The sequence below is a fragment of the Streptomyces sp. NPDC044061 genome (genome assembly GCF_056434305.1).
The window spans coordinates 85,179-176,938 of sequence record NZ_JBWKFL010000011.1 but is presented as its reverse complement, the minus strand read 5'-3'; the positions used below and the strand labels follow the sequence as shown (position 1 = coordinate 176,938).

The window sequence follows — 91,760 nt, the reverse complement described above, 5'->3', positions numbered from 1 at the left end:
CCCGAACCCCAACCACCCCCCCATCCCCCCCCCCCCCCCCCCCCCCCCCCCCCTCCTCCCACCTCCCCCCCCCCTTCCCCCCCCCCCCCCCCCCCTCCCCCCCCCCCACGGGGCTGTTCAGGACGCCGTCGTGCGGCAGAGCAACAGACAGACATCGTCGTCGTGTTCGGAGTCGTGCAGCATCGGCTTCAGCAGCGACTCGGCCGCCGCGTCCAGGTCCTCCAGCTCCGCCGCCCCGAGCGCCCCCAGACCCTGCGCGAGGCGCTCGATGCCCGCGTCGATCCCGGCGGCCCGCCGTTCCACCAGGCCGTCCGTGTACAGCGCGAGGGTCGATCCGGCGGGCAGCCGGACGGTGGAATCCTCGTACTCGTGGGAGACCGGCACACCCAGCATGATCCCCGGTTTGGCCTCCAGCACGCGCACCGCGCCGCCGGGCTCGCGCGCGATGGCCGGCGGATGTCCGGCGGCGGCCCACACCACCGTGGGATCGCCCGGCGTGAAACGGGCGATCGCACAGGTCGCGTACAGCTCCGGCTGCTGGTGACGGAGCATCCGGTGCAGCAGCGTGAGGATGCGGGCGGGTCCGTTGCCCTCGACCGCGTACGCGCGCAGCGCGGTGCGCAACTGCCCCATGATGACGGCCGCGCGCAGCCCGTGCCCCGTGACGTCCCCTATCACCGCGAGCACACTCCCGTCGGGCTGCGGGAAGGCGTCGTACCAGTCCCCGCCGATGTTCAGGCCGTGGGTGGCCGGCAGGTAGCGCGCGGCCAGCGACAGCCCGGGCGTGCCGGGCAGTTCGGTGAGCTGGGCGCGCTGCAGCGCCTCGGCCACGTCCCGGTGCTGCTCGTAGCGGCGGGCGTTGTCCAGGGCGATGCCCGCCCGCCGGGCCAGTTCGAGCAGCATCACGGTGGTGTCCGGGTCGAAGCGGTCATGAGGCGCGGCCAGCGTCAGCACGCCCTGCACCGTGCGCGCGCCGAGCGGGATGCACAGCAGCGGCCGGTCCGGGGAGAGGGCGGAGGCAGGCGCGTCGTCGACGCCCGGCAGCTCGCCGGGGTGGGCGGCCGCGTGCTGGGGGCGCCCGGTGCGCGCCGCGGTCACCGCGGCGGCCGCGCGGCCGCCCGCGGGGGTGCGCTCGTCGTCCACGAGCCAGATGTCGACGTGCCGCGCGTACTCCGGGACGAGCAGGTCGGGCAGCCGGCGCAGGATGTCCTCGTGGTTCAGTGAGGCGTTGAGGGCGGCGCTCCCGTTCGCCAGGAACGTGAGCAGCCGGCGGGCGTTCTCGGCCGCCGCCCGCGCGGCCCGCTCGGCGTCGAGGAGTTCGTGCTGGGCCAGCGCCGCCGCCTCCAGCTCGGCGTGCAGCGCGAGGACGCCCTGGTTGGTCTGGTGCAGCTCCTCACGGTGGAAGCGGACCAGTTCCTCGGTCTCGGCCAGGCTCTGCAGTATCGCGGCCGCGTCCGCGTCGGCGTCCAGGACCGCCTGGTCGAGCCGCGCACCGTCCAGGTCGGCGGAACCCGGCAGCGGCCTGGGCGGGGGAGCGGGGCAGGAGAGGGTGTGCCGCCACGGCTCCGGCCGGCCCGGCTGCCGTACGGCGACGTGCAGCCGTCCCGCCGCGTCGGCGCGGACGCCGACCTCGGCGCCGCCCGTGTCCAGGCAGCGGCGCAGCCGCGCGGTGAACGCGGCGAGGAAGCGGGCGCGGTCGAGCGCGGGCACGCCGGCGTCCGCCGTGAGCCGGGCCAGCAGGGCACGGGCGCGGGCCGCGTCGGCGGTCGAGGCGATGGTCCAGGTGTCAGAGGCGGCTGTCATGGGCGATGGTCCGGCGGTCGGGGGCCAGTACGGCCACACTGGTGTCGTCGCGTACGGGGCGGGCGGGACTGCCGGCGTCGCGCAGGACCGTCGCGGCCACCACCGTCGGATCATGGGTGAGGAGGCGGGGGTCGTCGGGCGGCGCCCAGCGGCCGGGCAGCCCGTCACTGTGCACCACGAGCAGGCTGTCCGCACCCCATGACACCCGGCGCAGCGGCACGTGCGCGGGGAAGTACGCCCCGACGATGCCGGGGTGGGAGACCAGGGACGTCCAGCCGTCCGCCGTGCGCAGCCGGGCGCCGACGTTGCCGACCCCGGAGAAGCGGAGTTCCCGCCGGTCGGCGTCCACCTGCGCCACGACCGCCGCCGCGCCCCGGGTGCGCCGCAGCGCGGTGTGCAGTCGGCGCAGGATCTCCGGCGGCGACAGATGCGCGGCGCGGCGCAGCTCCTCGACCGCCGTGGTGGAGGCCTGCGCGGCCCTGGCGCCGTGGCCGAGGCCGTCGGCGAGCAGCAGCGTCAGCAGGGAGCCCGACCGCACCCAGCCCCAGGCGTCCCCGGAGTGCTCGGCCTGCGCGAGCGCCAGGGTGATCCCGCCCACCGGCACCTCCCGCGCCGGGGCCCGCCGGCCGGCGGGCACCGGGTCGATCCGGGCGGTCGCCACCGTGCCCCGGCCCGGAACGCTGTACAGGTGGAAGGCGTTCGCGATCCGCCGGCAACTGCCCAGGCCCGCGCCGAGGGATCCCTCGGCGGTGCTGTACCCGTCCCGCAGTGCCGCGCCGACATCGGCGATGCCCGGCCCGTGGTCGAGCGAGCACAGCTGCACCGACCGCCCACCGGACGGCACGTCGAGGGCAGGACCGCCCACCTGGTTCACCACCATGCGGCCCCCGCCCGCGTGCTTGAGCAGGTTGGTCGCCAGCTCGGTGGCCACCAGAGCGGCGACCGCCGTACGGTCCCGGTCCAGCCCCGCGTGGGCGCACGCCTGCTCCACCGCGACACGGACGTCCCGCACGCGCGTCGAGTCGTGCACCGGGACCTCCCACACCCGGCTCATCCCACCCCCGGACGGGAGGACGGCACATGGGTGACCCAGGCGACGGCCGTGACCGTGGTGCCCCGGCCGGGCTCGGTGTCGACGTGGAACTCGTGCACCAGGCGCTTGGCGCCGCTCAGCCCCAGCCCGAGTCCGCCACCGCTGGTGTAGCCGTCGGTCATCGCCAGGTCGAGGTCACGGATGCCCGGCCCCTCGTCGGCGAAGGACATCCGCAGCCCCCGGCCGCGTCCGTCGTCCAGCTGAGTGATCTCCACCCGGCCGCCACCGCCGTGCACCAGCGTGTTGCGGGCCAGTTCACTGGCCGCGGTCACCAGCTTGGTCTGTTGCACCAGACCGAAACCGAGCCGCGCCGCGCACTGCCGAACCTCCTGCCGGACCCAGGCCAGATCCCCGTCCGAGCCGATGGGCAGGCTGGTCGCGGACGCCTGGCCGGACGCCGGCATCAGGTACCTCCCGACGACAGCAGTTCCATGGCGCGGTCGACGTCGAGGGCCGTGACCAGGCCGGGCAGGGTGAGCCCCAGCTCGACCAGCGTGATCGCCACGGCCGGCCGCATGCCCGCGAGGACCGTACCGGTCGCCAGCAGACGGGCCGTCGAGGCGATCTCCGCGAGCACCCGCCCGAGGAACGAGTCGACGATGTCCACGCCGGAGATGTCGATCACCACACCCGTCACCCTGCTGGTGGCGACGCGGCCGGTGATGTCCTGCTGGAGCTGCTCGGCCATGCCGTCGTGCAGCTCGCCCTGCAGCGTGACGAGCAGGACCTCGCCCAGTGCCAGCACGGGCACCTGGGCCTGACCGGGAACGGGCTGGTTCACCGGGCGCTCGCTGCCGCGTCCGCGGGGGACGAGATCTCGATGCCCTGCCGGCTCAGGGCATAGCCGAGCGCGTCGGCCAGCGAGCCACGGGTGATCACCGACCCGAGGTCGATGCCGAGCTGCACGATCGTCTGCGCGATCGCCGGACGGATGCCGGAGACGATGCACTCGGCGCCCATCAGCCGCGCGGCGGCCACCGTCTTCATCAGGTGCTGCGCGACGAGCGAGTCGACCGTGGGCACACCGGTGATGTCCAGGATGGCGTACCGGGCCCGCTGGTCGACGATCGCCTCCAGCAGGGACTCCATGACCACCTGGCTGCGCGCGCTGTCCAGGGTCCCGATCAGCGGTACGGCGACGGTTCCCTCCCACAGCTCGATGACCGGCGTGGCCACTTCGAGCAGCTGCTGCCGTTGCCGCGCGATCAGGTCCTCACCCTCGCTGAGCGCCGTCTCCATCACCACCAGGCGCAGCGTGCCCATGATCAGGGTCAGGGCGAGCACGCTCTCCTGCGCCTCGGGGCCGTGTGGGTCGGGGAACTCCTCGCGCAGCATCCGGACCGCCGGGGCGCGCAGTCCGGCCACCTCGTCGGCGATCTGCGCCGGGGTGGATCCGGTGCGGGCCCGGGTCGCGGCCATCCGGCCCAACTGCTCGCGCACGGTGGTGAAGCCGGGGGCGGCGACGTCCTCCAGCCGTCCGCTCATCGCGACGTCGGTCAGGGCGTCCACGACGGCCTTGCAGGCCTCGACCACCTCGTCGCGGGAAACGGTGAAGACCGAACTGAACAACGGGGCGTCCGCCCAGCGCTGGGCGATCTGTTCCCGGCGCTGCTCCAGAAAGGAACTCACCAACTGCTGCGCCGACACGTCCGCGTCCTGCTCCGGCACGTACATCCTCTCCCTTCCGACAACCTGGTGCAGCCGCCGCCGGTCGGCCGGCCCAGAGCTGATCATTGTCATGTGGCAACGGTGGCCTCGCGGCCCTGACCGGGCCAAACCCCGGCCGCACGGCCCGAGTTGCGTCCTGGCGGGCCCGATCCGGCGCGCACGAGAGGGCTCGACGCGACCGCACCGGCCGTCGGGCCCTCCGCCTGCTCGCGCGTCCGGCGCGCCGGACGCGCGCCGCCCTCCGGGGCCCGCCCGCTGCCGTGCGGTGGCCGGGGCCGGCGGCACCACGGGCGCGCGCGGGCACCGGCGCGGTGGGCGGGCGCGAAGTCCCGCACCCGCCCACCGGAACTCGCCGGTCGCCCTTCCGCCCACGTCCGCCACGGCTCCCTCTCTGCGTCCAGCGGCGCCGGCGTTCAGGGCCGCCGGGCCGGTTTCGCAGAGCCGTCTACCCCGAATCGGCGCGGCCTCTCCTGGCTGTTGTGCATGTCACCCGGGAGTGCGACGGATCAGTACCCGCCGCTGCCGTGCGGCCCGCCGACCTCGCCGCGCCAGGCGCCGGTCTCCAGGCCGCCGCGCTGCTCGATGAAGTCCTTGAACCGCTGCAGATCCCCGGAAACTCGCCGCTTGACGAAGCCGAGCTTGTCGCCGACGTTCTCGGCCAGGCCCTCGGGGTCGTACTCCATCTGCAGCATGACCTTCGTCGTGGAGTCGTCGATGCGGTGGAAGGTGACCACGCCGGCCTGCTTCGCCTCACCGTCCACACTGGTCCAGGCGACCCGTTCGTCCGGCCGCTGTTCGGTGATCGCCGCGTCGAACTCCCGCCGGACCCCGCCGATGTTCGTCACCCAGTGCGTGAGGGTGTCCGTGCGCTGCTCGATGCGCTCCACCCCCTCCATGAACTCGGGGAAGGTCTCGAACTGGGTCCACTGGTTGTAGGCGGCGCGCACGGGGACGTCGACCCGCACGGACTGCTCGACCTGCGACATGAGTTCACCTCTCGTCCTGTCGGCTGTGTGAGAGGCACGGGTTCCTGCCTGCGGGCAGCCTATGCATCCGGTTCGCCGCACTGGGCGGGACGCCGGAACAGGGCCGTCCACAGGAACGACTTCCCGAACAGCGGTGCGTCGTCCGTCTCCTCGCGCATGGGACGCAGCTCGACCTCCGTCAGACCGGAGAAGATCCGGCGCAGCGACTCGGCGGAGTAGGCGAGGCCGCCCCGCAGACCGGACGAGCGGTAGAAGGCCGCGTCGGGAAGCTCGGAGCCCATCCGCCCGGCCGCGAAACAGGTGAGCGCGAAATGACCGCCGGGGGCCAACATTCGCTCCAGCAGAGCGAGGTGGCTGATCCGGCGGTGCGGTGGCAGATGGTGGAAGCAGCCCGAGTCGTAGATCAGCTCGTACGGGCCGCGGAGCGCCTCCCGGCGGAGGGCGAAGGCGTCGCCATGGTGGAAGCGCACGTCGGCTCCCGCCGCCCGGGCGCGTTCCTCGCCCCAGGCGACGGCCGCCGGAGAGAGGTCCACGGCGTCCACCTCGAAACCGCGCGAGGCGAGGTACAGCGCGTTGCGCCCCGGGCCGCAGCCCAGGTCGAGGGCCCGCCCGGGCGTGATCAGGCCGCGGTCCAGGTACCCGACCAGGTTCTCGTCCGGCTTCGCCGCGAAGAACGGCACCGGCCTGGACCGGTCGCCGTAGAACTCGTCCCACCAGGAGGCCGCCCCGCCCGTCCACCGGTCGTCCTCCGGCGCGAACAGCCCGTCCAGCAGCTTCAGCACGTCCTCCACCGTACGTATGTTCCGGTCCATCCGACCCCCAGCCTCCCGCAGCCGACCCGGCACCTGGGTGTTTCTACCGCCCGTTCGCGTACCGGGCCAGGGCGCATCGTGGTGCGGGGAGCACCGGCCCGAGCGGCGGGACGGACCGGCTCAGTCGGGCGCCGTGGCCGGGGCCTCATCGCGGGAGGCGGCCGGCTCCCGCCGCGGGGCGGATCTGTCGCCGGTACGGCGGCCGCGCAGCAGCAGGCGTCTCGCCGGGCGTTCCACCGCCTCGTACAGGAGCCACGACAGCGCGAGGGACACGGTGAAGACGACGGCGGTGACCGCCAGGCCGGTCCATACCCCGAAGTGCGGCTTGTTGCCGAGCAGGTTCGTGCCCGCGCGCAGGACCAGCAGGTGAATCATGTAGAAGGCGAACGACAGTTCGCCCAGGCGCACCAGCCGCCGGTGCCGCCACAGCGAGGGCAGTCCGTGCAGGTCGGCGACGGCCGCCGCCGGGATGAGCAGGGAGAACCCGGCGATGGTGCAGACGGTCGCGGAGTATCCGGGCGTCACCTGCGGGACCAGGAAGTACCCGATGATCGCCAGGGCCAGCGAGGCCTCGAGACCGGGCCCGCGCCACCGGCCGAGCAGCACCAGCCGGGCCGTGACGGCGCCGAGCACGAACTCGGGCAGCCGGGCGGCGGGCAGCGAGTAGAGCGCCTGGCTCGTCCAGTGGTGCGCGTCCGCCCTGGCCAGGACCAGCACCGCCACGACCGACAGCCCGCCGAGCGCCGTGGCGCCCCGCGCGCCGAGCCGGCGCAGCAGCAGGATCAGCAGCGGAAAGACCGCGTAGAAGAACGCCTCGCAGGCCAGCGACCAGCTGACCGGGTTCAGGGTCTGCCACCAGGGGCGCCACCAGGAGTGCAGGAGAAAGGCGTTGGCCAGGGCCTGCGAGGGCTTCGGCTTCGCCTGATGGGCCAGCGTGTACGCCATGAGGAACGCGACGCCGAGGGTGACCAGGTGCACCGGGTAGATCCGCGCGATGCGCCGGCGCCAGAAGGCGAGCGCGCGGTCACGGGGCCGCGCGGACCAGGTCAGCACGAAACCGGAGAGCACGAAGAAGAACGACACTCCCGTGGCGCCGGCCCCGAATCCCCAGGTGACGATGCGGCCGGCGTCGCCGCCGAAGTAGCCGAAGTTGTTCACGTGCAGGCCGAACACCAGCAGCGCCGCCACCCAGCGAAGGCCGGTGAGCGATGGCAGGGAGGACATGGCGGCGGGCACGGACGATCTGGCCGAGGCCGGGGCCGTGCCGGTTCGTGCGGGCGGCGCCGGGGCCGCCCGGGGCGTCGCCGTGCTCATCGAATCACCTGCCGCAGGAGGTTCGCGTGGGGCATGAAGGGGAACGTTGCCCGTTCACCCCGTCTCATTCACGCCACGTTGCGAACGTCACACTGCTGCCGAACGACGGAACCCGGGAGATGCCACGGACGGCGGCACCGGGTGCACCCGCACGAGTGAAGCCGACCCGTCCGGCCCGGGATGACGAAAACGGCGGCCGAGCGGTGGTCGGATCACTACTATTCGTTCGGTTTCGACTTCTGTCCCGGTTCCGGGCGGACAACTCATCATTACGAGGACACATGTTGATACGTGGTGCCGTTACCGCCCTGTCGGGCGCGCTGGTCCTGTCCGCCCTCGCCGCCACGAGCGCCGACGCCGACGCGGGCGACGGGGACACCCAGATCCTTCAGGTCGTCGTCAACGGCGGAAAGCCGGTCGTGCTCGGCGCCACCGGGTCGAAGACCTTCACCCTCAGCATCACGGCGAGTGACAACTCGGGGATCAAGGACGCGTACGGCTGGGTGTACCACGGTTCGTTCGACAACCCCGACGGCCATGCGGGGCCCGGCTCGGACACTCCCATGTCCTGCTCCGCGGTCCCCGGCAGCGAGACGACCTCCACCTGCACCACCGACATCACCGTCGGCCCCCGTACGCCCCACACCAACTCCACCGCCGGCACCTGGCACGTGTGGACCTCCGTGGACGCCGAGGACTTCGACTTCGTCCAGAAGGACGACGCGGGCACCTTCCTGATGAAGCGTGCCGCCAGGCTCACCGCCGACGCCTCCCCCGAGCCGGTGGCCGTGGGGAAGACCCTCACCGTCAAGGGGGTGCTGAGCCGTGCCAACTGGAACAACGGCACCTACGGCGGCTTCCCGGGCCAGCCGGTGAAGCTGCAGTTCCGCAAGGCCGGGACCACCACCTACAGCACCGTGAAGACGGTGACCAGCGGGACGGGCGGCGCTCTGAAGACCACCGCCAAGGCCACCGCGAGCGGCTACTGGCGCTGGAGCTTCGCCGGGACCGGCACGACCGGAGCGGTCAACGCCGCCGGTGACTACGTCCACGTGACGGCGGGCTGACCGGCGGGGGAGCCGGACGGTAACCGTCGCGGGGCAGGCCGGGCCGCCGCGGCCAGTGCCTCGACGAGCTGGTCGCGGGCCATCCTCGGCCTGCCCTTCACACCCGCCTCGGCGGCCCGCTCGTACAGTTGCGCGTTCGACAGGGACGCCAGTTGGCCGCCGGTGCGGGAGCCGCCCTTCCGGGCACCGGATCGCGTGCGCCCTGCGCCGCCACCGGTGCGGCCCCGGGACCGGCTGTCCGCGATGCTCCGGTCGAGCGCCTCCATGAGGTCGACGACGTTGGTCGCCTCGGGAGGTTCCGGTTCGCCGGTGACCTCCTCGCCCTTGCGCCTCGCGTCGACCAGCGTCTCGTCCAGTGCCGTTCATGTCCTGCACATCCCCTGCTTGTGGATTGTCTCCGGACATGACGGCACGACCGCCCGCGAACCACGACTTTCGCCGCCCGATCCCCTTCCTTCGGCCCGCTGCCGTAGACCATCGGGGGACGGCGCCGCAGGGCTTGTGCCCGCCAGGGTGGCCGTATGCAGAAGACCAGAGGGATCAACCGCGCACAGTTCCTCGCCGGTACGGCCTCCGCCGGGCTCGCCGCGACGCTGCTCCCGGCGGGCACGGCCCGGGCCGCGCGAGGGCGGCAGCGGCAGGGACTGTGCCATCGGGGCGTCGTCTACACCGTCGGCGCGGGCGAGACACCGGCGACCGGCTTCGACCCGGTCCGCATGCACAGCGACATCCGAGTGATCCGCGACGACCTGCACGCCGACACCGTGGACGTCACCGGGGACGGCGTGGAGCGCCTCACGGCCACCGCCGCCGAGGCCGCGGAACGCGGACTGCACGTGTGGCTCCAGCCGACCCTGGGCGACGTCCCCGAACGGGACATCCTGGACCACCTCGCCGAGACCGGCAGGTTCGCGGAGCGGCTGCGCCGGCAGGGCGCCGGCGTCGACCTCGGCGTGGGCTGCGAGTTCTGGCTGTACGTGCCCGGCATCGTCCCGGGCGACAACGCCGTCGAACGTATCCGGAACCTGCTGGAGGGCAACGTCGACCCCGTGCGGATGCAACGCCGGCTGGACCGCTTCACGGCGAAGGCGGCCGCGGTCGGGCGCTCCGTCTTCCGGGGCCGGCTCAGCTACGCGGCAGCCCAGGAGGACCAGGTGGACTGGCGGCTCTTCGACATCGTGGGCATCGACTACTACTCGTACTTCTCCGAGCCCGCCGACCATGTACGGGAGCTGCGCGGTTTCCTGCGCTGGGGCAAGCCGCTGGCCATCACCGAGTTCGGCACCTGCGCCTACGTCGGCGCACCCGAGACCGGTGGCATGGGCTGGGACATCGTGGACGACCGCAAGAACCCGGCGGAGATCAAGGGCGACCCGGTCCGCAGCGAACGGACCCAGGCCGCCTACCTCACGGGACTCCTCGACGTCTTCTCCTCGATGAACCTGTACGCGGCCATGGCCTACGAGTTCGTCACCCCGGACGCCCCGCACCGCCCCGGAGACCCGCGGCACGACCTAGACCTGGCGAGCTACGCCATCACGCGGACGATCGAGAACCGCCCGTACGACCCGGCCCGCGGTTGGCACTGGGAACCCAAGGAGGCCTTCCATGCCCTGGCCCGCCGGTACGCGAGGGAGGCATGTCGCCACGGCTGACGCGCCGGGCCGGGCCGCGGGGCTCACCCCTTCGGTGGACCCGGCGGCCCGGCGCACCGCCGGGCGGGACGCGCGGCCACAGGATGCGTTCATGCCCGCAGGCTCCGGTGCACGTTCCGGCCGGGCCGGGCAAAGCCACGCGCGGGTAAACACCGGCCGAAGACAGGGGGGCCAGAATTGCATCGTTCGTTTTCTTGAACCCCTCGTGTTTTTGAGGATAGGTTCAGGAGCCATGACCGCATCCCAGACTCCGACCCCCGCAGAGGAGCTGCGCGGTGCCGGCCTGCGCGTGACGGCGGCTCGCGTCGCGCTGCTGGAGACCGTCCGGGACGGCGACCACCTCGGCGTCGAGGCGATCGCCTCCGGGGTCCGTGACCGTGTAGGTCACATCTCCGTGCAAGCCGTTTACGAGGCCCTGCACGCACTCACCGCTGCCGGCCTCATACGCCGTATCGAACCGGCCGGCAGCCCCGCCCGGTTCGAGGGACGCGTCGGCGACAACCACCACCACGTCGTGTGCCGCTCGTGCGGTGCCCTCGCCGACGTCGACTGCGCGGTCGGGGACGCGCCCTGTCTGACCGCGTCCGACGACCACGGCTTCTCGATCGACGAGGCCGAGGTCGTCTACTGGGGCACCTGCCCCGACTGCTCCGCCGGCCGTAGTTCCTGAGTATCTGAGCACCGAGTTCCGTCCATTTCGGAAGGATTGCCATGACTGAGAACCACGACGCGATCGTCACCGACGCGAAGTCGGAGGAGGTGAGCGGTGGCTGCCCCGTCGCGCACGACCGGGCCCTGCACCCCACCCAGGGCGGTGGCAACCGTCAGTGGTGGCCGGAGCGGCTCAACCTGAAGATCCTTGCCAAGAACCCGGCCGTCGCCAACCCGCTGGGCGAGGGCTTCGACTACGCCGCGGCGTTCGACGCGCTCGACCTGGCGGCCGTGAAGCAGGACATCGCGGAGGTGCTGACCACCTCCCAGGACTGGTGGCCCGCCGACTTCGGCAACTACGGACCGCTGATGATCCGCATGGCGTGGCACAGCGCGGGCACGTACCGCATCAGCGACGGCCGCGGCGGCGCCGGCGCCGGGCAGCAGCGCTTCGCCCCGCTCAACAGCTGGCCGGACAACGGCAACCTGGACAAGGCCCGCCGCCTGCTGTGGCCGGTCAAGAAGAAGTACGGCCAGAACATCTCCTGGGCCGACCTGATGGTCCTGACCGGCAACGTCGCGCTGGAGCAGATGGGCTTCCAGACCTTCGGTTTCGGTGGCGGCCGCGAGGACGTCTGGGAGGCCGAGGAGGACGTCTACTGGGGTCCCGAGACCACCTGGCTGGACGACAAGCGCTACACCGGGGACCGCGAGCTGGAGAACCCGCTCGGCGCCGTCCAGATGGGCCTCATCTACGTCAACCCGGAGGGCCCGAACGGCAACCCGGACCCGATCGCCGCGGCCCGCGACATCCGTGAGACGTTCCGCCGCATGGCGATGAACGACGAGGAGACCGTCGCCCTGATCGCGGGAGGCCACACGTTCGGCAAGACCCACGGCGCCGGCCCGGCCGACCACGTGGGCGCCGACCCGGAGGCCGCCGGCCTCGGGGAGCAGGGCCTGGGCTGGAAGAGCACCTACGGCACGGGTGTGGGCAAGGACGCCATCACCAGTGGCCTGGAGGTCATCTGGACCACGACCCCGACCCAGTGGAGCAACGGGTTCTTCAAGAACCTCTTCGAGTACGAGTACGAGCCCGACCAGAGCCCGGCCGGCGCGCACCAGTGGATCGCCAAGGACGCCGCGGAGATCGTGCCGGACGCCTTCGACCAGGAGAAGAAGCACCGCCCGCGGATGCTCACCACCGACCTGTCGCTGCGCTTCGACCCGATCTACGAGCCGATCTCCCGCCGCTTCTACGAGAACCCCGAGGAGTTCGCGGACGCCTTCGCCCGTGCCTGGTACAAGCTGACCCACCGCGACATGGGCCCGAAGTCGCTGTACCTCGGGCCGGAGGTCCCGCAGGAGACGCTGCTGTGGCAGGACCCGCTGCCGGAGCGCGAGGGCGAGCTGATCGACGACGCGGACATCGCGGGCCTGAAGACCAAGCTGCTCGACTCGGGCCTGACCGTGTCCCAGCTGGTCACCACCGCGTGGGCGTCCGCGTCCACCTTCCGCGGCAGCGACAAGCGCGGCGGCGCCAACGGCGCCCGCATCCGCCTCACGCCGCAGCGCGGCTGGGAGGTCAACGACCCGGACCAGCTGGCGCAGGTGCTGCGCACCCTCGAGGGCGTCCAGCGGGAGTTCAACGCCTCCTCCGGTGCCAAGAAGGTCTCCCTCGCCGACCTCATCGTCCTCGGCGGTGTGGCGGCGGTGGAGAAGGCGGCCAAGGAGGGCGGCTTCCAGGTCGAGGTGCCCTTCACCCCGGGCCGTGTCGACGCGACCGAGGAGCACACCGACGCCGAGTCCTTCGAGGCGCTGGAGCCGACCGCGGACGGCTTCCGCAACTACCTGGGCAAGGGCAACCGTCTGCCGGCCGAGTTCCTGCTCCTCGACCGGGCGAACCTGCTCACCCTGAGCGCCCCCGAGCTGACCGTCCTGGTCGGTGGCCTGCGCGTCCTGGGCGCCAACCACCAGGGTTCGCAGCTCGGCGTGTTCACCGAGACGCCCGGCTCGCTGACGAACGACTTCTTCGCCAACCTGCTCGACCTGGGCACGACCTGGTCGGCGACCTCCGAGGACCAGACCACGTTCGAGGGCCGCGACGCCGCCACGGGCGAGGTGAAGTGGGCCGGCAGCCGCGCCGACCTGGTCTTCGGCTCCAACTCCGAGCTGCGCGCGCTCGCCGAGGTCTACGCGAGCGACGACGCGAAGGAGAAGTTCGTGCGGGACTTCGTCGCCGCCTGGACGAAGGTCATGGAGCTCGACCGCTTCGACCTGTCCTGACCGACCACCCGAAGGCGTCCGGCCGGCCCACAGGGGCCGCCCGGGCGCCTTCGGCGTGCACCACCGGCGGAGCGACCTGGTTTCCCGGCACCGGCCGGCTGCCGGCACGTCCCGCTCCGGGCTCAGTGGCCGAGCGTCGCCGCACCCGCCTGGGCGTAGCGCTCGTCCAGGTCGCCGGACGGGGCGCCCGCGACGCCGATGCCTGCGACCGGGGCGCCCTTGGCGGTGACCGGAGCGCCGCCCGCGAGGAACAGCGTGCCCGGGATGTCCTTCAGGGTCGGGGCCTGCTCCAGCCGCTTGGCCAGCTCGGAGGTGGGCGCGTTCCAGGAGACCGCGGTGAACGCCTTGCGCTCGGCGGACTCGTAGGACTGCGGACCGGCGCCGTCGCCGCGCAGCGTGACCAGAGTGGTGCCGTCGCGGTCGACGACGGCCACCGACACGTGCCGGCCGTCCCGCTCGGCGGCGTCCACGGCGGCCCGCGCCGCCTTGGTGGCGGCGTCGAGCGTCAGGTGCGTGGTCTCGGTGAGGTCCCCGCCGCGGGCGGCCACGGCGGCGGGTGCGGCGCTCGTGGTGTCGGCGGCACTGGCGGCGACCGTGCCGACGAAGCAGTCAGGGCGCCCCGGAGAGCCGGACGGCCACTCCAGGGGAGGCCGGCAGCGGCGAGGAAGCGCTGGCGCTGGCCCGCAAGGCGACGCCGGACGTCGTGCTCATGGACCTGCAACTGGGCGACGGCATGGACGGCGTGGAGGCCACCCGCCGGCTGTGTGCGCTCACGCCCGCCCCGCACGTCCTGGTCCTGACGACGTACGACACCGACGCCGACGTCACCCGCGCCGTCGAGGCGGGCGCCACCGGCTATCTGCTGAAGGCGGAGCGCGCCGAGGACCTCTTCACCGCGATCCACGCCTCCGCCCAGGGCCGCCCCGCCCTCTCACCGCCGGTCGCGGACCGGGTCATGTCCCGTCTGCGCAACCCCCGCCCGGCCCTCACGCCGCGCGAGCGCGACATCCTCGACCACCTCGCCCGGGGCCTGCCCAACCACGCCATCGCCCGCGCCCTCTACATCAGCGAGGCCACGGTCAAGACCCACCTGCGCCGCATCTACGACAAGCTCGGTGTGGACACCCGGGCCGGGGCCGTGGCGGTGGCGAAGGAGCAGCGGTTGCTGCCCTGAGCCGGCCACCGGTGCCGCTGCCTCATTCAGCCGAACAGGGCCCGCACCCGGATCGTCTCGACGCGCCGCCACGTGCCGCCGGGCAGCAGCAGCCAGTCGCCGGCCGCCCCGCGGGCACTCCACCGGCCCGCCCCGGCCGTCGCCCCGCGCGTCGGCAACCGGTCGCCGCCGCGCGCGAGTCCGTCCCGCCGACGGGCGCGTGCTCGCCTGCTCATGGCTCCCGCCGCATGATCACTCACTCCTCGACCGCTCTGGCTTTCCTAGAGGATGGCTCGCGAACGGCCGCCTGTGGTGGGGCCGAACGGCACTGGCGAGGTCCGTGGGTCCCGAACCAGGACTCGCCCACGGGCCGCCGCGGTGGCGCGTGGGGGGCCGGAAGCAACGGCGACTCGTCGGCGCACGCCGTCCGTCATGCCCCCGGAGGCCCATCGGTGGCGGCTCGGCGTGGCTGCGCGCAGCGTGGAGAGCAGGGGGCGACCGGTCGGGCGGCGCGAGTGCCGCGGGAGAGGTGGACGCATGGACAAGGATGTCGCCGAGCCGCGGGTCGTGGTCGGTGTGGACGGGTCGGAGTCCTCGTACGCGGCGCTGCGCTGGGCCGTGCGCTACGCCGCGCTGCTGGGCGGTGTCGTGGACGCGGTCACCGTGTGGGAGCTGCCCGGTCTGTACGGCTGGTCGGGGCCCGCCGTGGACATGGACGTGGACAAGGACGAGGCCAGGCAGCGGATGCGCCAGGAACTGACCGACGTGCTCGGCGCGGACGCGGCCGGCGCGGTCAGGACCCACGTGGTGCACGGCAACGCCGCCGACGTCCTGCTGCGGGCCGCCGAGGGTGCCGAGGTCGTGGTCGTCGGCAGCCGGGGAAAGGGCGGGTTCGCCCGCGCCCTGCTCGGTTCCGTCAGCCAGCACGTCTCCCAGCACGCGAGCTGCCCGGTCGTCATCGTGCGTGCCGAGACGACGTGACCCCGCCGGGCCCGCCCGCCTCAGACGATGTCGAGTACTACGGGGACCGCCCGTCGCGGGCTCGGGTGGCCTTCGGGGCCGTAGCCCAGCCTGATCACCATCTGGACGTGGGCCATGGCCGAGACCGGGTCGCGGGCCGCCCACCGCAGTTCCGGCCATTCCAGGGGCTGGGAGGTCACCGAGGCGACCAGCCCGTCCACGGTGGCCCGCAGCAGGACGCGCTCCAGCGCCTGGCCCGCGCGCAGCCAGTCCCCGGGCCCGTCGTGGGCGGTGCCCAGCAGGGCGATCTGCGGGTCCTTCTCGAAGGTCGCCCAGGCGCGGCCGGGAATCGCGCGGCCGGCCGCGAAGTCGCGCACCGGGCTTCCGGTGCCGCGCCGGCCGGGGCCGAACGCGTCGGCGGGGATCCCGTCCGGGACCGCCGCCGCGCCGGGCGCGTCCGCCCGGGCCCAGCGGGCCGTCTCGGCGCGGACATCGGGATCCAGTGCCTCCCGGCCCTCCGCGTCCCGCACCAGTTCCAGGACCGATCGCACGTGCCAGACCCCGGGGAACAGCAGATCCGCGCCCTCGGCCCGTGCCACCTCGCACAGCCGGTCCTTCAGCGCGTCCGGTATCCGCTCCTCCCGGAAGGGGAGACGGCTGGAGTGGCGGCGGGGGATCGCCGGGTACAGCAGGGCGAGGTCCTCGTCGGGCGGTGCCGTGCCACCGAACTCCGCCTCGGCGAGCAGCGCCGGATCGTCCGCGTCGGGCAGCAGCCGGACCTCCGGCGCCCACCCCGCCGCGGCGGCGGCCACGCGCAGGTTGAACAGCGCGGCGCCACAGCCCACGTGCAGGCCCCGGTTGTCCGGGTCGGTCCGGGGCAGTGCGCGGTCCAGGTCGGCGTACAGGCGCAGGACGCCGCTGTCGCGCAGGAAGCGGAACGTCCAGGGCTGTGCGTTGTGCAGCGACGGTGCCGCCGTGGCATCCGCCACGAGTGTGGTGACGGCGCCCGAGTCCAGGGCTGGCGTGATCACGATGGCCTCCCTTCGGCTCCGGTCCCGGCACCCGTGCCGCGGCCGTTGCCCGTGCGGTGACGAGGGGCCGAGGAGCACACCGGATCCTGTGTCCAGACTGCGCGGCCGGCGCCGCCCGCGGGCAGGGGCCGCCCGGATCCGAACAGGGGCCGAGTGGACCCGGCGCGCCGCGCCCGGCTGTCCGGTACGCACGGTTCGCGGACGCGCCCGCCCTCACCGCGAGGGGTGTTCTCCGGCGTCCTCTTCGTCCAGGTGGGAGGCGAGGACCGCAGCCTGGACCCGGCGCTGTACGCCCAGCTTGGCCAGCAGCCGTGAGATGTGGTTCTTGACGGTCTTCTCCGACAGGTACAGCTTCCTGCCGATCTCACGGTTGGTCAGGCCGTCGCCGATCAGCGCCAGGATGTCCCGTTCCCGGGGCGACAGCCCCGCCAGCTCGGGCGGCACCGACGGCGGCCCGACCGGATCCGCCCGCAGGGAGTGCATGAGACGGGCCGTCGTCGCGGGGTCCAGCATCGACTGTCCCGAGGCGACCGTGCGCACGGCCGACACCAGGTCGGAACCCTTGATCTGCTTCAGCACATAGCCGGCGGCCCCCGCCATGATCGCGTCCAGCAGGGCGTCCTCGTCGTCGAAGGAGGTCAGCATCAGACACGCCAGCTCGGGCATGTGGCTGCGCAGTTCCCGGCAGACGGAGATGCCGTCGCCGTCCGGGAGGCGCACGTCGAGCACGGCCACATCGGGCCGCAGGGCGGGGCCGCGCGCGAGCGCGTGCTCGGCGGTGTCGGCGTCACCGACCACGGAGATGTCCGGTTCGGCGTCGAGCAGGTCGGCCAGGCCGCGTCGTACGACCTCGTGGTCGTCCAGCAGGAACACCCGGATCGGGTCCTGTTCCGTGAACGTACGTGGCTCGGCCATGGTGACCTCCCGTTCCCCGTCGGGCACGGGGTGCGGACCGACCGTCAGGCCGATCATCACCCGCCGGTGCCGCACGCACCAGGGCCGACAGGCCCTACTCGGGCATTCGGGGCGGCGGCACCTTCCGTGCCCCGCGCACATCGCCGTCCGAAGGGCGCGCCCTCCGTCGCCTCAGAGACCGAGCGAATCTGCCGGGTGGCGTGCCCCGTCGGCCCGCGCGAGGTCGAACTGCACGTCCACCACACCTTCGACGGCCTGGATCAGACGTGCGGCCACGGGAACGAGGGAGGTGTCGCGGACCCGGCCGATCAGCGTCACCACCCCGTCGTCCACCTCCACGTGGATGGCCGAGGACGGCATCGGGAACAGATGGGCCACGACCTCGCGCCGGACCTGCTCGGCGATGTCCTCGTCCCCGCGCAGGAACACCTTGAGCAGGTCGGAGCGGCTGACCACACCCTGCAGCAGGCCGATCTCGTCCACCACCGGCAGCCGCTTGACCCGGCCCCGCGCCATGATGCGCGCGGCCTCGGCGAGGGTGGCGTTCGCCCGGACGGTGAGCGCGGGGGAGGACATCAGGTCTCCCGCCGTGAGCGCGTCGGCCTTCGCCAGGTCGGCGTGCCCGCGCAGCCGGACGTAGTCCTCGTCCGGGGTGTCCCGGAACTCCTCCTTGGGTAGCAGGTCGGCCTCGGAGACCACACCGACCACCCGGCCCTCGCCCTCGAGCACGGGGAGGGCACTGACCTTCCAGTCCTGCATCATCCCCACGATCTCCTTGAAGCCGGCCCACCGGCCGACGGCGGCGACCGTCTGGGTCATGACGTCGCTCACGATGTGCGGGGTGCCGTACATGATGACTCCGTGGGGTTTCGCGGCGGGCTGCCCCGCCGCCTCCAGCCTGTGCGGCTGCGGTGCCACGGGCCAAGGGGCCGCCCGGCCCTCCGAGCGGGCCGTTCGGCTTCCACGCCCGGCAGGCAGGGCCGTTCGGGCCCGCGCCGACGGCCGTTCGGCGCCTGGCGCACCCGACTTAGGGACACCACGCTGTAACCGGATCCCGCACCCCCAGGAGGAGGAGACCATGCCCGGATCCGTCACCGTGGGTCTCGGCTCACGGCAGGAGACGGTGAGAACGGACCTGCCCGTCGTCGTAGGCGTCGACGGCTCCGAGTCCAGCCTGCGCGCCATGGACTGGGCGACAGACGAGGCCGCCCTGCGCGGGGCGTCGCTGCGCCTGGTGCACGCGTTCCTGTGGGAGCGCCACGAGGACGCCTCGCTCGCGCAGGATCCGGGCGGACCGTCGCGGCGGACGAGGGCCGAACACATCGTCGACGCCGCCGGACGCCGCGCCCGCGGCCGGCGACCGGGCGTGCGGGTCGTCACCGACGTGGTGCCCGAGGAGCCGGAGTACGCGCTCGTCCGGGAGAGCCGCAGCGCCGCCGTGGTGGTGCTGGGCTGCCGTGGCCTCGGCGACATGACCGAGGCGCTCCTCGGCTCCGTCGGTGTGACGGTCGCCGGACACGCGCACTGCCCGGTGATCGTGCTGCGCGGCAGCCACGACGACCAGGCACGCGCGGGAACGCGGGGGCGTGTCGTGCTCGGCGTCGGCGAGACACCGGCGGGCTCGGCCGCCGCACGGTTCGCGATCGAGGAGGCCGGCCTGCGCGGAGTGCCCCTGGAGGCCGTACGGGCCTGGCGGCGTCCCGCGCACACGCCCACCGGTCATCCGCTGCTCGCCGGGGACCCGGCCCACCTGTGGGAGGGCCGCGCGGCCGAGGCGGTGGAGGAGGCACTGCGGGACGCACCGCCCGGCCCGGAACCGATCCGGCGCACCGTCGAGGGCCATGCCCGCGACGTGCTGCTCGCCGCCTCCCGCGAGGCCGACCTGCTCGTCGTCGGCGCCCGGCGCCGCCACGGGCACTTCGGCCTCCAGCTCGGCCGGGTCGCACACGGGGTGCTGCACCACGCGGCATGCCCGGTGGCCGTGGTACCGGAAATTTCCTGACATCCACCCGCACACTTACGGACAACCGAAGACGACTCCCGGAGTTCCCATGTCCCAGGACGCCCCTCAGGACGCCACCGCACTCACCGACGAGGAACTGCGCACCCTGGACGCGCACTGGCGCGCCGCCAACTACCTGTCCGTCGGTCAGATCTACCTCATGGCCAACCCCCTGCTGACCGAACCGCTCAGCCCCGAGCACATCAAACCGCGGCTGCTCGGCCACTGGGGCACCTCGCCCGGCCTGAACCTCGTGTACACGCACCTCAACCGCGTGATCAAGGCGCGCGGACTCGACGCCCTGTGCGTCTGGGGTCCGGGACACGGGGGACCGGCGGTGGTCGCCAACTCCTGGCTGGAGGGCAGCTACAGCGAGACGTACCCCGACGTGTCGAGGGACGCGGCCGGCATGGAGCGGCTGTTCCGGCAGTTCTCCTTCCCGGGCGGGGTGCCCAGTCACGTCGCGCCGGAGACCCCCGGCTCGATCCACGAGGGCGGCGAGCTCGGCTACTCCCTCGCACACGCCTACGGCGCCGCGTTCGACAACCCGGACCTGGTGGTCGCCTGTGTGATCGGCGACGGCGAGGCGGAGACCGGGCCGCTGGCCGCCTCCTGGCACTCCAACAAGTTCCTGGACCCGGTCCACGACGGAGCCGTGCTGCCGATCCTGCACCTCAACGGCTACAAGATCGCCAACCCGACCGTGCTGTCCCGGCTTCCCGAGGAGGAACTCGACGCCCTGCTGCGGGGATACGGCCATGAACCCCTGCACGTCACCGGCGACGACCCGGCCGCCGTGCACCGTGCCCTGGCCCGCGCCCTCGACGAGGCGCTGGACCGCATCGCCCTGATGCAGCGCACCGCCCGCGAGGACGGCGTCGGCGAGCGCGTGCACTGGCCGATGATCGTGCTTCGCACCCCGAAGGGCTGGACCGGCCCGGCCGAGGTGGACGGGGTACCCGTCGAGGGCACCTGGCGTGCCCACCAGGTCCCGCTGCCGGGGGTCCGCGAAAACCCGGAACACCTGCGCCAGTTGGAGGAGTGGCTGCGCTCCTACCGGCCGCATGAGCTGTTCGGCCCGGACGGGCGGCCGGGCCCGGACGTCCTCGCCTGCGTCCCCGACGGAGCCAGGCGGCTCGGAGCCACCCCGCACGCCAACGGCGGCCTGCTCGTCCGCGAGCTCCCCATGCCCGCCCTCGAGACCTTCGCGGTCCCCGTCGACAAGCCGGGCACCACACTGCACGAACCCACCCGGGTGCTCGGCGCGCTCCTCGAACAGATCATGAAGGACACCCGGCAGCGCCGGGACTTCCGCCTCGTCGGACCGGACGAGACCGCCTCCAACCGGCTGCAGGCCGTCTACGACGCCAGCGGAAAGGCCTGGCAGGCCGCGACGCTCCCGGTCGACGAACACCTGGACCGGCACGGCAGGGTCCTGGAGATCCTGTCCGAACACCTCTGCCAGGGCTGGCTGGAGGGCTATCTGCTCACCGGACGGCACGGACTGTTCTCCTGCTACGAGGCGTTCGTGCACATCGTCGACTCGATGGTCAACCAGCACATCAAGTGGCTGAAGACCTCGCGCCGGCTGCCCTGGCGGGCCCCCGTCGCCTCGCTCAACTACCTGCTCACCTCACACGTGTGGCGCCAGGACCACAACGGCTTCTCGCACCAGGACCCCGGTTTCGTCGACCACGTCCTCAACAAGAGCCCAGAGGTGGTACGCGTCTACCTGCCGCCGGACGCCAACACCCTGCTGTCCGTGGCCGACCACGTCCTGCGCAGCCGCGACTACGTCAACGTGGTCGTGGCCGGCAAGCAGCCGTGCTTCGACTGGCTGTCCCTGGAGCAGGCCCGCGTCCACTGCGCGCGCGGTGCCGGGATCTGGGACTGGGCCGGCACGGAGAACGGCGGCGAACCCGACGTGGTCCTCGCCTGCGCCGGAGACGTCCCCACGCAGGAGGTGCTGGCCGCCGCGCAGTTGCTGCGCCGGCACCTGCCAGGGCTGGCGGTGCGGGTGGTCAACGTGGTCGACATGACCCGGCTGCTGCCGCACGAGGCACACCCGCACGGCATGACCGACTTCGAGTACGACGGTCTCTTCACGGCCGACAAACCGGTGATCTTCGCATACCACGGCTACCCGTGGCTGGTCCACCGCCTCGCCTACGCCCGCACCGGACACCGGAACCTGCACGTCCGCGGCTACAAGGAGTCCGGCACCACGACCACCCCGTTCGACATGGTCGTGCGCAACGACCTCGACCGCTACCGCCTCGTCATGGACGTCATCGACCGTGTGCCCGGCCTCGCGGTGCGCGCCGCCGCCGTACGCCAGGCCATGGCCGACGCCCGCACCCGCCACGACGCCTGGATCCGCGCCCACGGCACCGACCTGCCCGAGGTCGCGGACTGGAGCTGGAACAGCTGACCGTGTCGTGACGGACACCTGCCGGCGCAGCGCCCGCGCCGCACCTCGCGCGGGCGCTACGCCGGTACGACGGCGACCGGGCAGGCGGCCGCGTCCAGCACGGCCCGCACGGTGGGCCCGGGCGCGGCGCCCGTGTGCAGCCCCACCACCAGGAGATCGGCGTTCGCCGTCCAGTGCAGCAGCGCCTCGGCGGGCGGCAGCAGCAGCACGTCCTCGAGGACGCGCACACCCTGGTACTTGTCGCGCCACGGTCGCAGCACGTCGGCCAGCAGTTGCACTTCCTGGTCCTCCCAGGCCCCGCGGTCCTCCTCCGGGACCGCGAAGGGCAGCTCGCGGGCTTGTGGAGGCAGTGACCAGGCGTGCACGGCGTGCAGGGGCATGGCGCGGACCTGTGCGCTGTCGAAGGCGAAGCCGATCGGGGCGCTCGCCGGGTCGTGGGCGTCCACGCCCAGCACCACCCGGTCGGCGCAGCGCCGGGCGGGAGCGCGCGGGACGAGGACCACGGGGCCCTCGGCGTCCACCCCGAAGGAGGTGCGGACCGTGCCGGGGCCCTGCCGGTGCAGGGTGCGGACGATCAGTTCCGTCTCTCCTCCGGCCCGGCTGCGCCGTCCGGAGGTGACTTCCAGTGGCAGACCGCGCAGCAGCACTTCCTGCACGGCCCAGTCGGCCGCGGCCCTGTCCGCGCTGGCAAGAATCACTCGCTCCATGACGGTCCACCTCTCCGGCAGAGGGGACAGGCACCGGCCGAGTCCGGGCCCCTGGTCCGGTTCGTACTCTGCCGTGACCGTCCTCGGCGCGTCAGAGGCCGAACGGCCCCGCCGACCGGCAAGTGGCACCTCCCGCCGGACGCCGCGTGCGCGGCGCCCGGCCCGTCCGGGCGGTACGGAAGCCGCCGCGTCCGGCCGGTCCAGAGCGCGGTCGATGCCGGCTTGGAGCCGGTCGGCCCTGCCCGGGGACGACCGGCACGGGTGCGGCGTGCCACCGGATCAACCCGTCCGGTGCCCCCAGCGGGGACCCACCAGGCCCCACTCCCGGTCCCAGCGGTCCAGGCGGCGCCGGTCGAGCCGTGCCCGGGCGACGGCTCCCGCGACGCAGGCCGGAGCGGCGACGGCCAGGGCCGCCGCGGCGCCGAAGAACCCGGCCTCCACGGCACCCTCCAGCCGGCCGGTCGGCTGCGTGGCGGCGAGCAGGCCCCGGTCGTCCTGCCAGACCACCACACGGGCACCGGCCCTCAGGTCGCCGTCGACCGGCGTCCGCCCGGTCCGGGACGTGCCGTCGGGTGCCGTCCAGCGCACCGGCGCCCGGACCCGGCCGCCGGTCGACCAGGCCGCCGTGGCGTCTCGGGGCGCGTCGGCGAGCAGGACGGCCGTCGCCGGGTGCCGGTGGGCGCGCTGCCGCGCGAACTCGCTCTCCGCGGCGCGGGCCGTCAGCAGCGCGGCGACCCCTCCGCCGATCACGACGACGATCCACACGGCCAGCACGATCCAGGCCTCGACGACGTCCTCGCGCCGGCGCAGCGGATTTCTGCGCCACCGCCACAGCCGCTTCCTCGCCCCCGTCATGCGGCACCTCCTTGCGGTGGTGACAGCTCGGCCAGGGCGCGCCCGCCGGTGCGCCGCCGGGGCTACGGGAGCCGCGGAAGCACCTCGAAGACCTCGGACAGACCCGTGACGCGCAGGATCAGCAGCAACCGCGCGCTGTCGGCGACCAGCCGCAGCCGGCCGCGCCGGGCCAGCGCCCGGTTGCGGGCCCGGCACAGGACGCCGAGCCCGGCACAGTCGATGAAGGCGACCGGCCGCAGGTCGAGCACCAGGTCGGGCTGCGCATGCTCGGTGAGTGCGTCGAGCCGCTCCGACAGCGCGGCCGTGGTCAGCAGGTCGATCTCGCCGTACAGCGGTACGACGGTCGCTCCGCCCGGCGCGCCTTCCGTGGCCGGCGTGGCCGGTCCCGCGCGGTCCTCGGCCACGAAGCCCGGCCGGTACCCGTCCAGGGGGCTCGTGCGGTTCTCGGACATGCGCAAAGCCAACCGGTGCCCCCCGGCCTCCCGGAAGGGCCGATCGGCCCCCGTCAGAGGTCCGTCCGGGGCACTCGGCCCCGTTACCGGACGTCGGGACCATGGGCACCGTCCGGCCGGCGAGCAGGGCCCAACGGCCCAAGCGGAGCGCTTCGGGCAGCGGACACGCTGAACTCGCGGGCGGGTTCCGGACCGTGCCGCCGGCCGGGCCCCGCGTCATACCGGAGAGGGTGAGGAGCGCGATGAAAGGCTTCGTCTTCCACGGCCCCGGACAGTCCTCCTGGCAGGACGTCCCGGACCCCGCGATCAAGGAACCCACCGACGCGATCGTGAAGGTCGGCGCGGTCACCATCTGCGGGACCGACCTGCACATCCTCAAGGGCGACGTGCCCGAGGTGCGCCCCGGTACGGTGCTGGGCCACGAGGCCGTGGGCGAGATCGTCGAGGTCGGCAGCGACGTGCGCACCGTACGGCCCGGAGACCGGGTGCTGGTCTCCTGCATCACCTCCTGCGGCCGGTGCCGCTTCTGCCGGGACCGCAGCTACGGTCAGTGCCGGGGCGGCGGAGGCTGGATCCTCGGCCACCTGATCGACGGCACCCAGGCCGAGTACGTCCGCGTCCCCTACGCCGACCTGTCCGTCCACCCGCTGCCCGGCACCGTCCGCAACGAGGACGCCGTCCTGCTCGCGGACATCTTCCCGACCTCCTACGAGGTGGGCGTCCTCAACGGGCGGGTACGCCCCGGCGACACCGTGGCCATCGTCGGCGCCGGCCCCATCGGGCTCGCGGCGATCGCCACGGCCCGCCTGTTCGCGCCCGAGCGGATCATCGCGGTGGACCTGACCCCGGCCCGCCTCGAGGCCGCGCGACGGCTCGGCGCCGACGCCGTGGCCGACGTCCACGAGGCGCCCCGCCAGCTGGTCGCCGACCTGACGGACGAGCTCGGCGCGGACGTGGTCATCGAGGCGGTCGGCGTACCGGAGAGTTTCGAGCTGTGCACCCGCATGGTCCGTCCGGGCGGACACGTGGCGAACGTCGGCGTGCACGGCAGGCCGGCCACGCTGCACCTCGAAGACCTGTGGATCAAGAACGTGACGATCACCACCGGCCTCGTGGACACGTACTCGACGCCCACGTTGCTGCGGATGGCCGCCGCGGGACGGCTGCCGACCCGCCAACTGGTCACCCACACCTTCCCGCTGAACCACATGGAGGAGGCCTACGACGTCTTCTCCAAAGCCGCCGAGACCGGCGCCCTCAAGGTCGTCCTCGGCGAGGAGCAGCACGCAGAGCTGGCCGTTCCCGCTGCCTGAGAAGAAGGGCCGGCACGGCGCTCAGGCGGACCCGCCCGGCGTGCCGCCCGTCTCGGTCAGGAGGACCCCCGTGACCAGATCGGGACGGATGCGCACCGCCTGGTCCATGCCCTGTTGCGGTGCCCAGGGCTCCAACAGCCCCCGGATCCGCATCAGTTCGTCCGGGTCGGTGACCAGGCGGGCGTAGCCCGTGACCACCACGCTCCAGCCGAGGTGCGTGACCGGGTCGATGGCGTCGGCCTCGTAGGCGACGACGACACCGGCACCGTCGGCCGCCTGCGCCTGGGAGGTCAGGGCCGCGCCCTCGTGGGTGCGGATGACGATGTCGCCGCCGTCCAGCACATGGTTGACCGGGCGGACCGTGGGCAGCGCCTGCCGGGTGAAGACGAGCCTGCCCAGGGACACACCGGCCAGCAGCCGCAGAGCCTCGGCACGGTCGAGGTCGACGCGCCGTCGTGTCGGGTCGTTACGGATCATGGCCGGCTTCTTCGGGAGTGTGTCGCTTCCACTCGCCGGGTGCCGCGTCACCGTGGACGCCGGGGCGAGTACGTGCGGAGCGACACCGCGGGGGATCGGTGCCGCTCCTGGTCCCACTGTGTCGTACGGCGCGGGGCCACCCCAGTGCCGTTCGGCCCTCGGCGCAGGGCCGTCGGGCCCTCCCACGGCGGTCATGTGCCGTCGCAGGTGCCGAGGCCGTCCAGGGTCGCCCGGCCGGCCTCCAGCCGTGCCACCGGCACCCGGAACGGCGAGCAGGAGACGTAGTCCAGACCGGCCGCGTGGAAGAAGCGGATCGACTCCGGGTCGCCGCCGTGCTCGCCGCACACGCCGATCTGCAGGTCGGGGCGCGCGGCACGGCCCTCCTCGACGGCGATCCGGACCAGCCGGCCCACGCCCTCGCGGTCGAGCGTCTCGAACGGGGACCCGGCGAAGACGCCCTTGTCGAGGTACGCCGAGAAGAACGCGGCCTCCACGTCGTCGCGCGAGAAGCCCCACGTGGTCTGGGTGAGGTCGTTGGTGCCGAAGGAGAAGAACTCCGCCTCCTCCGCGATCCGGCCCGCCGTGAGCGCGGCCCGCGGCAGCTCGATCATCGTGCCGACCGGGCAGTGCACCGGCACGCCGGTCTCCTCGCCGACCTCGGCGAGCACCCGGCCCACCTCCGCGCGGGCGAGCCGCAGTTCCTCGACCGCGCCGACGAGCGGCACCATGATCTCCGCCCGTGGCGAGCCCCCGGCACGGGTACGCTCGACCACCGCCTCGGCGACCGCCCGCACCTGCATCGCCACCAGACCCGGCACGACGAGCCCCAGCCGGACGCCACGCAGGCCGAGCATCGGATTCTCCTCGTGCATCCGGTTCACCGCCGCCAGCAACTCCACGTCGTGAGCGTCCGGTTGCCCGCCCGCCGCCTCGGCGGCGGCGATGCGCACGGCCAGGCCCATGCGGTCGGGCAGGAACTCGTGCAGGGGCGGGTCCAGCAGTCGGACGGTGACCGGCAGGCCGTCCATCGCCTCCAGGATGCCCGTGAAGTCCCGCCGCTGGAGCGGCAGCAGAGCCGCCAGCGCCCGCTCGCGCCCGGCGTCCGTGTGGGCCAGGATCATCTCCTCGACCAGCTTGCGCCGTTCACCGAGGAACATGTGCTCGGTGCGGCACAGCCCGATGCCCTGCGCCCCGAACCGCCGGGCGCGCGCGGCGTCCTCGGGGGTGTCCGCGTTGGCCCGCACCTCCAGCCGCCGTACCTCGTCGGCGTGTTCCAGACCGCGGGCTACCGCGGCGACGGCGCTGCACGACTGTTCTCCGGTCTCCAGGTAGCGCATGGTCGCCGAGGCGGTCAGCGGAGCCGCCCCGGGATACACGGCACCCGTGGAGCCGTCCACGGAGATGACGGTGCCCTCCTCGACGACCGTGCCGTCCCGGGCGGTGAAGCACCGGTCCCCGGTGCTCACGGTGATGTCCTGGGCACCGCACACACAGACCCTGCCCATGCCGCGCGCGACGACCGCGGCGTGGCTGGTCTTGCCGCCCCGGCCGGTGAGCACTGCCTGAGCGGCGACCATTCCGGGCAGGTCCTCGGGTGTCGTCTCCTCCCGGACGAGCACCACCCGCTCGCCCGCGGCGGCGCGCCGTACCGCCTCCGCAGAGTCGAACACGGCCGCGCCGACCGCCGCGCCCGGCGACGCCGGAACGCCGTGGGCGAGCGCCTCGCCGGTCGCGGCGGTGTCGAAGCGGGGGAACATCAGGCTCGCCAGCCCGTCGCCGCTCACCCGGGCAAGCGCCTCGTCGGAGGTGATCAGTCCCTCCTCGACCAGCTCGGCCGCGATCGCGAACGCGGCCTGCGCGGTCCGCTTGCCCACCCGGGTCTGCAGCATCCACAGCGTCCCGCGCTCGATGGTGAACTCGATGTCGCACAGGTCCCGGTAGTGCCGCTCCAGCGTCGCCGAGCGGTCGCGCAGACGGCGGTACGAGGCGGCGTCCAGCCGCGCCAGTGCGGCGAGGGGCACGGTGTCGCGGACACCGGCGACGACGTCCTCGCCCTGCGCGTTCGGCAGGTAGTCGCCGTAGAGGCCGGGGCGGCCGGTGGCCGGATCGCGGGTGAAGGCGACTCCGCTGCCGGAGTCGGGACCGAGGTTGCCGAACACCATGCGCTGCACGGTGACCGCCGTGCCCAGGTCGTCCGGGATGTGCTCGCGCCGCCGGTAGATCCGGGCCCGCTCGGAGTTCCAGGACCGGAACACGGCGAGGATCGCCTGTTGCAACTGCTGGGCGGGGGACTGCGGGAAGAAGCGGCCCGTCTCGTCCTGGATCAGCCGCTTGTACGCCTCCACGAGCCAGGCGAGGTCGTCCGCGTCCAGGTGCAGATCGTCGGGTGCGCCACGGGCCTCCCGCAGGCCGGTCATGGCCCGGTCGAACAGGGCCGGGTCGACCCCCATCACCGTGCTGCCGAACATCTGGACGAGCCGGCGATAGGAGTCCCAGGCGAAGCGATCGCTGCCGGACGTCTTGGCGAGTCCCGCCACGGAGGCGTCGTTCAGGCCGATGTCCAGGACCGTCTCCATCATCCCGGGCATCGAGAACCGGGCCCCGGAGCGTACGGACACCAGCAGCGGATCGTCCGGAAGGCCCAGCAGCCGCCCGTCGGCGGTCTCCAGCGCCGACAGATGGCGGGAGACCTCGGCGGCCAGGCCCTCCGGCTCCTCGCCGGTGGCCAGGAAGGCGCCGCAGGCCTCGGTGGTGACCGTGAACCCGGGCGGTACCGGCAGGCCGAGCCGGGTCATCTCCGCCAGGTTCGCGCCCTTGCCGCCGAGCAGGTCGGCGAGGTCCCGGCCGCCGTCCTGGAAGTCGTACACGAAACGGGCCATCACGCCACTCCTCGGCTCGCGGTCCCGGTACGGCTCCAGCGTCCGCCCGGCCGGGACCTCGGGGGAGGTGCTCTCGGTCCCCGCGGGTGGGCCGACCGGCCCACGCCGGCGGCGCGATCGCATACCGTCCCGCGCCGGAGACGGATAACGTGGCATATGACCCGCCGGTTCTGAGCCATGTGCCGTCGGGCGCTGGAGGGCGTGGTGACCGGTGCGGAGGAGTCCCGTGTACAGCTGCCGCAGCTGAGGCTGGACGAACTGCTTGAGGAGCTGCAGGCCCGGCTCGACGCGGCCCGTGGCACCCGGGACCGGGTGCACAGCCTGCTGGAGGCGGTGCTCTCCGTCGGGCGGGAACTCGACCTGGAACAGGCCCTGCACTCCATCGTGGACGCGGCGGCGGTCCTGGTGGACGCCGAGTACGCCGCCCTCGGCGTCATCGGACCCGACGGCAAGACCCTGTCGGCGTTCCACACGGTGGGTGTGACCGAGGAGCAGATCGCTCGGATCGGGCCGTTTCCGGAGGGGCACGGCATTCTCGGTGAGCTGATCCGTCGTCCGGAGCCGTTGCGGCTGGCGAAGTTGTCCGAGCATCCGGCGTCGTACGGTTTTCCGGCCAACCATCCGCCGATGAACAGTTTTCTCGGGGTGCCGATCCGGGTGCGGGAGCAGGTGTTCGGCAATCTGTATCTGACCGAGAAGCGTGGGGGTGCGCAGTTCGACGAGGAGGACGAGGCGGTGCTGTCCACGCTCGCCGTGGCGGCCGGGGTGGCGATCGACAACGCCCGTCTGTACGAGGAGTCCCGCCTGCGCGAGCGCTGGCTGTGGGCGAACGCGGAGATCACCCACAGCCTGATGTCCGGCGGCGAGCGCGCCGAGGTCCTGGACCTGATCGCCGAACGGGCCCGGGAGATCACTGGCTCGGCCCTGGCCGCGGTCGCGATGCCCCTGGAAGGCAGCGGTTCGCTCAACGTGGAGATCGCCGTCGGAGTGGACGCCGAGGCACACCGCGGACTGGTGCTGCCCCTGGACGAAACCCTGATGGGACTGGCGTTCTCCGCGGCCGCCCCGGTCACCAGCGACGACGTCGCCCACGACCAGCGGGTCTCTCCCGAACCCCCGCGCTTCCACGGCCTCGGCCCCGCCGTCGCCGTCCCCATCGGCACCGGTGCGGGCGGTGTGCGAGGAGTGGTGCTGCTGGCACGGGAGACCAGCCGGCCGCTGTTCTCGGGCAAGGAGACCGAGATGCTCCAGGGTTTCGCCGCGCAGGCCGCAATCGCGATGGAGCTGGCCGCGCGAAGGCAGGACGCCGAGCAGATCGCGCTGCTCGAGGACCGGGACCGGATCGCCCGGGACCTGCACGACCTGGCCATCCAGCGGCTGTTCGCCACCGGTATGACCCTGCAGAGCGCGGGCCGTTTCATCGAGCACCAGGAGGCCGCCGAGCGGGTGCTGCGGGCCGTGGACGACCTCGACGAGACCATCAAGATCATCCGGTCGGCCATCTTCGGGCTGCGGGCGCGCGACGGTGTCACCGGCAGCGGGTTGCGGGCCAGAGTCGTCCGGGTGGCGGGCGAGGCCGCCCCGGTGCTGGGCTTCGCCCCCTCCCTGCGCATGGAGGGACTGCTGGACACCGACGTGCCGCGCGACATCGCCGACCATGTCGTCGCCGTACTCTCCGAGGCCCTCACCAACATCGCCCGGCACTCCGGCGCCGACCGCGCCGACGTGCTGCTGACGACCGACGGCCGAGAGGTGAGCCTGAAGGTCACCGACAACGGACTCGGCATTCCGCCCGACGGCCGCCGCAGCGGGCTGCGCAACCTGGCCGAGCGGGCCGAACAACTCGGCGGACGGCTCGCGGTGACCGCCGCCGACGGTGGCGGCGCTGCCCTGGACTGGCGGGTCCCCCTGCCCCCGGCGTAGGTGTCGCGGAGGCCAGGGCCTCTTTCGGGACAGGGGCCGGAGCGCCCCGCCGGTGCCGCCGTAGGGCCCTGGGACGGGCCACTCGGCCCCTGTCCCGGAAGGGGCCCCGGCCGCAGGCTGAAGGTGTCCCCTGCGGCACCCGAGTCCCTGGAGGGCGCCATGGACGGCACCCCGACCGTCGTGAACGACGTCATGACCGGCACGGTCGTCGCCCTGCGCACGGGTGCGGCCTTCAAGGACATCGTGCGGACCATGCGCGAGTGGCGGGTCAGCGCTCTGCCGGTGCTGGACGCCGGCGGACGCGTCGTCGGTGTCGTCTCGGAGGCCGATCTGCTGCCCAAGGAGGAGTACGGCGAGGGAGACCTCGACCGGGACGGGCAGGTCCGGCGGTTCGCCGAGGTCCGCAAGGCGGACGCGGTGACCGCGGGGGAACTGATGACCGCACCGGCCGTCACCGTGTCCCCCGACGCCACTCTCGGGCACGCCGCCCGCGTCATGGCGCGCCACCGGGTCAAGCGGCTGCCGGTCGTCGCCCCCGACGGCACCCTGAAGGGCATCGTCAGCCGCTCGGACCTGCTGAGCGTCTTCCTGCGGGACGACACGGACATCGCCGAGGAGGTCCGGCGGGACGTCGTCGTACGGCTCTTCGGCACCCACGCGGCGGCCGTCCGTATCGAGGTGCACGATGGAGTCGTGACGCTCACGGGCCGGGTCCACGAAACGGCTCTGGTACCGCTCGCCGCCCGCCTCGCACGGGCCGTGGCCGGCGTGGTGGACGTGCGCTGCGCACTGTCCGGTCCGCCCCGTCACCCGGACCTCGACCCGGACCTTCCGGACCTCGACCCGGACCTTCCGGACGCCGAGCGGGCCCGCCGCAGCTGACGGGCGGCCCGGCACGCGAGAGGAGGCGGCGACCATGACAGGGACACCTCCCACGACGGTCACACGGACGAGGCTGTGGCGGTGGCGGCGCAACACCCTCAAGCGGCACAGCGACGTGGTCGAGGCCTGGATCGTGCTCGTCACCTGGATCCTCGCCGTGGTGGGCGGAGTCCTCGCGGGCCAGGCCGCGGCCCACTCCATGGACTCGGCCTTCGCGGCGCGCAGGGCCGACGTGCACGCCGTGTCCGCCGTCCTCACCGACGGCGCGGTGAAGACGCCGCCCGCCGGCAGCGGGTACGACGACGGCCGGGTCTGGGCCCCCGTGCGCTGGACGGCCGCGGACGGCTCCGTGCACACGGACCGGGCGAAGGTCTTCCCGGGCGCCCCCGCGGGCACCCGGATCACGGTGTGGAGCAACGGCGCGGGCCGCCTCGTCTCGCCTCCCGCCACCACGACCGAGGCCCTGCTGCAGACGGTCCTGGCCGGCGTGCTCGTCGCGCAGGCCGCCGGTACGGCCGTCTGGGCCGGAGGCCGGCTGGTGCGCGCCCGGCTCGTCCGGCGGCGGATGGCCGAATGGGGCGAGGAGTGGAAGCGGATCGGGCCCGAGTGGCGGAACCTGAGCGGGGGGAGGGGCTGAGCACCTGAGCGGGGGAATGCGGGGCGGAAAGCGGGGGGAGGGGCCGAGCACCGGAGCGGCCCCGAAACGTGCCGGAGACCCACTCCGCTTCACTCCGCGAGCGCGCCGGACTCACTCCGCGGCGGCCGCCGTGAGCCGGCAGTCCACGTCCACCACGCCCTCGACGCTGTGGACCATGCGGACGGCCAGCGGGATCGTGTCGGGATCACCGACCCGTCCGGTCAGGGTGGCGACACCTTCGCGGACCATGACGTGCACGGGAACGACCGGAGCCGGGAAGAGGACGTCGACGACGTCGCGCCGGATCTCGTCGGCGAGTTCGTCGTCCGTGCGCAGGAACACCTTGAGCAGGTCCCCGCGGCTCACCACGCCCTCGAGCAGACCCTCGGCGTTCACCACGGGCAGCCGCTTGACATGCCGCATCGCCATGATCCGCGCGGCCTCGGCGAGCGTGGCCTCGCCGCGGACGGTCACGGCCGGCGTGCTCATCAGCTCCTCGGCGGTCACCGCCCCGGCCTTGGCCAGGTCGGCCGGCCGACGCAGCTGGGTGAGCAGGTCCGGAACGCCCTCCCGGAACTCCTCCTTGGGCAGCAGGTCCGCCTCGGACACCAGCCCGATCACCCGGCCGTCGCCCTCCAGCACCGGCAGTGCGCTGACGTTCCACTGCTCCATGCGTTCGACCATGTCCCTGAACAGTGCCCTGCGGCCCACCGCGACGGCGGCGCGGGTCATCACGTCGCTCACCCGGTACGGGCTGCCGTGGGTGATCTCCTCGGCGGACCGGCGCGGCCGGGAGGTGGCGGTCATGCCAGGCCGCCGCTGCCGTAGGGGGCGTACAGGTCGAGCAGCCGGACGCGGGAGGCGTGCAGCCGCTGGGCGACCACACGGCCGACCCAGACCGCGATGGCGCGGCCGAACTCCGGGTCCTGCTCGCACACCACCCGGACGGCGTCGGCGTCGAACTCCCAGGCCCGCACGGGGCTCATCGCCTCGGCGCCCAGATGCCAGATGTGCGGCGGGAAGTGCCAGGACCAGCCGACGAGTTCGCCGTGTCCGAGCGACTCGATGACGGCCGGACGGCGGCCGGGCACGTGCAGGTCGAGAGCGACGGTTCCGGTGCGGACGATCCAGAAGCGGTCGGCGCGCCGGCCCTCCTCGAACAGACGAGTGCCGGCCTCGAAGGAGACCTCACGGGCGAGATTCATCAGCCGTTCGCGGTACACGGGCTCCAGCGCCGTGGTCATGGTGGTGGCGGAGGTCATCGCACCGGCTCCCTTCATGGTGGGTGCTCCCAGCGTGCGCGGGCCCGGGCCCAGGCACCACGGGCCGCCCGGACCCGGCCGGGGGTCCTTCGGCCCAAGCGCACGGGGGTGTCGCACCGGGAGCGTCCGGTGTGTGCGGCGATGACGTCCGCGCCGTCCGTGCCGTCTTCGCGATCGGAGATCCGTCCCCATCCGGCGCGGCGGCAGGTGCGGCCTCGCACGAGGCCGGGGCACGGCAGGACGGGAAGGGCGCCACCCGCTTCTCGCGGATCCGGATTGCGCGGTGCGCGGCTGCCGGCCGCTTCCCCGCGTCTGCTGGGGTCCTTCCCGCCACTACCAGCACACCACGGAAACCGCCGGCCCACCAGAGGCGGGGTCGGCTCCGATCCGGCGACCGGTGGTCGCCCCGTCAGGCCCAGCACGGGACGAGGGCCCAACGGCCCTCCGCGTTGGCCTCACCGGCTCATGACGTGGTGCACGATCCGCACCAGCGTGAGGAGCGGAGACCTCGGAGCCCGCGGGGACCCGCCCGGCCGCCCGGGCACTCGAGATCGACTCGGCCGTCGAGCGCGGGAGGCTGCCGTGGACGAGAGGCTTTCGGTGCGCGCCCTGATGGACGAGGCGCCGTACGCGATCAGTGAGGACGAGACGCTGCTGATGGCCTGGGAGGTCGTCGAGCGGTCGGGACAGCGGCATCTGCCGGTGGTCCGCCAGGACGGCTGCTGCGCCGGTGTGCTGGACCGCGCCGAGCTGGCCGTGGCCTGCGCGGCCCCCGCGGCGACGCTGTCCCGCGGCAGGGTGCGAGACCTCGTGCACGGGCGCCGCACGGTCACGGTCCACCCGGAGGAGTCGTCGCTGCGCGCGGCGGCCGTGATGACGGAGGAGCACATCGACGCGCTGCCGGTGACCGATCCGCACGGACAACTGGCCGGGCTGCTCACGGCACAGCACTACGTGGCCGCAGCCGCCGGTCTGCACCGGCGCACCGGCCCGGAGGCGCCGCGCCCGCGTGCCACGCTGGCCGGACTGCCGCCCCGCCACAGGCGACGCGAGTACGGCATTCCCATCCCGTAGGCGGACCGGCGGCCACCCGCACCGGCGGTCACCTTCCCCTCGGCACCTCTCGACGCCCCGGGGCCGCTACCCGTGGACGCCGCCGTGCCGGGCCATCTGAGCCCCTGCCACGGCCACGATCACCACCACGAAGCCGGCCAGCACCTGCACGCACGTACCGACCACGGCACGCAGCCTGTACAGCAGCGGAGCGGTGAGTACGACGACACCGCCCGCGATGCCGACGTACAGCCAGTTCGGGGTGAGGTCGACGTGGGAGTTGTCGGCGCCCGGGTCGAAGGGCTGCCAGCCGTCGTAGTCGATGCTCAGCAGGAGGGTCGCCAGGGCGGCGAGCGTGTCCACGATGAGCAGGACGAGGGCGAGCGCGATGTCGGCGGCAGGATGCAGCCACCGGCTCGGTGCGGGCTGCGGGGGAAGCACGTTCGGGCCGCCGAAGCGGGGAAGCGGGGCGGGCCACTGGGTGGGATCGGTCATGGACCAAGCTTCCCGGCGTGCGCGGCACCGCGTCCTGAGCATGCCGACCCCGCCTCTGAGTACGCGTACTCAGAACCTCGCGCGGGGCTGCCGCCTCAGCGGCGCAGCGCCTCGAACGCCTGCCGTGCGCCGATCCCGATCGCCAGGTCGATGTCCGGTGCCAGCCCGGCCCGCCGGTCGGCGCGGGTGAGCGCGGCCATGGCCACCCGGTCGCCGGAGCCCGCCTCCACCACGCCGATCTCGTGCCGCAGGTGCAGGAAGGTGCCCGTCTTGCCGCTCCACCGCAGGGTGTCCGCGCGCAGTTCGCTCGCCAGCCGCTGGGTGAAGACCTGGCAGCCCATCAACCGGCGCAGCTCGGCCGTGGCCGGGGGACGGGAGATCTCGTCCCGCCACACCCGCTGCAACAGGTCCACCAGGGCCGAGGCCGAGCCGAGGTTGGCGTGGGCCGGGTCCAGGGTCTCGATGGTGTGCCGTCCCGCACGCTCGTCCCGGACTGCCAGTTCCAGGGCGAGCGAGAAGTCGTTGCCCGCGGCTCCGGCCGCGCACTCGTACATGTGGTTCATCCGGTGCCGCACCCGTACGCCCCCGCATCCCCACGCGTGCAGGGCGGCCTCGACGTCCGCCGCCGGCACCAGGTCGAACAGCGCGTCGGCGGCCGCGTTGTCGCTGACCGACAGCGTCATCAGCAGCAGGTCGCCGACGGCCACGGTGGCCGGATGCCGGAACGCGGCGAGCCCGGTGGGGCCGACGCTGCTCGCGGCCGGGTCGACCGTCACCGGGTGCGCCGGGTCGAGTTCCCCGGCCGCGATCCGGTCCAGCACGACCAGGGCGAGCGGGACCTTCACCACCGAGGCGAGGGGTATCGACTCGTCCACGTCGAAGCCGAGTTGCTCGCCCGAGTCGAGGTTCCGGGCGAGGAACGAGCCGCGCACGCCGAGGGCCGCCCAGTCCCGTGCGATCGCGTCGGCGACGTCGACGAGGACGCCGTCGGCGGCGACGTGGGCCGGGCGGTACACCGCTTCCCCGCTCATCCGCGTGCCGCCAGCCGTGCCGGTGCGTCCCCGCCCGCGGCCGCGGGCGGCCTCCCGCGCCGTGCGGCGCCCGCGGCACCGGCCGCCGCCGACAGGACCTCGACCAGCCAGCCCGGTGTGTCCACCGCGCCCCGCCGGCGCCGGGTCGCGGCCACGTCGTACCCCCGGTGCAGCGAGGCGTCGGCCAGCGGCGCCCACCGCGCCCCGTGCTGCAGGGCGAACGGCTCGGCGCACAACAGGTGCGCCCGGCCGGTCAGGGTCTCGGCGAGCGCGGTCGCCGGCGGTCCGGCCCGCCGCACCAGGCCCTCCGGCAGGCCGGCCCGCGCGGTCGCACGGCTCAACCTGTCCCGCGCGTACGGCACCTCGTCCTCCGGCAGGGTCAGGATCGGCTGTGCGGCGGGCTGTTCACCGGTCGCGGCGCGGCTGCGGCGCGGCCTCAGGTCCTCCAGATGGACCGCGCGCCGGCGGTCCCCGCTCCCCGTGCCGGCCTCCGGTGCCCCGGCGTCGCCCGGCGGAGCGGACGCCAGGCCGAGCGGAACACGGAACATGGCGTGCTCCGGCGGGACCCGCAGCAGCGCGTGGGCGAGCGAGCCGTCGGCCAGCCCGGCGTCCCGCTCCCGCGGCGGCAGTTCGCGCATGCCGAGCGTGATCCCGCGTTCGGTGCCGGCGCGGATGACGCGGGCCAGCGCCACGGGCGGACAGTCCATGGGCACCCCCACCGCACGCACCTGCGCCCGGCGGGCCGACCGGGCGACCTGCCCGAGCCGCTGGGCCCGGTCCAGCACGTCCTGCGCGTACGGAAGCAGCAGCAGGCCCAGCTCCGTCGTCGTGACCTGCCGCCGCGAGCGGTCGAACAACAGGCCGCCGAAGTGGGCCTCCAGTGTCTTGATACGACGGCTCAGCAGCGGCTGGGCGATCCCGAGCCGGTCGGCCGCGCGCGAGAAGTTCGACTCGTCGACGGTCGCGACGTACGCCTCGAGGTGAGCGAGGAGATCCATCCAGCAGTCATATCAATTGGGTATGACACGTTCAAAGATCACTCTTGGACATGGGTGGAGGTCTGCTGTTTCGCTGTCCCCGTCGAAGATCCACCAAGCCGGCGACGGACGACCTGGGAGACATTCGCACATGACCAGTGCCCACCCTCTGCCGCGCCGCCGCCTGTTCAAGGCCGGTCTCGCCCTCAGCACCGCCGCCGTGATCGCGCCCGCCGTGACGGCGCCGGCCGCTTCGGCGGCCCCGAACGACAAACGGTCCCCGGACGACGTACGGGCCGAGCTGAGCGATCTGGAACAGCGCTACGGGGCGCGTCTCGGCGTGTACGCCCGCAACGCGGAGACCGGTCGGACCGTGGCGTACCGCGCGGGGGAGCGGTTCGCCATGTGTTCGACCTTCAAGGCGTTCGCCGCCGCGGCCGTCCTGCGCGGACACGGGGGCTGCGCACCACTGGACAAGGTGATCCACTACCCGCCGAACGAGATCCTGTCGAACTCGCCGAAGACCGAGGAACACCTCGCGACCGGCATGACGGTGGCCGACCTGTGCGCGGCGGCGATCCAGTACAGCGACAACGCGGCCGGCAATCTGTTGCTGCGCTTGCTCGACGGACCGGCCGGCCTCACCCGCTTCTTCCGGTCGCTCGGCGACGGCGTGAGCCGCCTCGACCGCTGGGAGACCGACCTGAACACCGCCGTCCCCGGCGATCCGCGCGACACCACGACCCCGGAGGCCATCGGCAGGAGCTTCGAGCGGGTGACACTGGGCCGGGTCCTGCCGGGTGCCGAGCGCGAGCAGCTCCTGACCTGGCTCAAGGGCAACACCACCAGCACAAAGCGGTTCGGCGCCGGGCTGCCGGCGGGCTGGACCCTGGGCGACAAGACGGGCACCGGCGCGTATGCGAGCGCGCACGACATCGGCGTGGCCTGGACGACCCGGAGGACGCCCGTTGTGCTGGCCGTGCTCTCCTCCAAGACCACCCAGGACGCGCCCGTGGACGAGGGACTGATCGCCGACGCGGCGAGCGCCCTGGCGCGCACTCTCGCGCCTGGCGAGTAAGTCGAAGCCGGGCAGCGCGAGTTCACCTGGGCGGACCCCGCTCCCGTACACCGGAAGGGGGGGCCGCCACCCGGCGGCCTCCCCTGCTCGGCTGCGGAGAGGGCAGGATTCGAACCTGCGTGGGCCCCGTGGGGGCCCGACCGTGAGCCGTGCTCGCTGGTCCCCGATCAACCACTCCGGGCACCTCTCCCCGTGACCTGCCTCCGGTCTCCCGTGCCGGTCACAGGACAACAGTGACAGGAGCCGCTGACGCCGGGCTGACACCAGGGCCGCTCTCCGGTGGCGCCGGGACCGTCGGCCCTGACCCGGGGCGGACGGCCCGGCCGACCCTGGAGGCATCCCGCTGTAGCTGGTGAAAGACGGACCGACCATGTATCGCAACGACGGTTTTCGCGAACTCGACCGACAGGAGTGCCTGCGGTTGCTGAGACGGGCGCCCGTCGGCCGCATCGTCCACACCCGCCACGCCCTGCCCGCGGTCCTTCCGGTCAATTTCTGCCTGGACGGCGACGACGCGGTGCTGCTGCGCACGTCGGCGGACTCGGAGCTGGCCCGCGCGGTGGACGAGACCGTGGTCGCGTTCGAGGCGGACGAGGTCGACGCGGTCAGGCACTCGGGATGGAGCGTGGTCGTCACCGGCCGGGCGGCCGTCGTGACCGACCCGGCGGACAAGGAGCGCCTCGGCCGCATCGGCCCGCGCTCGTGGGCACCGTCCCCCGAGGAGGTGATCGTACGCATCCAGCCCGAACTGGTCACCGGACGTGAGCTGGTCGCCGGCCGGACCCTGTACGGCGTGAACCTCGAGCCGTGAGGAAGCGGATCCGCCGGATGCGGGAATCAGGGCCGTCCGGCCCTGGCGTTCGGAGCCGTCGGCCGGGAAGGATCCCGGTGACGTCCGAACGCACGGCAGAGGAGCAACCGATGGCGGACCGCGAGCAGGCCGGCCCCGACACCCCGATCCGGGTCTTCCTCCTCGACGATCACGAGGTGGTGCGGCGCGGGGTGCACGACCTGCTGAACGACGAACCCGACATCACGGTCGTCGGCGACGCGGCCACCGTCGAACAGGCGCTGGTGCGGGTACCGGCCCTGCGCCCGGACGTGGCGGTCCTCGACGTCCGCCTGCCGGACGGGGACGGCGTGACCGTCTGCCGGGAGCTGCGCTCGCGCATGCCGGACCTGGCCTGTCTGATGCTGACCTCGTTCGACGACGAGGAGGCGCTGCTGGACTCGATCATGGCCGGCGCGTCCGGTTACGTGCTCAAGCAGATCCAGGGCTCGGACCTCGTCTCCGCGGTCCGCACGGTGGCCCGCGGGCAGTCACTGCTGGACCCGAGCGCGACCACCAGGCTGATGACACGCCTGCGCGACGGACACCGGCAGGAGGTGGTGCCGGACGCACTGCCCGGGCTGACCGAACGGGAGCGGGAGATCCTCGCCCTGATCGGCGAGGGACTCACCAACCGGCAGATCGGCCAGCGCCTCTACCTCGCCGAGAAGACGGTCAAGAACCACATCTCGCGCCTGCTGGCCAAGCTCGGCGTGGAGCGGCGCATCCAGGCCGCCGTCATCGCCACCCAGGCCAAGGACCGGATGCGCGCCGAACGACACTGACACCGGACGCCGAGAACGGCCGCGAACGGCGCGCGCACCTCCTCCCGGGTACGCCCCATCGGTGGTGGGTGTCCGTGCCACGGGACGTCCCGTTCCCGTATCGTCCACCACGACGTGGCACGGGGGGCTGGGAGGATCGGGAGTGGGAAGCTCCGGGGGCGCGGACGCGGGTGGGGCCCGGGTGCGGTTGCCGCAGCTGAGGCTGGACGAACTGCTTGAGGAGCTGCAGGCCCGGCTCGACGCGGCCCGGGAGACCCGGGACCGGGTGCACAGCCTGCTGGAGGCGGTGCTCTCCGTCGGGCGGGAACTCGACCTGGAACAGGCCCTGCGTTCCATCGTCGAGGCGGCCGCGGTCCTCGTCGACGCCCGGTACGCGGCGCTGGGCGTGATCGGTTCGGACGGCACACGGCTCTCGGCGTTCCACACGGTGGGTGTGACCGAGGAGCAGATCGCTCGGATCGGGCCGTTTCCGGAGGGGCACGGCATTCTCGGTGAGCTGATCCGTCGTCCGGAGCCGTTGCGGCTGGCGAAGTTGTCCGAGCATCCGGCGTCGTACGGTTTTCCGGCCAACCATCCGCCGATGAGCAGTTTTCTCGGGGTGCCGATCCGGGTGCGGGAGCAGGTGTTCGGCAATCTGTATCTGACCGAGAAGCGTGGGGGTGCGCAGTTCGACGAGGAGGACGAGGCGGTGCTGTCCACGCTCGCCGTGGCGGCCGGGGTGGCGATCGACAACGCCCGTCTGTACGAGGAGTCCCGCCTGCGCGAGCGCTGGCTGCAGGCCAACGCGGAGATCACCCGCTCGCTGATGTCCGGCGCCGCCCATCAGGAAGTCCTCGGACTGATCGCCGAACGGGCCCGGGAGATCACGGGTGCGGCCCTGGCCGCGGTGGCCGTTCCGATGCGGGGCACCGACACCCTCACGGTCGAACTGGCCCTCGGCCAGGAGGCGGAGGCGCACCGCGGGCTGGTGCTGCCCCTGGCGGGCACGCTCACCGGCGAGGCCTTCTCCCTCGGCGAGCCCGTGCGCAGCCTCGACGTCGAACACGACGAACGCATCTCGGCGGGGCCCCCTCGGTTCACGGGCCTGGGACCCGCGGTCGCCGTGCCGATCGGCCTCGGCGAACGGATCCGGGGTGTGGTGCTGCTGGCCAGGGAGAGCGGCGCCAACGACTTCTCCGACCTGGAGACCGAGCCGCTGCAGGTGTTCGCCGCGCAGGCCGCCGTGGCGATGGAACTCGCGGAGCGGCGCAAGGACGCCGAGCAGATCGCGCTGCTCGAGGACCGGGACCGGATCGCCCGGGACCTGCACGACCTGGCCATCCAGCGGCTGTTCGCCACCGGTATGACCCTGCAGAGCGCGGGCCGTTTCATCGAGCACCAGGAGGCCGCCGAGCGGGTGCTGCGGGCCGTGGACGACCTCGACGAGACCATCAAGATCATCCGGTCGACGATCTTCGGGCTGCGCGCGCGGGACGGCGACGGCACGCCCGGGCTGCGGGCCCGCGCCGTACGGATGGCGGGCGAGGCCGCTCCGGTGCTCGGCTTCGCCCCGAGCCTGCGGATGGAGGGCCTGCTCGACACCCATGTGCCCCGCGAGGCCGCCGACCACATCCTGGCAGTCCTCTCCGAATCCCTCACCAACGTGGCCCGGCACGCCCGCGCCACGCGTGCCGACGTGGCGCTGGAGACCGACGGCAAGGAGGTGCGCCTCACGGTCACCGACAACGGCGTCGGCATCCCGGCCGAGGGCCGGCGCAGCGGCCTGGCCAACATGGCCGACCGCGCACGCCAGTTGGGCGGCGACCTGAAGTGGACCACCCCCGAGAGGGGTGGAACCCGGCTGGTGTGGCACGCACCGCTGGAGCAGACACCGGCCGCCTCCTGAGGTCCGTCCGTCCGACCGAGCGACGAACTCGGCTTGCGCGCAGGGACGTTCAGCGGCGCTTCGGGGGGCCGTCGGGGCCGGGTACGGGGCCGTTCGGCCCAACGCCCCGAAGTTCGTGGGTCCTTAGAGTTCCTGGACGGTGGTCGCCCGCTCGGCCTCCGGTGGGGGGAGGCCGAGCGGGTCCGTCGGGAGGCCGGGCGGGCAGCGGTCACCACCTCACAGCTTCAGCGTGAACCAGGTGGTCTTGCCCTCGTCCGTCGGCCGCACCCCCCAGCTCTCGGCGAGCCCGCGGACCAGCAGCAGACCGCGGCCCGACTCCTCGTACTCGGCCGCGAGCCGCGGCTGGGGCAGATGCGGGCTGCGGTCGCTGACCTCGACGGTCAGCTCGCTGGGCGTCCGGCACAGACGCAGTCCCACGGGCCCCTCGGCGTGCAGGACGGCGTTGGTGAGGGTCTCGGAGAGCAGCAGCAGGGCGTCCTCGACCGCCGCGGGACACTCCCAGGACGCCAGCGTGCGGCGGAGGAAGGCGCGGCCCTCGGGCACGGAGGACGGCAGCGCCGGCAGATCGGTGGTGACGGCGGCCAGCGGTGCGGCCGGCAACTGGGCCAGCAGGAGGGTCACGTCGTCGTTGTGGCCGTCGGCGTCGGGCAGCAGGGTGGCCAGCACATGGTCGGCGGCGGTCTCCAGCGCCGACGACCGCGGCAGGCAGGTGTCGAGGACGTCGGTGAGTTCGGTGATCCGGGCCTCGATGTCGCTGCCGGGCGTCTCGACCAGGCCGTCGGTGTAGAGCACGAGCGTGGCGCCCGGCGCTATGTCGGCACAGGACTCCTCGTAGAGCACGCCGCCCACGCCGAGCGGCGCGTTGACCGGCGCCGGCAGCGTACGGACGCCGTCCTGGGGGCCCACCACCAGGGTCGGCAGATGGCCCGCGGAACAGATGGTCACGGTCCCGGCGTCCGGGGCGATCACCAGGTAGCAGCAGGTGACGAGCTGGTCGGGGACGTCCAGGTCGGTCACCACCGTGTCGAGGGCCTGCATCAGCCGGCGCGGCTGCATCTCCGTCTTGGCCAGAGCATGCGCGGCCGAGCGCAGCTGGCCCATCACGGCGGCCGCCTCGAGCCCGCGGCCCATGACGTCGCCTATGAGCACGCCGACCCGCCCGGCGCCCAGCGGAACGAGGTCGAACCAGTCGCCGCCCACACCGGCGCCCTGGGTGGCGGGCCGGTAGCGGCTCGCGGTGGCCAGACCCGGGATCGCCGGCGGGGTGCCCATCAGGCTGCGCTGCAGGGTGAGGGCAATGTGCCGCTGCTGTTCCAGCAGCGCGGTCAGCTCCGCCTCCGCGCGCTTGCGGTCGCTGATGTCCCGGACGATCGCGCACGCCCCGACCACCTTGCCCCGGGCGTCCCGGGTCGGCCACAGCGTGACGTCGACGTCGAGGAGCGCCCCGGTTTTCGTGACCCGCAGTGTCTCGAAGTGTTCGACCTTCTCCCCGTGCCGCAGCCGCCTGAGCAGCACGCGGATGTCGTCGTCCAGTTCGTCGGGGGCGAGCATGGACACGTGCCGGCCGATGGCCTCCTCGGCCGTGTAGCCGTACAGCCGCGCGGCGGCGGCGTTCCAGTAGGTGATCTCGCCGTCGAGCGTCTTGGCGAGGATGGCGTCCTGGGAGGACTCGACCAGCGCGGCCAGTTCGTTGATGCGGGCCTCGGCCGCCTTGCGGTCGCTGACGTCGCGCACCGCCGCGGACACCAGCAGCCCGTCCGCGGTCTCCAGGGGGCTGAGGCTGATCTCGACGGGGAACTCGGTGCCGTTCTTGCGCAGCCCGTGCAGTTCCAGGCCGGCCCCCATCGGGCGCACCTGCCGGTTGGCGGCGTAACCGTCGCGGTGCCGGGTGTGGTGGTCACGGAAACGGTGCGGCACCAGCAACTCCACCGGCCGCCCCAGCAGTTCCTCGCGCCGATAGCCGAACAGGGCCTCCGTCTGGGCGTTGACCAGCCGTATCGCGCCGGTGTCGTCGACGATCACCATGGCGTCAGGCGCGGCCTCCAGCAGTCCGCGGAAGCGGTCCTCGGCTGCCGAAGGCCCCTCCTGCGGCACAGCGGTGCCACGGGCGCACCGGTCCGGCAGCGCGGGGGACGCCACTCGTGGCGGCTGGTCTGCGAAAGTGTTCATGGGCAACCCCGCGGCTGTCGGGCGTGCAAGTCCGGCCATCCCAACGCATACGAGGCGACTCCGCAGTGTCTTGTCGCGTCCTGCGCGGCAGCGGCCGGAACACGTCCGAGGCGAGCCCGGACCTGTCGGGAACACTCCGCAATTTGTTCGTCGGGCGCCGGCTACGGCGGCCCAGGGCCGGTCGGGCCGGCACAGGGACCTGCGGTCCCTGTCGGCCGGGCGCCGCGGACGGAAGCCTTGGGGGCGTCCCGACAACAGGAGGTGGACCCATGTCCCGCACCATCACCGTGGGCCTCGACGGCTCGCCCGAGAGCCGGGCCGCGGCCGAATGGGCCGCGCGCGAGGCGCGGATGCGTGATCTGCCGCTGCGACTGGTGCACGTGTGGGAGCCGGTCCCGGTGCCCATGGCGCAGGCCCCGCTGCCGGGCGCCGTGGCGCTCGAGCACTGGACCGAGCGGATCCCCAGGGAGGCCGCCGAGGGGCTGCGGCTGCGGCATCCCGGGGTGCGGGTCACGAGCGAACAGCGCAGCGGCACCCCGGCCACCGAACTGACCGCGGCCGCCGAGGAGTCGGAACTGCTCGTGCTGGGCTCCCGGGGCCTGAGCGGCGTCGGCGGCTTCCTGGTCGGCTCGGTCGGCCAGTCGGTCGTCGCCCACGCCCGGCGGCCCGTCGTCCTCGTACGGGCCGGAGGGCAGGCCGCCGACGAGCACGAGCAGGACCCCGCCGGCATCCCGTCCGCCGCCACGCCCTACCGGCCCGTCCTGCTCGGCGTGGACACCGCGGCCCCCGACGACACGCTGTTCGCGTTCGCCTTCGAGGAGGCCGCTCGGCGCGGCACGGCCGTGCGGGCCGTGCACATCTGGCCCCTGCCGTCGTACTACGCCTACGGACTGGCCGTCGACCCCGCATTCGATCAGGAGATCGCCGCGCAGGAGCGCGACGCCCTGACCGAGGCGCTGAGGCCCTGGCGGCGGAAGTATCCGGCCGTCGAGGTCGTCGAGGAATCCGGTTCCGGCAGCGCCTCGGCCCGCCTGGTGGCGGCCTCGCACGAGGCGTCGCTGGTCGTCGTGGGCCGCCGCGACCGCCGGGCCCCGGTCGGCCCGCACCTCGGACCCGTCACCCAGGCCGTACTGCACCACGCCGCCGCGCCCGTCGCCGTGGTCCCGCACGACTGAGGTCGGCCGCCGGCCGCCGGTTCAGAGCTTCGCCGCGTGATCGGGGACGTAGGTCTGCAGATCGCGCGGCGGACGCTCGTACCCGGTACTCGCCGGCCGCTCGGGCAGCTCCAGCACCGGCGGCGGCACCTCCTGGTAGGGGACGGACGCCAGCAGGTGGGCGATCATGTTCAGCCGGGCGCGCCGTTTGTCGTCGCTCTCGACCACGTACCACGGGGCCTCCGGGATGTCGGTGTGCACGAACATCGCGTCCTTGGCCCGGGAGTACGCCTCCCAGTGGGTGATCGACTCCAGGTCCATGGGAGACAGCTTCCAGCGCCGCAGGGGGTCCTCCAGCCGGCGCCGGAACCGCTCCTGCTGCACCGCGTCGCTCACCGAGAACCAGTACTTGCGCAGCAGGATCCCGTCCTCCACCAGCATCCGCTCGAAGATCGGGCACTGGCGCAGGAACCGCTGGTACTCCTCCCCGGTGCAGAAGCCCATGACGTGCTCCACGCCGGCCCGGTTGTACCAGGACCGGTCGAGGAGCACGATCTCCCCGGCGGCCGGCAGATGCTCGACGTACCGCTGGAAGTACCACTGGGTGCGCTCGCGCTCGGTGGGTGTGGGCAGTGCTGCGATGCGGGCGACACGCGGGTTGAGGTGCTCGGTGACCCGCTGGATGGTGCCTCCCTTGCCGGCCGCGTCCCGTCCCTCGAAGACGACGACCAGCCGCGCGCCCGTGGCCCGTACCCACCCCTGAAGCTTCACCAACTCCGTCTGCAGACGCAGCAGTTCCTTCTCGTACGTCTTGCGTGGCAGTTCGTCCACCGTCTTGTCGGCCATGTCCGCCAGTCTCTCCCGCGGGCCGTACGCCTGCTAGGCGGGCCCGGGGCCGTCCGCCGCGTCCAGGAAGAGGTACGGCGTCCGGCGTGGCGTGGCCGGCCCTTCCGGGCCGTAGCCGAGGCGCACCAGCATCTGGACGTGCTCGTACGGGGAAGCGGGCCCGCGCAGCCGGGCGCGCAGGTCCGGCCACTCCAGCGCCTGGTGCAGCAGCGAGGTGCGCAGACCGTCGGCGGTCGCGAGCAGCAGGACACGCTCCAGGGCCTGTCCGGCGCGCAGCCAGTCGGCGCGGCGGTCGTCGGCCGTGGTGAGCGAGATGAGCGCGGGGTGCCGTTCGAAGGGCCGGGACACCGGCCGGGCCGGGGAGCGCGGAGCGCCGAAGTCGCGCACGGGCAGGCGCCCGAAGGAGTCCTGCGGGCCGAAGGCCTCGGCGGGGATGCCGGTCTCCGGCCCCGTCTCGGCCCCGGTCCAGCGGTGGCTCTCCGCCACCCGGTCCGGATCGCTGTGGTTGCGCCGCTCCGCCAGCGCCGTCAGCCGCAGCAGACGGGCCGTCGCCGACGGGTCGGCCACCGTGAGCCGGGCGCCCTCGACGTGGGCGGCGTCGGCGAGTTCGGCCAGCACCGCGACCGGTACCGGCCGCTCCGTGTACGGGAGCCGGCTGCAGTGCCGGCGGAAGATCGCCGCGTACAGCTCGGACTCGCGGGCGGGAGGCGGTCCGGCCCGCCCGTCCAGGCGCACCGTGGCGAGCAGGCTCGGGTCCCGCGGATCGGGCAGGACCCGGCTGACCGGCGCCCAGCCGAGGTGAGCCGCCGCGACGCGCAGGTTCAGCAGAGCCGCGCCGGCGGCGATGTGCACGGCCCGTCCGTCCGGATCCGCCCGGGGCAGGGCCCGTTCGGCGGCGGCGTGGATCCCCACGGTCAGCGTGTCGGCGTCCAGCCGGAACCGCCAGGGCTGGGTGTTGTGCATCGACGGAGCCGCGACAGCGGCCGCGAGCAGCTTCTCCAGGGCCGACGAGTCCAGTGACAGGGAGGACATCAGGGCCTCCTTCCCGGCGGTCGCCGGACGTACCGGCGTTTCCCACCCAGCCTCGTCCGTCCCGGGCGCGGCACGAAGGGGCCGACCGGCCCGGGCCCGGCCCCAACGGCCCATCGCGGCGTCCCTCCCCGGCACCACGCGCCGGGCGCGGAAGCCGCGAAGACCCTGGCGGTCCGGGCCCTCCCGCCCGCCGTCGCGCCGGGGGCCGAACGGCACAGGGAGGGGCCGGACCGGCCCATGGGGCCGCACCCGTGCGCGTGCGACGGTGAGCGTGTGACCGCGCCGCACGATGTGGCCGGCGAAAGGCGGTGAGTCCGATGATGGAACTGCCCTTGGTCGTGGGCGTCGACGGATCCGATTCCAGCCTGACGGCGGTCGACTGGGCGGTCGACGAGGCGGCCCGGCGCGGCCTGCCGCTGCGGCTGGTGTACGCCTCCCTCTGGGAGCGTTACGAAGGCTTCGTCCCGTCGGGCAGCCCGGCACGCCCCTCCGAGCAGGTGATGGCCGAGCACATCGCCGCCTCGGCGACGGAACGGGCCAGGCTGCGCAACCCCGAGGTGAAGACGATCACCGACATCCTCCCGCAGGACGCCGCCGAAGCCCTGGTACGCGCGGGTGACACCGCCTTCGCCGTGGTGACGGGCGCGCGCGGCCGCGGCCAGCTGGCGGGACTGCTCCTCGGCTCGGTCGGACTGGCCGTGGCCGCCCGGGCCCAGTGCCCGGTGATCGTCGTGCGCGGTGACCGGGCCGGGCTGGCCGGCACCCACGAGCGGATCCTGCTTGGCGCCGGAGACCCGGACACCGCGGGCGAGGCGGTGCGCTTCGCCTTCGAGGAGGCCCGTGCCCGCGGCTGTGTCCTCGACGCGGTCCGGGCCTGGCGTTTCCCGCACCACGAGACCGCCGACCACCGTCTCCGGGCGAACGACTCCGGGGACGTGCACGCGCAGGAGGCCTCCGCCGCCCTCGACTCGGCGCTGAGCGGTCCGGCGGCCGACCACCCCGACGTCCGGGTGCGCCACACCGCGGTGGAGGGCCCGGCCCGGAAGGTGCTCGTGGACCGCTCGGCCGCCGCCGACCTCGTCGTCATCGGAGCCCACCCCCGGCAGGGCCGTGCCGGACTCCAGCTGGGCCGGGTGGCACACACGCTGCTGCACCACGCGCACTGCCCCGTGGCGGTCGTACCCCGCCGGACCTGAGCGACGGAACACGCGAGTGCCGGGCGGCCCGGCCCGGCGAGGAGTGAGTGAGCATGGCCGAACCCACGACCCCACAGCACCCCCCACAGGATCCGGCGGTGACGTCCGCGCGGGGCGACCTCGGGCGCCGCATCGAGCGGCGCCGCAGAGAACTGGGCCTGACCCGGGAGGAGGTGGCGTTCCGCGCGGGAATGGCGGAGGGATACATCGCCCACCTGGAGGAACACAGCACCGCCGCGCCGGACGCCAGCACCCTGCTCAGGCTGGCCGGGGCACTGCGCACCAGCCCCGCCGAGCTCGGCGGCGGCCACACCGGCCTTCCGGCCGGACTCGGACGGGCCGCCCGTTATCCGCGCCTCGGCGAGCTGAGCGAGCAGGAGTGCCGCGAGCTGATCTCGACGCACGGCGTGGGCCGCATCGCGGTGTCCGGCGAAGGAGCCCCGCTCGTGGTTCCCGTCAACTACAGCGTCGTCGACGGCGCCATCGTCTTCCGGACCAGCCAGGGCTCGGTGGCCACCCAGGGACTCGACCGGGAGGTCGCCTTCGAGATCGACCGGGTGGACGACGCGCTGAGCCAGGGCTGGAGCGTCCTGGCACGCGGCACCGCCCGCGCCGTGACCGACCCCGGCGAGGTGGGCCACCTGGTCGAGCACGCCTACAGCGCACCGTGGGCGGGCGGGGAGCGCGACCTGTGGGTGCGCATCGAAGCGACCGCGTACACGGGCCGCCGTATCGACGTGTGGTGAACCTGCCGTGGGCCGAAGGGGACCCGAGGGAACTGTGCGGCCCATGGGCGGCGGCACCCTCCTGGGAGCAGGCTCGATGTACACAAGTGGCCACCGGCCCGGGAGGGACGCCTCATGGTTCGGAACATCGCGGCGGGGATCGACGGCTCCCCGCAGAGTCTCGCGGCCGCGCACTGGGCGGCCCAGGAGGCCGTGCGCCGGGGCGGCGCGCTCACCCTCGTGCACGCCTGGCACCGGATGCGTCCGGCGCCGTTCGTTCCGCGGGACAGCACGGCACACGGCTGGGCCGACGAGCTGCTCCGGGAGGCGTCCGACAGCGTCAGGGCCGCCCACCCCACGCTGATGATCACCGGCCGGCCGATCGCTGAGGCACCGGTCGACGCGCTGCTCTCGGCGGCCGACGAAGCGGAGTTGCTGGTGCTCGGGTCCCGAGGGCTGGGCAGGACCGCCGGCTACGTCACCGGCTCCGTCTCCCTGCGCGTCGTGGGACGCTCCGCCCGTCCGGTGGTCCTGGTGCGGGCCGGGCGGGGGGCCGCCGACGAGCATCTGCCGGCCGTGGACGGCGTGGCGCCGGAGGAGATCCCGCAGACCCCCTACCGCGCCGTCGTCCTCTGCCTGGATGTCACCCAGCCCTGCGACACCTTGGCCGACTTCGCCTTCGAGGCCGCGCACCGACGCACCACCGAATTGCGCGTGCTGCACGTGTTCAAGGCGCCGTCCGGCTACGCGGCCGGGCCCCCGTCCCCCGGTCCGCAGGCGTTCGCCACGGCCGAGCACGGCCTCTTCGCGGCTCTGCGGCCGTGGCGCGAGAAGTACCCGGACGTCCCCGTCACCGGGACGGTCGTCGAAGGCCGGCCGGCCGCGGAACTGGTGCACGCGGCCGCCGGCGCCGGACTCGTAGTGGTGGGCAGGCGCACCGGCAACGGCCGGATCGGTCCGGTCGCGCACGCCGTCCTCCACCACGCCGACTGCCCCGTCGCCGTGGTCCCGCACGCCTGAGGCCGCACCCGGCCCGACCCGGATCCCGTCGCGGACGGCCACCCGGCGGGTCCCGCCGCCGGAGACGGAGTTCCCTGCGCATCGTCATCGTCCTCGGCGGCAACGCCCTGCTCCGCGGCGGCGAGAGCCCCGGGTCGGACATCCAGCGGGCCAACGCCGTACGGGTGGCCACAGCGGTCGCCCCGCTCGCTTACGAGTACGACGTCGTGCTCACCCACGGCCACGGACCCCGCCCGGACCGCGCGCCGGACGCGGCGGGCCGGCCCCCGCGCCGTCGGCGTCCCGGCCGCAACAGATCGTCCACGGCAGGTCGGGCACGCTCGTCCGACCTGAACCCGCGGTCGACCGACAGCGGCCCGACACCGTCTGCTCATCGCGGAGAGGGCAGGATTCGAACCTGCGTGGGCCCCGTGGGCCCGACCTCGAGGCGTGCTCGCTGGTCCCCGATCAACCACTCCGGGCACCTCTCCCCGTGACCGGCCTCCGGTTTCCCGTGCCGTTCACATGCATCAGCCTGGCAGGGCGGCCTGACCGGGGGCTGACGCGCAGCTGAGGTGGCGTGCCGCCGGAAACCGGCACACACGGGTGTACGGGACCGTCACCGCCCGGTTCCGGTTCCGGTTCCGGGATCGTTGGGATGCGGGGACAGCGGGGTGACGGTGTCCGTCCGCCAGGCCCGCAGAGGCATGGAAGCGAGCAGCTGCTCCAGACGGTCCGCGTCGGGGGCGCTGAACAGCCCCCAGGTGCGCCACTCCCCGGGCGCCGGTGGAGGGCGCCACAGCCGCAGCAGACTGCCCTGGGCCGCCAGTTCCCTGGACCGGGCCGCCTCCCGGGCACGCATGTCGGCGACGGCCTCCTCCGAGGTGCCGTCAGGAACAATGGTCACCATGTCGACCAGGAACTCCATCACCGCGCCCCTCTCCGCATGTCCGGAGTATGGGCGCGAAGGCGCGTGCCGGTGGAACCGACACGCGCCCGCGGTGTGCGGAGAGGGCAGGATTCGAACCTGCGTGGGCCCCGTGGGGGCCCGACCGTGAGCCGTGCTCGCTGGTCCCCGATCAACCACTCCGGGCACCTCTCCCCGTGACCGGCCTCCGGTCTCCCGTGCCGGTCACAGGAACAACAGTGGCAGGAGGGGCTGACACGGGACTGACCGATCGCTGACGTACTCCCGTCGGGCGCCCCGGTGCACCACATGTCCGCCGGTCACCGTCAACTCGACTCGCGCGTCCGCCAGTTCGCCGTCCGCCGGCACGGGGTCCAGGTGGGCCCGACCGCCTTCACGAACCATGCCCGGGCACTGCGGGAGAGCCACGCCGGCTGAGCACCGGGCGCTCCGGCGGGCCGAGGCCGACGACTACCCACTGTGAGCCCCGGCCGGTTTCCCAGTACCGCAAGTAACATGATGACCTGTCTCCGGTTGCACCAGTCAGTCGACTCGGCGCCGTCTCGGGACGCGCCCTGACCGGAGATGTCCATGTCTTCTGATGCCTTGGAAAACGCCCGCTTCACCTACGAGCGCCACATGCAGACGTGCCGCCAGTGCCACGTCGACGCCGCGCCCTGTGCCGTGGCCAAGCACCTCCTGCGGATCTACAACAACGCCCGCAGGGACCGGCTCCGTTCCACGGGGCGACAGAACCCGACCGTCTGACCCGCGGCAGCACCCGGAGGGGCTTTCGCACCGGGTGAGCAGGGAACAGGGAACCCGGTCGCGTGCCTCAGGCCCTGCCGCCGTACACCCGCGCCGCGTTGGCGACGGGCGGCGGGGCGTGGCGCGCCGCCGGACCCTGCGCGAACGTGCGCAGCAGGTTCTCCGTGGTGCGGGTGACGAACGCGCGGGTCCGGGCGTCCATTCCGTGGTCGCGGCCGAGTTCGCCGGTGCCGGCCAGCAGGGCCTCCACCCAGCGCATGGTGCCGGTCGCGAAGACGCCGGCCCCGCCGGCGGCCGTGTAGTACGCAGAGTCGCTGTGGCTCGGCCGGCCCTGGCACACGAGCGGGGAGTGCGCGGTGATCTCCAGCGGGCCGGGGGTGGGGGAGGCGGGGGTGACGCGGTCGTACTCGACGCCCACCAGGTGGGCGAAGCCGTCGCCGTCGCGCACGCCGGTGCCGTCGTACAGCCAGTGACCGGCGGTGTGCACGACATAGGGGGCGTCGACCGGATAGCCCTCGTAGAGAACCCCGGTGAGCGAGGACTCCGGGTCGGCGACGGGCGGGTTGCGGTAGTCGGTGGTCACCAGCGCCGGGTCGGACGAGTAGTACGGGTCGGTGCGGTAGGCCGTCTTGTAGCACACCACCGTACGGCCGCCCGCCCGCTCCCCGTCCTCCAGGCGGACCCGGCGGAAGCAGGTGTTGGCGCCGAGGAAGGCCACGTTGGTGCCGGCGTCCCGGGCCAGGGTGACGGCGGCCCGCTGCTCGGGCGTCCAGTACTCGTCGTGCCCCAGGCAGACGACGGCGTGCGCTCCGCCGAGCACCGAGGGGTCCCGGTGGACGTCCACACCGGTGGTGTAGGCGAGCGGTATGCCCAGGCGCTCGGCCAGCACCACCAGCGCCCACTCGTAGACCAGGAACTTCTCGGCGCCGTTGCCGTCGTAGGGGCGGTCGAAACTGACCGCGAGCGACCGGGTGGCGTACGCGCCCGAGGAGCCCGCGTAGAGGCTGTAGCCGCCCCAGCGGTTGTAGGCCTGCCAGGTGGCCGGGGCGTGCATCAGGACCGTGCGGCCCGCGCCCTCGACGGAGCGGACGATCAGCGGGACGTGCCGCTGGTGGCCGCTGTCCGCCTCCAGCCGCAGCAGGTACGCGCCCTCCGGCCAGCCGGTGGTGTCCAGGCTCACCGTGACGGGCCAGTCGGCGCGCACCGTCCGGGTGGCGGGCAGCAGTCGCGGGGCCGGCTGGACGCGGCCCGGTACGCGGGGCGAGACCCAGACGAGGCGGGCCCGCTTGCCGCCGTACCAGCCGACGCGGAACGCCGAGACCCGGAAGGACGCGGCGGTGGTGGACACGTGCAGGCCGCAGTCCTGACCCGGCACCACGCTCACCTGGTCCGTGTAACCGGTCACCGCCTCGGGCGGGCCCGCCGAGCGTATCCGCCAGTCGGCGGTGCCCGGGGCGTCCTGTTCGGCCTCCGGCAGCAGTGGCCGGTCGTGCCGGCGGTCCGCGCGCGGTGACACGGGCGTACAGGCGGCCGCCGCGCCCAGGCCGGCGCCGGTGCACAGGGCCAGGAAGCGCCGTCGGGTCGGGTCGTCCACGCCCTGGGGTACTGGGGTCACTGAGCCTCCCGGATCCGCCCCGGTTCGTCCCTCGTCCAGGCTTGCGATCCCGCCCCGTCTCCCGCAACCCCACAACGGCCCCGGGGCGACGGCGACGGCACCGGCCGGTCCGGCGGGAGACGGGGACGAGGTGGCCGTGACGGGCGGCCGGGTGTTCTTCCGTACGGGTGGTGTGGGCGGATCCGTGCGAACGGGTGTTGCATGAGTTCAGCACAGGGCATCGGACCGAGGAGCCCGCCATGGACGTGCGCGTTCCCGACCCGCCGGGCGTCGGCCGACTCGGTGACGTCCGCAGTGCCTGAGCTGCCGGACGTCGAGGGATTCCGGAAGGTGCTCGAGTCCTGCGCGAAGGGAAGGGTCATCCGGGGAGTCGACGTGCGCGACACCGGCGTACTGCACGAGGTCGACACGCGGGGCCTGCGGGACGCGCTGGAGGGGCGGCGGTTCACCGACCCCGAGCGGCACGGGAAGTGGCTGCTCGCCCGCACCGGCGGCCCCACCCTCATGCTGCACTTCGGCATGACCGGCCGGTTGGTCTGCGGACGTACCGACGACGTGGTCGAGGCCCATGACCGCGTGCTGTTCACCCTGGGCGGCGGCCGCCAGCTGCGCTACCGCGACCAGCGCAAACTGCAGGGTGTCTGGCTGGCGCACGACGACTCCGACGTCGCACGGCTGCTGGGCCGCCAGGGACCCGACGCGCTGGCGGTGGACGGGGATGCGTTCGAGGCCGCCCTCTGCTCGCGGCGCGGCCACGTCAAAACCGTCCTCACCGACCAGTCCGTCATCGCGGGCCTGGGCAATCTGCTGGCCGACGAGATCCTGTGGCGCGCCGGACTGCGCCCCGACACGCCTGCCCGAGACCTCACCGAGCGCGACCGCCGGCGCCTCTACACCCGCATGCGCCGCACCCTGCGCTCGGCCGTTTCCGTGGGCTGCGTCCCGCCGCGCGACTCCTGGCTGACCGGCCATCGCGACGATGCCGCCCCGGTCTGCCCGCGCTGCGGCTCCCGCCTGCGCAGATCGCGCATGGCGGGCCGCGGCACGGTGTGGTGCCCGCAGTGCCAGCCCGGCGCTTCCTGAACCCCGGTGCAAGGTGCCGCACGGGAACGGACCGCCGACCGGGCCTCCTCCGGCCTAGAACGGTGGGTCGTCGAAGAGTTCCAGCAGTGACCGGGCGCTCTGCGCGGCGAGGGGAGCGGCTCCCGGCGCGGTCGGGAACAGGCCGCCCCAGGCGCGGGCCCGCCCCAGGGCGCTCAGCCGCCACGCGAGGTTTACCGCGCGGCGGAGCTCCGCCGTGGTGTGTCCGGCACCCGTCCACGGCTCCAGATAGGCGTCGCGCAGCCGCGGCAGCACGTCGGGCCCGTACCGGGCACCTGCCCTGCCGGCTGTGACGTGCAGGCTGCAGAACGGGTGCGAGACGGCGGCGTCGCCCCAGTCGAAGAAGGTGTACCGGCCCGGCCGCGGGTTGAACAACTGGCCGTCGTGGAGATCCGAGTGGTCCAGGGAGTCCGGGACGCCCAAGGCCCCGAGCTCGGCGCACCAGTCCACGAGGCGTGGGCGGAGCCGGTCCAGTCGTGCGCGTTCGTCCGGCCGCAGTGCCGTGTTCTCGCTGAGCAACTCGTCGAAGACCGCGGGCAGTTGCGAGGTCCGGGCGCCCGGGACGCCGAGCCGCTCGATCTCCCGGGTGTGCGGGACCAGCGCGCGCTGCATGCTCGCGTACTGGCGCAGCAGACCTTCCCACGCCCGCGGCCCCACGGCCTCCCGCGCGAGCACGTCACGGAACAGGGCGCCTCCGTCCGGCAGCAGCGACCAGCCCCGCTCGGCGTCGACCGCCAGTGGTGCCAGGACGTGCCGCGGCACCCAGCGGGCCAGCGCGGCGGTCAGCGCCCCCTCGAAGCCGCTGGCCGGCGGGTTCGCCTTGAACCACACGGCCTCCCGCCCGGCCACGGGCACTCGCACCAGGACGGACCACGGCCGCAGCCGCACCTCGAGCCGACCGGCCGTCCGCAGCCCGTGCGCGGCGAGCCCGCCTTCCACCCAGTCCAGGGCCGCGGTCCGCCAGGACTCCTGCTCCCAGGGAGTCACCGCGTCCTCGTACCGGCCCCGGTCCACGGTCAGTGACGCATCATCCACCATCGCGCCATCCCAGCACCCCGCACGGCGTCCGGCCAGCGGTTTTCCGGCGAGGGGCGTGTCTTGCCCGGCGGCTGCGGGAGCGACGGCGGGGCGGGCGGTTCTGGCTCGCGGACCGATGCGGGGTAGGGCCGGCGGGTGAGGCCGTCCCAGTTCGCGGGTCTCATGTCGGGTGGCCCGGCGGGCAGGGCGGTCCCGGTTTACGGGCTGTTTCGGGTGGAGTTGGGTGTGGGGCGGTCCCGGCTCGCGGGGCTGATGCGGGGTGGGGTCGGCGGGTGAGGCCGTCCCTGTTCGCGGGGCTCGTGGCGGGGGGAGTTGGGTGTGGGGCGGTCCGGGCTCGCGGGGGCTGCTTCGGGTGGGGCTGGGGGCAGGGCGGTCGGCTCGTACGGCTGCGTCGGGTCGAACCGGCAGGGCATGGGGGGCCGCGCTCGCGCAACTGTTGCGGCGGGTGTCGGTGGGCGTGGGCTGTCCCTGTCTGGCGTGGCTGTTGCGGTGGGTGTCGGTGGGCGTGGGCTGTCCCTGCCTGGGGCGGCTGTTGCGGCGGTTTCGGTGGCGCGGGCCGTCCCGCCTGGCCCGGCCGCTGCGGCGAGGATCGGTGGGCGCGGGCCTGGCCCGGCCACTTCGGCGAGGACCGGACCGGCAGGCACGGCCACGAGGAGGCCTGACACGGGGCGCCTGCCCTTGCCCTCCCGGGGGGACCGTGCCCTCACTCCCCGCCCGGGTGCGCGGACCGGATGATCAGGGCGCGCAGCTCCTCCACCGCTCGCATCCGGGCCGCCGTCAGTTCGGGCGTCGGCACGGTGGCCGCGGCGAGGCGGACGCGGCGCGGGCTGTGGTCGAGGTGGCCGTCGAGCGCGGCGAGCATGCGGGGGTGACCGCCCCATTCGCCGCCGATGACGATCAGGTCCGGGTCGGTGAGGGAGACCGCCGCGGTCAGCACGCCGGCGACGGCCCTGGCGAGGGCGGTGCGGACCCGGCGGGCCGGCTCGCCGTCCCCGTCGACGGCCGCCCGTACGGCCGCGACGTCGATGGCGGTCGAGTCGGGCCGGCGCAGGCCGAGCGCGGCGAACACCTCGGTCAGCGGCATCGCCGTACCGTCGGGGCCCGCGGTGCACACATGGGCGATCTCGCCCGCCAGGCCCTGGTGCCCGCGCCGGACGGCTCCGTCGGTGACCACGGCACAGCCGAGCCCCTCGCCGAGGTGGACGTAGACGAAGTCGTCGACGCCGGCGGCGCACCCGGCGTGGCGTTCGGCGCGAGCCGCCCAGTTGACGTCGTTGTCCACCAGGACGGGCCCGGCGACATGCGGGGCGAGGACCGCGGCCGGGTCCAGGTCGCCGACCAGGAACGGCGCGTCGGGCAGTTGGACGAGCCGGCCGGTCGCACGGTCGACGGGATCGGCGGCGCTGACGACGGCGGTACGCAGCCCGCCCCGGTCGGGGGCCCCGAGCCGTTCGGCGGATGCGGCCAGCGCCTTGGCGGCCACGTGCTCGCCGGCGTCGCGCCCGAGGTCGGCACGGGCCTGCCCGACCACGGTCCCGAGGGCGTCCACCGTCTCGGCCACGACTCCCCGCGGGGAGATGCTCGCGATCAGCGCGGCACCGAGCCGGGGTGCGAGGGAGTAGTAGGACCCGGCCCGGCCGCGTCCTGTCGTCCGCTCGCCGGTGTCGACGACCAGGCCCGCCTCCGCCAGGCGCTGCACGCCGTCGGAGATGGTCGGCTTGGAGATTCCGGTCAGGGCCGAGATCTCCGCCCGGGTCAGTCGCGAATGGTCCATCAGGGTGCGCAGCACGTTCTCGTCGGTCAGCGCGCGCAGCATCTCCAGCGAGGGCTTGGACGGCGTCATGCGCGCCATTCTAGTAAGGAGTGTTGCCCAAATGTCGGAGCCGGCTTACGTTGGATTTAGTAAGGAGTCCTAACCAAAGGAGCCGGCGATGACACTCACCGCTGACCAGCAGCAGACGACCGCGGGACTGCCGCACTGGGAGACCGTCCCCGCGGACCTGCCCGCCGCCATCCGCGCGGTCAAGACGGCCCTGCGAGCCCGCATCGAGGCCTCGGGCCGGAGCGTGGCCGAGGTCTTCGCCGTCGCCGAGCGCCGCGTGGCCGCCCGGGTCGCCGAGATCAAGGCCGACAGGGAGGCCGGAGAGAGCGTCTGGCCGGTCATCGACTACGCCGACATCGAGAACGGCACCGTGACCCCGGCGCAGACGGCCAAGCTGAAGCGGCGCGGCTGTCTGGTCGTACGCGGCCACTTCCCGCGCGAGCGGGCGCTCGCCTGGGACGCCGGCATCGTCGACTACGTCGAACGGAACAAGTTCTTCGAGAACTACGCCGGCCCGGGCGACGACTTCTTCGGCAGCGTCGGCTCCAAGCCCGAGATCTACCCGATCTACTGGTCCGGGGCCCAGATGGAGGCCCGGCAGAGCGACCGCATGGCGCGCGTCCAGTCCTTCCTGAACTCCTTCTGGAAGCACACCTCCGCGGGCGTGCAGTGGTTCGACCCCGACCGTGACGCCCTGTACCCGGACCGGATCCGACGCCGTCCGCCGGGCACCGACTCCGGTGGACTCGGCACCCACTGCGACCCCGGCACCCTCGACCTGTGGATGACCCGGGCGTACCAGCAGGCGTTCCGGCACCTGTTCGAGGGCACCGTCGAGAGCTACGACCCCTGGGACGCGGCCCACCGCACGGCCGGGCCCCAGTACCCGGGCTCGACCATGTGCTCGGCGTTCCGCACGTTCCAGGGCTGGACCGCCCTGTCCGACATGGACCACGACCAGGGGGTCCTGCACACGGTGCCCGTCCCCGAGGCGATGGCCTACCTGATGCTGCGCCCGCTGCTGCCGGACGTGCCCGAGGACGACATGTGCGGTGTCACGGTCAACCAGGTCTTCCCCGCGAGCGAGACGTGGCATCCGCTGCTCATGGAGGCGCTCACCGGCATCCCGGACGTGCGGGCCGGCGACTCGGTCTGGTGGCACTGCGACATGATCCACAGCGTCGCACCGGTGACGAACCAGAAGGGCTGGGGCAACGTCATGTACATCCCCGCCGCCCCCTGGTGCCCGCGCAACGAGGAGTACGCCGCCTCCGTCCGCGAGGCCTTCGTCACCGGCTCCAGCCCGAGCGACTTCCCCGAGGAGCACTACGAGCGGTCCTGGCCGGACCGCTTCACCACCGAGCGGCTCAACACCACCGGCCGCCGGGGGCTCGGCTTCGAGTGATCCACCAGGTGCGGCAAGGGAGTTATCGTTTGCGGCACCGAGGGGGAGGGGAGCGAGCCGTGGACGAGGGCGAAGCGGACGCGGGGCCCGGGGCGCGGGTGTTCGCCCCGTTGCCGGGCCGCACGGAGGACGGGAGGCAGGCGTTCCGCGCCTGCCTGGAGGAGCTGATCCGGTTCTTCGGCGTCGACGCCGACCGGGAACGGGCCGCCCATCCGGAGTGGACCCCGGAGCGGGTGGCGCGAGTGGCGCTGCGCAGGACCCTCACCACCCGGCAGGCGCTTCCCGAGCGGGCATTCGCCCCGCTCCTCGACGCGGCGGTGCTGGACCCCGACCCCAGCTTCAACCGTCAGTTCGTCGAACCGGCTCTGAACGCCTTCGGCCGCCGGCGCGTCCGGCTGGCGTTGCTCGACCGTCTGCGTACGGGCACCGACGGGCAGCGCGCCGGCGCGGCACGGGCCTGGTACTGGACAGGGCTGCCGCTCAGGCGCCGGCAGCCGGGGGTGGAGGCCGGGGACGAGGGCACGGCGGACGTCGTCGCCGCCTGGCACGAGGCCGCGCTGCGAGAGTTCGTCGCCAACGAGCACGTGGACGTACGGCGGTGCGTCCTGCCCGGGCTGCCGCTCCACCCGAAGGCGTACCCGGCGCATCTGCACGCGCTCGTCGACACCGCCGTGGCGATCGCCCGGGCACACCCCGACGACTACATCCGGCATCGCGTCGAGTCCAGCTGCACGTCTGAGTCGAGGGCGGCAAGGGGGTTCGACCGCTCTCGGGGACTCACCGGGTTCGGCGCCCAGTGGGGAGGTGGGCGGCATGAGGTTGGACCGCCTTTGGGGACCTATGGGGAGGCGGGCGGCAACGAGTTCGATCACCACAGGGGCCACCGAGTCCAGCGCCCATGGGGAGGCGGCGGGACTCGGCTCAGGTCGACGCCCGCACCACCAGCCGGCACGGCACCGTGTGGGTCAAAGAGGCCCTCGCCAACGGCGCCGACCCCCTCCACCACACACACGGTCGGCACGAAGGGCCACCGCTTCTACGACTGGGCCGTCATCGACCTCGCCGGCCCGGGGCCGGGCTACCGTCAGCCGCTGATCCGGCGCAACCGCACCACTGGTGAACTCGCTTACTACCGCTGCCATTCCACCTCGCCGGTCCCGCTGAGCACCCTGGTCAAGACGGCTGGTTCCAGGTGGCGGGTGGAGGAAGCCTTCCAGGCCGAGAAGGGCCTGGCCGGGCTCGATGAGCACCATGTCCGCCGCTACCCCGCCTGGAGCCGCTGGGCCACCCTCGCCATGCTCGCCCACGCCTTCCTCGCCGTCGTTCGCGGCGACGAACACGCCCACCACCCCGGGCCAGGTGAGCTGATCCCACTCACCTGCAACGAGATCCAGCGCCTGTTCGTCACACTCGTTGTCCAGCCCTTCCACGACGCGGATCATCGGCTCAGCTGGTCCCACTGGCGACGTCGTCACCAGGCCCGATCGCGGGCCGGCCATTACCAGTGGCAAGCAGCCCCGGCATGACCGAGCGGTTCAGTCGGCGAGTTCCGTCAGGTACGGCGCTCGGTATTCGGTCCGGATCACCGCGCGCACGGGGTCCAGTCACCCGGCGGTGGCCAGGCGGCGCCGAAGCTCCTCCTGCGAGACGTCTTTCACGTGGGTCAGAAATACCCACATGTGACCTGAAGGGTCCTTGAGGATGACGGTGCGGTCACCGTGGAACATGTCCTTCGGCGGCTGGAGGATCTCAGCGCCGGCGGCTTCTGCGCGCTCCGCCAGGCTGTCGACGTCCGGCACGAAGACATGCAGCGTGACGGACGTACCTCCGCCGAGCGAGGTCGGCGCGGCGAAGGAGGCGGCCTCCGCCTCGTCCACGCCGGCGTCGCCCAGCATCAGGGCCGACCGTCCGATGGTGATCTCGGCGTGCAGAATCCCGCCACCCGGAGCGTCGATCCTGAAGTCCTCACGGGCGCCGAACGCCCGCTGGTAGAAATCGATCGCCGCGGCGGCGTCGTCGACCATGATGTGCGGGATCACGGCATAGCGGTAGCGGTCGGGGATCTCGATGTGGTCTGTGCGCTCGGTCACGGCGAACCTCCTTGAAAAGGCACCGCTGGTCGGTTCCTGCGGCTCTGGAAGGAACCTAAAAGCTCAAGTTTGATTGAGGTCAAGCGTCGATGCCCTGGCGTGCTGCTCGACGTTGTTCGGCAGGCAGCGGCAGCACCGCCCAGGCCCCGGGCACGAGCGCGGGCCTGGGCGGCGGCTGCGGTCGGGTGACGCCGTACGGTCGGGATCAGGCGGGCGGGCCGTCGAAGGAGGACCACTCAGACCAGGCGTCGTCGGGGTCGGTGCTCACCTTCCACGAAGACACGGAACCGGTGTCGGTGCCGACCACGATCTGCGGCCGACCATCCGTCAGGGTAGCCACGCCCACGCTGCGGGCCGATCCCGGCAGGCCGTTGAACTTCGTCCAGTCGGCCCAGGCGGCGCTCGGGTCGGTGGTCACCTTCCAGGTGGTCCACAGCTCGCCGCCGTCGGTCACGGCGAATATCTGCGGCCGTTCGTCCGTGAGCGGGGCCGCGGCCAGCGACACCACGCGGCCGTGGACGAAATTGAACGGCTGCCAGCCGGTCCAGCCGGCGTCCGGGAGCTCGCTCACCTTCCACCTGGTGAACAGCCCATGGCCGCTTGCCGCGAACAGCTGCGGACGGCCGTCCGTGAGACGTGCTGACGTCATGCTTCGAACAGACATGTGATCCGTTTCCTCTCCAACGCTCAGGCGGGCGTTCACACCCCCACGCCCCCCGTTCCAGCGTTCACGCGGCCCACACGGATGCAAGCCGGGCGCATGGGTCAATCGGCCAAGCGGGTGAAGGTTCGCCCGGCGAGGAATCCATCGAGAACGGAGCGTGGTGTGAGCGTGGAACAGGAGCGCTGGGAGCTGGTGGCCGAGTTTGTCCGGGGCCACTGCGGAGGGGGGAGGGAAGCAGCAGGGGAGTTGATGTTGGTTGAAGGGCTGTCCCCCCATCGGAAAGGTGTGCGGACAGCACCGGTCGGTTGTGCCGCAGGTTCGAGTCCGGTGATCTGCTTTGGTGGGCCGCGGCATTACCTGGGTGGTAATCGCGTCGCCGGGCGGGACGCGGCAGGGTGGGGGTATCGGGTTTCGGGCCGGCGCACTCCGGCTCGGAGCCCGGCCCAACTGACCTGAATGACGGGCCACTTCACCGTGAATGGAGTCCCGACATGTCGATCTACGTTGCCGCCGTCGCCCGCTACTTCGAGGCGTGGAAGGCCACCGACGCCGACACGCTCGCCAAGGCGGTTGCCGTGGCGTGGTCGGAGGAGGGTACCTACACCGACCCGCTGGCCGACGTGCGCGGTCACGAGCAGATCGCCGCGGTCATCCGGGCGGCGCACGAGCAGTTCCCCGGCTTCGAGTTCAGGCCGGCCGGTGACGTGGACGGCAACCATCACATCGCCCGCTTCAACTGGGAGCTGGTGTCCACTACCGACGGCTCGGCGCCGGTCGCCGGCTCGGACGTGGTCACCTTGGCCGAGGACGGCCGGATCACCTCCACCCTCGGCTTCCTCGACCGGCTCCCTCAGGCATGAATCGTCGCCCAGAAGGCGACTGAGAGAATTGTCGGCGGTCATGCTTTTCCCCACGTCCGGCCGCTTGAGCGTGACCGTCTTCGTAGCAGTCTCGCGGGCTGCGCCTCCCTCTCGTTGGCTTGCAGCCCCATCTGCTGGAGACGCCTCAAGAAGCCAGGATCATGATCGCGTTACGAGCTCGAAGGAAAGCATTTGAGCGAGGCGACGCCCCGCTGCTACTTTCCGGGTGGACCGTGAAGTCGTCGTATGGAGGTGAGCCCCGTGAACACAGTTACCCATGGGTGCTCCCTCAACCCGTCACGGTCCGGCGGCTGACATTCGGTGTCGCCAGGAGCGCCTGAGATCGAGGCACTCCTGGAAGGAGACTCCGATGAACACAAAGCCTTTCACATCTGGCCTGAGCGAGAACGCGGTTATGATCACGCGCGTCGCGGACAGGCAATGGCATGCACTGGATGACGACCTGGTGGTCGGCCGCGGACATGCGGAGCACCGGTCCGACGGACGCTTGTTCGTCAGCATCGACGCCTGGCACGACGCCACCTTCGACCGCCTCGCCGAGGCGATGCTGGCAGAACTGCCGGCGCCGCTGTACACGGTGGTCGACGAAGCCGACGTCGAGCTGACGGCCGGCTGGCAACGGGCCGGCTTCACGATCCGGCGCCGCGAGTGGGAGTACGTCGTGCCGACCGACCCGCGAGTCACAGGACTCGAAGCAGTCCTGCCGCCTTCGGGCGTGACGATCGTGCCCGCCGGTCAAGCGGACGAGAGTCTGCTGCGAGCGGCGGACCGCGCGATCCGTGACGAAGTCGAGGCGAGCGTCGGGTGGCAGTCGATGCCCGCGGAGGTAATTCCCCGCCCCGAAGGCGACACCATCGTCGACCCGTCGAAGTACGCGGTGGCCGCGGCGCCGGACCTCTACCTGGGGCTGATCCGGGTGGTTACGGTGAACCGGCCGCGCATCGGGCTGGTCGCGGTCCGGGCGGGCGAGCAGCGCCGCGGCATCGCGCGGGCGCTGCTGGCCCACGCGCTGGGGACGCTGCATCGTTCCGGGTTCGCCGCGGCCTGGACCGAAGTCCACGAGTCCAACCAAGCAGCCTCGGCGCTGCTCGAAGGCATCGGCGCCAGGCCGATGAGCAGCAACCTGGAGCTGGTGCGATGACGAAGAGCAAGAACGTCATCGAAGTCGAGGGCAAGGTCGTCGAGTGCTTGCGCAGCGCCATGTTCACCGTGCAGCTCGAGAACGGCCACCAGGTGCTCGCACACATCAGCGGGAAGATCCGCAAGAACTACATCAAGATCATGCTGGAAGACCGGGTGCTGGTGGAGCTCCCGCCGTACGACCTGACGCGCGGCCGGATCGTGTTCCGGTACCGGAACTAGCGGCGGTCGTCACCTTCCGCGGTAGCTGATCCTGGGGCCCCGGCCACGGCGTTTCCGTGACCGGGGCCCCGATGGTGGCTCGCACGGCCGCGGCAGCCACCGCTCCAGCCGCCGCCAGCAGGTCTGGCCCGATCCGAACCCCAGTTCCAGGGGCAGCAGTTGCGAGGCGAAGTCCCTGTGCAGCACGCACAGGACGCCCCGCAAGCACAGCCGATCCGGCACCGGCCGCAGGCCGGGAGCCTTCCCGGGCCAGGACGGCAGCGGCGGCGCGATCAGTGCCCACAGGCCATCGCCCACGCCAGCCGCTTCCGGTTCGAGGCCTGACAGATCCAGCGCATCGTCGACCGCCTGCGTCTCCAGCCGACGCACCACCGCCGTCAGCAGCGCGGCCCGCCGCGGCTCCGGCGCCCGCTCGAAACGCCAGGGACGGTCGCTGATCATCACCAGCAGTCGGGCGCCCAACGACTGGTATCCCCTGTTCCCTGGCTGTGTAGGCGAGCACGGGCTCCGGCCCAGTTCTTGTGGTCGTCGTGGCTGGTGGATTCACGGGCCCGACTCGAGGCTGCACGAACCAGCCTGGCCCGCTGCACCAGGGACGTAGCAACCCTCTCCGACACGAAGGACCAGTCCTCGACGCTCAAGGCCGGTGACTGCTTCCACAACATCGGGACGGACAAGGAAGCGAAGACCAAGAAGCTCGGCTGCACTGACCCGCACGCCGACTACAAGGTCCTGAAGATGGACAAGGACGGAGTCGTCGATACCCTCTCGTGCTCCGACGTCCCGGGCACGACCGGCTCGCTCACCCGGTCAGGTGCCGGAAAATGGTTCGTCGTTTGTTTCAAGGAAAACGGCGAGAAGGGCAAGAAGTAGCCGGGCGCAGCCTATGGCCTGTCCGTAAATGTTCTACGGCATGCTGGTCGGCCAGCGCCCTTCTCCGTCACCGGCGAGGGCGAGGGCGAGGGCGAGGGCGTGCAAGCGGGCGACGCCGAGCATGGCATTGCCCGACGCGCCGGAACCGACGGCGACCACCGGCATGCCGGGCGCCAGATCGCACAGTCCTTCGACCGCGCACCCGTTCTCGGGGGCCTTCCGTCACAGTCGACGTACCCCTCGCCGCTACGGTGGGGCTCGATGCAACCGGCGTGTGCGGCATCGTGGTCGTACGCGGAGGCGTGCTGGGCGAGGAAGGCCCCGGCGCAGGCGGCGGCCCCGATCCGGCTGCCATAAGGCTCTGGGGTGGCCGCCGCGTTCACAGCGCCGTGACACGCACCGAACGGAAGTCCAACGCCTGACCCACCTCATTCAGAACCTGCGCGGCCGTGCGGCTCACCTCAGCCGGTATGTCACCCCGCTCCGCGATGAGCTTGTCGTAGATCGGCGCATCGCCGAGCGCCGGCCGGGCGTCATGCTGCTGCTTCACTGTTGTGCCTCTTCCCCGTTTACGAAACGGTAGAGAGTGTACGGGGCACCACCGGGAGTGGTTTTCAGCGGCAGGGATCCGGCTGTGTGAGTTGCTGCGTCAGGCGGAGGTCCTGGTCAGCTCGCAGGCCGCGCAACCGCTCCCAGCCCGGCCCTCCGGAGTGCCGGATTTCCTCCTCCTCCGGCACGGCCTGAGACCGCTCATCTCTCTTACTCTGTCGGCAGGAGGGCCCGACTCGGCGCTCTTTCGGCCTAACCGGGGGGGCGATGTCTGCCGGACGGTTGCTCTGCACCCGTCCCGCCCTGCCCGGTCACCGTCTTCCGGCCTGCGGTGTGAGGGCGGCGCAACTCAACTTCCCACGCGGTCTAACAGGTCGGTAACCAGCCGCTACGGCGGTCGGTCTAGCTTCCTGACTATGAGGGCGTGGAAACGATTTCGGCTGCTGCCTGGCAGGCTCGGCGCAATCGGCAAGGCCGGTTTCGCCATTGGCGGTGCAGCGCGCAGCCATGGTGACCGCACAGCTCCCGGCCGCAGGCCGCTCCCGGGCTGGCGCAGCATCAGAGGCCGTGTGGCAGTGGTCATCACGGTCCCGATCTGCTTGCTGCTGGCAGTGGCCGGTCTGGCCGTGTACGGCCGCGCTGAGGCCCTCGGCGACGCCCGGACGACCCGTGCCGAGGTTGGCCTCAGCCTGCGGGTCCAGGCCCTGGTCCACCAGCTGCAACGCGAACGCGGCCTGACGAACGGCCTGTTAGGCGGTGAGGAGAGCTACCGCACGCCGCTGACCGCCACTCGCAAGGGCGTGGACACGGCGCTGCGCAGAATGCGCTCCGAACCCGACGTCGAGGATGTCATCCAGCGGCACTTGCGGCGCCTCTCCACCATCCGCGCCGCCGCCGACAGGGGCACCGTCGGCACGAACTCCGCCGACCGGAACGTCGCCCTCACCTTCTACACCACCGCCATCGACGCCCTCAACGCCGTCGACCCGGTAGCGGAGACCGCGACTGGCTCCAGCCGTCAACTGCAAGACAAGACAGCGGCATTACGGGAACTGGCCGCGGCCAAGGAGTCAGTCGCTCTCGAACGCGGCTTCCTCAACGGCGTGTTCGCCGAAGGTGGTTTTCACGGCCGCGAGTACCTCACCTTCACGGAGATACGTGCCACACGCGTCGCCGCCCTCGCCCGTTTCCGGCAGGTCGCCACCGCACCCCAGCGTGCGGCCCTGAAGAAGGCTTTCAGCACCGCGGACGCCGAACGCGCCGGCGTCTACGAGAACCGGGCGGAAGCCGCTGCCGACGGCTCCGCGCTGCACGCCGACGCCGGCGCCTGGTGGGATGCGATGACCGTACTCGTCGACGATCTGTACGTCGTCCAGCAGTCGGTCGGGGACGACGCGAGAGACCAGGCCGACCGGCTCAGCCACGACGCCGAGATCGGCCTCGCCGCCTATCTCGTCGCGGGAGCACTCATGGCCGCCCTCGTCGCAGGCCTCGCCGTTTTTGCCTCCCGTTCCCTCACGCGCCCGCTCGGCGCGCTCGCCGAGGCCGCCCACGACGTGGCGCGGAACCGGCTGCCCGCGACCGTCGCCCGTATTCAGCGGTCCCCACAGGACGATGCAGAGTGCTTCCCGTCGGCGGACGTGCCGGACAACCCCGATTCACGTCTGCTGGGTGGCGCGGCGGAGATCGCTGAGGTCGCGGCGTCCCTGCAGCAGGTGGAACTCACCGCCCTCCGCCTGGCCGCCCAGCAGGCGGGCCTGCGCCGTAACACCACCGCATCGCTCGCCGATCTCGGCCGCCGCAACCAGAACCTCGTGCGCCGTCAGCTCAGCCTCATCACCCGCCTGGAGCGGCAGGAACTCGACCCGGACGCCCTCGCCGAGCTCTTCGAGCTCGACCACCTCGCCACCCGTATGCGGCGCAACGCCGAAAGCCTTCTGGTGCTGGCCGGTCAGAATCCACCGCGGCCCACGGCGGCACCCGCCGACGGCCTGGAAGTCGTCCAGTCCGCCGTCGCCGAGGTGGAGCAGTACAGGCGGGTCCTGATCGCCACCGTGGAGCCGGTGCGGGTGCGCGGGCACGCCGTCGCCGATGTGGCCCATCTCCTTGCCGAGCTCATCGAGAACGGGCTGACTTTCTCGCCACCGACCGAACCGGTCGAGGTGCACGGCTGGTACGACACCGAGGACGACACGTACTGCTTCGCTGTCGTCGACCACGGCATCGGCATGTCCGAAGCCGACAAGGAACGTGCCAACGCCCGCCTCTCCGACGCCGGCGAGGAAGCTTTCCTCGCCGCACCCACCCGGTTCCTGGGCCACCTCGTCGTCGGCCGACTCGCCCACCGCCTCGGTGAAGGCGCCCAAGTCCACCTCTTCGACACCACCGGCGGCGGCCTGTCCGCACTCCTTGCCCTCCCAGGGCGCCTGCTCACCCCCGTGCAGGGCCTCTCCACTTCGCCCATCAGACCCGCTCTTTCCTCCCTGCTCAACGGCTTTAGAGCAGGTGTCGCCCGTGCCGAGGCCCGAAGCACACCAGGAGCGTCATCGTGACCACCGCCGTCCAGAATTTCGGCTGGCTCATCTCGGAGTTCGTACGCACCACCGACGGCGTCACCGATGCCGTCGCCGTCTCCTCCGACGGCCTGCTCATGGCCGCCTCGGACAGCCTCGGCCGAGATCGCGCCGATCACCTCGCCGCCGTCGTCTCCGGCATCACGAGCCTCGCCCAGAACGCCGCGACGGTACACGGCTTCCACGGCATGAAGCTCGTCATGATCGAAATGCTCGGCGGCTTCCTCATGGTCGGTCGCATACGCGACGGCAGCTGCCTCGGCGTCCTCGCCGCCGAGGGGTGCGACGTCGGCCTGGTCGGCTACGAAATGGCCGTCCTCGCCGACCGCGCCGGCGAACTGCTCACCCCGCAGTTGGTGCTCGACCTCCACTCCGCTCCCCTGACCGCGGGATAGTTGCGCCGCGCTTCGGCTACCCATGCCTCAGGACCGGGCATCCGCGGCAGATCAGCATCGTCCACGCGCATCGCATATGTGCCACGAGCGCAGAGGCCCTCCTGTCCGCCGGGACGGAAGGGCTCTGACCAGGTGACTCCTACCGCATCCGCTCCAGCGGCAGTTGTCCGATCCCGGGAGATGCTCGACATCTCGGTCCCAGCCCGTGGTTGACGCATGAGGCCACTACTACGTACTACGAAGTATCGTATAGCGTAGTAGTCGGGAGGAACGAAGGAGGTGCCCGATGCCACGTCAACGGGACCGCGTCGGATGGGCCGAACCCGCGCTGCTGATCCTGGTCAGCCTGGCCGACGGCCCCAAGCACGGCTACGCGATCACCAAGGACGTCGAGGAACAGACATCCATCAGGCTGGGACCGGGCACGCTGTATGCCGCCATCGCGCGGCTGGAGGAACGCGGCCTGGTCGCGCCGCTGGACGAGGACGAGCGTCGGCGGCCCTACCGCATCACCGCGGAAGGCCAGACCGTGCTCGACGACAAACTCCGGGCGATGGCCCGCTTCGCACGCACCGGGTTGACCCGACTGGGGGTAGCAAACGCGTGATCGACATGGCAGCCCGGCTGGCCTTGCGGGCATACCCTCCCTCGTTCCGGGAGCGCTACGGTTGCGAACTCGAAGCGCTGGTCGAGGACACCGGTGCCCGCCCAAGCGTCGTCGCGGACCTCCTCATTGGCGCGCTGCGGGCATGGCTTCACCCGGTGATGCCCGATGAGTCGGCCGAACGGCGCCGCCGCCGCATGCAGGCAAGCGTCGCCACCACCTGGGTCACCTGGTGCGCCGCACTGTATGCCCTGCCGATAGTGCACTTCATCCTGTCCGAGGAACCTTGGCCGACTCCGGGCCTGGTGCGCCGACTGCTCGACGTTGCGCAGTACGCCATGTACGGCGCTGGGCTCATCCTGCTGGTCGGCGCCCTCGCGCTCCTTGCGGAAACCTTCAGAACCGGCGACTGGACCGCGTGGCGCCCGCTGGTGGCACTTATCCCGACGCTGCCCACGTGGCTGATCGCACCGTTGCTCCTGGCGTTCGCCTCCATCGAACCGCTCTCCTATTGGGTCGGGGCCTTGGGGGTGCTTGGGCCGGCGGCGTTCCTCATTACCGTGGCGGTGACGCCTGCTGTCGTCGTCACCCGGTGTCGACCATCTGCCAAGGTCTTGCGGCTGCTTGCCCTGTCCGGGGTTGCGGTGGCGTTCGCCGTGACGATGACAGGCATCGCCTGCGTCGCGGCGTTGATCATGAATACCGCTGACGCGGCCCAACTGGTCGCGATGCCCATACCCGCCGTCACCGTTGCCGCTTCTACGGCAGCCTTGGTCAGCTCCGGTCGCGGAGCCAAGGCTGCGCTCCACAGGGAGCAGGCGGTGGATCTTGATGGTGACGTATGAGTGGCACTGCGATGCTCCCGCTCCAGGTGCCGCCGTAGGTGAGGAACAGCCATGATGGCGGCATGCCCCGTTCAAACTCCGTCACTGAGGTTGAACTCGTAGTGCCGTAAGGGCTGACGGCTCCTGAACCGCCCGGTATCCCCGGGATGCGGTATCCACGGGGTGGCGGGCTCGCCGTCGAACGGCAGCAGTTCCGCGAGCAGCTACGGCTTCGGGCAGCCACGCGGTTCGCCCGGGGTGAGATGAACGCGGTGATCGCCAAGGACCGCGAAGGCGGCTTCGACGACCCAGCGATGGACCCCGGGCTGGAGCCGTGCTCGGTGGTACGGGGGGGCGGCGATCGGCTGGATGCCCAGCCGCCCTGGCCGGTGGCGGTAGGTGTCCTGGCCGCGGTCGTGGACTGTGACTCTGGGCGTCACGGAGATGCCGGGAGGGACTGCAGGACAGCGCTCATGTCACGGCTTGTCCGGTCCGACGTCTTGTCTCTCACGTTGTCTGCGGGGCCGGTTGTGTTGCCGCCTCGCCGGACACTACGCCCGCCCGCTCGCTCGGCCCGCGGCCGGTGCCACGAGACGGCGCGGACGGCGTCGAGCGCGAGCGCGAACGGGAACGGGAACGGTGTCGGGAACACGCCGGGGATGACCGTGCGTGAAGGACGGGTACCTGCTTCGTAGCATGAGCTGGTGATCACATCCGGCGGACAGTGTCCTCAGCAGCGGCGCGAGCGGCAGAAGGCGGTACGCCGCCGCCTGATCGCCCTCGGCCTGGTCGGGACCGGTGTGGTGGTCGTTGCGACGTTCGTGTTCCGTGGCGGCTCCGAGGGCGCAGCCTCCATCGGCTCCACCCAGACCCCCCTGCGGGCGGCCAGGATCACGGCGTCCGGTGCGCCGGCGGCGCCGCACCCTACAGGCAACGTGCGGATCGCTGCAGTGGGGGACATCGTGATGGGCTCGCTGCCGGACGACCTGCCGCCGGATGGCGGCGCCTCGTTCTTCGACCCTGTCGACGACCTGCTCGCCGGCGATGTGGTGCTCGGGAACCTGGAGGGCACGCTCACCACCGGCGGAACCAGCAAGTGCGAGTACATCGACGGCCCGAACTGCTTCGCGTTCCACGCCCCGCCGTCCTACAGCCGCTGGCTCAAGAAGGCCGGGTTCACGGCCATTAACGTGGCGAACAACCACGTCGACGACTTCGGGGCGGAGGGGCGGCGCCAGACGTTCGCCGCGCTGCGCTCCGTGAACATGCCGTTCACCGGCCGCCTGGGCCAGATCACCATCCAGCGGGTACACGGCATCCGGGTAGCACTGATCGGGTTTGCTCCCGACCGAGGGGCGAACGACCTCACGAACATCCCAGCCGCAAAGCGTCTTACCGCCCGCGCCGCAACGATGGCGGACATTGTGATCGTCACGATGCACGCCGGCGCGGAGGGCTCGGACCGCACCCACGTGGAGCCCGGCACCGAATACTTCCTCGGCGAGGATCGGGGCGACAGCTACCGCTTCAGCCGTGCGGTGATCGACGCCGGGGCCGACCTGGTCGTGGGCAGCGGTCCGCACGTGATGCGGGGAATGGAGTTCTACAAGGGCAGACTGATCGCCTACAGCCTGGGCAACTTCACCGGCTACAAGGTGCTCGGCCTCGGGGGCACACTCTCGACCAGCGGCGTGCTGCAAGTCACCCTCCGCGCCGACGGAACCTACGTGTCCGGGCGCCTGCGCCCGACCCAGATCGTGGAGCCGGGCACGCCGGAGCCGGGCGGCGAAGCAATCGACCTCGTCTCCAGCGTGTCGGAGGAGGACTTCGGCTCGCACGCCGCCCATATCTCGGCGGAAGGGACGATCCAGCGCCCGTAGTGGGGCACCGGAGACGGCTGCCTGCCGAGACCGGCCTGAGCATCAGACCCGAGGACCTCACCCGTGAGCAGGCCCTCGACCGGCGCGCCCACGCCGCCCGCGAAGGCGGTGTTCGACCACATCGACTAGTAGGCGAGACATCGGCCCGGGTCTGTTCACCAGACAGTTCGTGGACCAGATGCAGCGCCCGTTGGGCCTCGGGCACCCGAACCTCGTCTCCCGCGCGGGCCGGCATGGCCTCGGGACTGGTGGGCTCGCATGTTGAGGTGGCGCGTATTCCTGGACGCGCATGGGACCTTGTCGCTCTGCGTCAACAGTCCATGCGGGGTCGGGACCGGTACTGAAGGCGGTGCGCCGGCGCTGGTTACCGGGGTCCCGCCTGGCCGCGCGCGGCACCCCGGGTCTGCCGCGCGCGGGCGGGTTGCTAGCGTCCCGGCCATGTCCGAGGCCGTGTTCAGGTGTGTCGACGAACTGATCGCGCAGATACGCGCCGGATCCGAGGAAGGATTCCGACGTGCGCTGGCCTCAGTGGGCGAGACCGCCCGTGCGGGCGGCCCGGCGGCACTCACGGCGGCCGTCGAGGCGCTGGCCCCGCATCTGCCGACCCTCCACGGCACGTTCGCCATGACGGCGGTGCTCGCTGGCGCGTGCGTCGAGTGGGGCGGATCGCCGGTCGCGCTCGCCGGGGTGCTGCCCGCGCGGGCGGCTGCGGCCATGCAGATGTTCGCGATGGTCCCCGCCCTGTGGGTGCAGGAGGTGCCGGACCGGTTCCCGCCGGCGCCGGACGACACTGCCATGGACGAGGTGGTGCGCGTCTGCGATGCCGTCGGCGCGCGGAACGGCTCCGACTCGGCGATGACGAGGGCGGTCGCACTGTCTTGGTTCGACGCCGAGGACTGGCTGAAGGCGACGATCACGGCCCTGATGCGCCGGGATTTCCGGGCCGCCGCAAGTACCGAGGACCTGCGGGAGCTCCGGGAGGCTGCCGAGGAGATCGTCGAACTGGCCGAGGTGGCCGAGGAGCTCGGCCTCGGCGGGATCGTCCGGCGCGCCGGGTGGGTGCAGCGGCTGGCCTCCGTGCTGGACGACGAGCCGCTGATCGTCCTCGACCGCGCGTCCGGGCGCGGTTTCGTGCTGACGATGAGCGGCATCGGGGACAACTTCCAGTTGCATACCCTCCTCGCGGACCGTCTCATCGGGAGCAGGATCCGGGGGCTGCTGCCAGGTGAGCGGCCCGCCCGGGCCTGGGTGGACGCCGCGACGTGCGGCAACCCTCGCACCGCCCCTGGCAAGCCCGTTCTCCGGCGCTTCCGCCTGTTCGACGGCCACGGCGGCTACGTCGCGCCCGAAGGCGTGCCCGCGGACATCAGACCGCTCGACGGTGCCCGGGTCCTCGTTCTCCACCCGCCGCTCGGCTCGTTCGGCTGGATGAACGGTCGCGTCTTCGAACAGATGGAACCCTCGCTGAGACTCGATCGCCGACTGACCCGACAAGAAGCAGCCGACTGGCTTGCCCGGGTCGCGCCCGCTCGCGAGACCGACCTCATGGCGCCCGCTGACGTCCCCTGACCGACGGCCGCCGCCGGACTGCCCAGACTTACTCACCGCGTATTTTCGGTCGAGCACGCTGGTCGGGTCCATCGGATGCCCGGGCTGTCGGCCGGGGAACAGCCAGGCCTTGCTGCGGCTGCTGGTCCGGGCGAGCGGGGCTGTTCTGCCAGGTGGGCGCGTACGAGATCGTCGATGGGCGCGGGCAGTGGGGATGGGGCCCCGAGCCGGAGTGCGACGGCATTACCGACGTCGATTACGTTCTCGGTGGCCAACCGGCGGCAATCATGACGGGCCAGGTCACGGCCGTCTGACGAGGCTGGGCAGGCATCCCACCGGCCACGGCCGGCGTGGATGTCTCATATCCGTCATACGCCCTTCCCGGCGATCGCTGTGAGTGCCGTCTCCACTGCCTCGACCGCCGAGGATGCCTGTTTCACTTCCGCGCGGAATCGGTCAGGTGCTCCGATGCCCCATCCGTCGATCGCGACTGTGGGTTTGCCTGTCCGTACGGCCAGAGCCATCTCGCTCAGCGTGCCCCAGCTTCCGCCCACGACGATGACGGCGTCGGCGCTGCGCACGATCAGACCGTTGCGCAGTTCACCGAGGCCAGTCGCAATGGCCACCGTGAGAAAGGCATTGCCTTGCGCCCGCGAGTCGCCCGGCAGGAGTCCCACGGTAGTACCACCCTCGGTCCGCGCTCCCCGGCACACGGCTTCCATCACACCCCCCAGGCCTCCGCAGATCACGACGCACCGCCGTTGCGCCAGAAGACTGCCCACCTGCCGCGCCATCTCGACTTCCGAGGGCGTCGCCGTATCCGGGCCGACCACTGCTACATACGGCACTGCGTGCTGATCAGGCATCGTGGGCCTCCTGCGTGTCCGGTGCGCCTCAAGACGCGAGGCCATCCCTTCCGAGTCGGACGGCCCATCGTGTACCGCTCGATACCCCGGAGTGGATATTGCCGACACCACCCCCCTGTACCGTCGGCGTCACCGGTCTCCCCGCCGGAGGTGAGTCTGAAGGTGCGTGAGGGCCGGCGACATGTGTGGTCCTCGTTCACCCGCGCGGGGCTGAGGTGGGTGAGGAGTACGCGGAGCGTCCGGACAACGGTTGCGGCAGGGACCGACCGCACGCTGAGGTCCGGCCGCAGGCAGGAGTACGCCCCCGGATGTCGGCCGGGGGCGCACTCGTGTCGAGCGGTGCCGGTCAGGGCTGCTCGGCCAGGCGGAAGCTCTGGGTGGGGGAGTTGTCGCAGGCTCGCTGGGTGAGCTGGACGCCGTCGTCCGCCGTGGACGCCGCGGCGAGGCACTTCCCGCTGCGCCGGGCCACGAAGTGGTAGCCGCCGCCGGCCTGCTGGACGGGCCGCCACTGCTGGTTCTGACCACCCGCGTACGACCACAGCTGCAACGGGGCGCCCTCGGCCGTGGAGCGGTCGGTGACGTCGACGACCTGCTGCGGATTGCCCCGGTTGGCGATGCGCAGGTATCCGCTGTCGGTGGACCGGAACTGGTACTGCTGGGCCGCCGTGCCGTTGCACGAGTACTGCTGGACCACCGTGCCGTTGGCGGTCGCCGCGCCCCGGGCGTCCACGCAGGTGCCGTTGCCCTCGTTGCGCAGCGCGTACCAGGCCGTCTCGGAGATCGGGCCGGACGGCGGCGGGGTGTCGCCGGCCCCGCCCAGCCACTTCAGGCCGTCGAGGACGAACCGGTTCTGCGTCTCGCTCGCGAAGGTCGAGGACAGCGGGGTGTCGGTCGAGTAGTCCATGGCGTTGTGGCCGAAGTTCGCGTACAGCATCCGGTACTTGGTGTTCGTCCACAGGATCGGGTAGTAGCCGCTGTACCAGGTCTGGTTCGGGTCGGTGCCGAGCGGGAAGCTGCTCGGGTCTATGGAGGCGAGGATCCTGATGTCGGGGTTCTGGCGCAGATCCCTGGACCAGCTGTACCACTCGCTGACCGACGAGGTGAAGGTGGCGGGCAGGTTCTTCGTCGCCGGGTGCGTACGGTCCTCCACGCGCAGCACCGTGGTCGTCGGACCCCAGGTGTTGGACCTGAAGTCGCCCGAGCCCAGGAACTGGTCGTGGTACCAGGACCAGCCCGAGGCGTTCGTCGTGAACGCCGAGACGTGGAAGCCCATCCACGCGCCGCCGGAGCGCATGTACTGCTCGAACCCGGTGCGCTGGGCCGCCGTCTGGGGCAGGTCGTCGAGGAAGAGGACCACCTGGTACGCGTTCACCCCGCCGTCGGCGAGCAGGTCCCAGTCGTTGCTCGCCGTGTAGGTGAACCCGTTGGCCGCGGCCTGTTTCGGGAACCACTCGTTCGCTTCTTTGACGAAGCTGATGTGGGCCGCGTCCCAGGTGCCGTTGTACAGGGCCAGCACCTTGAAGGGAGCGGCCGCGGCTCGTGCCGGTGTGCCGACCGTGACCAGGAGGACGGTCAGCAGAAGCAGCAGCCGGAGGAAGAGGGAGGGGATCGAGGACGACGACACTCTGACACCACGCATGGGTCGCTCCTGTCGTGTGGGGGGGTGCGGTGCAACGTAAAGGTCTGCACCAAGTGCGTCAAGAGGTGAAGTGGCAAGCGGTTCACCCCCGTTGGATCCTCCACTGCTTGAAGCGGGCCTTCCGTGCGACCGCTCGTGCGTTATGGTCGTACCACTAGTCGAGGTACAGCGAAGCGAGGTGTGGGTGTGTCCCGAGTCCCGGCTTCCCCTGTGCCGTTGGTCTACGGAGAGCATCCGGACCAGGTGGCCGACCTGTTCCTGCCCGCGGCCGGGCCGCGTGTGCCGCTGGTGCTGTTCTTCCACGGCGGCTTCTGGCGCGCCGAGCACGACCGGCAGCATGTCGCGGGATTCGCCCGGGCGTTGGTGGCGCGCAGCGGCTGCGCGGTGGCCAGTGCCGAGTACCGCCGGGTCGGTGGTGGTGGCGGCTGGACGACCACACTGACCGACACGGCGGCGGCCGTCGACCTGCTGCCCGGCCTCGCCGTCGAGGCCGCGCCCGGTCGTGTCGACCCGTCCCGTGTCGTCTATGCCGGGCACTCGGCCGGGGGTCACCTCGCCCTGTGGGCCGCGCTGCGTCACCGGCTGCCCGAGGGCGCGCCCGGCCGGACCGCGGGCCCGGCCGCGGTTCTCGGTGTACTCGCCCTCGCCCCCACCGCCGACCTGGCGTGGGCCGACGAACTGGGCAGCGGCCGGGGTGCGTAGCCGCCTTCCTCGGCGGTGGAAGCGCACAGGTGCCGGACCGGTACGCCGCTGCCGACCCCGCCCGTCTCGGCACCCCCGCCGGCCGTACGGTCGTGGTCCACGGCGCCCTGGACGAGGCACTGCCGGTGGCCATGGCCCGCGGGTACTGCGCCCGGGCGGGCGTCACGCTCCGCGAACTGCCCGGGTGCGGCCACTTCGACGTGATCGACCCGGGCTCGGCGGCCTGGCCCGCCGTGACCGAGGCGCTGGACGGCATCGTCACGGGGGAGCGCACCGCCGCCCGCGGCCCGGCGCGGGGGTGAGCGGCTCAGCCGGCTGCCGGAGCCCGAAGTCGATTCTGGTCAGGCTCCGTTCAGCGGACGGGGAAGCCGAAGGAGTACCCCTGCTGCTTCAGCCAGGGCAGCAGAGTGCGCAGGGCGGCCACGGTCTGGGAGCGGTCGCCGCCCGCGTCGTGGAAGAGCAGGGTCGGGCCGTTGGACAACTCGCGCTTGACGGTGGCGACGACGGCGTCCGTGCCCGGCCGCTCGAAGTCCTTGGAGTCGACGTTCCAGCCCAGCGGCCGCATTCCGTGCGAGGCCGCGAGATGCCTGCTGTACGGGGTGAACGCGCCACCGGGAGCCCGGTAGTACATCGGCCGCACACCCCCTGACGCCTTGGTGATCTGGTGCTCGGCGTCCAGGATCTGCTGCGACTGGTAGGCCTGGGACTTGGTGTCCATGGTGGTGTCGTGCGACACCGTGTGGTCGCACAGCCGGTGCCCGGCCGCGACCACCCGCTTGACCATGTCCGGGTGGGCCTGCGCCTGGGTGCCGACCATGCAGAACGTCGCCTTCACGCCGTTGTCCCGCAGCACCTGCAGCACCTGCGGGGTCCAGACCGGGTCCGGGCCGTCGTCGATGGTGATGTTGACCGCGTGCTCGCCGGCGTCGGAGGCGTGGACGATGGTCGCGGACACCGGTGCCGCCTTGGGGGCGGCGGGACGCGGCGCCGACGGCTGCCCTCCGACGGGACCGGCCTGTGCGGTCCACACCGACGTGGCGGCGGCCACCGCCGTCACTCCGACCGCTGCCGCGACCACCCGGCCGTACCATCCCCGCCCGCCATGCCGTGCCATGTCCGCCCCGTTCCTCGCCGTGTCGATGTGCCCCCGTGCACCTGTCAGGACGGGCCAGGACGGCCATGGGATCCGCCTGTTACCGATCAAGGACAATTCCGCGGTGCTCCTGCGACAGGGACGCGGAGGCCGGCGCGGAAACCTCCGTTTCCACGGGCCTGGCCTCCCCGGTCGTCCCCCGGCGCGGGCGGGGTACCCCGTCCCGTACGAGGCCGAAGCCGGACCGCCGGCGGGCGGAGAGGGACGGGTGATCCGAATGCCGTCATCATCACCGCGGGTGACCGGCCCGGACGGGGCGTCGCCGCAGCCGGAGGCGCTGACCAGGATCATGCTCAGGCCGGTCGCGAGCAGCCTGCCCCTGGGCTTCTTCGCCTTCGGAACCGGCAGTGTCCTGCTGGCGGCGGCGCAGCTGCACTGGGTGCCCGAGGCCCAGCCCCGGCCGCTGATGCTGCTGGTCCTGGTCTTCGTGGTACCGCTGCAACTGATCTCCGGCATCTTCGCGTTCCTCGCCCGCGACGGCGGCGCGGCGTGCGGACTGTCGGTGCTGGGGTGCGCCTGGGCGGGCACGGCCGTGGTCGCCCTCTCCGGGCCGCCGGGGCAGCCCAGCCCCGCCATGGCGGTGTTCCTGCTGAGCGTCGCCCCGCTGATGCTGCTGCTCTTCGTGGCGGCCCTGCCCGGCAAGCCGCTGTTCGGCGTGCTCCTGCTGATCGGGGCCTGCCGTTTCGTCCTGACCGGCGTGTACGAGTCCGGCGGTCCCGCCGTCCTGCAGACGGCGGCCGGCTGGATCGGTGTCGCCCTGGCCGTCTTCGCCCTGTACGGCGGCCTCGCCCTGCTCCTGGAGGACTCCGCCCAGCGCACCATCCTGCCGCTGGGCCGCCGGGGTCGGGCGCGTACGTCTCTGCAGGGCGACCTGGCTCACCAGCTGGAGCAGGCCGAGCGGGAAGCGGGTGTTCGGCGGCAGCTGTGAGTGACCGAGGAGTTCCCTAGCAGACGTTCGCATACATGAACCCTGCCCATGTGGGTGTACAAGCCTGGGTGGCCCATGTAAAGCTCGCTCAACTTCCGTGCGCAGGTGCCTGGTTGGAGGATGCGGGCCGATGGAGCTTTCCCGACGTATCGTGCTGGCCACCGCGGCCGGAGCCGCCGCGCTGTACGCGGCACCGGCGACGGCCGCGCAAGCGGCGGAGCGGACCCCGGCGAGCGTGGTCCGCACGCTGCGGGGCGCCGCCGACTACGCCATCGGGAAACTCCGCGCCGTCGCCCCGGGAGTGACGGCGTTTCCGGTCGGCACGAAGTCCGAGAAGTGGGTGTACTCGCAGAACGGCGACTGGGTCGGCGGGTTCTGGCCCGGCACGCTCTGGATGGCCTGGCTCTACAGCGGCGACGACACCTTCCGCACCCTGGCCGTCGAATCCGCGAAGAAGCTCGCGCCCCGCCAGAACGACACCTCCACCCACGACCTCGGCTTCCTCTTCTACCCCTCCTGGGTCACCGCGTGGCGCCTCACCGGCGACGACACCTGGCGGGCGGGTGCCGTGCGGGCGGCCGACTCGCTGAGCCGGCGCTACAACCCCAACGGCCGCTTCATCCGCGCCTGGGGCGCGCTGAACGACCCGAACAACGCGGGCCGCGTCATCATGGACACGATTATGAACCTGGATCTGCTGGCCTTCGCGAGCGAGCAGACCGGCGACGCGAAGTACCTCGAGATCGCCACGGAACACGCGAGGACCGCCCAGCGGGTGTTCCCGCGCCCGGACGGCTCCACCCCCCATGTGTACGACTTCGACCCCGGCGCCGGCACACCGATCGGCCCCGGCACCGTGCAGGGCTACAGCCCCACGTCCTGCTGGTCACGCGGACAGTCCTGGGGGATCTACGGGTTCACCACGATGCACCGTCGCACCGGCGACGAGCAGTTCCTGACGACCGCCCGCAGACTCGCCGACTACGCGCTCGGAGCCCTGACACCCGACCACGTTCCGGTGTGGGACTACCGGGCGCCCCAGCAGCCGTACGACGTCAAGGACGCGTCCGCCGGTGCCGTCATGGCCTGCGGGCTGCTGGACCTGGCCGCCGCGACGGGCCGACCCGAATACCGGCAGGCCGCCCTGCGGCTGCTGACCGCGCTGGCCGAGACCTGCCTGACCAGGAACTCGACGCGCGCCGAGGCCCTGGTCGCGCGCTGCACAAGAAACCGGCCGGCCGAGGACGGGATCGAGATCTCCCTCCCGTATGCCGACTACTACCTCCTCGAAGGCATCCTGCGCGTGCTGCAGCCGGCGGACGTCGACCGGGCGATCGACCTGTCCGGCTGACGGTGATCCAACCGTCGTACTCGAACACACCTGGATCCTGGGGGCGCCGACCATGCGGCCCAGCCCCTCACGTGGTGGGGCGGCGCGCGTACGCCTCGATCTCTATTCTCATGCGGGGGTCGGCGAGGCCGCACACGAGCATCGTCGCCGCCGGGCGGACGGTGCCGAAGTGGCGGCGCAGGACCGGCCAGCAGGGCTCGAAGTCCTCGCGGTCGGGCAGCAGATAGCGGACCCGGACGACGTCGGTGAGGTCGCAGCCCGCCTCGGCCAGCGCGGCGCCGATGTTGCGGAGACACTGCTCGGTCTGTTCCACCACGTCGTCGGAGATGGTCATCGTGGTGTAGTCGAACCCGGTCGTCCCGGACACGTGCACCCAGTCGCCGTCGACCACGGCACGGGCATAGCCGATCTGTTCCTCGAAGGTCGAGCCACTGAGGATCGCGCGTCGTTCCGTCATGTGCCGAACGCTAGGTGACCTGCAACGATACGTCCAATACCGCCCGTGCCATGGACGGATATCCGTTCTGATATCCCTGGGGGGCATGGAGCGCCCCGAACTTCCCCTCGCGCAGCTGCACGCCTTCGTGGCGCTCGCCGGGGAACTCCACTTCGGCCACGCGGCCGAACGCCTGGGCATCGCCCAGCCGCCGCTGAGCCGGCAGATCCGCCGACTGGAGGACAAGGTCGGCCACGCGCTGTTCCAACGTGAGCCCGGACGCGTCTCGCTCACGTCGGCCGGGCGCGAACTCCTTCCGGCCGCCCGCCGGGCCCTCGCCGGCCTCGCGGACGACGGCCTGGCCGCGGCCCGCGCCGTCGGCAGCGGCCGGGCCGGGCGGCTGCGGATCGGGTTCGCCGCCTCCCTCGCGCTGACCGTCCTGCCCGGACTGCTGCGCGCCTTCCGGCAGCGGTACCCCGAAGTGCACTTGGACATTCACGAGATGATGACCGCGCCGAAGCCGGCCGCGCTGTACGAGCGGACCATCGACATCGGGCTGCTGCGTGAACCCCCCGCCGACGAGCCCGAGACCGGCTTCGGCACCGTCCTCACCGAGCCCTTCGTGGCCGTACTGCCGGCCACCCACCCGCTCGCCGCCATGCGGACCGTGCGCGTGGAGCAGTTGGCGGACTCGCCGTTCGTACTCCTGCCCAGCGCGGCCGGCCCAGGGCTCTACGACCGGATCACCGGCCTGTGCGCGGACGCGGGGTTCGCACCCCGAACGGCCCAGCACGCGGTGGAATGGCAGACCGTGTGCGCCCTGGTGGAAACCGGTCTGGGCGTCTCCCTGGTCCCGGCGAGCATCCGGCGCATCCGCCTCAGGGGCGTCGCCTTCCGCCGGATCGATCCCGCCGAGGTCCGCACCCGGGTCGCGGTCGCCTGGCGCACCTCCGATCCGAACCCCCTGGCCGCCCACCTGCCGGCGACGGTCGGCGGTGCGCGAGCGCATCACCTGCGCGTCGAAAATCAGGAGCGGCGAGCCCCCGGAGCGTGCCACGCTGACCGGTCGGCATACCCCTTCCCGGGCCCACCCGTTCGCCCCAGGAGCGTTGATGACGACACCACCCCGCCTGCTTCCACTGCTGGGGCAGTTCGACTTCGCCCACGAGCGTCTCCTCGGCCGTATGGCCGGGCCCGCCATGGACAGCGGCGACGGCACGGACACCAAGGTCGAGCCGATGACCGACGAGGAGTACCTCTGGGAGCCGGCGCCCGGCTGCTGGTCGGTGCGGCGGCGCGAGGACGGCCCGGGGCCGCGCGCCACCTTCCTGGCCGGCAGCGGGCCCTGGGGGCGGGACGCCGCCGGCTACCCGCACCCCTGGCCGCCGCCGCTCACGACCCTCGCCTGGCGCCTGAGCCACCTCACCGAGATGCTGGCCCTGCGCGCGGACCACACCGCCGGCAGCCACGCGCTGACCCGCGACGACCACCCCGTCACCGGGGAGGCCGCGGCCGCGGTCACCGCGTTCGACACCGCCGCCCGGGCCTGGCGTACGGCCCTGCTGAGCGTCGACGACATCGCGCTCGACACCGTCGGGTACTGCACCTACCCCCACGGCAGCGACCCGGAGGAGCCGTTCCTCGACATCGTCTGGTGGGTCAACCAGGAACTCCTGCACCACGGAGCCGAGATCGCCCTGCTGCGCGACCTCCACCGCGCCCGTCAGCGGCCGTAGCGGCGGTCGCGCGCGGCGTACGAGCGCAGGGCCCGCAGCAGGTCGATCTCGCGGAAGGCCGGCCACAGGACGTCCACGAAGTGCACCTCCGCGTAGGCGGACTGCCACAACAGGAAGCCGGACAGACGCTGTTCGCCCGAGGTGCGGATGATGAAGTCCGTGTCGTGCCCGGCCGGCGAGTACAGGTTGTCGGTGATGTGCTCCAGATCGAACTCCGCGGCCAGTTCCCGGGGGTCACCGCCGGCGCCGATGTGTTTGTCGAAGGCCGCCTTGACGGCGTCGACGATCTCCCGGCGGCCGCCGTAGCCGACGGCCACGTCGACCTTGAGCCCACCGCGGCCGTCCGTGCGGGCGGCGGCTTCCTTCAGGACGCGGGCGGTGTTCCCGGGCAGCAGGTCCAGGGCGCCGATGATCTCGATCTCCCAGGGCTCCCCGGGGGCGCAGATGCGCTGGACGGTCTCCTCGATTATGTCGAGCAGGGGGCCGAGTTCGGCGGCCGGCCGGTGGAGGTTGTCGTCCGACAGCATCCACAGCGTGACGTGCTTGATGCCGGCGTCGGTGCACCAGTGCAGGAAGTCCGTGACCTTGGCGCCGCCGACGCGGTAGCCCTCCCGGACGTCCTGATGTCCCGCGCCCCTGGCCCAGCGCCGGTTGCCGTCCAGCATGATCGCCACGTGCCGCGGCCGGGGCAGGCCCTCCAGCTTGCGGTTCAGGCGCCGTACGTAGATCGCTTCCAGCGCCGAGCGCAAGGCCTTCATTGCCACGCCGATGTCCCTTCTCCCTACCCGTGTTCGAGGGCGCAACGATAGTGCCACGGTTTCCGTGCCGGCCGCGCGGGAGCGGGGCGCGGACGGCGCGAATCGGCCGGGCCCGCGACCGGCGCCGTCCGCGGCGGCGCGCAGCGGCTACGCTGCCGCCGTGACCGGTCGACCGACGAGCCGCCGCCGCCTGCTCCGGGCCGCGCTCCTCGGCGCCCCGGCCGCCGCCCTGGCCGGTTGCTCGGGCGACACCGGGCCGGCGTGGCGGCTCAGGCTCGCCACGGGAGCGCCCGGTGGGCCGTACAACGCCTTCGGCAAGGCACTCGCCGTCCAGGCCGCACGGACCGTCCCGCGGCTGCACATCACACCGCTCGGCACCTCGGCTAGCGTGGACAACCTGCGCCGGCTCGGCGCCGGTTCTGCGGAGCTGGGCCTGGCCATGGCGGACGCCGCCGAGGACGCCGTGCGAGGACGGGCGCCGTTCACGAGCCCGTCCCCGGTCACGGCCCTCGCCCGCGTCTACGTCAACTACGCGCATCTGGTCGTGCCGGCCGACGGGCCGGTGCGCTCCGTGCGGGATCTCGCGGGCCGGTCGGTCGCCACGGGCGCCGCGGGCTCCGGCGGCCAGGTGCTGGCGGGCCGCCTGCTGCGGATGACGGGGCTGACCGGGCGGCGGGCGGTACGGCAGCGCCGGTTCGGGCTGGCAGACTCGGTGGAGGCGCTGCGTGACGGCACGGTCGACGCGCTCGTCTGGGCCGGGGGAGTGCCCACCCCCGCCCTGTCGGTCCTGGCCCGCGAACTCCCCCTGCGTTTCCTGGCGTTGGAGGTGCAGGCGACCACCCTGCGTGACACCTACGGTCCCGTCTACTCGGCGGTCACGCTCCCGGCCGGCGTGTACGGGCTCACCGAGCCGGTCGGCACCATCGGCGTGGGCAACTATCTGCTGGCCCGCCCCCAGGTGCCGCAGGAAGCCGTACACCAGGTGCTGCGGGTGGTGTTCGACCGCTGGCGGGAGCTGCTGCGGGAAGTGACGGCGGGCGCCCGGCTCGAACCCGGGTTCGCGGTCGCCACGGGGGACGTACCCCTGCACCCGGGCGCGGTGGCCTACTACCGGTCGGTCTACGGCTGACCGCTCACGCGGAGGGCAGTCGCAGCTCCACGACCAGGCCGTGCGGATCGTTGCCCGAGGTCAGGAGCCGGCCCCCGCTCAGCCGGGCGATCTCGTCCGCGATGGCCAGGCCCAGACCGCTGCCGGGCACGTTCTGATGCTCGGGTGCCCGAGCGAAACGACGGGTGAGCAGGGGCAGTTGTTCCTCCGGAACCCCCGGGCCGTCGTCCCCGACGCGCAGCACGACCTCGCCGTCCGCGAGCGCGGCGCCGACGTCGACCCGGCCGCCGGACGGGACGAACTTGACCGCGTTGTCCAGGACCGCGTCCAGGACCCGCCCCACCGCGTCCGGCACCGCTCGGGCCCGCAGCGCCTCCCGTACGGCGGCGGTCAGGGTCAGCCCGGACGCCTCGAACACCGGATCCCAGGCGGCCACCCGCTCGCGCACCGCACGGGACACGTCCTGCTCGCTCCGCTCCGCCGTACCCGACTCCACCCGCGCCAACGCGAGCAGACCGTCCAGCAGTTCCTCCAGGCGTTCGGCCTCGTCCAGTGCCCGTGCGTGCTCCTTCCTGCCGGGACCGGGCGCGAGATGCGGCTCGACGTTCTCCAGCTGGAGTACCAGGGTGGCCAGCGGGTTGCGCAGTTGGTGCGAGGCGTCGGCGACGAAGGCGCGCTGGCGGCCCAGCGAGTCGGCGACCGCCTCCGCCATCCCGTTGAAGTGCCGGCGCAGGCTGCGCAGTTCGGGCGGCCCGGTGTCGGAGACGGCCCGCGCCTCCAGGCTGCCGGAAGCCAGCCCGGCCACGGCCCGGTCGAGATCACGGACCGGGCGCATCAGCCAGCGGGTGATGCCGGCCGCGACCAGGGCGGCGGCCGCGAAGGCGGTGAGCGCCCCGATCGCGATGAACGCCCAGCGCACGGCCACGTCCCGGCGGGCGGCGGTGGTCGGGACGGCCAGCAGGACAGCCCCGCTGACCCGCTCGTCCCGGCCGACCGGCTCGGCGAGCACCACCCGGTCCGGCCCCCACGGTCGAACGGTGGGCAGCCGCTCGGTGGAACGCCCGGTCAGTGCCCGGCCGAGGAGGTCGTCGGCGGAGGACGCGGGAATCCCCGACCCCGCCCGAGCGAGGGTACGCCCGGCGGAGTCCACCACGGTCACCGAGGCGCCGTACAGCTCGGCGTACCGGCGGATCTCGGTGGACAGTTCGGCGCGGTCGGCGCCGCTGCGCACCCGGTCGGCGAGGTCGGCGAACCGTGCGGCGTCGGCGCGCCGCTGGAGCAGCAGGTGTTCCGTGCGCCCGCTCGCGTAGGAGCCGGCCAGCGGCATGGACAGCAGCAGCGTCGCGGCTCCCATGAGCACCATCAGCACGACCAGGAGCCGCCGTCTCATCGCGCGCCTCGGTCCTCGCCGTGCGCCCGGCCGCCGCCCATCGGCCGGCTCACCCTTCCGTGCCCGCGGCCGACGGCCCCAGCTGATATCCGAAGCCCCGCACGGTACGCACCAGTTCGGCGCGGCCCGTCTTCGACCGGACGCCCGCCACGTGCACGTCCAGGGACCGGGACGCGGCGAGGAAGGCGTCGCCCCAGATCCGGTCCAGGATCTCCTCGCGTGAGTGCACCTCGTCCGGCCGCGCCGCGAGGAAGGCGAGGACGTCGAACTCGCGCCGGGTGAGCCGCACTTCCGCACCGGCGACCGTGACCGTGCGTCCCGCGATGTCGATCTCCACATCGCCCCGGCGCACGGACCGGCCGCTCCGGTCGGTGCCGTCCGTCCGGGCCGCAGCCCCGCCGGTACGGCGGCGCACGGTGTCGATCCGGGCCATCAGCTCGTTCATCCGGAACGGCTTGACCACGTAGTCGTCGGCTCCGGCCCGCAGTCCCTGCACGATGTCGCGCTCCTCGCACCGGGCGGTGACCACGATCAGCGGCGCGTCGCACACCGTGCGCAGCCGCCGCAGCAACTCCAGACCGTCCAGGTCCGGCAGGCCGAGATCGAGCAGCACGAACTCGGCCGCGTGGACGTACCGCAGGGCGTCCAGGGCCCGGCCGGCCCTGCGCACCGTGTGCCCGCGCTGGGCGAGGGCCGTGGTCAGGGCCTGGGCCATACGGTCGTCGTCCTCGACGAGCAGCGCCTGCATGAAAATTCCTCGTGCCGTGGTGACCTGGGCGGAAGCTTACGCAGGCCGCACGGCGCGGGTCACCACCGCGTCAGCGGACGGCGTCGGCCGAGGCGGCCGCCGTACCGGCGGGGGAACCGTCGCCCGCCTCCGCTTCGGCGCGGCTGAGCGCGGCGTCACGGGTGTCCGGCATCAGCACGTAGGTGACCAGCGAGACGAGCGCGCAGCCCGACACGTACCAGAAGAACGTCCTCTCGTGACCGGCGTCCTTGAACCACAGGGCCACGTACTCCGCCGTGCCGCCGAACAGCGCGTTGGCGATCGCGTACGGCAGGGCCACCCCGAGGGCACGGACCCGGGTGGGGAACAACTCCGCCTTCACGGCGGCGTTGATCGAGGTGTAGCCGGTGACGATCACCAGGGCCAGCAGGGACAGCCCCAGCGCCGACCAGTAGGAGGACGCCGAGCCGAGCGCAGTCATGATGGGGTAGGTGCCGACCGTGCAGCCTGCCGCGAAGGTGATCAGCAGCGGCCGGCGGCCGATCCGGTCGGAGAGCAGCCCCGCGACGGGCTGGAGCAGCGCGAAGGCGGCGAGCGCAGTGAAACTGACCAGGGTGGCCGTGGACTTGGCCATACCGGCGCTCCCGATCAGGTACTTGGTGAGATACGTGGTGTACGTGTAGTAGGCCACCGTGCCGCCCAGGGTCAGCGCCATGACCAGGCCGGCCTCGCGGCGGTGCTCCCACAGCGCGCTGAGGGTGCCGCGCGCGGACTCGGCACGGTCGCCCGACTCCTCGGTGAACGCCTCCGTCTCGGACAGCCGGCGCCGCAGCCAGAACACCACGACGGCGAACAGCGCACCGAGGCCGAACGGGATCCGCCAGCCCCAGCTCTCCAACTGGTCCGTGCTCAGGGTGTGCTGCAGAGTGATCAGGACGGCGAGGCCGAGGAGCTGCCCGCACGTCATGGACACGTACTGGAACGAGGAGCCGAGCCCGCGCCGGTCGCGCGCGGACGCCTCGGTCAGATAGGTGGCGCTGGCGGCGTACTCGCCACCGATGCTCAGGCCCTGCAGCAGCCGTGCCAGCAGCAGCACCACGGCGCCGAAGTAACCCGCCTGGCCGTAGCTGGGCGCGAGGGCGATGAGCAGGGCGGCCACCGACATCATGGAGACGGTGAGCGTCAGTGCGCTCTTGCGCCCGTGCCGGTCCGCCGCCCGCCCGAGGATCCAGCCGCCGACCGGCCGCATCAGGAAGCCGACGGCGAAGATGCCGGCCGTGTTCAGCAGTTTGGTGGTGGGGTTGTCGCCGGGGAAGAACGAGTCGGCGAAGTAGATCGCGAAGCTGGCGTAGACGAACCAGTCGTACCACTCGACGAGGTTGCCCAGGGACCCGCCGACGAGGGCGAGACGGCGGTTGCCGGGGCCGGCCGGCGGCGGCTTCCCGGGCAGGGCGGCGGACGATGACATGGCGGCTCCAGGTGGGGAGATCCGGTGGGAACGGGGAGCGGGAGACCGCCCCCGGGACCTGAGTGCGCCCGAGCATGCGGGCGCCCGCCGCACCCGGACAAGGACCGCCGCGCAGATCTAACATGCCGCTAAGACGAGGCGGCCGACCGGGCAGGAGGCGGGGCCATCGCGCAGATCGAGCTGAGCGCGGGAACCATCGACTACGAGGACACGGAAGGCGTCGGCCCGGTGGTCGTCCTCGTCCACGGCCTCGGGTTCGACAGTGTGGTCCGACGTCGTGGCGGACCTGCGGGCGGACTTCCGGGTGCTGGTCCCGGTCCTGCCCCTGGGCAGCCGTCGGCGCCCGATGCGGGCGGACGCCGACCTGTCCGCGCACGGTGTCGCACGGCTGCTCGCCGAGTTCCTGGACCGCCTGGACCTGCGGGACGTCACCCTGGTCCAGAACGACACCGGAACGGCCCAACTCCTCGTCGGCGTACGGGACGAGCGCATCGTCCGCCTGGTCCTCACCTCCTGCGAGGCCCTGGACAACTACCCGCCCGGTGCAGCGCAGGCTGCTGCACCGGGCGAGCAAGGTCCCCGGCGGACTGGTTCGTGGAGGCGGCCGGAAAACTGCCCTCCTTCACCCGCCCGGCCCTGGTCGCCTGGGGCGCCGAGGACCGCATGATGCCGCCCGCCACCGGCCGTCGACTCGCCGAGCTGCTGCACGCGCGCTACGTGGAGATCCCCGACGCGCGCACCCTGGTCCCCCTGGACGACCCCGCCGCTCTCACCGAGGAGATCCGGCGGTTCGTCAAGGAGCACCCGCTGCCCGGCGAGGGCTGAGGCGGCTCGGCCCCCGCCGGACGTGCGTCACGCTTCGAGCGCCACGTACAGGCGCGTGCCCCGGGGCCGGAACCCGACCCGTTCGTACACGCGGCGGGAACCGTCGCCCGAGTACTCCAGCCAGACGGACTGCGCCCCGCGCGTGAACGTGGTCACGGCGAGGGCCGCCGTGACCGCGGCCGCGATGCCCCGACCGCGGTGGGCCGGCCGGGTGCCGACACCCGCCACCTCCGCCGTGCCCTCGGCGGGCGCCGAACACATCGCCGCACCGGCGCAGCCGCCGTCCGCGGCACGGACGAACCGGACGGCTCCGCCGCCCTCCTGGGTGCGCCGCAGCCGGGCCGCGCTCTCGGGGGAGGGGAGGAACTCACCGCCGAACGCCTCGGACAGGGCGGCGTCGACGGCCGCGTAGTCCTCGTCGGTGCGCGGTACCTCCACGGCGGTGTTCCCGGCCGGCACTGCCAGGGTGGCGGGGGTGCAGACCATGTACTCGTGGACCGCCTCGGTCCGGAAACCCGCCCGGCGCAGGGCCGGTTCGACGGCGGGCGCGGAGTCCGGGGCGAACTCCAGGCGGGGCTTGAGCCCGCGCTCGCGGAACGCGTCGATCAGGGCGCTGACGTCCCGGTCGGTCGGCTCCGCGCCGGGCAACGGGGTCGCGTAGTTGATGTAGGGACTGGTCGTCGTGGGATCGAACCCCGCGACGAAGCCGGCGACCTCGACCACCGCCGGGCGGCGCAGCAGGTTGGCGACGGCGAAATTCTGCACATCGGTGTGCACGATGGTGATGACCTCACAGTGAAGGGCAGCCGTAGCGGCTGCGGAACCGGCCGGGGCCGGGAACACGGGACATGCGTGGGGCCGCCGTGAGGAGACGCGAGGGCACGAGTGTCCGCTGCCGGGCAGGCAGACGGTGTCAGTGCCGACGGCGGCCGCTGTGGGACGCCGCGATCATGGCCTCAGTCCTTCGCCGTGGAGGATTACGCGGAGATCAACTCGCCGAACCCTGCCACACCTTGGAGAGCCGGGCAAGCGGTTTTTGCCGCACCCGGCCCGGCGGCGGTCGCTCATCCGAGGCTCAGCAGGGCGACGGGGGTGCCCGCGCCGGTGAGGCCCAGCAGCCCTGCCCGGGTCACCGGTTCGCGCAGCACGGTGAGCCCGAGAACTGTGGGGACGGCCGGATACAGGTAGTCGAGGACGATGACGGCGAGCATCTGCCGCTGGGCCGCCCGGAGATGCAGGATGAGGCCGGGTGCGGCTCCCGCATCAGGAGCGCCGGGCCGAGCCGCGCCGGGCACCGGACGGACGCGCGTGTGTGCCGCCAGGCAGCCGGCAGCAGCGGCAGTACCGCGGCGAGCCGACCCACCGCCACCGGCCGGAGCCCACTGGCCGGGTGTGCCTGGGCGAGCCCGATGTACTGCACGGCCGCCGGCGACGAGGCAGTCGCCGAGCTTCCCGCCGGACGGTTTCCGGGCCCCACAGCACATCCGCGCCCCACACGCCCGCCGCCGGAACCAGGCAGGCCGCCACGAGGGAGGAGGGCAGCCGTCCGCTCCCGGTGCCGGGAGCGGCTGTTTCCATCCGTTCAGGTGCGCACCAGCGGAGTGTCCACCAGGTGCTCCGCGAGGAACCACGCGTGCAGCTCACCGGTGCGGACGACCTGGGAGACCAGCAGGTCGTTGGTGCCGTCGTCGCCGAGCTCGGCGGTGCGGGCGGCCGCGTCATGGGCGTCCGTCAGGATGTTCTCGTGCGCCGCCAGCAGCCGCGACAGCATCGCCGGGACCTCCTCCACGCCGTCCGGCGGCCGTGGAATCGACGTGATCTCGGCGACGTGCCGTGGATCGCCCACCGCGACACCGCCCAGGGTCTGCACCCACTCGGCGATCGTGTCGACCAGCTCCAGCTGTTCCCCCGCGTGCTTGTCCAGCAGCAGGTGCAACTGGTAGAAGGTCGCGCCGCGCAGGAGCCAGTGGTGCTTCTTGTAGAGGCCGTAGAGGATCTGGGTGTCCGCGAGGACCCTGTTCAGGCGCTGGCAGGAGTACATCCGCGCGTCGTAGGAGAGCCCGATGGGGAACTGCTTGACGGTCCCGAACTCCTGGATGACCTCGCCCTTCTGATGCAGCCAGGGCTGGCTGCATCAGGGGCTGGGAACCGGTGGTCATGGTGTGCCTCCCGCGTGTGGTGCCGTGCGTACGAGGCCGACGCCAGGGGCGGGAGCGGGAGCCGTGTTGCCCGGGAGCGCACGCGGTGCCGCCCGTCAGCGCACCGTGGCCACCGTCAGGGGGACGTCTGCCGCCGCCGTACCGGATGCTTGCTCATGATCGAGACCCGGTTGAAGGCGTTGATGGTGATCGCCACCCAGATGACCGCGGACACCTGGTCGTCGGTGAGCACCTCGCGGGCGGTGTCGTACGCGGTCTGCTGGGCTGCGGCGTCGTCGGGGAGCGTGGTCGCCTCGGCCAGCGCGAGCGCCGCGCGTTCCTCGGAGGTGAACAGCTCGGTGTCCCGCCAGGCCGCCAGCACGCCGAGCCGCTGCGTGCTCTCGCCGGCGCGCAGGGCGGCCCTGGTGTGCACGTCGAGGCAGTACGCGCAGCCGTTGATCTGCGAGACCCGCAGGTTGATCAGCTCCACGACCGCGCGGTCGAGTCCCGCCTCGGCGGCGACCGCACGCACCGTCTCCGCCGTCTGTACGAGCGCCTGGTACGCGGCGGGGCTCTGCTTGTCGACGAAGATCCGCTGGGGGGCGGACCCGGTCGTGTAAGTGCTCAACCCGAAACTCCTTCGGAGGGTCTACGATCGGACAGGATAGTTGAATATAGAACAACTAGGGTCTGGAGGCGGTCCACGGTGAGCAATACCGAAACGAAACCCCAGGAAATGCGCTGCGGCGCACTCGTGGACGGCGACCGGCCGACCCGAGCACCCCAGGTCGAGGTGCTGACCCCACGGGACGTGCCCCTGGGCGGACCCCGGGCGATGACCGTGCGTCGCACGCTACCGCAGCGGACCCGTACCTTGATCGGCGCCTGGTGCTTCGCGGACCACTACGGCCCCGACGACGTCGCCGAGTCGGGCGGCATGGACGTCGCGCCGCATCCGCACACCGGGCTGCAGACGGTGAGCTGGCTGTTCAGCGGGGAGATCGAGCACCGGGACAGCCTCGGCAGCCACGCCTTCGTGCGACCCGGCGAGCTGAACCTCATGACCGGCGGACACGGCATCGCCCACTCCGAGGTCTCCACCCCGGGAACCACCGTCCTGCACGGTGTCCAGCTCTGGGTGGCGCTGCCCGGCGCCCACCGCGACACCGGGCGCGACTTCCAGCACCACGTACCCGAGCCCCTCCTGGTCGACGGAGCCGAACTCCGGGTTTTCCTCGGGTCCCTCGCCGGCGCCGTCTCCCCGGTACGGACCTTCACGCCGCTGCTCGGCGCCGAGATCCTCCTCCCGCCGCGCTCGGCCCTCACGCTCACCGTGGACCCCCGCTTCGAGCACGGCCTGCTCGTCGACCGGGGTGACGTCCGGCTGGCCGACGTCCTCCTGCGCCCGGCGGAGTTGGGCTACGCCCACCCGGGCACCGACACGCTGACCCTCACCAACGAGTCGGACCGGGCCGCCCGCACGGTCCTGCTCGGCGGGACTCCGTTCGAGGAGGAGATCGTCATGTGGTGGAACTTCATCGGCCGGACGCACGAGGACATCGCCCGGGCGCGCGAGGACTGGATGACGGGGACCCGTTTCGGCGAGGTCAAGGGCTGTGCCGGAGACCCCCTCCCCGCCCCGGAACTCCCGCACGTACCGCTGAAGCCGCGGGGGAGGGGGCGCTGACGTCGGCCGCGCCCACCCGGCGTCGGCGGGGTGGGAAACGGCGCGCGCTGCTGCTGGAACACCCCGTGCCGCCCGCGTCGAAAGAGTGGCCGATTCCGGCTGTGGCGAGGCCGTCCGGACCCGGGCGCCGCGACTCCCGGGCGTCACGGCAGGCTCGCCCCTCCACGCCGTCGCTGCCTGGTCGCGGCGTCCGCTCGGCAGAATCGGCGGCTTGGCCGGCCTGCGCCGCCCAGTGAAGTCGCGCCGCTCGCCCGGGGAGGTCGTCCCGGCCGCCACCGCGGCCCCCCGACCGGCTTCCGGCAGGCGTGCGCGTGGGCGTCGGCGCCGGGGCCCGCATCGTCTCGTCGGCTGCGCGCCACGTCGGCGGTCAGGGCGACGGCCGCATCCCGCACCGACGTGCGGGATGCGGCCGTGGGGGGCCCCCCTCTTTCTCGCCCCCTCTCCACCCCCCCCCCCAAAAACAAAGAAGAGCTCTCCCCCC

General features: G+C 72.6%; 90 protein-coding genes and 6 pseudogenes. 45 read left to right on the top strand and 51 right to left on the bottom strand.

Annotated features, from left to right (window positions below; translation table 11 throughout):
* Positions 1 to 117: 117 nt before the first annotated feature.
* The 8 genes from AC07CM_RS19670 to AC07CM_RS19635 form a co-directional block, all read right to left on the bottom strand.
* Positions 118 to 1,803: a PP2C family protein-serine/threonine phosphatase gene (locus AC07CM_RS19670; protein WP_478877669.1), complete on the bottom strand. Its 1,686-nt coding sequence runs from the start codon at positions 1,801 to 1,803 to the stop codon at positions 118 to 120.
* Positions 1,787 to 2,857, bottom strand: coding sequence for a SpoIIE family protein phosphatase (locus tag AC07CM_RS19665; RefSeq protein WP_478877668.1), 1,071 nt, complete (start codon positions 2,855 to 2,857; stop codon positions 1,787 to 1,789). Before AC07CM_RS19665 ends, AC07CM_RS19670 begins: the two co-directional genes overlap by 17 nt.
* A complete protein-coding gene (locus AC07CM_RS19660) occupies positions 2,854 to 3,300 on the bottom strand; it encodes an anti-sigma regulatory factor (protein ID WP_478877667.1) in 447 nt (148 codons plus the stop codon). Before AC07CM_RS19660 ends, AC07CM_RS19665 begins: the two co-directional genes overlap by 4 nt.
* A complete protein-coding gene (locus AC07CM_RS19655) occupies positions 3,300 to 3,677 on the bottom strand; it encodes an STAS domain-containing protein (RefSeq protein WP_478877666.1) in 378 nt (125 codons plus the stop codon). The genes AC07CM_RS19660 and AC07CM_RS19655 overlap by 1 nt, the downstream gene beginning before the upstream one ends.
* Positions 3,674 to 4,570: an STAS domain-containing protein gene (locus AC07CM_RS19650; RefSeq protein WP_478877794.1), complete on the bottom strand. Its 897-nt coding sequence runs from the start codon at positions 4,568 to 4,570 to the stop codon at positions 3,674 to 3,676. Before AC07CM_RS19650 ends, AC07CM_RS19655 begins: the two co-directional genes overlap by 4 nt.
* 500 nt (positions 4,571 to 5,070) lie before the next feature.
* Positions 5,071 to 5,550: an SRPBCC family protein gene (locus AC07CM_RS19645; RefSeq protein WP_478877665.1), complete on the bottom strand. Its 480-nt coding sequence runs from the start codon at positions 5,548 to 5,550 to the stop codon at positions 5,071 to 5,073.
* Positions 5,551 to 5,609: 59 nt separating this feature from the next.
* The gene (locus AC07CM_RS19640) at positions 5,610 to 6,362 is read right to left on the bottom strand and encodes a class I SAM-dependent methyltransferase (protein WP_478877664.1); all 753 of its coding nucleotides are present in this window, start codon (positions 6,360 to 6,362) and stop codon (positions 5,610 to 5,612) included.
* A gap of 120 nt (positions 6,363 to 6,482) precedes the next feature.
* Complete coding sequence (locus AC07CM_RS19635; protein ID WP_478877663.1) at positions 6,483 to 7,676, bottom strand: acyltransferase family protein; 1,194 nt, start codon at positions 7,674 to 7,676, stop codon at positions 6,483 to 6,485.
* 281 nt (positions 7,677 to 7,957) lie between these two features.
* Between AC07CM_RS19635 and AC07CM_RS19630 the strand changes: the two genes are divergently transcribed.
* The gene (locus AC07CM_RS19630) at positions 7,958 to 8,743 is read left to right on the top strand and encodes a calcium-binding protein (protein ID WP_478877662.1); all 786 of its coding nucleotides are present in this window, start codon (positions 7,958 to 7,960) and stop codon (positions 8,741 to 8,743) included.
* Here AC07CM_RS19630 and AC07CM_RS19625 read toward each other — a convergent pair.
* The gene (locus tag AC07CM_RS19625) at positions 8,719 to 9,009 is read right to left on the bottom strand and encodes a hypothetical protein (protein WP_478877661.1); all 291 of its coding nucleotides are present in this window, start codon (positions 9,007 to 9,009) and stop codon (positions 8,719 to 8,721) included. The two genes, AC07CM_RS19630 and AC07CM_RS19625, sit on opposite strands and share 25 nt — an antisense overlap.
* 255 nt (positions 9,010 to 9,264) lie before the next feature.
* Between AC07CM_RS19625 and AC07CM_RS19620 the strand changes: the two genes are divergently transcribed.
* From AC07CM_RS19620 to katG, 3 genes are all read left to right on the top strand, one after another.
* Positions 9,265 to 10,398 (top strand): abortive phage infection protein, encoded by a 1,134-nt coding sequence (locus AC07CM_RS19620; protein ID WP_478877660.1) that lies wholly within the window; start codon positions 9,265 to 9,267, stop codon positions 10,396 to 10,398.
* A 232-nt stretch (positions 10,399 to 10,630) separates the two neighbouring features.
* Positions 10,631 to 11,068, top strand: coding sequence for a Fur family transcriptional regulator (locus AC07CM_RS19615; protein WP_478877659.1), 438 nt, complete (start codon positions 10,631 to 10,633; stop codon positions 11,066 to 11,068).
* A gap of 41 nt (positions 11,069 to 11,109) precedes the next feature.
* Complete coding sequence (katG, locus tag AC07CM_RS19610) at positions 11,110 to 13,335, top strand: catalase/peroxidase HPI (RefSeq protein WP_478877658.1); 2,226 nt, start codon at positions 11,110 to 11,112, stop codon at positions 13,333 to 13,335.
* A gap of 122 nt (positions 13,336 to 13,457) precedes the next feature.
* Here katG and AC07CM_RS19605 read toward each other — a convergent pair whose 3' ends face one another.
* Positions 13,458 to 13,979: a GlcG/HbpS family heme-binding protein gene (locus tag AC07CM_RS19605; protein WP_478877793.1), complete on the bottom strand. Its 522-nt coding sequence runs from the start codon at positions 13,977 to 13,979 to the stop codon at positions 13,458 to 13,460.
* On the opposite strand from AC07CM_RS19605, the pseudogene AC07CM_RS19600 reads away from it, so the two are divergent.
* Positions 13,979 to 14,509: pseudogene (locus tag AC07CM_RS19600) on the top strand (response regulator); the annotation flags it as partial. The gene AC07CM_RS19605 and the pseudogene AC07CM_RS19600 overlap by 1 nt on opposite strands.
* Before the next feature lie 26 nt (positions 14,510 to 14,535).
* On the opposite strand, the gene AC07CM_RS19595 reads toward AC07CM_RS19600, so the two are convergent.
* Positions 14,536 to 14,724: a hypothetical protein gene (locus AC07CM_RS19595; RefSeq protein ID WP_478877657.1), complete on the bottom strand. Its 189-nt coding sequence runs from the start codon at positions 14,722 to 14,724 to the stop codon at positions 14,536 to 14,538.
* 301 nt (positions 14,725 to 15,025) lie between these two features.
* Between AC07CM_RS19595 and AC07CM_RS19590 the strand changes: the two genes are divergently transcribed.
* A complete protein-coding gene (locus AC07CM_RS19590) occupies positions 15,026 to 15,469 on the top strand; it encodes a universal stress protein (protein ID WP_478877656.1) in 444 nt (147 codons plus the stop codon).
* A 20-nt stretch (positions 15,470 to 15,489) separates the two neighbouring features.
* On the opposite strand, the gene AC07CM_RS19585 is transcribed toward AC07CM_RS19590, so the two are convergent.
* The 3 genes from AC07CM_RS19585 to AC07CM_RS19575 form a co-directional block, all read right to left on the bottom strand.
* The gene (locus tag AC07CM_RS19585; protein WP_478877655.1) at positions 15,490 to 16,479 is read right to left on the bottom strand and encodes an Acg family FMN-binding oxidoreductase; all 990 of its coding nucleotides are present in this window, start codon (positions 16,477 to 16,479) and stop codon (positions 15,490 to 15,492) included.
* A 213-nt stretch (positions 16,480 to 16,692) separates the two neighbouring features.
* Positions 16,693 to 17,394: a response regulator gene (locus AC07CM_RS19580; RefSeq protein ID WP_478877654.1), complete on the bottom strand. Its 702-nt coding sequence runs from the start codon at positions 17,392 to 17,394 to the stop codon at positions 16,693 to 16,695.
* Positions 17,395 to 17,565: 171 nt separating this feature from the next.
* Positions 17,566 to 18,246 carry a CBS domain-containing protein gene (locus AC07CM_RS19575; protein ID WP_478877792.1) on the bottom strand — a complete coding sequence of 227 codons (681 nt, stop codon included), beginning with the start codon at positions 18,244 to 18,246 and terminating at the stop codon, positions 17,566 to 17,568.
* Positions 18,247 to 18,472: 226 nt separating this feature from the next.
* Here AC07CM_RS19575 and AC07CM_RS19570 point away from each other — a divergent pair, with 226 nt between their 5' ends.
* Both AC07CM_RS19570 and AC07CM_RS19565 read left to right on the top strand, forming a co-directional pair.
* On the top strand, positions 18,473 to 19,396 hold the full coding sequence (locus tag AC07CM_RS19570) for a universal stress protein (RefSeq protein WP_478877653.1): 924 nt from the start codon (positions 18,473 to 18,475) through the stop codon (positions 19,394 to 19,396).
* A gap of 49 nt (positions 19,397 to 19,445) precedes the next feature.
* Positions 19,446 to 21,827, top strand: a complete 2,382-nt coding sequence (locus tag AC07CM_RS19565) for a phosphoketolase family protein (protein ID WP_478877652.1) — start codon at positions 19,446 to 19,448, stop codon at positions 21,825 to 21,827.
* Positions 21,828 to 21,883: 56 nt separating this feature from the next.
* Here the strand turns inward: AC07CM_RS19565 and AC07CM_RS19560 are convergent, their stop codons facing one another.
* The 3 genes from AC07CM_RS19560 to AC07CM_RS19550 form a co-directional block, all read right to left on the bottom strand.
* Complete coding sequence (locus AC07CM_RS19560) at positions 21,884 to 22,534, bottom strand: universal stress protein (RefSeq protein ID WP_478877651.1); 651 nt, start codon at positions 22,532 to 22,534, stop codon at positions 21,884 to 21,886.
* Between the two features lie 279 nt (positions 22,535 to 22,813).
* Positions 22,814 to 23,389 carry an Rv1733c family protein gene (locus AC07CM_RS19555; protein ID WP_478877650.1) on the bottom strand — a complete coding sequence of 192 codons (576 nt, stop codon included), beginning with the start codon at positions 23,387 to 23,389 and terminating at the stop codon, positions 22,814 to 22,816.
* Between the two features lie 62 nt (positions 23,390 to 23,451).
* On the bottom strand, positions 23,452 to 23,841 hold the full coding sequence (locus AC07CM_RS19550) for an STAS domain-containing protein (protein WP_478877649.1): 390 nt from the start codon (positions 23,839 to 23,841) through the stop codon (positions 23,452 to 23,454).
* 242 nt (positions 23,842 to 24,083) lie between these two features.
* On the opposite strand from AC07CM_RS19550, the gene AC07CM_RS19545 reads away from it, so the two are divergent.
* Complete coding sequence (locus AC07CM_RS19545) at positions 24,084 to 25,154, top strand: zinc-dependent alcohol dehydrogenase family protein (protein WP_478877648.1); 1,071 nt, start codon at positions 24,084 to 24,086, stop codon at positions 25,152 to 25,154.
* Positions 25,155 to 25,175: 21 nt separating this feature from the next.
* Here the strand turns inward: AC07CM_RS19545 and AC07CM_RS19540 are convergent, their stop codons facing one another.
* Entirely contained in the window at positions 25,176 to 25,631 is a 456-nt protein-coding gene (locus AC07CM_RS19540) for a pyridoxamine 5'-phosphate oxidase family protein (protein ID WP_478877647.1), read from the bottom strand.
* A gap of 191 nt (positions 25,632 to 25,822) precedes the next feature.
* Entirely contained in the window at positions 25,823 to 28,510 is a 2,688-nt protein-coding gene (ppdK, locus tag AC07CM_RS19535; RefSeq protein ID WP_478877646.1) for a pyruvate, phosphate dikinase, read from the bottom strand.
* A gap of 204 nt (positions 28,511 to 28,714) precedes the next feature.
* Here ppdK and AC07CM_RS19530 point away from each other — a divergent pair, with 204 nt between their 5' ends.
* From AC07CM_RS19530 to AC07CM_RS19520, 3 genes are all read left to right on the top strand, one after another.
* Positions 28,715 to 30,433: a sensor histidine kinase gene (locus tag AC07CM_RS19530; protein WP_478877645.1), complete on the top strand. Its 1,719-nt coding sequence runs from the start codon at positions 28,715 to 28,717 to the stop codon at positions 30,431 to 30,433.
* Between the two features lie 159 nt (positions 30,434 to 30,592).
* Positions 30,593 to 31,315: a CBS domain-containing protein gene (locus AC07CM_RS19525; protein WP_478877644.1), complete on the top strand. Its 723-nt coding sequence runs from the start codon at positions 30,593 to 30,595 to the stop codon at positions 31,313 to 31,315.
* A gap of 34 nt (positions 31,316 to 31,349) precedes the next feature.
* Complete coding sequence (locus tag AC07CM_RS19520) at positions 31,350 to 31,952, top strand: Rv1733c family protein (protein ID WP_478877643.1); 603 nt, start codon at positions 31,350 to 31,352, stop codon at positions 31,950 to 31,952.
* Between the two features lie 111 nt (positions 31,953 to 32,063).
* Here the strand turns inward: AC07CM_RS19520 and AC07CM_RS19515 are convergent, their stop codons facing one another.
* Entirely contained in the window at positions 32,064 to 32,759 is a 696-nt protein-coding gene (locus AC07CM_RS19515) for a CBS domain-containing protein (RefSeq protein ID WP_478877642.1), read from the bottom strand.
* On the bottom strand, positions 32,756 to 33,214 hold the full coding sequence (locus tag AC07CM_RS19510; protein ID WP_478877641.1) for a Crp/Fnr family transcriptional regulator: 459 nt from the start codon (positions 33,212 to 33,214) through the stop codon (positions 32,756 to 32,758). Before AC07CM_RS19510 ends, AC07CM_RS19515 begins: the two co-directional genes overlap by 4 nt.
* A 582-nt stretch (positions 33,215 to 33,796) precedes the next feature.
* On the opposite strand from AC07CM_RS19510, the gene AC07CM_RS19505 reads away from it, so the two are divergent.
* Positions 33,797 to 34,288: a CBS domain-containing protein gene (locus tag AC07CM_RS19505; RefSeq protein ID WP_478877640.1), complete on the top strand. Its 492-nt coding sequence runs from the start codon at positions 33,797 to 33,799 to the stop codon at positions 34,286 to 34,288.
* Between the two features lie 66 nt (positions 34,289 to 34,354).
* Here AC07CM_RS19505 and AC07CM_RS19500 read toward each other — a convergent pair whose 3' ends face one another.
* The 3 genes from AC07CM_RS19500 to AC07CM_RS19490 all read right to left on the bottom strand — a co-directional run bounded on the left by AC07CM_RS19500 (position 34,355) and on the right by AC07CM_RS19490 (position 36,791).
* On the bottom strand, positions 34,355 to 34,762 hold the full coding sequence (locus AC07CM_RS19500) for a DUF6234 family protein (RefSeq protein ID WP_478877639.1): 408 nt from the start codon (positions 34,760 to 34,762) through the stop codon (positions 34,355 to 34,357).
* Between the two features lie 95 nt (positions 34,763 to 34,857).
* A complete protein-coding gene (locus AC07CM_RS19495; protein ID WP_478877638.1) occupies positions 34,858 to 35,793 on the bottom strand; it encodes a serine hydrolase in 936 nt (311 codons plus the stop codon).
* On the bottom strand, positions 35,790 to 36,791 hold the full coding sequence (locus tag AC07CM_RS19490; RefSeq protein ID WP_478877637.1) for a LysR family transcriptional regulator: 1,002 nt from the start codon (positions 36,789 to 36,791) through the stop codon (positions 35,790 to 35,792). The genes AC07CM_RS19495 and AC07CM_RS19490 overlap by 4 nt, the downstream gene beginning before the upstream one ends.
* Before the next feature lie 130 nt (positions 36,792 to 36,921).
* Between AC07CM_RS19490 and bla the strand changes: the two genes are divergently transcribed.
* Positions 36,922 to 37,848, top strand: coding sequence for a class A beta-lactamase (bla, locus tag AC07CM_RS19485; protein ID WP_478877636.1), 927 nt, complete (start codon positions 36,922 to 36,924; stop codon positions 37,846 to 37,848).
* Positions 37,849 to 37,942: 94 nt separating this feature from the next.
* Here the strand turns inward: bla and AC07CM_RS19480 are convergent.
* Positions 37,943 to 38,038, bottom strand: a pseudogene (locus AC07CM_RS19480).
* A gap of 180 nt (positions 38,039 to 38,218) precedes the next feature.
* Between AC07CM_RS19480 and AC07CM_RS19475 the strand changes: the two are divergent.
* The 3 genes from AC07CM_RS19475 (at position 38,219) to AC07CM_RS19465 (ending at position 41,347) form a co-directional block, all read left to right on the top strand.
* On the top strand, positions 38,219 to 38,659 hold the full coding sequence (locus AC07CM_RS19475) for a pyridoxamine 5'-phosphate oxidase family protein (protein WP_478877635.1): 441 nt from the start codon (positions 38,219 to 38,221) through the stop codon (positions 38,657 to 38,659).
* Between the two features lie 110 nt (positions 38,660 to 38,769).
* The gene (locus AC07CM_RS19470; RefSeq protein WP_478877634.1) at positions 38,770 to 39,462 is read left to right on the top strand and encodes a response regulator; all 693 of its coding nucleotides are present in this window, start codon (positions 38,770 to 38,772) and stop codon (positions 39,460 to 39,462) included.
* A 142-nt stretch (positions 39,463 to 39,604) separates the two neighbouring features.
* Positions 39,605 to 41,347: a sensor histidine kinase gene (locus tag AC07CM_RS19465; protein ID WP_478877633.1), complete on the top strand. Its 1,743-nt coding sequence runs from the start codon at positions 39,605 to 39,607 to the stop codon at positions 41,345 to 41,347.
* A gap of 216 nt (positions 41,348 to 41,563) precedes the next feature.
* On the opposite strand, the gene AC07CM_RS19460 is transcribed toward AC07CM_RS19465, so the two are convergent.
* A complete protein-coding gene (locus AC07CM_RS19460) occupies positions 41,564 to 43,516 on the bottom strand; it encodes a PAS domain S-box protein (RefSeq protein ID WP_478877632.1) in 1,953 nt (650 codons plus the stop codon).
* Positions 43,517 to 43,785: 269 nt separating this feature from the next.
* Between AC07CM_RS19460 and AC07CM_RS19455 the strand changes: the two genes are divergently transcribed.
* Positions 43,786 to 44,691 (top strand): universal stress protein, encoded by a 906-nt coding sequence (locus AC07CM_RS19455; RefSeq protein ID WP_478877631.1) that lies wholly within the window; start codon positions 43,786 to 43,788, stop codon positions 44,689 to 44,691.
* Between the two features lie 21 nt (positions 44,692 to 44,712).
* Here AC07CM_RS19455 and ppk2 read toward each other — a convergent pair whose 3' ends face one another.
* Entirely contained in the window at positions 44,713 to 45,516 is an 804-nt protein-coding gene (gene ppk2, locus AC07CM_RS19450; protein ID WP_478877630.1) for a polyphosphate kinase 2, read from the bottom strand.
* Positions 45,517 to 45,549: 33 nt separating this feature from the next.
* Complete coding sequence (locus tag AC07CM_RS19445) at positions 45,550 to 46,548, bottom strand: Acg family FMN-binding oxidoreductase (protein WP_478877629.1); 999 nt, start codon at positions 46,546 to 46,548, stop codon at positions 45,550 to 45,552.
* Positions 46,549 to 46,868: 320 nt separating this feature from the next.
* Between AC07CM_RS19445 and AC07CM_RS19440 the strand changes: the two genes are divergently transcribed.
* The 3 genes from AC07CM_RS19440 (at position 46,869) to AC07CM_RS19430 (ending at position 49,489) form a co-directional block, all read left to right on the top strand.
* Positions 46,869 to 47,744 (top strand): universal stress protein, encoded by an 876-nt coding sequence (locus tag AC07CM_RS19440; protein ID WP_478877791.1) that lies wholly within the window; start codon positions 46,869 to 46,871, stop codon positions 47,742 to 47,744.
* A gap of 53 nt (positions 47,745 to 47,797) precedes the next feature.
* Positions 47,798 to 48,490, top strand: a complete 693-nt coding sequence (locus AC07CM_RS19435) for a helix-turn-helix domain-containing protein (protein ID WP_478877628.1) — start codon at positions 47,798 to 47,800, stop codon at positions 48,488 to 48,490.
* Between the two features lie 114 nt (positions 48,491 to 48,604).
* Positions 48,605 to 49,489: a universal stress protein gene (locus tag AC07CM_RS19430; protein WP_478877627.1), complete on the top strand. Its 885-nt coding sequence runs from the start codon at positions 48,605 to 48,607 to the stop codon at positions 49,487 to 49,489.
* A 376-nt stretch (positions 49,490 to 49,865) separates the two neighbouring features.
* Here the strand turns inward: AC07CM_RS19430 and AC07CM_RS19425 are convergent.
* From AC07CM_RS19425 to AC07CM_RS19415, 3 genes and pseudogenes are all read right to left on the bottom strand, one after another.
* Positions 49,866 to 49,959, bottom strand: a pseudogene (locus AC07CM_RS19425).
* 128 nt (positions 49,960 to 50,087) lie between these two features.
* Positions 50,088 to 50,396 carry a muconolactone Delta-isomerase family protein gene (locus AC07CM_RS19420; RefSeq protein WP_478877626.1) on the bottom strand — a complete coding sequence of 103 codons (309 nt, stop codon included), beginning with the start codon at positions 50,394 to 50,396 and terminating at the stop codon, positions 50,088 to 50,090.
* 78 nt (positions 50,397 to 50,474) lie between these two features.
* A pseudogene (locus tag AC07CM_RS19415) lies at positions 50,475 to 50,570 on the bottom strand.
* A gap of 396 nt (positions 50,571 to 50,966) precedes the next feature.
* On the opposite strand from AC07CM_RS19415, the gene AC07CM_RS19410 reads away from it, so the two are divergent.
* A complete protein-coding gene (locus AC07CM_RS19410) occupies positions 50,967 to 51,143 on the top strand; it encodes a hypothetical protein (RefSeq protein WP_478877625.1) in 177 nt (58 codons plus the stop codon).
* Between the two features lie 67 nt (positions 51,144 to 51,210).
* On the opposite strand, the gene AC07CM_RS19405 is transcribed toward AC07CM_RS19410, so the two are convergent.
* Complete coding sequence (locus AC07CM_RS19405; RefSeq protein ID WP_478877624.1) at positions 51,211 to 52,758, bottom strand: N,N-dimethylformamidase beta subunit family domain-containing protein; 1,548 nt, start codon at positions 52,756 to 52,758, stop codon at positions 51,211 to 51,213.
* 294 nt (positions 52,759 to 53,052) lie between these two features.
* On the opposite strand from AC07CM_RS19405, the gene AC07CM_RS19400 reads away from it, so the two are divergent.
* Complete coding sequence (locus AC07CM_RS19400) at positions 53,053 to 53,841, top strand: Fpg/Nei family DNA glycosylase (RefSeq protein WP_478877623.1); 789 nt, start codon at positions 53,053 to 53,055, stop codon at positions 53,839 to 53,841.
* Positions 53,842 to 53,895: 54 nt separating this feature from the next.
* On the opposite strand, the gene AC07CM_RS19395 is transcribed toward AC07CM_RS19400, so the two are convergent.
* Positions 53,896 to 54,897 carry an aminoglycoside phosphotransferase family protein gene (locus tag AC07CM_RS19395; protein ID WP_478877622.1) on the bottom strand — a complete coding sequence of 334 codons (1,002 nt, stop codon included), beginning with the start codon at positions 54,895 to 54,897 and terminating at the stop codon, positions 53,896 to 53,898.
* A 703-nt stretch (positions 54,898 to 55,600) separates the two neighbouring features.
* The gene (locus tag AC07CM_RS19390) at positions 55,601 to 56,740 is read right to left on the bottom strand and encodes an ROK family protein (protein ID WP_478877621.1); all 1,140 of its coding nucleotides are present in this window, start codon (positions 56,738 to 56,740) and stop codon (positions 55,601 to 55,603) included.
* 88 nt (positions 56,741 to 56,828) lie between these two features.
* Here AC07CM_RS19390 and AC07CM_RS19385 point away from each other — a divergent pair, with 88 nt between their 5' ends.
* Positions 56,829 to 58,124: a DUF1479 domain-containing protein gene (locus AC07CM_RS19385; protein ID WP_478877620.1), complete on the top strand. Its 1,296-nt coding sequence runs from the start codon at positions 56,829 to 56,831 to the stop codon at positions 58,122 to 58,124.
* Between the two features lie 1,016 nt (positions 58,125 to 59,140).
* Positions 59,141 to 59,650 (top strand): annotated as a pseudogene (locus AC07CM_RS19380) (IS701 family transposase); the annotation flags it as partial.
* A gap of 78 nt (positions 59,651 to 59,728) precedes the next feature.
* Here the strand turns inward: AC07CM_RS19380 and AC07CM_RS19375 are convergent.
* Positions 59,729 to 60,214, bottom strand: coding sequence for a VOC family protein (locus AC07CM_RS19375; protein WP_478877619.1), 486 nt, complete (start codon positions 60,212 to 60,214; stop codon positions 59,729 to 59,731).
* Between the two features lie 205 nt (positions 60,215 to 60,419).
* Positions 60,420 to 60,863 carry a DUF8189 domain-containing protein gene (locus tag AC07CM_RS19370; RefSeq protein ID WP_478877618.1) on the bottom strand — a complete coding sequence of 148 codons (444 nt, stop codon included), beginning with the start codon at positions 60,861 to 60,863 and terminating at the stop codon, positions 60,420 to 60,422.
* A gap of 506 nt (positions 60,864 to 61,369) precedes the next feature.
* On the opposite strand from AC07CM_RS19370, the gene AC07CM_RS19365 reads away from it, so the two are divergent.
* The 3 genes from AC07CM_RS19365 to infA all read left to right on the top strand — a co-directional run bounded on the left by AC07CM_RS19365 (position 61,370) and on the right by infA (position 63,121).
* Positions 61,370 to 61,738, top strand: a complete 369-nt coding sequence (locus tag AC07CM_RS19365; RefSeq protein WP_478877617.1) for a nuclear transport factor 2 family protein — start codon at positions 61,370 to 61,372, stop codon at positions 61,736 to 61,738.
* Between the two features lie 370 nt (positions 61,739 to 62,108).
* Positions 62,109 to 62,900 (top strand): GNAT family N-acetyltransferase, encoded by a 792-nt coding sequence (locus AC07CM_RS19360; protein ID WP_478877616.1) that lies wholly within the window; start codon positions 62,109 to 62,111, stop codon positions 62,898 to 62,900.
* The gene (infA, locus tag AC07CM_RS19355; protein WP_307035307.1) at positions 62,897 to 63,121 is read left to right on the top strand and encodes a translation initiation factor IF-1; all 225 of its coding nucleotides are present in this window, start codon (positions 62,897 to 62,899) and stop codon (positions 63,119 to 63,121) included. Before AC07CM_RS19360 ends, infA begins: the two co-directional genes overlap by 4 nt.
* Before the next feature lie 9 nt (positions 63,122 to 63,130).
* On the opposite strand, the gene AC07CM_RS19350 is transcribed toward infA, so the two are convergent.
* Positions 63,131 to 63,562 (bottom strand): transposase, encoded by a 432-nt coding sequence (locus AC07CM_RS19350; RefSeq protein WP_478877615.1) that lies wholly within the window; start codon positions 63,560 to 63,562, stop codon positions 63,131 to 63,133.
* A 96-nt stretch (positions 63,563 to 63,658) separates the two neighbouring features.
* Between AC07CM_RS19350 and AC07CM_RS19345 the strand changes: the two genes are divergently transcribed.
* Entirely contained in the window at positions 63,659 to 63,994 is a 336-nt protein-coding gene (locus AC07CM_RS19345; RefSeq protein ID WP_478877614.1) for an LppU/SCO3897 family protein, read from the top strand.
* Positions 63,995 to 64,027: 33 nt separating this feature from the next.
* Here AC07CM_RS19345 and AC07CM_RS19340 read toward each other — a convergent pair whose 3' ends face one another.
* Positions 64,028 to 64,159: a hypothetical protein gene (locus AC07CM_RS19340; protein WP_478877613.1), complete on the bottom strand. Its 132-nt coding sequence runs from the start codon at positions 64,157 to 64,159 to the stop codon at positions 64,028 to 64,030.
* Between the two features lie 214 nt (positions 64,160 to 64,373).
* Positions 64,374 to 64,544, bottom strand: a complete 171-nt coding sequence (locus AC07CM_RS19335) for a hypothetical protein (protein ID WP_478877612.1) — start codon at positions 64,542 to 64,544, stop codon at positions 64,374 to 64,376.
* A gap of 568 nt (positions 64,545 to 65,112) precedes the next feature.
* Between AC07CM_RS19335 and AC07CM_RS19330 the strand changes: the two genes are divergently transcribed.
* The 6 genes from AC07CM_RS19330 to AC07CM_RS19305 all read left to right on the top strand — a co-directional run bounded on the left by AC07CM_RS19330 (position 65,113) and on the right by AC07CM_RS19305 (position 72,388).
* Positions 65,113 to 67,095: a sensor histidine kinase gene (locus AC07CM_RS19330; RefSeq protein WP_478877611.1), complete on the top strand. Its 1,983-nt coding sequence runs from the start codon at positions 65,113 to 65,115 to the stop codon at positions 67,093 to 67,095.
* A complete protein-coding gene (locus tag AC07CM_RS19325) occupies positions 67,092 to 67,511 on the top strand; it encodes a roadblock/LC7 domain-containing protein (RefSeq protein WP_478877610.1) in 420 nt (139 codons plus the stop codon). The genes AC07CM_RS19330 and AC07CM_RS19325 overlap by 4 nt, the downstream gene beginning before the upstream one ends.
* 286 nt (positions 67,512 to 67,797) lie before the next feature.
* Positions 67,798 to 68,118 (top strand): PadR family transcriptional regulator, encoded by a 321-nt coding sequence (locus tag AC07CM_RS19320; RefSeq protein WP_478877609.1) that lies wholly within the window; start codon positions 67,798 to 67,800, stop codon positions 68,116 to 68,118.
* Entirely contained in the window at positions 68,115 to 68,960 is an 846-nt protein-coding gene (locus tag AC07CM_RS19315; protein WP_478877608.1) for a hypothetical protein, read from the top strand. Before AC07CM_RS19320 ends, AC07CM_RS19315 begins: the two co-directional genes overlap by 4 nt.
* Before the next feature lie 779 nt (positions 68,961 to 69,739).
* Positions 69,740 to 70,819, top strand: coding sequence for a CapA family protein (locus AC07CM_RS19310; protein WP_478877607.1), 1,080 nt, complete (start codon positions 69,740 to 69,742; stop codon positions 70,817 to 70,819).
* Between the two features lie 438 nt (positions 70,820 to 71,257).
* Positions 71,258 to 72,388, top strand: a complete 1,131-nt coding sequence (locus AC07CM_RS19305) for a hypothetical protein (protein ID WP_478877606.1) — start codon at positions 71,258 to 71,260, stop codon at positions 72,386 to 72,388.
* 347 nt (positions 72,389 to 72,735) lie between these two features.
* On the opposite strand, the gene AC07CM_RS19300 is transcribed toward AC07CM_RS19305, so the two are convergent.
* The gene (locus tag AC07CM_RS19300; RefSeq protein ID WP_478877605.1) at positions 72,736 to 73,233 is read right to left on the bottom strand and encodes a TIGR00725 family protein; all 498 of its coding nucleotides are present in this window, start codon (positions 73,231 to 73,233) and stop codon (positions 72,736 to 72,738) included.
* A 346-nt stretch (positions 73,234 to 73,579) separates the two neighbouring features.
* Positions 73,580 to 74,872 carry a ThuA domain-containing protein gene (locus tag AC07CM_RS19295; RefSeq protein WP_478877604.1) on the bottom strand — a complete coding sequence of 431 codons (1,293 nt, stop codon included), beginning with the start codon at positions 74,870 to 74,872 and terminating at the stop codon, positions 73,580 to 73,582.
* Positions 74,873 to 75,088: 216 nt separating this feature from the next.
* Here AC07CM_RS19295 and AC07CM_RS19290 point away from each other — a divergent pair, with 216 nt between their 5' ends.
* Complete coding sequence (locus AC07CM_RS19290) at positions 75,089 to 75,574, top strand: alpha/beta hydrolase (RefSeq protein WP_478877603.1); 486 nt, start codon at positions 75,089 to 75,091, stop codon at positions 75,572 to 75,574.
* Between the two features lie 29 nt (positions 75,575 to 75,603).
* Entirely contained in the window at positions 75,604 to 75,876 is a 273-nt protein-coding gene (locus tag AC07CM_RS19285) for a hypothetical protein (protein ID WP_478877602.1), read from the top strand.
* A 50-nt stretch (positions 75,877 to 75,926) separates the two neighbouring features.
* On the opposite strand, the gene AC07CM_RS19280 is transcribed toward AC07CM_RS19285, so the two are convergent.
* Complete coding sequence (locus tag AC07CM_RS19280; protein WP_478877601.1) at positions 75,927 to 76,688, bottom strand: polysaccharide deacetylase family protein; 762 nt, start codon at positions 76,686 to 76,688, stop codon at positions 75,927 to 75,929.
* Positions 76,689 to 76,965: 277 nt separating this feature from the next.
* On the opposite strand from AC07CM_RS19280, the gene AC07CM_RS19275 reads away from it, so the two are divergent.
* The gene (locus tag AC07CM_RS19275; RefSeq protein ID WP_478877600.1) at positions 76,966 to 77,655 is read left to right on the top strand and encodes a GPR1/FUN34/YaaH family transporter; all 690 of its coding nucleotides are present in this window, start codon (positions 76,966 to 76,968) and stop codon (positions 77,653 to 77,655) included.
* A gap of 130 nt (positions 77,656 to 77,785) precedes the next feature.
* Entirely contained in the window at positions 77,786 to 79,006 is a 1,221-nt protein-coding gene (locus AC07CM_RS19270; RefSeq protein ID WP_478877599.1) for a glycoside hydrolase family protein, read from the top strand.
* Between the two features lie 67 nt (positions 79,007 to 79,073).
* Here the strand turns inward: AC07CM_RS19270 and AC07CM_RS19265 are convergent, their stop codons facing one another.
* A complete protein-coding gene (locus AC07CM_RS19265; protein ID WP_478877598.1) occupies positions 79,074 to 79,463 on the bottom strand; it encodes a RidA family protein in 390 nt (129 codons plus the stop codon).
* 85 nt (positions 79,464 to 79,548) lie between these two features.
* On the opposite strand from AC07CM_RS19265, the pseudogene AC07CM_RS19260 reads away from it, so the two are divergent.
* Both AC07CM_RS19260 and AC07CM_RS19255 read left to right on the top strand, forming a co-directional pair.
* A pseudogene (locus AC07CM_RS19260) lies at positions 79,549 to 80,433 on the top strand (LysR family transcriptional regulator); the annotation flags it as partial.
* 121 nt (positions 80,434 to 80,554) lie between these two features.
* The gene (locus tag AC07CM_RS19255; RefSeq protein ID WP_478877597.1) at positions 80,555 to 81,178 is read left to right on the top strand and encodes a DinB family protein; all 624 of its coding nucleotides are present in this window, start codon (positions 80,555 to 80,557) and stop codon (positions 81,176 to 81,178) included.
* On the opposite strand, the gene AC07CM_RS19250 is transcribed toward AC07CM_RS19255, so the two are convergent.
* Positions 81,166 to 81,936, bottom strand: coding sequence for an isoprenyl transferase (locus tag AC07CM_RS19250; protein ID WP_478877790.1), 771 nt, complete (start codon positions 81,934 to 81,936; stop codon positions 81,166 to 81,168). The two genes, AC07CM_RS19255 and AC07CM_RS19250, sit on opposite strands and share 13 nt — an antisense overlap.
* Positions 81,937 to 82,096: 160 nt before the next feature.
* Here AC07CM_RS19250 and AC07CM_RS19245 point away from each other — a divergent pair, with 160 nt between their 5' ends.
* On the top strand, positions 82,097 to 83,065 hold the full coding sequence (locus AC07CM_RS19245) for a TAXI family TRAP transporter solute-binding subunit (protein ID WP_478877596.1): 969 nt from the start codon (positions 82,097 to 82,099) through the stop codon (positions 83,063 to 83,065).
* A 4-nt stretch (positions 83,066 to 83,069) separates the two neighbouring features.
* On the opposite strand, the gene AC07CM_RS19240 is transcribed toward AC07CM_RS19245, so the two are convergent.
* The 3 genes from AC07CM_RS19240 to AC07CM_RS19230 all read right to left on the bottom strand — a co-directional run bounded on the left by AC07CM_RS19240 (position 83,070) and on the right by AC07CM_RS19230 (position 86,629).
* Positions 83,070 to 84,434: a sensor histidine kinase gene (locus AC07CM_RS19240; RefSeq protein ID WP_478877595.1), complete on the bottom strand. Its 1,365-nt coding sequence runs from the start codon at positions 84,432 to 84,434 to the stop codon at positions 83,070 to 83,072.
* A gap of 49 nt (positions 84,435 to 84,483) precedes the next feature.
* Positions 84,484 to 85,182, bottom strand: coding sequence for a response regulator transcription factor (locus tag AC07CM_RS19235; RefSeq protein WP_478877594.1), 699 nt, complete (start codon positions 85,180 to 85,182; stop codon positions 84,484 to 84,486).
* A gap of 70 nt (positions 85,183 to 85,252) precedes the next feature.
* Entirely contained in the window at positions 85,253 to 86,629 is a 1,377-nt protein-coding gene (locus AC07CM_RS19230; RefSeq protein ID WP_478877593.1) for an MFS transporter, read from the bottom strand.
* A gap of 262 nt (positions 86,630 to 86,891) precedes the next feature.
* Here AC07CM_RS19230 and AC07CM_RS19225 point away from each other — a divergent pair, with 262 nt between their 5' ends.
* Positions 86,892 to 87,296 carry an alpha/beta fold hydrolase gene (locus AC07CM_RS19225; RefSeq protein WP_478877592.1) on the top strand — a complete coding sequence of 135 codons (405 nt, stop codon included), beginning with the start codon at positions 86,892 to 86,894 and terminating at the stop codon, positions 87,294 to 87,296.
* Positions 87,293 to 87,454, top strand: coding sequence for an alpha/beta fold hydrolase (locus AC07CM_RS19220; protein WP_478877591.1), 162 nt, complete (start codon positions 87,293 to 87,295; stop codon positions 87,452 to 87,454). The genes AC07CM_RS19225 and AC07CM_RS19220 overlap by 4 nt, the downstream gene beginning before the upstream one ends.
* A 27-nt stretch (positions 87,455 to 87,481) precedes the next feature.
* Here the strand turns inward: AC07CM_RS19220 and AC07CM_RS19215 are convergent, their stop codons facing one another.
* The 4 genes from AC07CM_RS19215 to AC07CM_RS19200 form a co-directional block, all read right to left on the bottom strand.
* A complete protein-coding gene (locus tag AC07CM_RS19215) occupies positions 87,482 to 88,231 on the bottom strand; it encodes a GNAT family N-acetyltransferase (protein ID WP_478877590.1) in 750 nt (249 codons plus the stop codon).
* Positions 88,232 to 88,518: 287 nt separating this feature from the next.
* A complete protein-coding gene (locus AC07CM_RS19210; protein WP_478877589.1) occupies positions 88,519 to 88,749 on the bottom strand; it encodes a hypothetical protein in 231 nt (76 codons plus the stop codon).
* Between the two features lie 287 nt (positions 88,750 to 89,036).
* On the bottom strand, positions 89,037 to 89,573 hold the full coding sequence (locus tag AC07CM_RS19205; RefSeq protein WP_478877789.1) for a Dps family protein: 537 nt from the start codon (positions 89,571 to 89,573) through the stop codon (positions 89,037 to 89,039).
* A 155-nt stretch (positions 89,574 to 89,728) separates the two neighbouring features.
* Positions 89,729 to 90,220, bottom strand: coding sequence for a carboxymuconolactone decarboxylase family protein (locus tag AC07CM_RS19200; RefSeq protein ID WP_478877588.1), 492 nt, complete (start codon positions 90,218 to 90,220; stop codon positions 89,729 to 89,731).
* Between the two features lie 78 nt (positions 90,221 to 90,298).
* Here AC07CM_RS19200 and AC07CM_RS19195 point away from each other — a divergent pair, with 78 nt between their 5' ends.
* Positions 90,299 to 91,279: a pirin family protein gene (locus AC07CM_RS19195; RefSeq protein WP_478877587.1), complete on the top strand. Its 981-nt coding sequence runs from the start codon at positions 90,299 to 90,301 to the stop codon at positions 91,277 to 91,279.
* The last annotated feature ends 481 nt before the right edge of the window (positions 91,280 to 91,760 follow it).

Bases quoted from the DNA above. Each gene is read 5' to 3' on its own strand.
- AC07CM_RS19575 (WP_478877792.1), bottom strand. From the start codon at position 18,246: ATGTACGGCACCCCGCACATCGTGAGCGACGTCATGACCCAGACGGTC.
- AC07CM_RS19515 (WP_478877642.1), bottom strand. From the start codon at position 32,759: ATGACCGCCACCTCCCGGCCGCGCCGGTCCGCCGAGGAGATCACCCAC.
- katG (WP_478877658.1), top strand. From the start codon at position 11,110: ATGACTGAGAACCACGACGCGATCGTCACCGACGCGAAGTCGGAGGAG.
- AC07CM_RS19295 (WP_478877604.1), bottom strand. From the start codon at position 74,872: ATGCGTGGTGTCAGAGTGTCGTCGTCCTCGATCCCCTCCCTCTTCCTC.
- AC07CM_RS19665 (WP_478877668.1), bottom strand. From the start codon at position 2,857: ATGAGCCGGGTGTGGGAGGTCCCGGTGCACGACTCGACGCGCGTGCGG.
- AC07CM_RS19250 (WP_478877790.1), bottom strand. From the start codon at position 81,936: ATGAAGGCCTTGCGCTCGGCGCTGGAAGCGATCTACGTACGGCGCCTG.
- AC07CM_RS19240 (WP_478877595.1), bottom strand. From the start codon at position 84,434: ATGAGACGGCGGCTCCTGGTCGTGCTGATGGTGCTCATGGGAGCCGCG.
- AC07CM_RS19590 (WP_478877656.1), top strand. From the start codon at position 15,026: ATGGACAAGGATGTCGCCGAGCCGCGGGTCGTGGTCGGTGTGGACGGG.
- AC07CM_RS19270 (WP_478877599.1), top strand. From the start codon at position 77,786: ATGGAGCTTTCCCGACGTATCGTGCTGGCCACCGCGGCCGGAGCCGCC.
- AC07CM_RS19340 (WP_478877613.1), bottom strand. From the start codon at position 64,159: ATGCCGGTGGTCGCCGTCGGTTCCGGCGCGTCGGGCAATGCCATGCTC.
- AC07CM_RS19510 (WP_478877641.1), bottom strand. From the start codon at position 33,214: ATGACCTCCGCCACCACCATGACCACGGCGCTGGAGCCCGTGTACCGC.
- AC07CM_RS19625 (WP_478877661.1), bottom strand. From the start codon at position 9,009: ATGGAGGCGCTCGACCGGAGCATCGCGGACAGCCGGTCCCGGGGCCGC.
- AC07CM_RS19305 (WP_478877606.1), top strand. From the start codon at position 71,258: ATGTCCGAGGCCGTGTTCAGGTGTGTCGACGAACTGATCGCGCAGATA.
- AC07CM_RS19550 (WP_478877649.1), bottom strand. From the start codon at position 23,841: ATGTCCGAGAACCGCACGAGCCCCCTGGACGGGTACCGGCCGGGCTTC.
- AC07CM_RS19565 (WP_478877652.1), top strand. From the start codon at position 19,446: ATGTCCCAGGACGCCCCTCAGGACGCCACCGCACTCACCGACGAGGAA.
- AC07CM_RS19220 (WP_478877591.1), top strand. From the start codon at position 87,293: ATGATGCCGCCCGCCACCGGCCGTCGACTCGCCGAGCTGCTGCACGCG.
- AC07CM_RS19440 (WP_478877791.1), top strand. From the start codon at position 46,869: ATGGAACTGCCCTTGGTCGTGGGCGTCGACGGATCCGATTCCAGCCTG.
- AC07CM_RS19615 (WP_478877659.1), top strand. From the start codon at position 10,631: ATGACCGCATCCCAGACTCCGACCCCCGCAGAGGAGCTGCGCGGTGCC.
- AC07CM_RS19475 (WP_478877635.1), top strand. From the start codon at position 38,219: ATGTATCGCAACGACGGTTTTCGCGAACTCGACCGACAGGAGTGCCTG.
- AC07CM_RS19630 (WP_478877662.1), top strand. From the start codon at position 7,958: ATGTTGATACGTGGTGCCGTTACCGCCCTGTCGGGCGCGCTGGTCCTG.
- AC07CM_RS19230 (WP_478877593.1), bottom strand. From the start codon at position 86,629: ATGTCATCGTCCGCCGCCCTGCCCGGGAAGCCGCCGCCGGCCGGCCCC.
- AC07CM_RS19545 (WP_478877648.1), top strand. From the start codon at position 24,084: ATGAAAGGCTTCGTCTTCCACGGCCCCGGACAGTCCTCCTGGCAGGAC.
- ppdK (WP_478877646.1), bottom strand. From the start codon at position 28,510: ATGGCCCGTTTCGTGTACGACTTCCAGGACGGCGGCCGGGACCTCGCC.
- AC07CM_RS19555 (WP_478877650.1), bottom strand. From the start codon at position 23,389: ATGACGGGGGCGAGGAAGCGGCTGTGGCGGTGGCGCAGAAATCCGCTG.
- ppk2 (WP_478877630.1), bottom strand. From the start codon at position 45,516: ATGGCCGACAAGACGGTGGACGAACTGCCACGCAAGACGTACGAGAAG.
- AC07CM_RS19500 (WP_478877639.1), bottom strand. From the start codon at position 34,762: ATGACCGATCCCACCCAGTGGCCCGCCCCGCTTCCCCGCTTCGGCGGC.
- bla (WP_478877636.1), top strand. From the start codon at position 36,922: ATGACCAGTGCCCACCCTCTGCCGCGCCGCCGCCTGTTCAAGGCCGGT.
- AC07CM_RS19645 (WP_478877665.1), bottom strand. From the start codon at position 5,550: ATGTCGCAGGTCGAGCAGTCCGTGCGGGTCGACGTCCCCGTGCGCGCC.
- AC07CM_RS19640 (WP_478877664.1), bottom strand. From the start codon at position 6,362: ATGGACCGGAACATACGTACGGTGGAGGACGTGCTGAAGCTGCTGGAC.
- AC07CM_RS19490 (WP_478877637.1), bottom strand. From the start codon at position 36,791: ATGGATCTCCTCGCTCACCTCGAGGCGTACGTCGCGACCGTCGACGAG.
- AC07CM_RS19460 (WP_478877632.1), bottom strand. From the start codon at position 43,516: ATGAACACTTTCGCAGACCAGCCGCCACGAGTGGCGTCCCCCGCGCTG.
- AC07CM_RS19370 (WP_478877618.1), bottom strand. From the start codon at position 60,863: ATGACGTCAGCACGTCTCACGGACGGCCGTCCGCAGCTGTTCGCGGCA.
- AC07CM_RS19540 (WP_478877647.1), bottom strand. From the start codon at position 25,631: ATGATCCGTAACGACCCGACACGACGGCGCGTCGACCTCGACCGTGCC.
- AC07CM_RS19580 (WP_478877654.1), bottom strand. From the start codon at position 17,394: ATGGCCGAGCCACGTACGTTCACGGAACAGGACCCGATCCGGGTGTTC.
- AC07CM_RS19495 (WP_478877638.1), bottom strand. From the start codon at position 35,793: ATGAGCGGGGAAGCGGTGTACCGCCCGGCCCACGTCGCCGCCGACGGC.
- AC07CM_RS19660 (WP_478877667.1), bottom strand. From the start codon at position 3,300: ATGCCGGCGTCCGGCCAGGCGTCCGCGACCAGCCTGCCCATCGGCTCG.
- AC07CM_RS19365 (WP_478877617.1), top strand. From the start codon at position 61,370: ATGTCGATCTACGTTGCCGCCGTCGCCCGCTACTTCGAGGCGTGGAAG.
- AC07CM_RS19620 (WP_478877660.1), top strand. From the start codon at position 9,265: ATGCAGAAGACCAGAGGGATCAACCGCGCACAGTTCCTCGCCGGTACG.
- AC07CM_RS19430 (WP_478877627.1), top strand. From the start codon at position 48,605: ATGGTTCGGAACATCGCGGCGGGGATCGACGGCTCCCCGCAGAGTCTC.
- AC07CM_RS19360 (WP_478877616.1), top strand. From the start codon at position 62,109: ATGAACACAAAGCCTTTCACATCTGGCCTGAGCGAGAACGCGGTTATG.
- AC07CM_RS19635 (WP_478877663.1), bottom strand. From the start codon at position 7,676: ATGAGCACGGCGACGCCCCGGGCGGCCCCGGCGCCGCCCGCACGAACC.
- AC07CM_RS19435 (WP_478877628.1), top strand. From the start codon at position 47,798: ATGGCCGAACCCACGACCCCACAGCACCCCCCACAGGATCCGGCGGTG.
- AC07CM_RS19265 (WP_478877598.1), bottom strand. From the start codon at position 79,463: ATGACGGAACGACGCGCGATCCTCAGTGGCTCGACCTTCGAGGAACAG.
- AC07CM_RS19420 (WP_478877626.1), bottom strand. From the start codon at position 50,396: ATGGAGTTCCTGGTCGACATGGTGACCATTGTTCCTGACGGCACCTCG.
- AC07CM_RS19280 (WP_478877601.1), bottom strand. From the start codon at position 76,688: ATGGCACGGCATGGCGGGCGGGGATGGTACGGCCGGGTGGTCGCGGCA.
- AC07CM_RS19255 (WP_478877597.1), top strand. From the start codon at position 80,555: ATGACGACACCACCCCGCCTGCTTCCACTGCTGGGGCAGTTCGACTTC.
- AC07CM_RS19570 (WP_478877653.1), top strand. From the start codon at position 18,473: ATGCCCGGATCCGTCACCGTGGGTCTCGGCTCACGGCAGGAGACGGTG.
- AC07CM_RS19410 (WP_478877625.1), top strand. From the start codon at position 50,967: ATGTCTTCTGATGCCTTGGAAAACGCCCGCTTCACCTACGAGCGCCAC.
- AC07CM_RS19445 (WP_478877629.1), bottom strand. From the start codon at position 46,548: ATGTCCTCCCTGTCACTGGACTCGTCGGCCCTGGAGAAGCTGCTCGCG.
- infA (WP_307035307.1), top strand. From the start codon at position 62,897: ATGACGAAGAGCAAGAACGTCATCGAAGTCGAGGGCAAGGTCGTCGAG.
- AC07CM_RS19320 (WP_478877609.1), top strand. From the start codon at position 67,798: ATGCCACGTCAACGGGACCGCGTCGGATGGGCCGAACCCGCGCTGCTG.
- AC07CM_RS19395 (WP_478877622.1), bottom strand. From the start codon at position 54,897: ATGGTGGATGATGCGTCACTGACCGTGGACCGGGGCCGGTACGAGGAC.
- AC07CM_RS19525 (WP_478877644.1), top strand. From the start codon at position 30,593: ATGGACGGCACCCCGACCGTCGTGAACGACGTCATGACCGGCACGGTC.
- AC07CM_RS19650 (WP_478877794.1), bottom strand. From the start codon at position 4,570: ATGTACGTGCCGGAGCAGGACGCGGACGTGTCGGCGCAGCAGTTGGTG.
- AC07CM_RS19455 (WP_478877631.1), top strand. From the start codon at position 43,786: ATGTCCCGCACCATCACCGTGGGCCTCGACGGCTCGCCCGAGAGCCGG.
- AC07CM_RS19385 (WP_478877620.1), top strand. From the start codon at position 56,829: ATGACACTCACCGCTGACCAGCAGCAGACGACCGCGGGACTGCCGCAC.
- AC07CM_RS19350 (WP_478877615.1), bottom strand. From the start codon at position 63,562: ATGATCAGCGACCGTCCCTGGCGTTTCGAGCGGGCGCCGGAGCCGCGG.
- AC07CM_RS19520 (WP_478877643.1), top strand. From the start codon at position 31,350: ATGACAGGGACACCTCCCACGACGGTCACACGGACGAGGCTGTGGCGG.
- AC07CM_RS19595 (WP_478877657.1), bottom strand. From the start codon at position 14,724: ATGAGCAGGCGAGCACGCGCCCGTCGGCGGGACGGACTCGCGCGCGGC.
- AC07CM_RS19300 (WP_478877605.1), bottom strand. From the start codon at position 73,233: ATGCCTGATCAGCACGCAGTGCCGTATGTAGCAGTGGTCGGCCCGGAT.
- AC07CM_RS19670 (WP_478877669.1), bottom strand. From the start codon at position 1,803: ATGACAGCCGCCTCTGACACCTGGACCATCGCCTCGACCGCCGACGCG.
- AC07CM_RS19235 (WP_478877594.1), bottom strand. From the start codon at position 85,182: ATGCAGGCGCTGCTCGTCGAGGACGACGACCGTATGGCCCAGGCCCTG.
- AC07CM_RS19560 (WP_478877651.1), bottom strand. From the start codon at position 22,534: ATGGAGCGAGTGATTCTTGCCAGCGCGGACAGGGCCGCGGCCGACTGG.
- AC07CM_RS19390 (WP_478877621.1), bottom strand. From the start codon at position 56,740: ATGACGCCGTCCAAGCCCTCGCTGGAGATGCTGCGCGCGCTGACCGAC.
- AC07CM_RS19470 (WP_478877634.1), top strand. From the start codon at position 38,770: ATGGCGGACCGCGAGCAGGCCGGCCCCGACACCCCGATCCGGGTCTTC.